We start from the raw sequence: 115,343 nt of genomic DNA, 5'->3' as shown, positions 1-115,343 counted from the left end.
CTGGGAGGCCGTGGTCGAGCCCTTGGACACCGCGTCCGAGCGACTGTGGCGCGCCTGGTCGGTGGCCGGCCATCTGAATGCGGTCGTCAATACGCCGGAGCTGCGCGAAGCCTATAACGCCGCGCTGCCGCTGGTCACCGAGTTTTCGACCTGGGTGGGCCTGCACGAAGGCCTGTACAAGCAATATCAGCGGCTGGCCGCCGCGCCCGACTTCGCGTCCTGGACGCCGGTGCGCCGCCGCATCGTGGAAATGGCCCTGCGCGATTTCCGCCTGAGCGGGGTCGAACTGCAAGGCGCGGACCGTGAACGCTATGCCCAGATCTCCGATCGCGAGGCGCAGGCCTCGCAGAAGTTCTCGGAAAACGTGCTCGATTCCATCGACGCGTGGTCGCTGATCGTGGAAGACGAAAGCCGCCTGGCCGGCATTCCGGCGGACGTGATCGCCGCCGCGCGCGCCGCCGCCCAGGAAGACGGCAATGCCGGCTGGAAGCTCACGCTGAAGATGCCCTGCTACCTGCCCGTCATGCAGTACGCCAAGGACCGCTCGTTGCGCGAGGCGCTGTACCGCGGCTACGGCACGGTGGCGTCCGAGCAGGGCGACGCCAAGTTCGACAACTCGCCGCTGATCGAAGAACTGCTGGCGCTGCGCGCCGAAGAATCGGGCCTGCTGGGCCTGGGCACGTTTGCCGCGCTGCGCTTGCAGACGCGCATGGCCCGCGACGCCAAGGAAGTGACCGGGTTCCTGCGCGACCTGGCCGCGCGCGCCAAGCCTTTCGCGCAGCGTGACCTGGCCGAACTCACGGCTTATGCCACCGGCGAACTGGGCCTGGACAGCCTGCAGCCGTGGGACGTGGCTTACGCCTCGGAAGGCCTGCGCGAATCGCGCTATGCGTACTCGGAAGACGAGGTCAAACAGTACTTCACCGAACCGCGCGTGCTGGCCGGCCTGTTCGACGTGATCCAGACCCTCTTCGGCGTGCGCCTGACCGAAACGCCAGTGTCGTCGTGGCACGGCGACGTGCGCGGCGTGCGCGTCGAAAGCCCCGAAGGCGCGCTGATCGGCCATCTGTACCTGGACCTGTACGCCCGCGCCGGCAAGCAGAATGGCGCCTGGGTCGACAGCGAGCGCACGCGCCGCGTCGTGGCCGGCAAGGTGCAGACGCCCATCGCCTACCTGACCTGCAATTTCTCGCGCCCCAACGGCGATCGTCCCGCCGTGCTGACGCACGACGACGTCATCACCCTCTTCCATGAAACCGGACACGCGCTGCACGCGCTGTTGTCCGAAGTCGACGAGCCCGGCGCCGCGGCGTTCGCCAGCGTCGAATGGGACGCCATCGAGCTGCCTTCGCAGTTCATGGAGAACTTCTGCTGGGAATGGGCCGTGGTGCAGAAGCTGTCGGCGCATGTGGACACGGGCGAGCCCCTGCCGCGCGCGCTCTACGACCGCCTGGTCGCCGCCCGCAACTACCAGAGCGGCATGCAGACGGTGCGCCAGATCGAATTTGCGCTCTTCGACATGCTGATGCACGACCGCAGCAAGGGCGCGTCGATTTCCGAGGTGCTGGCGTTGCTGCAGGAAGTGCGCCAGGAAGTGGCGGTGCTGTTCCCGCCGCAATGGCATCGCCTGCCGCACGCCTTCTCGCACCTGTTCGCGGGCGGTTACGGCGCGGGCTATTACAGCTACAAGTGGGCCGAAGTGCTGTCGGCGGACGCGTACGAGGCCTTCGAGGAAGCGGCTGCCAAACAGGCGGGCAATGCGCTGGGCACGCTGGATCCGGAAACCGGCGCGCGCTTTCGTCGCGAAGTGCTGGCCGTGGGCGGCTCGCGCCCGGCGGCCGATTCGTTTGCCGCGTTCCGCGGCCGCGCGCCGCGTATCGATGCGCTGCTGCGCCATAGCGGAATGACGGCGGGCTGATCGAGCGGTTGTTCACTCCCTGGAAATGGCCCGCGTTCAAGCGGGCCATTTTTTTGATTTCAGCCTGCGCCGGCACAAGGCATTGCGGCCGCGCAAACTCTTCACGGATCCAGCAGGTAGAATCCGAAAGGTTTACCCCCTTCCGGCTACTGGACCCATGCGACACTCGATTACCGGCCGCTTCTTTGGCGGACTGCTGATGGCTTTGTGTGTGTTTCTTGCCGCCTGCGGCGACAGGAACGTGGACTGGACGCTTTACAACGTCAAAGGGCACCTGCCGGACCTGAAGTTCTCGCTACCGGGCGCGGGCGGCAAGACGGTCAGCAGCGACGACCTGAAGGGCAAGACGGTGCTGCTCTTTTTCGGGTATGCCAGCTGCCCGGACATCTGCCCCACCACCATGGCGCAGTTGACCGCGGTGTTGCAAAACCTGGGCGACAAGGCCAAGGACGTGCGGATTCTCTTTGTCAGCGTGGACCCGCACCGCGACACGCCAGACATCCTGCAGGCCTACGTCAATGCCTTCAACAACAACGCCATCGGCGTGACGGGCGACGAAAAGCAGATCGCGGACCTGGCGCGCCGCTACCGCGTGGCCTACCAGATCGAAAAGCCCCGTCCTGGCGACGACGCCGACATGTACGAAGTGACGCACAGCCGCGGCGTGTACATTTTCGACAAGGACGGAAAGGCGCGCCTGCTGGCATCTGACACCGACAGCATCGAGGCGCTGACCAAGGACGTGCGCCAGCTCATCGACTTGACCTCCTGACCCGACGGGCGGGGTCCGCACACCAGTTGTTACAACGGTGGCGCGCGGGGCGCGGGTATCCGTGGGTATCATCAGTCCACATTGCCCCCTTTTCCCCTAGTAAGGAGTACGCGCATGAGCATCATCATCATGATCATCGTCGGGTTCATCGTGGGCCTGATCGCCCGCGCCATCATGCCCGGGGACCAGAACATGGGGATCATCATGACCACCATTCTGGGCATCATCGGCGCCGTCGTGGCCGGCTTCCTGGGCCAATCGCTGGGCTGGTACGCGCCCGGCGAACCCGCGGGATGGATCGGATCCGTCGTCGGCGCGATCATCGTGCTGTTCGTGGTGGGCCTGATCGCCAGAAAGCGCACCTGACGTCCGCGCGTTCGACAGGCAAAAAAAACGGGCCGATCGCAAGATCGGCCCGTTTTGCATGGCAAACCGCCAAACGCGCGCCAGGCAATCAGCCCGCAGTCGCGGCCGGTGCGGCAGGCGCGGCCACCGTGCGTTCCGTCCAGCCGCCGCCCAGCACCTTGTACAGCGTGACCAGATTGGTCAGCCGCGCCAGACGCGTGTCGACCAGCGCCTGCTGCGAGGTGTACAGCGAGCGCTGCGAATCCAGCACGCTCAGGTAATCGTCGATCCCCTGCCGGAAACGTTGCTCGGACGCGTCATACGCGCGCTGGTTGGCGTCCACCAGCAACCGTTGCGCCTGGATCTGCTCGTCCAGCGTGCCGCGGCCGGCCAACGCATCGGCCACTTCGCGAAATCCCGTCTGGATGGATTTCTCGTACTGCGCCACCTGGATGTTCTTCTGCACCTTCGCCAGATCCAGCCCCGCCAGCAGCGAGCCGCCCGCGAAGATCGGCACGGTGATCTGGGGCACGAAGCTCCAGGCCCCGGAGCCGCCGTCGAACAGGCCGCCCAGGCTGGCGCTGGCGGTGCCGGCCGAACCCGTCAGGCTGATGGTCGGGAAGAACGCGGCGCGCGCCGCGCCGATATTGGCGTTGGCGCCCTTCAACTGATGCTCGGCGGCGCGGATGTCCGGGCGGCGGGCCAGCAGATCGGACGGCAGGCCGGCGGGCAACGTGGTCGGCAGCATGCTGTCGTCCAGCTTGACCGCGTTGTCCAGCGCCGCCGCCATCTCGGGCGACAACGGCTGGCCCACCAGCAGCACCAGCGCATTGCGGTCCTGCGCGGCCTGGCGCGTGTATTGCGACAGGTTGCGCTCGGCCGTGCGCAGCGACACTTCGGCCTGGCTCAGGTCCAGCGCCGTGGACAGGCCCTGGTCGTAGCTCTGCTTGGTCAGGTTGTAGGAGTCTTGCTGGCTCTTGAGCGTGTCGCGCGTCAGGCTGAGCAGTTCCTGGTCCGCGCGCAGCGTAAGGTAAGCGTTCGCAACTTCGGCGATCAGCGTGAGCTGCGTGGCGGTGCGGGTTTCGTCCAGCGCCAGATACGACTCCAGCGCCTTGTCGCTCAGGCTGCGGATGCGGCCAAAGAGGTCCAGCTCCCAGGCGGACATGGCGGCGCCCACCTGGTAGCTGTGGCTGGTGGTGGCACGGCCGCTGGGCGACAGGTCGGCCGGCGTGCGCTGGGCCGAGCCCTGGCCCGCCACGCCGATGCTGGGCGCCAGGTCGGCGCGCTGGATGCGGTACTGCGCGCGCGCCGCCTCGACGTTCAGCGCGGCCACGCGCAGGTCGCGGTTGTTGGTCAGCGACTGTTCGATCAGCTGTTGCAACAGCGGATCGCCGAAGAAGTCGCGCCAGCCGATGTCGGCCACGGCCATGCCGGCCGGTGCGGCCGTCTGGGCGGCGTTGTAGGCCGGCCCCGTGGGGTAAGCCGCGTCGACGGGCGCATCGGGACGCTCGTAGGTGGGGGCCAGCGAGCAGCCCGCCAGGGCCGCCGCCAGGGATACAGACAGCAAGGTTCTCATCGGGAATGTCATTACGGTTGACCCTCCGCCGGCACGTCCTGCGGCCCCTTGGCGCTGGTGTCGTGCTTGTCGACGTTTTCGCTCATGCGCTTGACCTTGAACACGCGCAGCATGATGACGAAGAAAGCCGGTACGAAGAAGATGGCCAGGAACGTGCCGGTCAGCATGCCGCCGATCACGCCCGTGCCGATGGCGTTCTGGCTGCCCGAGCCCGCGCCGCTGGAAATCGCCAGCGGGGTCACGCCCAGGATGAACGCCAGGGATGTCATCAGGATGGGACGCAGACGCTGGCGGGCGGCGTGGATGGCCGATTCCGTCAGGCTGGCGCCCGATTCATAGTGCTCTTTGGCGAACTCCACGATCAGGATGGCGTTTTTGGCCGCCAGCCCGATGGTCGTCAGCAGACCCACCTGGAAGTACACGTCGTTGGACAGGCCGCGCATCAGCGTGGCCAGCAGCGCGCCGATGATCCCCAGCGGCACCACCAGCATGACCGCGGACGGAATGGTCCAGCTTTCATAGAGCGCCGCCAAACACAGGAACACCACGATGAGCGAGATCGCGTACAGCGCGGGCGCCTGGGCGCCGGACAGGCGTTCTTCGAACGACAGGCCGGTCCATTCGAACCCGACACCCACCGGCAGCTTGGCCGCCAGGCGCTCCATTTCTTCCATGGCTGCGCCCGAGCTGTAGCCCGGCGCCGCCTGGCCCTGGATGTTGTACGACGGCACGCCGTTGTAGCGGTTCAGCTTTTGCGGGCCGAAGCTCCAGGTGGCGCTGGAGAACGCCGAGAACGGCACCATGTCGCCATCCTTGTTGCGCACGTACCACTTGTTCAGGTCTTCCGGCAGCATGCGCGAGGACGCCTCGCCCTGCGCGAACACCTTCTTCACGCGGCCGCGGTCGATGAAGTCGTTGACGTACGACGAGCCCCACGCGGTGGCCAGCGTGCTGTTGATGTCCGACACGGCCACGCCCAGGGCGCGGGCCTTTTCGCGGTCGATATCCAGCTGGTACTGCGGCGCGTCCTCGATGCCGTTGGGACGCACGCCCACCAGCACCGGGCTCTGAGCGGCCTCGCCCAGCAGCTGGTTGCGCGCGGCAAGCAGCTTCTCGTGGCCCACGCCGGCGCGGTCCATGAGCTGGAAGTCAAAGCCGGTGACGTTGCCCAGTTCCATCACGGACGGCGGCGGCACGACGAACAATTTCGCACGGCGTTCCGTCTGGGCGAAATGCGCGTTGGCGCGCCCGGCCACGGCGGCGGCCTTCAGGCTGGCATCGCCGCGCTCTTCCCAGTCGCGCAGCTTGATGAACAGGATGGACGCGTTCTGGCCGCGGCCGCCGAAGTTAAAGCCGTTGACCGCGAACACCGAGGTGACGGCGTCCTTTTCTTCGGTCAGCAGGTACTTGGTGGCGTCGTCGATGACGGCCTTGGTGGCCTCGGCGGTGGCGCCGGCGGGCGTCTGGATCTGGGCGAACAGGATGCCCTGGTCCTCGGCCGGCAGAAACGCGGTCGGGATGCGGGTGAACAGCCAGCCCATCGCGATGACCAGCGCCAGATACACGACCATCAGGCGCTTGGTGCGGTTCAGGCCGCGCGCGACGGTGTTGGCGTAGCCGTTGCTGCTGCGTTCGAACGTGCGGTTGAACCACCCGAAAAAGCCCCTCTTGGCGCCATGATGGCCCTTGGGAATGGGCTTGAGCAGCGTCGCGCAAAGGGCCGGGGTGAACACGATGGCCACGATCACGGACAGCACCATTGAGGACACGATCGTGATCGAGAACTGCCGGTAGATGACGCCCGTGGAGCCGCCGAAGAACGCCATCGGGATGAACACGGCGGCCAGCACCATCGCGATGCCGATCAGCGCGCCGGTGATCTGGCTCATGGACTTGCGCGTGGCCTGCTTGGGCGTGAGGCCTTCTTCGGCCATCACCCGCTCGACGTTTTCCACGACCACGATGGCGTCGTCGACCAGCAGGCCAATGGCCAGCACCATGCCGAACATGGTCAAGGTGTTGATGGAATAACCGAAGGCGGCCAACACGCCGAACGTGCCCAGCAGCACCACCGGCACGGCCAGCGTGGGAATGATGGTGGCGCGGAAGTTCTGCAGAAAGAGATACATCACCAGGAACACCAGGATGATGGCCTCGACCAGCGTCTTGAACACTTCATGGATCGACAGGCTGACGAACGGCGTCGTGTCGTACGGATAGACGACGTCCATGCCCGGCGGGAAATACGGCTTGAGGTTGTTGATGGTGTCGCGCACCGCCTGCGCCGTGTCCAGCGCGTTGGCGCCCGGCGCCAGCTTGATGGCCAGGCCCGAAGCCGGATTGCCGTTGTAGAAGCTGTCGATGGCGTAGGTCTGGCCGCCCAGTTCGATGCGCGAGACATCGCGCAGGCGCACCTGCGAACCGTCGGAATTGACCTTGAGCAGGATCTGGCCGAAGTCCTCGGGCGTCTGCAGGCGCGACGGGCCGATGATGGTGGCGTTCAGCTGCTGGCCGCGCACGGACGGCAGGCCGCCCAACTGGCCGGACGACACCTGCACGTTCTGTTCCTTGATCGCGGTGGTGATGTCGACCGTGGTCAGCCCGTAGTTGACGAGCTTGGCCGGGTCCAGCCAGATCCGCATCGCGTACTGCGAGCCGAAGAGCTGGAAGTCGCCCACGCCCTGCGTGCGGCTGATGGGATCCTGCACGTACGAGGCGACGTAGTCGGCCAGGTCGTCCTTGGTCATCGTGCCGTCGGTGGACACGAAGCCCGCCACGATCAGGAAGTTCTTGGTGGCCTTGGTGACGCGGATGCCCTGCTGCTGCACTTCCTGCGGCAGGAGCGGCTGCGCCAGCGCAAGCTTGTTCTGGACCTGCACCTGCGCGGTGTCGGGATTGGTGCCCTGCTTGAAGGTCAGCGTGATGGACATGCTGCCGTCGGAGTTGCTTTCCGAGGAGATGTACTGCAGGCCGTCAAGACCGTTCATCTGCTGCTCGATCACCTGCACCACGGTGTCCTGCACGGTCTGCGCGGACGCGCCCGGGTAGGTCACCGCGATGCCGATGGCGGGCGGCGCGATGTTGGGATACTGGGCAACCGGCAGCTGCAGGATGGACAGCGCGCCGGCCATCATCAGCACGATCGCGATCACCCAGGCAAATACCGGCCTGTCGATAAAAAACTTTGCCATGCGTGGCTCCCTGATTACTGCTTGGCCGGCGCGGCGCCGGCAGCTTGCGGCTGCTGCGGCTGCGGCGCCTTGGCGCTGGCCTCGGTGGCGACCACTTCAACGCCGGGGCGCACCATCTGCAGGCCTTCCACGATCACGCGATCGCCGGCGGCCAGGCCGTCCGTGACGAGCCACTTGTCGCCGATGGCGCGATCGGTCTTCAGGTCACGCAATTCGACCTGGTTCTTGGCATTGACGACCAGCGCGGTCGGCTGCCCACGCTGGTTGCGCGTCACGCCGCGCTGCGGCACCAGCAGGCCGTCGGCCGCGACGCCGTCAGCCAGGCGCGCGCGCACGAACATGCCGGGCAACAGGCGCCGGTCCGGGTTGGGGAACACGGCGCGCAGCGTGATCGAGCCCGTGCCCGGGTCCACGGTCACTTCCGAAAACTGGAGCTTGCCGGTCTCTTTGTATTGCGAGCCGTCTTCCAGCGTCAGCGTGACCAGCGCGGCCTGCTCGCCGTCCGCCTTTTGCAGCTGGCCGCTGGCCAGCGCATCCTGCAGGCGCAGCAATTGCACGCTGGACTGCGTGAGGTCGACGTAGATGGGGTCGATTTGCTGCACCGCGGCGAGCGCGCTGGTCTGGTTGGCCGTCACGAGCGCACCTTCGGTGACTGCGGAGCGGCCGATGATGCCGTCGATGGGCGACAGCACCTTGGTGTAGACGAGGTTGATGCGGGCCGTGTCCAGCGCCGCCTTGGCCGACAGCACGTCGGCGGCGGCCTGATCGCGCGAGGCGACGGCATTGTCGTAGGTCTGCTGGCTGACCGCGCGGGTGGCGACCAGCGGTTTGTAGCGCTCGGCCAGCAGCGCGGCCGTCTTCTGCTGCGCCTGGGCGCGGGCCAGCGCCGCCTTCTGGCTGTCGACGTTGGCCTGGTAGAGGGCGGGATCGATCTGGTAGAGCTGTTCGCCCGCCTTGACCTCGCCGCCCTCGGTGAAGAGGCGCTTCTGGACGATGCCGTTGACCTGCGGACGGACTTCGGCCACGCGGAACGGGGACGTGCGGCCAGGCAGTTCGGTGGTAAGGGAAACGGGCTGCGTCGCCAGGGTGACGACCGTGACCTGCGGCTTGCCCGCCTGGGGCGCCTCTTGCTTCTTGCCGCAAGCGGCCAGGGTGAGAGCCGATGCCGTCAGCGCGAAAACCGCCGCGCCGCGCCACATAGCGCTTTTCTTATTCATAGATTGCATTCCCGATTTCAATAAAGGTAGCCCCACGCCGCGCAAGCGCCGCGTGCCTGTTGGCCCTGAAGGGGCCGGTTTGCCTGGGGCGATTCTGCGAAGAACATCAGCCCGTCAGACCGTCTTGGCGCGGTCCGCAGCGTTCGACCTGGGTGGATTCGCGTGGAACACGCAAGGCTGGACGTTTATCGCATTGCTGCATTGCAGAACTCGCATTCTGAGTTATCCCGCTTTAGAAACAAAGGGGCATGAAGAGAAAACATCATTCCATTTATGGGACAATTGTCCGATCCGCACTGTGACAAAATTCGGTCATGAAACGCCTACAGGGAATGGAACTCTTCGTCGAGGTCGCCAAGACAAACAGTTTTAGCCGCGCTGCGGCAACGCTGGGCGTCCCAAAGTCGACCTTGTCTCGCCAGGTGGCCGAACTGGAGCGGTCCGTGGGATTGCGGCTGCTGAGCCGCACCACGCGCAAGGTGGAACTGACCGACGCCGGGCGGCTGTATTTCGAACGCTGCCAGCGCATCGTGGCCGAGGCGCAGATCGCCCATGAAGAACTGCAAAAGCTGGTGGACACGCCGGCCGGGCCGCTGCGGGTGAACATGCCCGCGGACTTCGGCACGGACTTCCTGGCTGAATCGTTCATGGAGTTTTCCCGGCGCTATCCCGATGTGACGTTTTTCCTGGACCTCGCGAACCCGGACCACGCATCGCGCGTGTTCCAGACCTGCGACGTGTCGATCGAAATCGGCGACCTGCCCGACTCGACCCAGATTGCAAGATTGCTGGGCATGCTGCCTGCCTACCTGTATGCCTCGCGCGAATACCTGGAGAAGCACGGCGAACCGAAGCATCCCAGCGACTTGACCCGGCACGAGTGCATTGAGTTCCGCGCGGAAGGCGCCGGCCGCGTGACGCGCTGGCCGCTCACCAACGGCGAACAGCACATCGAGTTCACGCCGGGCAACCGGTTTTCCGTCAATGGCGTCGCCATGGCCCGCCGCCTGGCCATGCTGGGCGCGGGCATTGCGGTGCTGGTGGGAGGTCAGTTGGCGGAACAGCAGTCCGGCCAGTTGCAGCGCGTGCTGCCCGACTGGCAGCTTGGCCCGTTTCCGGTCCACGCCGTCACCGAGACGCGCCTGCTGCCCGCCAAGACCCGGATCTTCATCGAGTTCCTGATGGAGCGGCTGGGCAGCCACTGGCAAGCGAAGGATACGCCTGCTTTCATGAGACGCGGCTAAGGCCGAAACAGACTGAAAAATCCTTAGTACGCCGACAGCAGATGTCGGGACGGGTGACTAATCAGGGAGCGAGTGTCAGAAGGACTCGTCGTCGCGCAAGTAGCGCCATTGGCCCAGCGGCAGGTCGCCCAGCGCGACGCGGCCGATGCGCACGCGTTTCAGGCCGATCACTTTCAATCCCACCATTTCGCACATGCGGCGGATCTGGCGTTTCTTGCCTTCGCGCAGCACGAACCGCAGCTGGTCGTGGTTCTGCCAGCGCACCTGGGCGCGCTTGAGGGGCTTGCCGTCCAGCGACAGGCCGTGGTTCAGCAAGGCCAACCCGTTGTCGGAGAGCTCGCCCTGAACGCGGACCAGGTATTCCTTGTCGATGGTGGAGTCTTCGCCAATCAGTTGCTTGGCGACGCGGCCGTCCTGCGTCAGGACAAGCAGCCCTTGCGAATCGATGTCCAGGCGGCCAGCGACGGCCAGCCCGTCCAGGTGGGCGCGTTCGAAGCGCTGCGGGGCGCGGTCGCCGGCAAAGCGCGAGCGTGAATCGATCAGCGCCACGGCAGGCGTGTAGCCTTTTTCGGCCTGGCCGGACACATAGCCCACCGGCTTGTTGATCAGGATGGTGACGCGGGAGGTCTGGCGCGCGTGCGCGGCGCGTTCCAGCGTGATTTCCTGGTCGGGATAGGCCCGCGCGCCCAGTTCGGACACGACGACGCCGTCGACGCGGACCCAGCCGCGCTCGATATAGCTGTCCGCCTCGCGGCGTGAACAGAGTCCGCGCTCGGACATGAGCTTGGAGATACGTACTTTTTCCATGGGCGGTATTGTATGCGGACGGCCGGTGCCCCCCTGCCCTGCGGCATTGCGACGCAGACGGCCTTCGGGCGGGGCTTGGCATAATACGCAGCCATGACGACACCCGCAGCCCATCGCACCCCTCTCGCCGCCGGCTGGCTGGCGCAAGCCCCGGCCCTTCTGTCCCCCGCCCAACGCCACTGGCTGTTCCGGCCAGGCGCGCTGACCGCTGGCCTGCGCCAGGTCGGGCAAGTGCGTCTGCGGGTGTTGGCCGAGTATGCCGATGGCGCGCCGGCTGACGAGGCGCGCGCGATGCAGATCGCGCCGGGTGCGCCCGTGTGGATCCGCGAAGTGCTGATGTCGGTGAATGGCGTGGACAGCGTCCCGGCGCGCAGCCTGACGCCGTTGACCGCTTCGCACGGCGCCTGGCAAGGTATGCGGCGCCTGCTGACCCGGCCGCTGGCCGACATGCTGTATCACGACAGCACGGTGATCCGGTCACCCTTTGCGTGCCGCCGCCTGGCCTCGCCCGTACCGTTCCATGCCACCGCCTCGAACGTGTTGCCGCCTGAAGCCCGCGCGCTGCAGGCCGGCCGGATCTGGGCGCGCCGCTCGGTGTTCTGGCGCCAGGGCCAGCCGCTGCTGGTGGCCGAGTGCTTTCTGCCGGACTTCTGGGAATTGATCGCCGGCCAGCCCGTGCCGCCGCTCGTGCCGCACCAGCGCACGCCGCGCTGAGGCGGCTGAATGCGGGCTGCGGCGAAAACGTTCAGCCCACGCGGCGCCCCCGCTGCTGTCACAACCGCGCACACCGCCCCGATTCAGGAACCCTGCCCCCCGCTGTAAGCGGGTTCAGCCTTCGTATTGCCGCCCTTGCTCCAGCAGTTCCGGCGTGCCGATCACGTCATTGAGCCCGTCGAAGTCCAGCATCCTGTCCTTCCACGGCCCCGTGGTGCCGTGCTGGCGCAGGCTGCCGTAATAGCCCTGCAGCGTACGCGCGACGGCGCGCGCGGTGCCGCCCGGGAAGATCACGATGCGAAACCCCACGGCGGCGAGCGCGCCGGCGTCCTGCACCGGCGTCTTGCCGCCCTCCACCATGTTGGCCAGGAGCGGCACGCGCGCCGCGAAGCGGTCGCAGGCCGCGCGCATCTGTTCCGGCGTGCGCAGCGCTTCGATGAAGAGCGCGTCCGCACCGGCTTGCAGATAGGATTCTGCGCGGTCCAGCGCCGCCTCCAGGCCCTCGGACGCCAGCGCGTCGGTGCGCGCCAGGATCAGCGTCGACGCATTGACGCGTGCGTCCACGGCGGCGCGCAGCTTGCCGCACATCTCGGCAGCGGGAATCACGCTCTTGCCGTCCAGGTGGCCGCAGCGCTTGGGAAAGGTCTGGTCTTCGAGCTGGATCATGGCCGCGCCCGCGCGCTCGAAGCCGCGCACGGTGCGCTGGGTGTTCAGCGCGTTGCCGAATCCCGTGTCGGCATCCACGATCACGGCCGCCGACACGCGCTCGGCGATGCGGGCCAGCGTGTCCTCGACCTCGGTGTACGTGGTCAGGCCAATGTCCGAACGGCCCAGCCGCGAGTAAGCGATCGACGCGCCCGACAGGTACAGCGCGGAAAAGCCCGCCTGCTCGGCGATCAGCGCCGACAAGGCGTCGTAGACGCCGGGAGCCAGCACGGTGCCGGCCGCCAATTGCGCTTTCAGATTCTGTGTTTGCATCTTGGGTTCCTAATCCAGGCGGCGCCCGAGCAGCGCCGCCGCCGTGGCCGCGGCGATATGGCCGCCCGCAACCGCGCTGAGCAAGCCGTTGCCGGACAGATAGCCCGACACGTCGTTGCCCGAAACGCCCCGGGCGGCGCCGCCCGCGGCCAAGAGGTTGGGCAGCGCCTGGCCGGCGTTGTCCAGAACGCGGCATTGCGCGTCGATGTCCAATCCGCCTTGTGTGTGAAAGAGTGCGCCGGTCACCTTGACCGCGTGGTACGGCTCCTGCAGGGTCCGTTCAAAGCGGCGTCCCAGCGGATCCGGCGCGCCGGGGCGGACCGCATCCAGCGTCTGGTCCAGCACGAGCGGATCGCAGCCGATCAGCGCGGCCAACTCGGGCACGCCGGCGCACGTCTTGAGCGCCTGGCCTTGCTCGGCCTGCACAAAGTCCGGAAACCCGCGCGCCAACGCAAGCGTGCGGTCGTCGAAGACGTTCCAGGCGACCGAGTCCGGCTGCGCCAACACGTGGACCGCGGCCTCGGAATAGCCGTGCGTCTCGTCGTGAAAGCGCCGGCCCTCGCGGTTGATCTGCACGCCGCCGTCCATCATCACGGCCCAGGAAATCAGCGCGCCTTGTGGCGTGGCCCAGGAGCCGTGGCCCTGGTAGCCGCCCAGGTCCGCCAGACGCGCGCCCAGCTGCGTGCCCCACTGGATGGCGCTGCCGTCGTTGCCCGCATGGCCGCCGTAGACGGCCTCGCGCATGGCGGGCAGGTACTCGCCCACCATCGCGGCGTTGCCGCCAAAACCGTTGCAGGCCAGGATCAGGACATCGCAGCCGATCACGTCGACCGAGCCGTCCGGGCGTTCGCAGCCCACCGCCGACACGCGGCCTTGGCCTTCGTCGTCCGTCCAGATTTCGCGGGCCAGCGCGCGCGTCAGCAGGTAGGCGCCTGCCCCGGTGGCGGCGCGTTCCAGGGCGGCGACCAGCGCCGCGCCGGTGCGCTCGGGCAGCGTGTGCATGCGCCGCGCCGTGTGTCCCGGATACAGGAAGCCGTCCAGCACCTCGAAGCGCAGCCCGTGCGCGGCCAATGCGTCCATGGCGGCGGCGGCCGCGCCGGTGTAGGCAGCCACCAGGGCTGGCGAGGCCGTGCCGTTGGCCTTGGCCTGGATGTCGGCGGCAAAGCGCTGCGCGTCGTCCTCGATGCCTGCGGCGCGCTGCACGGCAGAGCCTGCCGCGGGAATGAAACCGGAAGACAGCGCCGTGGATCCGGTGGGCACGGCATCGCGTTCGATCAGCACCGTCTCGATGCCGGCGCTGGCCAGACGCAGCGCGGCGGTCAGGCCGCAGGCGCCCGCGCCGATGATGGCCACCGGCACGTGCATCGCGTCGGCGCCCGGCGCCACGCCCCTCCTGACGACGGGTGCGCTCACGATGCCAGCCTGTCCAGCAGGTCCTGGCACGACACCACCTCGGCCACCGTGCGCAGGTCCGCCAGCGCGGCCTCGTGCATGGCAGGCGTGGGCGCGGCGCAGCCATCGGCCAGCACCGTCACGTGATAGTCGCGCATGTGGGCATCGCGCACCGTGCTGGCGACCCCGCCATTGGTGACGATGCCGGCCACCACCACGCTGGAGACGCCCGCGCGCCGCAGCACCCAGTCGAGCTGCGTGTTGAAGAAGGCGGAGTACGCGACCTTCCAGACCGATACGTCGACCAGCCCGTCCAGCTCGGCCACGTTTGCCTGCCCGGGTGAGCCGGCCACGAAATCGCCACGGCGCAGGAACGGGCGCAGTTGCTTGAGATGCGGCGAGATCATGGGTTCGCCGTGCGCATCGGGCCACAGCGTGAACTGGCTGGCGGCCACGAAACCGCCCTGCCCCTTGAGCGCGCGGGCCACGGGCGCGACCCGCGCGGGCAAGGCCCTGGCCTGCGGGCTGACCGCGCCGCCGCGGTCGTAGGCACCGCCCGGCGCCAGGAAGTCGTTCTGCAGGTCGATGATGACCAGCGCGGTCGTGCGGGGATCGAAGGCGTGCATGGCGGGCTCCTACGATGCAGTCCGGGCGATCAGCAGATTGCCCAGAGAATCGACCCGGCCCGCAAAGCCGGGCTCGATCCAGATGGTGGTGTCGGGCTGTTCCAGGATGGCCGGGCCCGCCACCTCGGCGCCGACCGGCAGGTCCAGGCGCGCGTAGCGCACCGCATCGTGCCATTGCCCGGCATGAAAGACTGCCTGCGTGCCCAGCGCCGCAGGCATGGCTGTGCTGGTGGGCGCCAGGAGGGCCAGATCGAACTTGGGACGCTGGCCGATCCGCGCGTAGCGCAGGTTCAGAATGCGCACCGCAATGCCGGTGAGGCTGCGGCCAAAGGCGGCCTGGTAGGCGCGATCGAATGCGGCGGCGATGCCTTCGCGGCTGATGTCCGCGCGGCCCACCTCGACGCGCACGGTGTGGCTCTGGCCCACGTACAGCATGTCCAGTTCGATGCTTTCGCGGATGCCCTCGAACGACACGCCCGCCGAATCCAGGCGCTGCTGGCAGGCGTCTGCCAGCCCGTCGATGCGGGCCAGCTGGTCGGCCGCGTCCAGCGCATCCAGCGCCACGTTCAGGGTCTGCACGCCGTCGTGGCGCATGTCGGCCATGACGCAGCCCAGCGCCGAGGTCACGCCCGGATAGCGCGGCACGATGCCGTGGGCGGCGTCCACCTCGTTCATCATGGCGCACACATGCAGCGCGCCGCCGCCGCCGAACGGCATGTAGGCAAACTTGCGCGGATCGTGGCCGCGCTCGATGGACACAACGCGGATCGCGCCGGCCATCTTGGCGTTGGCGACCGTCAGGATGGCTTCCGCGGCGGCGTGAACGTCCAGTCCCAGCGGACGCGCCACGTGTTCCTCGATGGCGGCGCGCGACAGGTCGACGTCCATCTTGGCCAGAAGACCGCCGCCCAGCGGGCGGTCCGCGGCAATGCGGCCCAGCAGCACGTTGGCGTCCGTGACGGTGGGCCGGGTGTTGCCGCGGCCATAGCAGGCCGGGCCGGGAATGCTGCCCGCGGATTCAGGGCCGACCTGCAGCAGCCCGCCGGCGTCGACGCTGGCGATCGAGCCGCCGCCCGCGCCAATGGTTTCGATCTGGATCATCGGCGCGCGCACGACCATGCCGAAGTCGATGGCGGTCTGCGCCGACAGCGAGGCCTCGCCCTCGGCCACCAGCGACACGTCGAACGAGGTGCCGCCCATGTCGCCCGTGACCACATTGGGAAAGCCTGCGGCGCGGGCAATGGCCGCGCACGCGATGACGCCGGCCGCCGGCCCCGACAAGGCCGTGCGCACGGGCACGTCGCACGCCGTCTGGCGCGACATCACGCCGCCATTGCTCTGCACCACCAGCAGTTCGCCCTGGAAGCCGTGCTGCTGGAGATCGGATTCCAGGCGCGTCAGGTAGCTGCCCACCACGGGCTGCAGCGCGGCGTTCAGCACCGCCGTCGAGCACCGCTCGAACTCGCGAATCTCGGGCAGCACCTCAGTGGCGGCGGTGACGTTGCCGTTGGGCCAGATGGACCGCACGCGGGCGGCAGCCTGGGCCTCGTTGACGGGATTGGCGTAGGCGTTCACGAAGAACACGCAGACCGCCTCGCAGCCTTGCGCCAGCAGCGTGCGCGCTGCAGCCTCGACCTGGTCCAGGTCCACGGGCGTGTGCAGCGCGCCATCGGCCAGCACGCGCTCGCGCACTTCCAGGCGCAGATCGCGCGGCACGACGGGTTCATAGTTGCCGCGCAGGCCCCAGGTCTGCGGCCGGTCGCGGCGGCGCATTTCCAGCACGTCGCGAAAGCCCTCGGTCGTGATGATGCCGGTGCGCGCGACCTTGCGCTCCAGCAGTGCGTTGGTGCCCACGGTGGTGCCGTGCACGATCGTCGCGATGTCGCCCGCGCCGTCAGCCACGCGGGCGATGCCGTTCATGAAGCCGCGCGCTTCCTCGCCGCGGGTCGACGGCACCTTGACCACGCGGGCGCTGCCGCCCGCCTCGTCCAGCACGAACAGATCCGTGAACGTGCCGCCCACGTCCACGCCCACCACCAAACCTTGCGCCGCGCTCATGCCGACTGCTCCTTCTGAATGTCGCTCACATAGCCCATCTTGCGGTCGTGCTCGCGCGCCGCGGGGTCACGCCGCGCGGGATCGCCATAGCCGCCTCCGCCCGGGGTTTCCAGACGCACGCGGTCGCCGCGTTGCAGCCGGATGCCCAGCATCTTCGAGCTCATGGGCGGGGACAGCCACTGGCCGTCCTGCTGATAGCGAAAGACGTTGAGCGCGGCCTGGCCGCCGCCCGCGATGCCCTTGGGCGCGCTGCGGCCGCGCTCGCCGAAGATGAAGGCCTCGGCGCTGTCTTCCAGTAATTCAATTTCATAGATGGCGCCCAGGCCACCGCGATGCGCGCCATCGCCCGCCGAATCCGGACGCAGCGCCCATTGCGTGAAGCGCACCGGATACGCCGCTTCCAGGATTTCCAGCGGCGGAATGGTGGCGGTGGAGATCGGCGCATTGCCGTGGCTCAGGCCGTCGCCGTCCGAATGCCCGCCGTGGCCGCCGCCAAAGAAGCTGAACATCACCCAGCGCTGGCCCTTGCGGGCGGCGTCGCTGCGGTAGCCGGCGATCGACAGCGCATTGATGGTGCCGTAGGCCTGCGCCATCGCGCGGTCCGGTGCGGCCTGGGCCATCGCGCAGAAGATCACGTCGATCATGCGCAGGATGGTTTCGGTGTAGCCCCCGACCGGACGCGGACGGTCGGCCGAGATCGCCAGGCCGTCCGGCAGCGTCACGTCCACCGCGTCCAGCACGCCCGCGTTGGCGGGGACATCCGGGAACAGGTGCTTGAGCGCCACGTAGCAGGCCGCGATGGCGGTGGCGCGCGAAATGTTGACCGGACCCGCGCAGGCCGGCGACGTGCCGGTGAAATCCAGCCCCAGGCGGTCACCGGCGATGGTGAGCTTGAGCGCGATGCGCAGCGGCGCATCGCGCACGCCGTCGTTGTCCAGCATGTCTTCAAAGGCGTACTCGCCATCCGGCAGGCGGGCGATGTGATCGCGCATCAGGCGGCGCGCCCGTTCGCGCAGGGTGTCCAGGGACTCCAGCACCGTCGCGTCGCCGTATTCGTCGAGCAGACCGTCCAGCCGGCGCGCGCCCAGTTCCAGCGCCGCAAGCTGGCCGTTCAGGTCGCCCCACAGGCTGTCGGGCAGACGGGTGTTGGCCTTCAGGATGGCCAGCACGTCCTGGTCCAGCACGCCAGCGCGCACGATGCGCACGGGCGGGATCTGCACCGCTTCCTGCCAGCATTCGGTGGCGGCCGGGTTGTAGTTGCCGGGCACCGCGCCGCCCACGTCATGCCAGTGGGCCGCCGACGCCAGAAAGCAGAACAGCTTGCCGCCGCGGAACACCGGCTTGACCAGCTTGAAGTCGTTGGCGTGCGTGCCGCCTTCGTAAGGATCGTTGAACAGCCACACGTCGCCATCCACCATGCCCCCACGGCCGGCCGCGGCCTTGGCCGCCGCCTTCACCGCGAACGCCATCGCGCCCACGAAGACGGGCAGGCCCGACTTGCCCTGGATCAGCGTGGCGCCGGTGGCGGCGTCGTACATGCCGTGGCAGGCGTCATGGGCCTCGGCGATGATGGGATTGAACGCGCTGCGGTACAGCGTCGCGTCCATTTCGTCGGCGATCTGTTCCAGGCGGCCCTTCAGGACCGCCAGGGTAACGGGGTCAAGCATGATGTTGTTCCTAAGAGGTTTGACGCTGTTTCAGCAGATTCAGCAGTCCGCCGGCCTGCACCATGTCAAGCAGGAAGCCGGGCACGGGCTCGCAATGCAATTCGGCGGGGTTGCCGCCGGGACGGCCGATGCGGCCGGCGGCCGGGTCGAACGTGACGCCTTCGCCTTCGGCAAGGGTGTCGGCCTGGCTGCAAGTCAGAAGCAGCAGCCCCACGTTGAACGCGTTGCGGAAATACAGGCCGTTGAAGGACGGCGCGATCACGGCGGCCACGCCCAGGCGCACGAGCGCCGCGGCCGCCTGCTCGCGAGACGAGCCGATGCCGAAGTTGGGGCCGGCCACCAGCACGTCGCCGGGCTGGACCTGGCCGGCAAAATCGGGCCGGACCCGCTGCAGGCAGTGGCGCGCGATCTCGTCGATGCCGAATTTCATGTAGGCGCCCGGCGCCAGCGCATCGGTGTCGATGTCCGCGCCCACGCGCCAGACGCGGTGCGTCGTGGTGTCTGCGTTCATGCCAGGAACTCCCGGGGGTCGGCCACGCGGCCCGCCACGGCCGACGCCGCGACGGTGTAGGGCGAAGCCAGGTAGACCTGCGCGGTCTCCGAGCCCATGCGCCCCTTGAAATTGCGCGCGGTGGTGGAAATGACACTGGCGCCGTCCGGAATGGACCCGCCATAGCCCGCACAGGCGCCGCAGGACGTAGCCAGCACCTGGGCCCCGGCGTCGCGCAGCACCTGCATGACGCCTTCGCGGTCGGCCTGATCCTGATCCACGCGGCTGGCCGGCGCCACCATCAGCTGCATGCCGTCCGCCAGCCGGCGGCCGCGCAGCACGCTGGCCGCGGCGCGCAGGTCGTCCAGCTTGGCGCCGGTGCAGGCGCCGATGTAGGCCACCTGCACCGGCACGTCGTTGTATTCGTCCACGCCGCGCGCGTTGGCCGGGCTGTGCGGCGCGGCGACCTGCGGGGCCAGCGCCGCGGCATCGAACTCGTGCCATTCGGCGTCGGCCTGCGGGTCGCTCTGCCAGCGCGCCAGGTCCAGGTCCGCCGTCACGCCCGCCTCGCGCAGATAGGCCGCGGTGGTCTCGTCCGGGGCGATCAGGCCCACCTGCGAGCCCAGCTCGGCGCTCATGTTCGACAGCGTCATGCGCTCTTGCATGGACAGCGCGCGCACTGCCTCGCCGCAGAATTCCACCGCCTGGTAGCGCCCGCCGTTCATGCCGTAGCGGCCGATCATGTGCAGCATCATGTCCTTGGCGGTGACGCCGGCCGCCAGCTGGCCGCGCCAGTGCATCATCAGCGTCTTGGGCACCTTGACCCAGATCTGGCCGGTGACCGCCACGCCCAGCATTTCGGTGCTGCCGATGCCGAACATATACGCGCCAAACGCGCCGCCGGTCGGCGAATGCGAATCGCCGCCCACGCAGAACATGCCGGGGCGGATGTGGCCGTGCTGCGGCACCACCACGTGACAGATGCCGACCGAGTCATACACGTTGGGCAGTTGCTGCTCCGCGGCCCAGTCGCGCGCGATGCGCACGATGCGGCGCGATTCGTCGTCCGATTCCGGCACGTAGTGGTCGATGACCAGCACGATGCGGGACGGATCCCACAACGTGGCGCCCAGCTCTTGCAGCATGGGCTGCAGGCGCCGGGGACCGCTGGAATCGTGGAACATCGCCAGGTCGACCGCACAGGTCACGATTTCGCCCTCGGCCACCGTCTCACGCCCGCAGGCGGCGGCGATCAGCTTCTGGGCCAGGGTTTGAGGCTGGGCCATGATTACATCCCCAGATAGGCGCGGCGCACGTCGTCGCTGGCCAAAAGGTCGGGACAGCTGCCGCTGTAGCGCACGGCGCCGTTTTCCAGCACATAGGCCCGCTGCCCGGTTTCGAGAGACTGGCCCACGTTCTGCTCGACCAGCAAAATCGCCAGTCCGTCGCCATGCAACCGCTTGATGAGGCCGAACAGTTCCTCGACCATCAACGGCGACAGGCCAAGCGAGGGTTCGTCCAGGATCAAGAGGCGCGGCTCGGCCATGAGGCCGCGGCCGATGGCCAGCATCTGCTGTTCCCCGCCCGACATCGTGCCCGCCAGTTGATCCAGGCGTTCGCGCAGCCGCGGAAAAATGTCCAGCACCTTGTCCAGGTTCTGCGCGCGGCGCTCGCGCGCCCGGGTGAACGAGCCCAGTTCCAGGTTTTCGCGCACGCTCAGGTTCGGGAACACGCGGCGGCCCTCGGGCACCTGGATCAGGCCCGCCTGCACCACCTGACGGTAGTGGCGGCCGGTCAGGTCCTGGCCTTCGAAGCGCACCGTGCCGCCCCACGGCCGGCACAGGCCGCACACCGTGTTGTTCAGGGTGGATTTGCCCGCGCCGTTGCTGCCCAGCAGCACCACGATCTCGCCCGCCGCCACGTCCAGGTCGACGCCGCGCAGCACTTCCATGCGCCCGTAGCCCGCCCGCAAGCCTTTGACCTCCAGCAGCGCGCTCATGCCGGCGCCCCCTGCGCGGCAAGCCGCGCGGCCGCGCCGTAGCCCAGATAGGCCTCCACGACCTTCGGATCGCGCGTGACCTCGCCGGGCGTGCCCGAAGCGATCAGGCGTCCCTGCGCCAGCACCCACACATGCTCGGCAAGGCTCATCACCGCCCGCATCACGTGTTCGATCATCAGCACGGTGACGCCATCGTCCACCAGCTTTTTCACCACCGGAATCATCTCGTCGATCTCACTGGGATTCAGGCCCGCCAACACCTCGTCCAGCAGCAGCAGGCGCGGCCGCGTGGCCAGCGCGCGCGCCAGCTCCAGGCGCTTGCGTCCGGCCACCGTCAGATCCGCGGCGGGCTTATCCAGCGAGGCCTGCAGGTTGACGCGCGCGGCCACGGCCTCGGCCGCGGCAAGCGCCTCGTCGCGATCCGCCAGGCGCAGATGCGCGCCCACCGCGATGTTCTGGCGCACGGTCTGCGCGCCGAATGGCTGCACGATCTGGAAAGTGCGGGTCAGGCCGAGCCGCGCGGATTCGTGCGGCGCCTGCCCGGTGATGTCCTGGCCGGCGAAGTGCACCGAACCCGACCCGGGCTTCAGAAAACCCGACAGCAGGCCGAACAGCGTCGTCTTGCCCGCACCGTTGGGGCCGACCAGCGCGGTCAGCGAGCCTTCCCGCACATCCAGGCTCACGTCCTGCACGGCCTTCAGGCCGCCGAACGTGATGGACAGATTGCGCGCTTGAAGCAGGATGTCAGACACGGGCGCGCTCCTTCATTCCAAACAGGCGGCCAAGCGACTGCCCGCCGCCGGTGATGCCGCGCGGCATGAACATCACGATCAGGATCAGCACCACGCCGTAGATCACCATGCTGATGCCCGGCAGCTCGCCGAAGAGGTTGCGGGTCAGGTCGGCCAGCGCATGCAGCGTTACCGCGCCCAGCAGCGGCCCCCACAGGGTGCCCATGCCGCCCACGATGGCGCCCACCAGGGCCTCCACCGACACGGCCGAGCCAAAGGCGATGCCCGGGTCGATGTACTGGAAGACCTGCACGTAAAAGGCGCCGGCCACGCTCATGAAGGCGGCCGACAGCGCAATGCCGCCCAGCTTGACGCGCAGGGGATTCACGCCGATGGCGCGCGCCGCGTCCTCGTTGTCGCGCACGGCCTGCAGGTAGGCGCCGAAGCGGGAATGGCGCAGCCACGCGGTCACCAGCAGGGCCAGCAGCACGAACGCAAGCAGCAGGTAGATGTAGCCGCGGCGCGAGCCAAACTGCATGTTGGCCACGCCTTCCTGCAGCGGCACCATCAGCCCGACGCCGCCGCCGGTAAACGAGGCCGACAGCGCAAGAATGCGAAAGACTTCAGCAAATGCCAGCGTCACGAGCGCAAAGTACGAGCCTTTGAGCCCGTAGCGGAACGTCAGCCCGCCCACCGCCACGCCGACCAGCGCGCCCAGCGCAATCGCCATGGGCAGCACCAGCCACGGGTTCAGGCCCAGGTTCAACTGGCCCAGCGCCTGCGCGTACGCGCCCACGCCAAAAAAGAGCGCATGCCCGAACGACAGCTGGCCGCCGTACCCGCCCAGGATGTTCCAGGCCTGCGACAGCAGCGCCGCGTAGAGCGACATCATCACGAACGTCAGCAGCACGCCCGACTGGGCCAGCGCGGCCACGGCCACTAGCACCACCCCGAATAGCGCGATAGCAAAAAGATCCCGTTTCATGCTCAGCCCCTCGCCCCGAACAGCCCCTGCGGGCGAAACAGCAGCACCGCGATGAAGATCGCGAAGATGCCCATCTGTCCCAGCGAGTCGCCCAGGAACAGGCCGCCGATGGACTCCACCACGCCAATGAGCAGCCCGCCCACCAGCGCCCCCACGAAACTGCCCATGCCGCCCAGCACCACGATGGTGAAGGCGACCAGCACGAAGCCGCTGCCCACCTGCGGATTGACGTAGTAGGCCGGCAGCAGAAAGCACGCCGCCGCGCCCAGGCAGGCCATGCCGATGCCGAACGACACCGCGTAGACCTTTTCCACGTCGATGCCCATCAGCTTGGCGCCCTGCTTTTCCCTGGCGACGGCGCGGATGGCGCGGCCCAGGTCGGTGCTGCGGATGATCCAGAACAGCACCGCCGCCACCGCCAGCGCGCCGCAGAAGGCGATGACCTTGGGCAGCGCGATCATCGCCGGACCGATTTCGACCGTGGACAGCGTGTACGCGGTGTCGATGCTGCGCGTGTCGGACTTGAACCAGACCAGCGCCAGATTCTCCAGCACGATCGCCAGGCCCAGCGTCACGAGCAGGATGTTCTCGTCCTTGCCGTGGCTGGCGCGGTTGATGACGACGCGCTGCAAGGCGTAGCCGAGCACGAACATGCCGGGCACGACCAGCGGCAAGGCGGCATAGGGGTCGATGCCCAGCCGGTCCTTGAGCAGGTACACGGCGTACAGCGCCACCATGAGCGCCGCGCCGTGGGCAAAGTTGATGATGTGCAGCACCCCGTAGATCAGGGTCAGGCCCAGGGCGATGAGCGCGTACACCGCGCCCGTCGTCAGGCCATTCAGCACCGAGGAAAAGAGGATGGCGGGATCGAGCATGGGTCTTGTCAGGCCTTCAGCGGGAACACGGCATCGGCCTGGCGGTATTCGGCCGGGAAGATCACCTTGATGTCGCCGCCGATCACCTGCGTAAGCAGCGGCTGCGCCCCGGTGTTCTGGCCATTGACGAACTTGGTCGGGCCATAGGGCATCAGGTTGTCCTGGAAGGTGCTGGACGCCAGCGCCTCGATGATCGCGGCGCGGTCGGCGGACTTGGCGCGCTCCAGCGCATCGGCCAGCAGCAACATCGCGGTGTAGGTCATGAAGACCTCGTAGCTGAAGTACGCGCCCTTCTCTTCCACCCGGGCCTTCAGCGGCGCGACGCGCGCATCCTTCGGGTTGAACCAGTGGTTGCAGTCGATGATGCCGTTGGCGATGTCCGGAAATTCCTTCAGGAACTTGTAGCTGGAGGCCGCGCCGCCCAGCACCGAGTAGATGGCCTTGGGCTGCACCTTCTGCTGCTTCATGGCGCGCAGCAGCAAGGCGTATTCGTTGTAGTAGTTGGCCGGGATCACGATGTCGGGATTCACCGACCGCATGCGCAGCACGATGTTGTTGAAGTCGCGCGTCGGGTTCGGGTGCTTGACGACTTCCTTGACCTCGAAGCCGTGCTCCGGCAGCGACTTGGACAGGAGCGCGGCGGTGCCCGTGCCGAACAGCGAGTCCTCGTGCACGATCATCACGGTCTTGGCAGGCTTGCCGGCGGCGTCGTTCAGCGCGGCCAGGTCCAGGATGGCGCGTTCGCTACAGGCACGGTAGCCCGGCCCGAAACGGAAGGTGTTCTTCAGGCCACGCTCGACGATCTGATCGGCCACGCCCACGTCCACGACGTGCGGCAGGTTGTACTTGGCGGCCGTCTGCGTCGTGGCCAGGCAGATCGCCGAGGCATACGCGCCCACGATCGCCGACACCCCCGCCTCGTTCATCTTCTCGACTTCGGCCGAGCCCGCCTCGGGACGCGATTGCGCATCGCCCAGCACCGCCTGCAGCGGCGCGCCGCCCAGCGACTTGATGCCGCCCGCCTTGTTGATGTCCTCGATGGCCAGCATCGCGCCCAGGCGGCATTGCTGGCCGGAATACGCCAGCGCGCCCGTCACCGGGTGCAGCACGCCTACCTTGATGGGCGCGGCGCCCTGCGACCGGGCCACCCACGGGGCGGACACGAGGGCCGCTGCGGCGGCGGATTGATAGAGGAAAGTGCGGCGCGAATTCATGGGCGGATCTCCGAGGGGTTCAATGAAATTGGGCCGACAGCTCTTCGCTGACCCAGACCTTGGCGTCGATGCTGCCGACGCGCGATAGCTGCAACTGATATTGGTAGCGGTCGGGCCGGTACAGGCCCTGCAGCAATTGCACCGGCCGGTCGCCCACGTCGCGCACCAGACGCGTGACGGCCAGCAACGCCGAACCGACCGCAACGTCCAGCAGCCGCGCGACCTGCGCATCGGCCAGGCGCGCGGAAATCGTCTGCGTGGCACCGCCGAACTCCACCCCCGCGGCTTCCAGCAGCATCAGGAGAGGTTCGCGTTCCAGGTCTTCGCGCGTGAAATCGGCCACGGACTGCGGCACGTAGGTGGTGATGTGCGAGAGCGGCCCGGCATCGGTGCTGCGCACGCGCAGGCTTTTGTGCACGGGGGTGCCGGGCGGGATATGCAAGGCGTCGGCCACGGACGGCGGCGCATAGACGAGCGTGCTGTCCAGCACCTGCACCGACGTGCGCAAGCCCATGTTGACGATGTTTTCCAGCAGGCCGGTCAGGTGCGCCTTCTGCTGCGAATCGGGCGCCGGCGCACTGTGCGCGGCTGCCGCGCCGCGCAGGGGCCACGTGCCCAGGCCGGGGCGCCGCGACACCAGGCCGTCGGCGACCAGCATTTCCATCGCCTTGCGAATGGTGATGCGCGCGACGTCGAACTGGTCCGCCAGCGCATGTTCGCCGGGCACGCCGTCCTGGTCGAACCGCCCCTCCTGCAGTTGTTCGCGCAGGACGAGATAGATCTGGTGGTATTTCGGAAGTGGCAATGAGGTTCCCATGACGGGAACTCTAGGGGTGTCCTAATGTACGGTCAATGGAACAAAGGGTCCCGGCGGTTGTTCTATCGGGAAAACACCGACTCGATCCGATTCCGTCCCCGCTGCTTGGCGTAATACAGCGCGCGATCGCTGCGGCTGAGCGCCAGCCCCGCATCGTCGTCGTTGTTGTGCAGCGCAGAAATCCCGATGCTGACCGTCAGCGGGATGGGGCACCCGCCCGTGGAATACGGCGTGTCGGCGATCCGCCGCTGCACGTTGCGGGCAAAGACGTGCGCGCGTTCGAAGTCGGTGTCCGGAAGGACGACGGCAAACTCCTCTCCGCCGATGCGGCCCACCAGGTCGATTTCTCGCAATTGGGCGCGCAGCATGTTCGCGAAATGCTGCAACACACCATCGCCGATGGCGTGGCCCCAGGTGTCGTTGATGTGCTTGAAGTGGTCCAGGTCGCACATCAGCACGGCCGCCCCCTGACCGCCCTGCCCCTTTATCCGCGTCAGCTCCGCGGCGATGCGCGACATGAAGTGGCGGCGGTTGGGCAAGGTGGTCAGCGCGTCGGTCGCGGCCAGTTCGCGCAATTCAAGTTCCGCCCGCTTGCGGTCGGTGATGTCGGTGACAAAGCCGTGCCAGACCACGCCATTGTCGGCGTCGCGGCGCGGGCTGGCATCGCCCTGCCGCCAGCGCACGCCCTGAAGCGGCAGGCAGACGCGGAATTCCAGATGCCAAGGCATCTGCGCCGCGGCCGCTGCCTGCAGCGACGCGCGGTAGGCCGGCAGGTCGTCGGGATGGATGCGCTGTTCGATCGCGGTGGTGCTCGCGCGCACGTCGTCGGCGGTCAGTTCGAACATGTCCCAGATGCCCGCGCTGACATACGAGAACCACGATCCGCCCTCCGGCACCGGCCGGCATTGGAACACCAGCCCGGGCACGGCGTCGGTCAGGTTCACGACCAGATCCGCGGTGCGCTTGAGCCTTTCGGACATGGCGCGCAGGGTGCTGATGTCCGTGGTCGTGCCCATCATGCGCAGCGCGCGGCCCGTTTCGTCGCGGCTGACCACCTTGCCGCGGCTGCAGATCCACTTGTAGCTGCCGTCTTTGCAGCGGATGCGGTGCTCGACTTCGTAGCTGTCGGTCTTGCCATCGAAGTGCGCCTGCATGGCGGCCCGGACATAGTCCAGGTCGTCCGGGTGCAGGCGGGTGTAGGCGTCTTCGATGCGCGTCGTCAGCTCGGCTTCGCTGTAACCGAGCAAGGCCTTCCAGCCCGGCGAATAGGTGATCTCGCCGGTCACCACGTTGCGGTCCCACACGCCGGTGCCGCTGCCGGCAATGGCCAGCGACAGTTTGCGGGCTTCGTCGCGCCAGGTGTCTTCGTCGGCACGCTCGCAGGCCAGCGCGTGGCGCTTTTCGATGGCCGTGGCCGCCAGGCCCGCCAGATCCTGCAAGGTTTGCTGATCGTCGGGGGATAGCCGGCGCGTCTGGCTGTGCAGCAGGCGCAGCGTGCCGAGCAGGCGGCCATCGGCGGCGCGGACCGGATGGTCGAGGGACCAGGGACATGGCGCGGGCCCCGGCGCGGCGCCAGCCACCGCCCGCCACGCGCCATCGGCGTCGGTGCACGCGATGATGGCCGTGTCCACGCCTATGGTGCGCCGGGCCAGCCGCGCCAACCTGTCCAGCGGACCGTCCGGGTCGCGTGGCGCCCCGGCCGCGTCAGGGCCAGGCGGAGGGATGGGGGACGCATCTCCGGAAGCGGGCATTTCGAAACCTGATCAATACGGAATTCACCGGTACAGCCGGCCAGCGCGTAGTGGCTGACATTCTGTCACGTTCCGCACCAAAATTGCATCATTTCGGCGGGTTGATCAGGCAGATCGAGTCCCCGTTTTCCCTACTGCGTCGTCGTTCCCCCGCCCTTGCGCCCACCCGCTCAGGCCGCTTTCGGCCGGGTGTCCACCGGCAGGCACAGCAAGGCGGTCAGCAGGGCCAGACCCACATGCGCCAAGTAGATGGGCGAGAAATCCGCATGGCTGGCGACGCCATGCCCCAGCAGCACCACGGTGACCGCCACGCCCAGCACGCCGCCGATCTGGCGCGTCGCCTGGTTGACCGCGCTGCCCACCGCGTAATGCTGCGCCGGCAGCCGGTTCACCGCCGCGCCGGACAGCGAGGGCAGCACCATGCCCACCCCGATGCCGCTCAGCAGCAGTCCGGGCAACCATTCGCGCACATAGGCCGGTTCCGCGCCCGGCACCAACAGGAACCACAACCCGCTGGCCGCATACACCAGCGCGCCGCCCACGAGGAAGGGCCGGTGCCCCATCCGCGCCGCCAGCCGGCCGGTGATGATCGCCGTCGGCATCACCAGCAGCGGACCGGGCGTGACCGCCAGCCCCGCGCGCGGCAGGCTGTAGTGCCACACGCCCGTCATGTAGAAGAAGAACGCAAAGAACATCATGGCAAAGGCAATGCCAAAGCTGAGCGTCGCCAGATTCACGTAGCGATACGTCCGGTGCTTGAAGAGCGCCAGATCGACCAGCGGGTGCGGCGTCACGCGCGCCCAGACCACGAACGCGATCAGCGCCATCACGCCCACGGCGGCCGCAACCGCCAGTTCGCCGCGCTGCCACGTTGGCGACTCCGACTGCACGATGGCCAGGGCCACCGCGCCCACGCCCACCATCAGCAACGCCATGCCTACCCCATCCACGCGCCGCCGCGCGTCGGGCTTGACCGATTCCTTGAGCAGGCCCGCGCCGAACCACAACGACACCGCGCCCAATGGCAGGTTGATGTAAAACGCCCACGGCCAGCCGGCCACATCCACCACAAAAGCGCCCAGGCTCGGCCCGACGGCCGCCGCCAGTCCGCCCACCGCGCCCCACAGGCTCACCGCCACGGACCGCTGCGACGCCGGAAAGGCCGCCAGCACGATCGACAGCGATGCGGGCGTCAAAAGCGCCGCGCCGACCGCCTGCAACACGCGCGCGACGATGAGCCACTGTTCCGTGGCGGCCAGCCCACAGGCCGCCGACGCCGCCAGAAACAGCAGCACCCCGCCCATGAACATGCGCTTGCGGCCATGCGTGTCGGCCAGTCCGCCCGAGGGGATCAGCATGGCGGCAAAGACCACCGTATAGGCGTTCAGGACCCAGGACATGTCCGCGGCCGAGGCCGTCGGGAATCCTTCGCGCAGCGCGCCGAAGGCGGCATACAGCATCGTGCTGTCCAGCGACACCAGGAAGACCGCGATGCTGGCGATCCAGAAGACGGGCCAGGGCGAGGCTTGTGGCGCGGCGGGCTGCGACGGGGCGACGCCGGTTGCGGTCAGGCTGACCGCCGCAGCCTTGTCGCCGGCGGTATCCGCCGCGACGTAGGCCGGGTCGTTGGCGCCAAGGCCGGCCGCGGACTCGGCGGAAGTTGTGGGGATACGCATGGCAGTCCGGTCCCCGCTTACAGATAGACGGCCGGGCTGGCGGTCAGGCCCTGCTTGACCTGGCGCGTCAGCTCGTCGGCCAGCACTTCGCGCTCGCCCGCCTCCAGCGCGTCCAGCGCCTGGGCCACGATGGCCTGCGGCGACGACTTGGGCGCATCGATGTCTTTGGTCAGATCGGTGTCCACGAAGCCCATGTGCAGGCCCAGCACCTGCGTGTTCTGGGCCTGCAGCTCTTGGCGCAGCCCGTTCGTCAGCGCCCACGCGGCGGATTTGCTCATCGCGTACACGCCCAGCATCGGCCTGTTGAGCCAGCTGGCGATCGACAGGACATTCAGGATCGCCCCGCCGCCGTTGGCGGCCAGCACCGGCGCGAAGGCCTGCGACACCAGTAGCGGCCCAAAAAGATTGACGTCCAGATGGCGGCGCGCCGACTCCACGCTGCCCGGCGCGAGAAAACCGCCGAAATCCGCAATGCCTGCATTGTTGATGACCAGCGTCACGTCGCCCGCCAGTTCGGCGGCGGCGGCCACATCTTCGGCGCGCGTCACGTCCAGCTTGACGGGCACGACGCCCTCCAGCGTGATGGCCGACGGATCGCGCGCGGCAGCGTAGACCTTGCGGGCGCCCCGGGCCAGCGCCTCGCGGGCAAAAGTCAGACCGAGGCCGCGATTGGCGCCCGTGATGAAAACAACGGCGTTTTTCAGTTCCATGATGCGCATTCCTGAGGATGAATTGATGTGGATGTAGGGACTTCGGCAAATCAAAATATGATGAACATCATATTTAAGGGCAGCAAAACGGCCGCGCAGTGCGGCCGGAGAAAATCGAATCAGTGAGACGTTGCGGCAGCCTCGTGGTCGTACTGGTCCAGCACCGCTTGGCGGGCGGAGGCCAGCACCGCGCGTCCGCGCGGGTTGTCGCCCAACGCCCGCGCCAATTGCAACGCGCCGACCAGGGTGCTGAGCACGGCCGCGGCCGCGTGTTCGCCCGCCTGGGCGGGCAGCACCTGCTGAACGGCTTCCATCAGCCGCTGCACCCGGCTGGCCGCGACCTCGCGCACGTCGTCCGACTGGCGGGGAATCTCCGAGGCCAGCGCCGCCACGGGGCACCCCCGCTCGCAACCGGCCAGGTGCGCGTCGCTGAGATAGGCTTCGACCCAGGCGCGCAACGGGCTGGCGCCTTCGGCGCGGCGGCGCGCCATGTTCTGGGACAGTCGCGCCGCGCCGTCCTGGCCGGCACGCTCCATCGCCGCCGCCAGCAGCGCGTCGCGCGAAGGGAAATGCGCGTAGAAGCCGCCGTGCGTCAGACCGGCTTCCTTCATGACGTCCGCGACGCCTACCCCGGAATACCCGGCGCGGCGGATCGCGCGCGCCGCCGCATCGACAATGCGTTCGTGGGATTGTTCCTTGCGGGAGGCAGACATGACCGGGACGTCCGAAATATGATGATCGTCATATTAATCCCGCCCCGTTCCAAAGCGCAAGCCCCGACCCCTATTTCAGCGCCACACCTCGGGTTCGAGGGTGACTTCGCCCTTGGCCGCCGAAAAATACACCACGCCGTCCGAGATATTGGCGTTCAGCTGCATCGTGCGTTCGGCCAATTGGCCCAGCGCCCGGCTCTGCTCGGCCGGCAGGTTGATCACCTTCAGGTTGCGCGTGCGTTCCAGCTTGTTGCGCACGCCGTCCCACCAGATCTTGCTGGCCGAACCGCCATAGCAGTACACGATCACCTCGTCGGCCCGGCCACAGGCGCGCAGGATGCGGCGCTCTTCAGGCTGGCCCACTTCGATCCACAGCTTGACCTCGCCCGTCAGGTCCTTCACCCACAGGTCCGGCTCATCGGTATCGCTCAGCCCCTTCGTGAACGACAGCTCCTCCTGCGCATGCAACGCAAACGCCGCCAGCCGCACCATCATCCGCTCGTCCGTTTCCGAGGGATGACGCGCCACGGTAAGCCCGTGACTGCCGTAATAGTGGCGATCGGTATCGGCGACGTTCAGGTCGGCCTTGTAGATGGTGGCGCGCAGGGCCATGGCGTAGGTCCGTTCAAAAGCGAATTGCGGGAAGGCCGCCATGATAACCGCCCGCTGCGGGGCGCCACGCGCCTCGGCAATCGTCAATCGCCCATGCCGGCAGGCATTGCAGCCGCCGGAAGCCGCAGGCCACGCGCCACAGGCCACGGCTCAGGGGTCAAGGCTCAGGGGTCAAGACTCAAGGATCAAGCCCAACGGCTAGACCCGGCGTTACACTTGCCGGGCCTGCACCGCGCCAACCCTGCCGGCAGCGCCACTCAACATTCCCGCGCCATGACAGCCACAGCCGCCCTCCTCGCCTTCACCCTGGCCGCCGCCATCCTGACCATCACCCCCGGCCTGGACAACGCCCTGGTGCTGCGCACCGCCGCCGTCGAAGGCAGCCGCCGCGCCCTCATGGCCGGCCTGGGCATCAGCGCAGGCTGCCTGCTATGGGGCGCGATAGCGGCCTTCGGACTCGGCTCGCTGCTGGCCGTGTCCACGCTCGCCTACGACACCCTGCGCATCTGCGCCGCCATCTACCTGTTCTATCTGGGCATCAAGCTGCTGTGGAGCACCCGCGCCGTGCGCAAGAACTCGGGCCAGGCCGCTATGGAGATCGGTGGTACGGGCACGGTGGCTGGCACTGGCACTGGCACTGGCACTGGCACTGGCACTGGCATTAGCACTAGCACTAGCACTGGCGCTGGCGCTGGCGCTGGCACCGGCAACTGTACCGCGCCCTCCGCCTCCAGAATCACCACCGCCACGCGCCCCGGCAGCACCGCCACCGCCTGGTTCGTCCGCGGCTGCCTCACCAACGCCCTGAACCCCAAGGTCGGCGTCTTCTACATCACCTTCCTGCCCCAGTTCATCCCCGCCGGCGCCGACGTCCTGCGCTTCAGCCTGTTGCTAGCCACGGTCCACGCGATCGTCGGCATGCTCTGGTTCGTCCTGCTGGTCGCCGCCACCCGCCCCCTGGCCCGCTGGCTTTCCCGACCCGCAGTCACCCGCGGCCTGGACCGTGTGACCGGCGCGGTGTTTATCGCGTTTGGGTTGAGGTTGGCGCTGGAAAAGCGCTGATGAATGGCGGGTTGTTTGAACACCCGCGCTTGGATGGGTGTCAGACACCTGGCGGCGATCATGCGCATCTCGTAAGGTTGTCAAACACCCGACGGCGGTCGTCAGACACCCGACGGCGATCAAATACCGCGTCACCAGCGCGCAGCGTCATCACCACGACGCAAGACACCCAAACGCCAAAGAAGGCCGCCCGCGCGGCCGATTTTGGCGGCCCCGCAAGATCTTCCGCCCCACCCCACCCGCGGCAAAAACGCAAGAACCCAACTCGCCCCGCCACCCCGCGCCAGCAACTGACAGAGCGGCTGGTGACGGGCCGGGTGCGAGCGCGGGGCGTCGATGCGCCCAAGGGAATCCGAAGGCAGGCGCCGAAGGTCGCCAACGAGGATGACGCAGGGGGGGGCCGCCTAGGCAAGTCCGGAGCGAAGGCTCCGGACCGCAATCGTGGCCCCGCGCTTGCACCCGGCCCGGCGCCGGCCGCGGCTAAAGAACCCCGCCCGACACCAGCACCACCAGCAAATACAGCAAATACAGCAAACACAGCAAACAACATCAAAGCCAGTCAACCAAGCAAACCAGCCCACACCGCCTCAATAAACCCCAATAGCATGCCGCGCCACAAAATGCCCCTCACCCACGGCAACCAACGGCTCCACCAGCGGCTCATCCCCCACCCGACGCATCGGGCTGGGAATCTCATCCACCAGCAGCGACCGCTCGCGATGCCGCCGCTGCGGATCCGCGATCGGCACCGCCGCCATCAGCTTCTTCGTATAAGGATGCTGCGGATTTTCAAAGATCGCCCGCCGAGGCCCGATCTCCACGATCTGCCCCAGATACATCACGGCCACCCGGTGGCTCACCCGCTCCACCACCGCCATATCGTGCGAAATGAACAGGAACGACACACCCAGCTCACGCTGCAGATCCAGCAGCAGATTCACGATCTGCGCCTGAATCGACACGTCCAGCGCCGACACAGATTCGTCCGCGATCACCACCTTGGGATTGAGCGCCAGCGCCCGCGCGATGCAAATCCGCTGACGCTGCCCGCCCGAGAACTCATGCGGATAGCGGTCGATCATTTCCGGCAGCAACCCGCACTTGTCCATCAGCCACCGCACCCGATCCTGTGCCGCTTTGCCGCGCGCCACCTTGTGGATCAAGAGCGGCTCCATGATCGAATAGCCCACCGTCATGCGCGGATCCAGCGATGCGAACGGGTCCTGGAAAATGAACTGGATATGCTGGCGCAGCGTCTGCATGGCGCTGCCGCGCAGTGCACCGATATTCTTGCCGTCGAATTCGATCGACCCGCTCTTGCTCTTGACCAGTTGCAGCAATGAACGGCCAGTTGTCGTCTTTCCGCACCCCGACTCGCCCACCAGCGACAGCGTCTCGCCCGGATACAGGTCAAAGCTGACCTTCTCGACCGCATGCACGCGCTTTTGCACCCGGCCCAGAATGCCACCGGTAATGTCAAAGCTGGTCGTCAGATCCCGCACCTTCAGCACCGGCCCGTTCTCGCGCCGCACCGTCGATGGCGCGGCCACCGGCGTATCCACCAGCTTGGCCGGATCCGGCACGCGCGCGGCCTCGTCCACCTTTAACAGCGGAAACGGCGCCGGCTCGTCCGTGCCCTGCATCGCGCCCAGGCGCGGTACCGCCGACAGCAACGCCCGCGTGTAGGCATGCTGCGGACGCGCAAAGATCTCGTCCGAACCGCCCTCTTCGACCTTGTCGCCCCGGTACATCACCAGCACGCGGTCGGCCACTTCCGCCACCACCCCCATGTCGTGCGTGATGAAGATCACGCCCATGTCCATCTCTTCCTGGAGCTGGCGGATCAGTTGCAGGATCTGCGCCTGGATCGTGACATCCAGCGCCGTCGTCGGCTCGTCGGCGATCAAGAGTTGCGGCTTGCACGACAGCGCCATTGCGATCATCACGCGCTGGCGCATGCCGCCCGACAGCTGGTGCGGATAGCGGTCCAGAATGGCGCGCGCCTCGGGAATGCGCACGCGCTCCAGCATGCGCAGCGTCTCGGCGCGGGCGGCCGCGGCGTCAAGCCCCTGATGCAGCTGCAGGGCCTCGGCGATCTGGTTGCCGGCCGTGAAGCTGGGGTTCAGCGAAGTCATCGGCTCCTGGAAGATCATGGCGACATCCGCGCCGCGCACGCGTTGCAGCGTGGAATCGGGCGCATTGACCAGATCCAGCACGTCGCCGCTGCGCCGGCGCAGCAGCATCCCGCCGTTGGCGATATGTCCGCCGCCGTACTCGACCAGCCGCATCAGCGCCAGCGAGGTCACGGACTTGCCGGACCCCGACTCGCCCACGATGGCCAGCGTCTCGCCGCGGTTCACGTGAAAGGAAACATTGCGCACCGCTTCCACGGTGCGTTCGGGCGTTTTGAACCGCACCGTCAGGTCATTGACCTGCACGACGCGGTTGGAATCCATGGTTGCCATATCGATTACTTTTCCTGACGCGGATCGAGCGCGTCGCGCAGCCCGTCACCCAGCAGATTGAAGCCCAGCACCACCAGGAAAATGGCCGATCCGGGGAAGATCGACATCCAGGGCGCCTGGGTCATGAAGTTCTTGGCCGTGTTCAGCATCGAGCCCCACGACGGCGTCGGCGGCTGCAGGCCCAGGCCCAGGAAGGACAGGCTCGCCTCGGCGATGATGGCCGTGGCGATGGTGATCGTGGCCTGCACGATCAGCGGCGGCATGACGTTGGGAAACACGTGCCGGCCGATAATGCGCAGGTCGGAAGCGCCCAGCGCGCGGGCGCTCTGCACGTAGTCCTCGTTCTTGACCGCCAGCACCTGCCCCCGTGTCAGCCGGATGAACTTGGGCGCCGCCGATACACCGATGGCGATCATTGCGTTCGTCAGGCTGGGCCCCAGGAAGGCGGCCAGCGCAATCGCCAGGATCAGGAAGGGAATGGCCAAGAGCGCCTCGGTGGCGCGCGAGATGACGCTGTCCGTCCAGCCGCCGAAGTAGCCGGCAGCCAGGCCAAAGGGCACGCCCACGACCAGCGCGATCAGCACCGACACCAGGCCCGCCATCAGCGAGGCGCGCGCGCCGTAGACCATGCGGCTGTAGATGTCCCGGCCCAGCTCGTCCGTGCCCAGCCAATGCGCCGCCGACGGCGCCTTGCGGATGGTGGTGAAGCTGGTTTGCAGGGGATCCTGGCTGACGATGAACGGGGCCAGGATGGCCACCAGCACGAAGAACAGCACGATGCCCAGGCCGAGCATCGCGATGCGGTTGCGTTTGAACTTGGCCCACGCGCGATTGCGGCTGCGGGGCGGCGTGACGGCTGCGGCCGTTGCAGGAATTGCGCTCATGAGTGCCTCAGGCGGGGATTGACCAGGATGTACAGGATGTCGGCCAGCAGGTTCATCAGGATGAAGCCCACCGCCACGCAGAGCACCACGCCCTGCACCACCGCGTAGTCGCGGGTGAACACCGCGTCGACCACCAGCTTGCCGAAGCCCGGGATTGTGAAGACCTGTTCGGTCAGCACGGCGCCGGCCAGCAGTTCACCAAACAACAGCGTGACCAGCGTGACGATCGGCATGAGCGCGTTGCGCAGCGCGTGGCGCAGCACCACGCTGCGCGGGGACACGCCCTTGGCGCGGGCGGTGCGCACGTAATCCGCGGACAGCGCCTCCAGCATGGAAGACCGGGTGTGCCGCATCAGGTACGCGGCAATCGCGGTGGACAGCACCAGCGACGGCATCAGCATGGTCTTGATGGACAGCCAGAAGTCCTCGGACGGCGACACGTAGCCCGAGGCCGGCAGCAGCTTCCACTGCACCGACACCACCATGATGAGGATGATGCCCAGCCAGAAATTGGGAATGGACATGCCGGATAGCGCCGCGATGTTGGCGCCCATCTCGACGGGCTTGCCCTTGCGTACCGCGGCGATGATGCCCATGGGAATGCCCACCAAAAGCGCAAAGAACATCGCCATGGCGGCCAGTTGCAGAGTAACGGGCAGCTTCTGCGCGATCAGCGTCGTGACGGGCACGTCGGTGCGCAGGGACTTGCCCAGGTCGCCTTGCAGCACCTGCCCGGCCCAGGCCGCGTACTGCATCGGCAACGGGTCGTTCAGGCGGTATTTGTCGCGCAGGTAGTCCAGCACGGCCGGGTCGCGCTCTTCGCCGGCCAGGGTCAGCACCGGATCGCCGGGCAGGATTTTCTGCAGCATGAACACGATCATCGACACCAATATCAGTGTCGGGATCGCGACGATCACGCGGCGCAAGATGAGTTTAAGCATGAGGAAAACCGTAAGACAGGAACGACGGACGGCGCCGGCCGGACAAGGGACGATGCGCGTCCGCCGCAAACGACAACCGGACGCGCAAGGCGCGTCCGGCGGGTGCGGCGGTCGATTGCCGCCCCAACATTACTTCTGCGCGAACGTCACGCCCTTGAGCCGGATCATACCGTCCGGGTAGGGAGTGAAACCCTGGACCTTCTTGCTCATGACGAAGGGCCACGGCTGGTAGTAGTTGTACACGCCGGGCAGTTCGTCCTGGATGATGGTCTGCGCCTGGTCGTAGATGGCCTTGCGCTTGGCCTCGTCCGGCACCGTGCGCGCCTGGTTGAGCAGCTTGTCGACTTCAGGGTTGCAGTAGTGGCCGTCGTTCAGCGCGCCCTTGCAGGTGACGAAGGCGTGGATGTTGCCGTCGGGATCGACCCGGCCGGACCAGCCCAGCATCACGACCTGGAAGTTGCCGCCCGAGGCTTCCTTTTGCAGCGCCGCGTATTCCGTCGGGCGCAGCGACAGGTCAAAGCCCGCCTCGGCGGCCATCGCCTGGACGATCTCGGCGATGGACGAAGTGGTGGTGTTGTTGCCAAACACCAGCTCGGCCTTCACGCGGTCAAAGCCCGCCTGCTTGAGCAGGCTCTTGGACTTGGCCACGTCGCGCTGGGTGACGGGGAACTTGTCGCTGTGATAGGGGCTGGCGGGCGGGAACGGCTGCTGGGCCGGTTCAAAGATGCCGCCACCGGCCACTTCGTTGATGGCGTTGCGGTCGATGGCGTACTGGAACGCCTGGCGCACCAGCTTGTTCTTGAAGGGGTTGTCTTCGGCGCGCTTGCCGTTGCCCACGTTGAACATGAACTGCTGGAAGCCCAGCCCCGCGACCGGTGCGAACGTCAGGTTGGCGTCGGTCTTGACCTGCGGGGCGTCGGACGGATTCAGGCGTTCCAGCATGTCCAGGTCGCCGGCGCGCAGGTTGGACAGGCGCACGGTGGTGTCCGGGATGGGCAGGAACGTCAGGCGCTTGAAGGCGTAATCCTTGGCGCCGTAGTACTGGTCGAATTTTTCGAGAACGATGCGGTCGTTCTGGATGCGTTCGACGAACTTGTACGGACCCGAGCAGATGGGCTTGCGGCCCACGGCGGCGACGTCGTCCGAGAAGGTCTTGGGCGACAGCATCATGCCGGCGCGGTCGGACAGCTGCGCGAGCAGCGTGGCGTCCGGTTCCTTCAGGGTGAGCACCAGCGTGGTGGCGTCCGGCGCGTCGACCTTGGCGACCGAACGGAGCTCGCCCTTGCGCAGGCTGTCCGGCAGGCTCATGGCGCGTTCCAGGTTGGCCTTGGCCGCGGCCGCGTCGAACTTGGTGCCGTCGTGGAACGACGCGTCGTCGCGCAGCTTGAAGGTCAGCACCTTGTTGTCGTCGCTGAACGACCACGAGGTGGCCAGTTGCGGCACGAAGTGCAGTTTGGGATCGATGTCCACCAGCTTGTCGCACAACGACGTGAACACGATGCGGCCCACGTAGGTGCGGGCGCGGTGCGGATCCAGAACATCGGGATCTTCCTGCAGGCCGATGCGGATGTTCTGGGCGCTGGCGGCGCCGGCGGCCAGCGCCAGCAGGCTGGCGCCGAAGGTCATGGTCAAGCGTTTCATTGTGTTTATTCCCCTTGTTGCTGCATTTGCCGGTTTAAGGAAGCGCTTTAGAAGCCCACCGCCTGGCCGTCACGACGGCTGTCGCTGGCGGCGACGTAACCCAGTTCGTTGTCGTTTTCGGACATGCGCCAGATGAATTGGCCGGCGCCGAAATCCATGTACGGATCGTCAACGGATTTCAAAGCATGCCCCAGGTCCTTCAGTCCCGCAATCGTAGAAGCCTTCATATTGGTCTCGATGTCGAGCGTGAAGTCGCGGTTGACCTTCCAGCGCGGGGCGCAGCATGCGGCCTGCGGGTTCTGGTGATAGTCGATCATGCGGACCACGGTCTGCATGTGGCCCTGGGGCTGCATGTCGCCGCCCATGACGCCAAAGCTCATGACCGGCTTGCCGCCGCGCGTGAGGAAACCCGGGATGATGGTGTGGAACGGGCGCTTGCCGCCTTCGACCACGTTGGCCGACTTGGGATCCATGGAGAACCCCACGCCGCGGTTCTGCATGCTGATGCCCGTGCCCGGCACGACCACGCCCGACCCGAAGCCCATGTAGTTGGACTGGATGAACGAGATCATCATGCCGTTTTCGTCGGCGGCGGTCAGGTAGATGGTGCCGCCTGCGTGCGGACGGCCGGCCTCGAAGTGGGTGGCCTGGTCCAGGCGGATCAGCTTGGCGCGGCTGTCCAGGTAAGCGTCCGACAGCATCTGCTCGGGCGTGACCTGCATGGCGCGGGGGTCGGCGACATACTTGTAGAGGTCGGCGAACGCCAGCTTCATGGCTTCGATCTGGATGTGCTGCGACTGCACCGAATCCACGGGGATGTCGGCCATGTCGAAGCGTTCGACGATACCCAGCGCGATCAGCGCGGCGATGCCCTGCCCGTTCGGCGGGATTTCGTGCAGCTCGTAGCCGCGATAGGACTTGGAGATGGGCTTGACCCATTCCGGACGGTAGCCGCGCAGGTCTTCCAGCGTCATCGCGCCGCCGCATTCCTTGCTGAAGGCGGCGATGCGCTCGGCCAGTTCGCCTTCATAGAAGTCGCGGCCCTTGGATTCGGCGATGCGGCGCAGCGTGTTGGCGGCGTCGGGGAAGCGGAAGTGCTCGCCGACCTTGGGCGCGCGGCCTTCGGGCAGGAAGGCCTGGGCGTAGCCGGGCTGCGACTTCAGTTCCTCGGCGGCGGCGGCCCACTTGTGCGCCACGACGGGCGGCACGGCATAGCCGCGTTCGGCGATCTCGATGGCGGGTTCGAACAGTTGTTCGAACGGCAGCTTGCCCAGCTTTTCATGCAGCGCGGCCCAGCCGGCCACCACGCCGGGAACCGTGACCGCATCCCAGCCGCGCTTGGGCTGGATGGCCAGGCCATTGGCGTCGGTGCCGTACTTGCGCTTGAAGTATTCGGTGTTCCATGCGGCAGGCGCGACGCCCGACGAGTTCAGGCCGTGCAGCTCCTTGCCGTCCCAGACGATGGCAAAGCAGTCGCCACCCAGGCCGCAGGAAACCGGTTCGACCAGGACGATCGTGGCCGCGGCCGCAATGGCGGCGTCCACGGCGTTGCCGCCCTTGAGCAGCATGCGCAGCCCCGCCTGGGCAGCCAGCGGGTGCGACGTGGAAACCACGTTGCGGGCAAACAGCGGAATGCGGACGGAAGGATACGGGTTGGCCCAGTCGAAGGTTTTCATGTGGCGGGTCTCATAAGGTTAAGCGGGCGAAGTTACTCTCGTGCTTTAATTAAATCAATTTGATTTTTTGTTCCGTCATAAAAGAATTTTTTATGAGTACGATCCGGTTCATGCGCACCTTTCTGGCCGTCGCGCACCACGGTTCCTTCTCGGAAGCAGCCGAGCAGGTGGCCCTGACGCAGGCGGCCGTCAGCTTTCAGATGCGCTCGCTGGAAGCCGAGCTGGGGCGAGAACTTTTCGACCGCAGCGGGCGCCTGGCCATCCTGAACGCGGCCGGACGCGAATTGCTTCCTGAAATCAAGCACTTGCTTGATTTATACGACAGACTGCGGCGGCCGAACACCGCGCCCGGCGAATTGGCCGGGTCCGTGTCGGTGGGCAGCATCGTGTCCTGCATGGGGACGCTATCGAAGGTCATCTCGGGATTGAAAAAGGCCCACCCCAAGCTGGACGTGCGCATCCTGTCGGGCAAGGCCAGCGAGCTGGCGGGCAAGGTCGAGGACGGCGAGCTGGATGCGGCATTCCTGGTGGAAGCCGGGCGCAAGATGGCCAGCACGCGCTGGACCGCACTCTATGAAGAACAGATGGTGGTGATCGCCCCGCTCTCGGCGGCCGGCAAGGACGCCCGCGAGGTGCTGGCGGGCAATCCGTTCCTGCGCTTTGACCGCACCCAGCGCACCGGGCTGCAGATCGACCGGCTGCTGCGCCGGATGGCGGTGCCGGTCAATGACTTCCTGGAACTGAACGCGATCGAGACGCTGGTGGAACTGGTGCGCCAGGAAGTCGGCGTGACGCTGCTGCCGCTGATCAACGGCGCGAACTGGCAGCATAGTCCGGAGTTGCGGATCTTTCACCTGCCCGACGACCTGGGGCCGCTGTCCCGCTCCATCGGGATGCTGGAACGCCGCGAACACGCCCGCCAGGGCATCACGGCAGCGATCTGCGAGGCGTGCGCGCAGGACTTCCGCGCACGCGAACCGCAGACCGCCGCGTGACGTTTACATCGCCATGGCCGGATCGGTCACGGACGCCTTGCCGGTTTCGACGCGGCCGGCAAAGCGGCGCAGCCACGACGGATCCTCGGCCAGCCGCACCGTGAAGTCGTACCACGCGTGGCTGCCCGCAAGCGCCCAATGCTGCTCGACCTGCGCGCCGGCTGCGACCGTGAAGGTCCAGCGCTCGTGGTTGGCGTAATACGCATTGGGCGTGACTTCAAAGGTGCACGGGGTCTTGCCGGCGTTGATGAAGCTGACGTAGACGTCGCCATTGGCGATGTCGTAGCAGACGCGGATCTCGGCATCCTGCTGCGCCGTGCGGTCATGCGCCACGTCGCCGGCGAAATGGCGGTGCCAGCCGTTGGGGCCCAGGACCCACAGGTCGTACTTGCCGCCGTCGGCCGCCGTGTCCCAGCTGCCTTCGAGCTGCTTGCCCGGTTCCACGGTGTAGCGGCGCGGCAGGCGGTCCAGATTCAGGCGGTCATACACATGGAACACCGCGGCCTGTTTACCGGTGTTTGAAAACACCAGCCACATTTTGCCGGTGCCCGGCTGGCTGCGGCCGCTCGCGTGCAGCTCGTACGGCAAGGCGCGGGAATAACGCACGCCGGGCTCCTGCACGCCCTTGGCCTGCGTGGACGGATCGGGCAGCGGCACGGCGGTCAGCGCTTCCTGCGCGGCGCGTTCCTGGTCCGATCCGCTGCGGGTCAGGATGTTCAGGTCGGGCAGTTTTTCGTCGTTGGGCGTGGCGAAGTTGAAGGCCGAGGTCAGGTCGCCCAGCACGGCGCGGCGCCACGGGCTGATGTTCTCTTCCTTCACGCCGAAGCGGGCTTCCAGGAATTGCAGCACGGAGGTGTGGTCGAAGGCCTGGGAATTGACCCAGCCGCCACGGCTCCAGGGCGACACGACGTACATCGGCACGCGGGGGCCGGGGCCGTAGACGCGGTTGTCGGCGGCGTCCTGGGCGGACGCGTGCGTGTGGCGCTCCAGGTCGGTGTTGACGGTGGAGGCGCCGGCCATCGAGCCATCGGTATTCAGCGAGGGCGCGGCGGGCGGCGGCACGTGGTCGAAGTAGCCGTCGTTCTCGTCGAAGTTGATGAGCAGGACGGTCTTGCTCCAGACGTCCGGATTGGCGGTCAGCGCGTCCAGCGTTTCCTGGATGTACCAGGCGCCCTGCACGGGACTGGAGGGGCCGGGGTGCTCGGAGTAAGTTGCCGGCGCCACGATCCACGACACCTGCGGCAGCGTGCCGTTCATCGCGTCGTCGCGCAGCGCCTGCAGGAAGCCGCCGTCCGGCATCGTGTTGGCGGTGCCCTTGTAGAGCGGATTGGCCGCGTCCATGCTGGGCGTCCAGGCCGGGTAAGGCGCGCCGTTGCTGCCGTTGCCCGCCAGTTCGTTGGCGCGGCGGTACTGCTGGAAGCCAGCCAGCGGGTTGTCGCCGAAGTTCTCCGGCAGGTTCTGGTAGACCTTCCACGTCACGCCGTTTTCCTGCAGGCGCTCCGGATACGTCTTCCAGGTCCAGCCGATGTTCGAGGCGCCCAGGCTGTCCCACTGGTTGCGGGTCGACGGGCCGTTGCCCTGCGCCAGCGGATCGTTGGTGCCGGTCCAGTGAAAGAGGCGGTTGGTGTTGGTGCCGCCGTGGGTGGAACAGTGGTAGGCGTCGCACAGGGTGAAGGCGTCGGCCAGCGCGAACTGGAACTCGACTTCCTTCTGGCGGTAGTAGCCCATCGACTGGTTCTGCTTGTAGCGGGGCCATTGATACATGCGGCCGCCGTCCCAGGCCATCTGCGCATCCACGTAGTCGTGCGGCGTGCCGGCCACGCGCTGGGCGTTGCCCTGCGTGCTGTCCAGGTGGTACGGCATGACGACGCGCGTGCCGTTGGTCTGTTCCCAGACCGAGCGGTCCTGCGGCAGCGGGATGGTGATGCGGTCGCCAAAACCGCGTACGCCCTTGAACGTGCCGAAGTACATGTCGAACGAGCGGTTCTCCTGCATCAGGATGACCACGTGCTCGACGTCGTTGATGGTGCCGGTGCGGTTATTGGCGGGAATGGCGAGCGCGCGGCGGATCGCGGGCGGGAACATCGACAGCGCGGTCAGGCCTGCCGTGGAGGCGGCGGCGTTGCGCAGGAACCGGCGCTTGCCGGCGTGGATCGTGTCTTTATCGGACTTCACGGAGGATTTTCCTATGTGTCTGGAATAGGCGCGGCTCAGGGCGCGCAACGCAGTTCGGGCTTGGCCGGCGGCGGCGTGGTGGGCGTTTCGGGCTGGGTGGGCGTACCGGGATTGCCAGGCGTAGCGGCGTTGTCGTCGCCGCCATCGTCGCCACCGCAGGCGGCCAGGGTGGCGGTCAGCATCAGCACCGCGCCGGCGCGCAGGAAACCGCGCAAAATCATGGACTTGCTCATGGGGTATTTATCCTTGGGACATCAGGGAAACAGTTCGTGGACGGACTTGCCGGACAGGGCGAGGGACTTCACTTCTTCCTCGGTCAACGCCCGCGACCAGAACGCCAGGTCATCGAAAATCATCGTGTACGGGCCCTTGGTGCCGGCGCAGCAGATGCCGTAGGTGCCGAGGCCGTCTTCGTTCAGGCCGATGTGCGGACCGAAGATGCCGGCGACCTGGGCCAGGTTGACGCCGGGCGTGGCGGTGGAGGTCACGCTGCGCACAAAGCCCAGTTCGCTGTCGTAGCGGTAGGCGGTCATGGTGCGGGCCGTCTTGTCGATGGTCATGGCGATGTAGACGGGCTTGTTGGGCGTGAACTTCACGCCGTTGATGTCCGCGCGCTTGCCGCCGCCGGCGATGTTGAAGCGCAGTTCGGGCCCTGCCCATTGGGCGATGGTGATGCCAGGGTTGCCGCCGGAGTTGTAGTCCTTGTTGCCGATGATCGAGCGGTCATTGGCGGTGCCGTCGGACTGGAACCAGAAGCCGATGGTGAACGCCTGCACGCTGTCCAGAAGGCCCGCCGGATAGTCCAGCTTGAATGCGCCCAGGGCCGCCGAACCGCGCTCGTTCCGGAAGCTCTTGCCGTACACGCCGGGGTCGGCATAGGCGGGCGCCTGGGTGCCGTCGAACGGCGTGATCGCGCCGCCGCCGGCGGCCTTGTCGGCCACGTCGCCCTCGAAGGGGAAGAACATGGTCAGGCCGGTGCGCAGCGAGGCCAAGAGGGGCACGGGCTTGACGTAGACGACCGTGGCGCGCGCGGCGCTGACCGCGTGGCCGGTGGAGACGCTGTAGGCCACTTCATGCACGCCCTCGGCAGTGAAGGTGAAGCCGGTGTCGACGTATTCGGTGGCGGTGCCGGGCAGGCGCGCGACTTCCTTGCCATCGCGGCTGACGACGATGTCGCCGGCGGGTTCTCCAACGCGGACCCAGGTGACGGTGACGCTCTTGTTGTCCATGGAGGTGCGGGTGGCAACGCGGCGCAGCGCCAGCGGCTCGCTGAGCGCGGTGCCGGCCATGTCGTAGGCGGCGGCCTCGGGCAAGGCGTCCAGGTGCGACAGGACGGTGGGCGCCACGTCGGCAGCGCTGGGCAGCGCGTACCAGTTGGTGTCCCATACGCCGTCGAACGAGGCGTCGTCGGCGCTGCCGCCGAGCAGCGCGGGCTGATTGGCGGCGAGCAGGATGGTCTTGTTGGAAGAGAACGGCAGGCCGTCGCTGCCGCCGGTCTTGTCCAGGCCGTGGCTTGTGGCGACGACCATGAGCCAGTTTTCGTTGGGATGCGCGGCGCGGCGGTCGGCCAGTTGCTTGGCCAGGACGCCAAGGGCGGCGTCGGTCTGGCGGATGACAGCGTCGTAGGTGGTGCCGAAGCCGTTTTCGGCGGCGGCGCGTTCGGGCGCGCCGAATTGCGCGACGACGAGGTCGTAGCCTTCGGCGATGCGGTCGCGGGCTTGGGAGGCGACGCAGTCGTCCTGGCCTGCGCAGTCGGTTAGCGTCTGGACGTAGCCGGCGTCGCGGTCGATGTTTATAAGGCTGGCCAGCAGCGATGAGTTGAAGGCGCCGGCGGTGCGCGCTTCAGGCTGTGCGGTCTTGATGCGTTGGAACAGGCTGGGGGCTTTCATGCCCTGGCTCTGTGCATTGGAGCGCACGCCGTGGACGTCGGCCCATTGCCCGGTGAGCAAGGTGGCCCAGCCGGGCGCGGTGAGCGTGGGCTGTTGGGTCACGGTGCCGGTCACGCCGCCGGTCCAGGCGCGGGTGACGGTCAGCTGGCTCAGATTGGGCAGCGTGTTGTCCGCCACGCCGCGCCGCAGCGCGTCATACGTCAGGCCGTCCACGCCGACAAACAGCACCTTGCTGGCGCTCGCCTCGCCCGGCGTTGTCACGGGCGGCTGGGTCGGCTCAGGCGGGGCAACGGGCACGTCGTCGTCATCGTCGCCGCCGCCACAGCCTGCCAACACGCTGGTCGCCAGCAACATGGCGCACCATCTTCTCCAATTCAATGTCTGCATTGCTTCTCTTCTCTTTTTCATGAAGGGGGTCTTACGCTGGCCGACATGGTGGCGACTGAACGTGAAAGACCCGTGAAGCAAAGGCGAGAAACCTTGATTGCTGAATCAGGATTCTTTTGCGGATGAGGCAATGCAGGTGTGCAGTTCGGTGGGTTCGTTTGCCTGCGAGGCAAGGGAGCGGGTGGGTTTTCGGTGGCTGGGAATGTGGTGATGGCGGGTGTTATGACACTCGGAGAGTCGACACGACATGCCGGCGACCTTCTACCCGGGCTGTCTGACGGTTTGTTCGCTTTTGCGTTTTGGTTTGCCTGGGGTTGAGTTCTTGAGACGTCCGGCACGGCGACGGCCCGGGGCGCGCGGGGCCACGATTGCGGTCCGGAGCCTTCGCTCCGGACTTGCCTAGGCGGCCCCCCCCGTCGTCATCTTCGTCCGCCTTCGGCTCCCTTCAGATTCCCTCGGGCTTATCGACGCCCCGCGCACCCCGGGCCGCCACCGCACCGGACTCGAGCAGTTGAAGTTTTCCGGGCGGCGGGACGGTCAGCGTGCTTGACGTTCTGTTGGAGACGTGCCCGGGGTTGAAGCAGCTTGCGGTGCCCGTCCCCGGTTGGCCGCGCGGGCGGCCTCCGGGGACTTACGCGGTGTCTTGCGGCGTGGCGATGACGCTTCGCGTGTGGCGGGGTTTGGGTCGGAATTCTTTGGGGGGAGATGATCGTGTCGGGTGTCTGACACCCAATGAGACATTGCGGCAGACCAGCATTCACTTCCATGGGTGTACGACACCCAACATTGCTGTCATGAATCGCCGCTATAGTCGGCCGCGTTGCTTCGTCTGCCGTTCAATCCCATGCCTTTGTCCCTGCACCTGCCCCTGCCCTCCGCGCCCGCCTTGCTGCGTGTCCTTGCCGTGCTGGTTTTTGCCGCGGGGCTTGGCGTGTGGGCGTCTATCCTGTTTGCGCCACAGCCCGGGCCCCTGCCCCCGGCGGTCTCGGCCGCTGCGCCGCGTGCGGCCGACAATACGCCGGTCGCGTTGTGGTTCGGCAAGGACGAAGCCATGCGCACGCAGATCACGGTGCTGGGGGTGATCGCGGCTGGGCCCGATGGTGCGGCCGTGCTGAGCGTGGACGGCGGACCGCCGCTGGCTTGGCGCGCGGGGACTGAACTGGCGCCGGGCATCGTGCTTCGCGACATCGCGGCGGACGCCGTGACGGTCGAGCAGTCGGGCCGCGCGAGCCGCCTGGCCGCGCCGGCTGCGCAGGACGCGCCGGGCGGAATCACGCGCTTGAAGTGAATGCCGGCGGGTGACCTGCCGGCGTGCGCATTACTGTCATATTTCATGTCCACAATCCCGGGCTTCTACTGAAAGACCGGAGTTGCAAAGTGCGTCAGTTACCGCGCGGGCTTGCCCGCCAGCAGGGCTTCACCCTCATCGAGATCATGGTGGTGATTGTGATCATGGGGATTCTGGCCGCGCTGGTGGTGCCGCGCGTGCTCGATCGCCCGGATCAGGCGCGTCAGGCGGCCGCCCGGCAGGACATTGCGGGCATCATGCAGGCGCTCAAGCTGTACCGGCTGGACAATGGCCGCTATCCGACCACGGCGCAGGGCCTGCGGGCGCTGGCGCAGAAGCCGGAGGGCGTTGCCAACTGGCGTGGCTACCTGGACAAGCTGCCCAACGATCCGTGGGGACACCCCTACCAATACCTGAGCCCCGGCGTCAAAGGCGACGTCGATGTCTTCTCGTTCGGCGCCGACAACAAGCCCGGCGGAGAAAGCGGCGATGCCGACATCGGTTCCTGGGAACTCTGAACGCGGCTTCACGCTGGTCGAAGTCCTGGTGGTGCTGGTGATCGTGGCCATCGCGGCCAGCATGGTGAGCCTGTCGGTCGGGCGTGGCGACAATCGTCTGCGCGCCGACGCCGAGCGCCTGGCGGACGCGTTCACCGTGGCGCAGAGCGAGGCCCGCAGCGACGGGCGCCCGATCCGCTGGCTGGCAAACGGCCAGGGGTGGTCGTTCGAGCGCAACGGCCGCGCGGCCGGCCCTACCGCGCAAAACGACATCCCGGTGCCTCCCGACCGTCTCGACACGGACGAGGTGTTGCGTCCGCAGGCCTGGTCGGCCAGCCCGGTGCAATGGCGGCTGGATCCGGACCGGCCGCTGATCTTCAATACGGAATGGGTGGCCGCGCCCATGACGTTGACGTTGAGCGCGGCAGACGTGCGCGTGACACTGCAACGCGATGCCGCGGGACGCTATGAGATCCGCTGACGAATTCGCCCAGGCCGCCCTCGATGGCGCGGCATTGCCGCGTCTGCGCAACCGCGAACGCGGTTTCACGCTGATCGAAGTGCTGGTTGCGCTGGCGATCATCGCCGTGGCGATGGGCGCGGCGTTGCGCGCCACGGGCGTCATGGCCGCGAACAACCGCGCGCTGCAGGACAAGACCCTGGCATTGCTGGCGGCGCAGAACGCGCTTACGCAGCTGCGTCTGGAACAGACGCTGCCGCGCGCCGGCTCGCAGACGGTGCCGTGTCCGCAAGGCGGCCTGGCACTGCAGTGCGAGCTGGTCTTCACCAATTCGATGAACCGCAGTTTTCGGCAGGTGTCGGTGAAGGTCCACGACGCCGCGTCTTCGCGCGATGGCGCGATCCTGCTGCAGCTCGACGGACTGCTGTCCAGCCTGCGATGACTGTGCGCCGCCCACCGCAATCCCAGGCCGGCTTCACGCTGATCGAGGTGCTGGTCGCCCTGGCGCTGATGGCGCTTGTCAGCCTGATGGCCTGGCGCGGCCTGGCCAGCGTGTCGGGTGCGCGCGATCTTATTGCCGCACAGGCCGAGGACACGGACGCGATCGTACGCACGCTGGGCCAGATGGCGCGCGATGTGGAGCTGTCGTACGCGGGCCCTGCGTTCGATTCACCGGGTCTGGACGCGGTGTCGTTCACGGCGGGCCTGCGGCTGTTGCCGCGCGCCGCCGGTGGGCAGACGCTGGAAGTCCTGCGCCCCGATCCCGATGGCAACGGCCTGTGGCAGCGTGTTCAATGGCAGGTCCGCAACGACGGCCTGTGGCGCACGAGTGGCCCATCCGGGCCGCGCAGTCCGTTGCCGGCGGCCGTTGACGGCGTGCTGCTTTTGCCAGGCGTGCGCAATCTTGCACTGCGCGCCTGGGTGCCGGGCGTGGGCTGGGTGGATGCGAACGCGGCGTTCGCGGCGGCGCCCAGCGGGCTGGAGATAGTTTTTGATCGTGGCGTGCCGGGCGATCTGCGGCGCTACTCGCGCATCCTGGAGCTGCCATGAGCCGCAGGGCTGTTCACGCACAGGCCTCGTGCTGCGGTCATGGGAGAGGCGGCGGGACCCGCCAACGCGGCGCGGCGGTCGTCAGCGCGCTCATTGTGGTTGCGATCGTGGCCGCGCTGACGACCAGCCTGTTCCAGCGGCAGACCGCCAGCACGCGGCGCGTGGAGAACGAACTGGCGCGCGTGCAGGCGCGCGCGATGCTTGCTGGCGGCATCGACTGGGCGCGGCTGGTGGTGCGCGACCATGGCCGGCGCGAGCCCATCACCCGCGGCGACCAGATCTGGGCGACCCCGGTGCTGGACACCCGTATCGAGCGCCCCGGCGACGACCGCGTGGCGGTGTTCTCGGGCGGGGTCCAGGACGAACAGGGCAAGTACAACCTCTACAACCTGGCGCGCAATGGCGTGGCGCAGCCCGAGCAGGAAGAGATTCTGCGGCGCCTGCTCGGCACGCTGGAACTGCCCGACACGCTGGCCGCGCGCATCGTCGACATCGTTGCGGCCGCGCAGCCGCCCGCGCTGGCGGCGGACGCGCCCAATACCGCGGCGCAGCCCGGCCCGCTGGCGCGCGCGCCGTTGCCGCGCGGCGTGGACGAAGTCGCGGCGCTGCTGGACCTTGAACCGCCCATGCGAAACGCGTTGCGGCGCACGATGACGCTGCTGCCGTCGGCCACCCAGGTCAACGTCAACACCGCGCCCGCGGAGGTGATCGCCGCGCTGGTGCCGGGGCTGTCGCTTGCGCAGGCCCGCGCCTTGGCGGGCGAGCGCGACCGCGGCAACTGGTTCAACAACACCGGCGACTTCGCCAACCGGCTGGCGGGCACGGGCGTGAAAACGCCCGCGCCCGCCGTCTCCACCAATAGCAGCTGGTTCCTGGCCAGCGGCACCGTGGTCTACGAACGGGCGCGCGTCTCCATGCAGGCGTTGATGCGCAGCGCCCCGCCGGCCGCTCCCGAAACCCTCTGGACGAGAGAAACACCTTGAAGAACACCCTGCGCATCGCCCTGCCCGCGCTGGAGGAATTTGGCGCCGATTCGCCGCTGCCCTACGCCTGGTTCGACCGGCGCGGCCGCTGCGTGCGGCAAGGCGAGCTGGCGCTACGCGCCCTTGGGCACGCCTGGCCCCAGGCCGCGTGCGAAGCGGTTCTGCACCCGGCCGACGTCATTTCGGCCACGGTGCAGATTCCCGCCGTGGCGCGCGCGCATTTCGGCGCGGCCGTGCGCGGCGCGCTGGAACCGCTGGTCCTGAGCGACCTGGATGGCCTTGCCATCGGTCACGGCGCACGCGCCGCCGACGGGTCCGTTGCGCTGGCCTGGTCCCCGCGCGAACCGGTGCGCCGCGCGTGGAGCCTGCTGAGCGAACAAGGCCTGCGCGTGCGCGCGCTGATCGCCCCGCAAGCGCTGGCGCCAGCCACCGATGCGCCGTTGCGCGACCCTGCCGATCCGCGCTGGCACGCGCCCTCGCCCGTCTGGTCGCTGGCCATGCCGCATCTTGCGCCGGTCAGCGTGTCACGCTGGCGGCCGGTGTGGCGCTGGGGCGCGCTGGCGGCCGTGGTGTGGATTGCGGGCTTGAACCTGTATGCCGCGCAACTGCGCGGCGAAGCGGACACGTTGCGGCGTGGCATGCACGACCAGGTGCTGGCGGCGTTTCCGAACGTGCCCGTCGTGCTGGACCCCGCGCGCCAGGCGCAGCAGGGGCTGGACGCGTTGCAGGCCAACCGCGGCGCCGCCAGCGCCGGCGACTTCCTGCCGCTGGCCCGCGCCGCCGCGCAGGCGCTGCCCTTTGCCGCCGACAAGGTCGCGCACCTGACGTATGCCGACCAGGCGCTCACGCTGCAACTGGCGGACGCCGGCCCGCAAGCACAACGCGTCGCCGAAACGCCGGCGCTGATCCAGCAAGCCGCCGCCCTGGGGCTGAAGCTGGAACGCGGCGACACCGACAACACCTGGCGCATCGTGCGCAGCCAACCATGACACCGCTACATCGACTTCAAGCAGCGTGGCAGGCCGCCCGCAAACCCGTGGACCCGGCGCTGGCGCGCGCCCGAGCGCGCTACCAGGCGTTAGCCCCGCGCGAACGCCGCCTCGTCGCCGGCGCGGCGTTGCTTCTGGGTGCGGCGATTGGCTTTGTGACGCTGATCGAGCCCGCCCTGAACACTGTGCGCAAACTGCACGCCGAGCTGCCAGGCCTGCGCACGCAGGCCGCCACCGTCGCCGACCTGACGGCGCAAGCCTCCGCCCTGCGACAGCGCAACGCGGTGCCCGCGGGGGCCATGCCCAGCACGCAGGAACTGTCTGCCAGTCTGGAACGCGCCGGCCTGCCCGCCGGGCAATGGACGCTGGCCGATGCCGACGCGGGCGGCGTCACGCTGTCGTTGGAGCAGGCGCCGTCATCGGCGCTGATGCGCTGGCTGGACGGCGCGGGGCGCGATTGGGGACTGGCCATCTCGCAGGTGGACCTGACGCGCGCCGCAAACGCCAACGGACGGCCGCTGCCGGGCCTGGTCAACGGCAAGGTCGTGCTGCTGCCGCCGCAGGCGGCCGGGAGCCGCTGATGCCGCTGAAACTTCCTTCACGCCGCGTGGCGGGCCTGTGGCTGGCTGGCGTGTTGTGCGCCGCCGCTGCGGGTGCCGCCGTACTGCCTGCGCGATGGGTGCTGGCGCTTTTGCCCGCCGACGCGCCGGTCACGTTGGCCGACGCCAGCGGCACGCTGTGGCACGGCAGCGCGTGGATCGCCCTTGGCTCCGAAGGCGCGCGCCGCGTGCTGCCGCAACCGGTGCAATGGCAATGGCGCTGGGACACGATGGCGCTCGACATCTCGCATCCCTGGCTGCAAGGCGCGTTGCGCGCGCGTCCGGGGTGGAACGGTCTGGCGCTGCCCGCATCGTCCCTGCGCGTGCCCGCAACGGTTCTGCCTGCGCTCGGCGCGCCTTGGAATACGTTGTCGCCGCAAGGCATGCTGGAGATCAACTGGCAGCCCTTGCGCCTGGGCGCCCCGCTTCCCCCCGGCCCAGCCGTGGACGTGCGCTGGCGAAACGCCGCGACTGCGCTCTCGCCCATCTCGCCAGTGGGGGCTTATTTGCTGCGCGTGCAGGGCGGTAAAACCGGCGCGACGCTGGTCCTCAGCACGGAAAGCGGCCTGCTCGACGTCAAGGGCCAGGGCGGTAGTGGCCCCCGAGGCATCAGCTTCCAGGGCGAAGCCACGTTCGCCCGATCGGCGAATGAGGCCGACCGCGCCGCGTTGGACGGCCTGCTGTCGACCCTGGGCCGCCGCTCGGGCGACACGGTGACGTTCAGCGTGGGGAAATCCGGGCGCTAGGAGCGGCGTCGGGCGCGGCTGCTACGCGTCGCGCGTCACGCGCAGGATTTCCTCTGGCGACGTCTGCCCCGCGTCCACCCACCGCTGGCCGTCTTCGCGCATGCTGCGCATGCCGGCGGCCGCCGCTGCGCGGCGCAGTTCGCGTTCGTCGCGGCCTTCGTGGATCAGGCGGCGGGCCTCGTCGTCCACCGTGAAGAGCTCGTGGATGCCAGAGCGGCCGCTGTAGCCGGTGTGGTTGCAGGCCTCGCAGCCCACGGGGTGAAAGACCTGCACGCCGTCCAGCATCGAGGGCGACTTGCACGCCGGGCATAGCTTGCGCACCAGCCGCTGCGCCAGCACGCCCAGCAGCGACGACGCCAGCAGAAAGGGTTCGACACCCATGTCGGTCAGGCGAGTGACGGCGGACACGGCATCGTTGGTGTGCAACGTGGCCAGCACCAGGTGGCCGGTCAGCGAGGCCTGCACCGCGATCTGCGCGGTTTCCAGGTCGCGGATTTCGCCGATCATGATGACGTCCGGGTCCTGGCGCAGGATGGCGCGCAGGGCGAGCGCAAAGCTCATGTCGATCTTGGCGTTGACCTGCGTCTGGCTGATGCCGGCCAGGTCGTATTCGATGGGATCCTCCACCGTCAGGATGTTGCTGGTGGAGGCGTCCAGACGGCTCAGCGCCGCATATAGCGTGGTGGTCTTGCCGCTGCCGGTCGGGCCGGTCACCAGGACGATGCCGTGCGGCTGGCGGATCAGACGGTCCAGCTGCGACAGAACGCCCGGGCTCATGCCGAGCTTTTCCAGTTGCAGCCGGCCGGCCTCCTTGTCCAGCAAGCGCAGCACGGCGCGCTCGCCATGCCCGGTCGGCAACGTGGACACGCGCACGTCGATGGGACGCCCGCCCACGCGCAGCGCGATGCGTCCATCCTGCGGCAGGCGCTTTTCGGCGATGTCCAGGTGCGCCATGATCTTGATGCGTGAAATCAGCGCGGCGTGCAGCGCCTTGCGCGGCGACACCACATCGCGCAGCGTGCCGTCCACGCGGTAGCGCACCACGGAGTGCGTTTCGAAGGGTTCGATATGGATATCGCTGGCGCCGTCGCGCGCAGCCTGCGCGAACAGCGCGTTGATCATGCGGATCACGGGCGCATCGTCCTGCGCTTCCAGCAGGTCCGCCACCTCGGGCATGTCCTGCATCAGGCGGTCCAGGTCGATCTCGTTTTCCGCCACGCCCATGACCGACGCGGCGTCTTCCGAGTGGCTGTAGGCCGCGGTCAGCAGCGTCTCCAGCGCCTCGTCGTCGATTTGCGTCAGGCCGATATCGCCGTGGCAGCGCCGGATCTCGCGCACGGCCCATTCCGGCGTGCGCGGACTGACCGTCAACTGCGCCTGCCCCCCGCGCAGCGACAGCACCGCGCGCTGCGCGCGGGCCCAGGCGTACGGTAAGGGGTGCGCGCTCATAGCAGCTTCTCGGGGTCCACCGCCACCGTCATCATGACCGGCCGCGGCGCGCGGATGGGTTGCTGGGCGGGCGCGGGCGGCGTGCCGGGATACTGGCGCACCGCAAAGGTCTCGACCGTGGCCGGCGGCGGACGGCGCAGCGTGGCCGCCTGCTGCTCGGGCCGCAAATCGTAGGCGTTGTTCGACACCGACGGCGCCGAGCCCGGCAGCGGCAGCATCGGCGCCTGCATGTCCGGCAGCGCCCAGTGGTCGCGCGGCTGCACCGCGCCCTGCGCGCGCCGCATGTAGTCGTAGCGGTCCATCGTGACGCTGGCGCTGCGGTTGGCGTCGCGCACCACGTACGGGCGCAGGAACACCATCAGGTTGGTCTTGGTGCGCTTGCGCGTGTCGTAGCGGAACAGCGACCCGATCACCGGCAGCGAACTCAATCCCGGCACCGCGTTGGACGTGAGCGTCACGTTGTCTTCCAGCAGGCCGCCCAGCACGATGATCTGGCCATCGTCGATCAGCACGCTGGTGTCGATCGCGCGCTTGTTGGTGACGATGCCGGTGGTGGCGTTCGAGCGGCTTTCGTCGATGCTGCTGACTTCCTGGTAGATGTCCAGCTTGACCGAGCCGCCTTCGGAAATCTGCGGCCGGATGTTCAGTTTCAGGCCCACGTCCTCGCGTTCGATGGTCTGGAACGGATTGGAGCTGCCATTGCTGCCCGAGGTCACGTACTGGCCCGTCACGAACGGCACCGTCTTGCCGACCAGGATGCTGGCCGACTGGTTGTCCAGCGTCAGCAGGTTGGGCGTGGACAGGATGTTGGCCTCGCCCGTGTTCTGCATGGCGCGCGCCAGCACGCCCAGGTTGATGACCTCGTTGCCCAGCACGTCGACCGTGCCCTTGACCACGCCCAGGCTCAAGCCGCTGCCCAGCGCGTCGATCGAGGTCGGTCCGTTGCCGGTGATGCCGCTGCCGCCCAGGTTCGTGCCGCCGATGAAGCTGGTGCCGTTGCCGTTGATGTTGCCCGCGCCGGTCATCCACTGGATGCCGAATTCGGCGGCCTTCTCTTCGCTGACTTCAACGATCAGGCTTTCCACCAGCACCTGCGCGCGGCGCTGGTCAAGCTGGTCGATCACTTCACGCAGGCTGCGGTACAACGGCTCGGGCGCGGAGATGATGAGCGAGTTGGTTGCGGGGTCTGCCTGGATGGTGGCGCCGCCCGCGGAATACGACACCGCCTGCGTCGAATTGTCTTCGCGCGCGATGCGCTCCTGTTCGCCCGACAAGCCACTGCGCGACGAGCCCGACTGGCTGGACATGCCCATGCCTGCCTGCGTCCCCGCGCTGCTGGCCGTGTTCTGCGCGCGCGCGCCGCCCTGCGCGCCGCCGGTGCTGCTGCTGGCGCCCGGGGCCGCGCCCGGCGCCGAATTTGCCTGGCCCGTCAGCAGCCCGCCCAGCACCTCGGCGATGCGCGTGGCCTGCGCGTTGCGCATGTACACCACATGCAGATTGCCCGCGCGGTTCTGCTGCGCGTCCAGCTTCTGGATCAATTCGCGCGCCAGGCGCGTGCGCGCCGGGCTGCCCGAACGCACCAGCACGCTGTTGCTGCGCGGATCAGCCACGACCGCGATGCGCTGCGTCGGGTCGCTGCTTTGCGTGTCGAGCAGCTGCGAAGCCAGGATGGCGATGTCCGTCGCAATGGCCGATTGCACCGGCACCACGTCCGTGTCCATCGAACTGGGCACGTCGATGCGCGCGATGACCGCGGCGATGCGCTCCAGGTTGTCCGCGTAATCCGTCACGACCAGCGTGTTGTTGCCGGGGTACGCGTTGATCGGGTTGTTTGGCGGCACCATCGGGCGCAGCACCGGCACCAGGTTCGCGGCGTTCTCGTACTTCAGCGGGAACACCCGCGTCAGCATTTCACCGCTGTTGCCCCCGCCTTTGGCAAAGGCCGACACGGGCACGGGCGCCCTGCCCGCCGCGGCCGGCGCGCCAGCCACGGGCCTGGCGCCTGCCGGTCCCGCTCCGCCCACAACGGCGCTGCCTTGCAGCTTGGCATCGGCCTCAGGCACGACGCGCGTCACGCCGTCCACGTCGACGATGGCAAACCCTTGCAGCCGCAATGCGCCGGTCAGCATGGACAGCGCCTGCGCGCTATCGACGGGGCGATCCGAAACCAGGGTGAGCTTGCCCTTGACGCGAGGGTCCACCAGGAAGTTGCGCTGCGTGAACAGGGACAGCGCGCGCAACACGGCGGGGATGTCCGTGTCGACGAAGTTCAGGCTGACGCGGTTGTCCGCCTGTTGTGCGTGAGCCGTGCCGGCGGCGGGTCCGAGTTGACTTGCGGCAAGCAGGAATGCAAGGCTGAATTGCGCGATGTGACGCATGACGAGATAGGTGCCCGAGACGTGAAATCGTTTGGAAAAACGGGAAAGCGCGTCGGAGTATACGGGGTGTGACTGCAACATCCCGGTCATATTTCATAGGCAAGGTGACGGGCTGGAAACCCTTTAAATTCGGGGCTCTTGGCGATTTCGGCAGGTGCTTCCGCTTTATTACAGCCATGCCTTCCTATCGCTATGAAGCCACCGACGCGCTCGGAAAAATCGTGCGCGGCACGATCGATGCCGACTCCGAACGCGGCGCCCGGAACCAGTTGCGCGGCCGCGGTTTGTTGCCCTTGTCGACCGCGCTGGCGGCGCGCGCCGAAGGCATGGGCGCGGCGCTGCGCGCGCGTCTGTCGGACGCCGATCTGGCGTGGCTGACGCGCCAGCTCGCCAGCCTCCTGGCCGCACGCCTGCCATTGGATGCGGCTCTTAGCGCCACGCTGGAGCAGGCCGAAAAAAAACACATTGCCGCCACGCTGGGCGGCGTGCGCGACGACGTGCGCGCCGGCCATCGCCTGTCGGCGGCGCTGGCCTCGCGGCCGCGCGACTTTCCCGAAATCTATCGCGCGCTGATCGGCGCGGGCGAGGAATCGGGCGACCTGGCGCAGGTGATGGAAAAGCTGGCCGACTACATCGAGGAACGCAACACCTTGCGCAGCAAGGTCATGACGGCCTTCATCTACCCGGCGGTGGTGGCCAGCGTATCGGTGGTCATCGTGATCTTCCTGCTGGGCTACGTGGTGCCGCAGGTGGTGTCCGCCTTCAGCCAGGCCAAGCAGGAATTGCCGATGCTGACGCGCGTGATGCTGGGGCTGTCGGACTACGTGCGCGAATGGGGCGCGGTCACAGGCATTGCGGTGGTGGCGGTCATCGCCTTATGGCGCTACACGCTGCGCGCGCCGGCCGCGCGGCGGGCCTGGCACGCGCGCGTGCTGCGGCTGCCGCTGGCCGGCCGCTTCGTGCTGGGCGTTAACGCCGCGCGCTTTGCGTCCACCCTCGCGATCCTGAGCGGCAGCGGCGTGGCCCTGCTGACCGCGCTGGAAGCCGCGCGGCGCACGCTCAGCAACGACGTGCTGCGGCTGGCGGTCGACGAGGCCGCGGCACGCGTGCGCGAGGGCGCGGCGCTGTCATCGTCGCTGGGCGCGCAGAAGGTCTTTCCGTCGCTGCTGGTGCACCTGATCGCCAGCGGCGAGAAGACCGGGCGGTTGCCCGAACTGCTGGACCGGGGCGCGCAGAACCTGTCGCGCGACCTGGAGCGGCGCGCGATGGCGATGACGGCCCTGCTGGAGCCGGCGCTGATACTGCTGATGGGGGGATTCGTCCTCTTGATCGTGCTGGCGGTGATGATGCCGATTCTGGAGATGAACCAGTTGATCAGGTAGGAACGCGGGCCGCCAGACGGCAGGCCTGGGGAATACGGGCCGCGTGTTGGCGCGGCCCGAGAAAGATGCGGATCAGAGCGCCTCTTCGTCGCTCTCGCCGGTGCGGATGCGGATGGCCTGTTCCACCGGCGTCACGAAGATCTTGCCGTCGCCGATCTTGCCGGTGCGAGCGGCCTTGACGACGGCTTCGATGGCGGCTTCGACCTGGTCGTCGGGCAGCACGACTTCGACGCGGATCTTGGGCAGGAAGTCCACCACGTATTCGGCGCCGCGATAGAGTTCGGTGTGGCCTTTCTGGCGGCCGAAACCCTTGACTTCGGTGACCGTCAGGCCGCTGACGCCGACTTCCGCCAGCGCCTCGCGGACTTCGTCGAGCTTGAAGGGTTTGATGATGGCGGTGACTTGTTTCACGTTGGTCGTCCTGGGTTTTTGATGTGGTGCGTCGCCCTGCCGCGCGGCCCGCTGTCTTGTGACACAGGCGGGCGCCGGGCGCAATGGACAGAGAATAACACCGCGCGGTCGCCAAGCGGCGCCCGCGAATTGTCTGCCGCCGCCCCAATGTGGTGCGCGGCGCCGCCCTCAGCTTTTGGGCGCTTCGTCGGGAATCTGGTCGGCCTCGCGCATCCAGACCACGGACTCGGAGTCGCTGGGCGCGCGCCAGTCGCCGCGCGGCGACAGCGAGCCGCCGGAACCCACCTTGGGCGCGTTCGGGATGCAGGTGCGCTTGAACTGGCTGGTCCGGAAGAACTTGTCCAGGAAGATCTTCAGGTTGCGCTTGATGGCGGCCAGATCGTATTCGTTGCGCACGACGTGGCCGGCCTCGGGCCACGCGCCCGCCTCGCGGTCGCGCCAGGCCGTCCAGGACAGGAAGGCCACCTTGGTCGGCGCAAAGCCGTAGCGCAGGGTGTAGTACAGGTTGAAGTCCTGCAGCTCGTAAGGGCCGATCGAGGCCTCGCTCTTTTGCTCGGGCTTGTCGTCCGCGCCGCCCGGCACCAGCTCGGGGCTGACGTCGGTGCCCAGCACGTCCAGCAGCACCTGCGCGCCCTCGTCGCCCAGCCGGCCCGATTCGGCCACCCAGCGCACCAGGTGCGTGATCAGCGTCTTGGGCACGCTGGCGTTGACGCTGTAATGCGACATATGGTCGCCCACGCCGTACGTGCACCAGCCCAGTGCAAGTTCGCTCAGGTCGCCCGTGCCGATGACGATGGCATTGCTGAAATTGGCCAGCCGGAACAGGTGGTTGGTGCGCTCGCCCGCCTGGACGTTCTCGAAGGTGATGTCATAGACCGGCTCGCCGTTGGCGTAGGGATGGCCCAGGTCCTTGAGCATCTGCAGGCAGCTGGGGCGGATGTCGATTTCGGAGGCCGTGCAGCCCACCACCGCCATCAGGCGGCGCGCCTGCTGCAGCGTGCGGGTGCTGGTGGCAAAACCCGGCATCGTGACCGCCAGGATGTTCGAGCGCGGCAGGTCCAGGGCGTCCATGGCCTTGGCGCACACCAGCAGCGCATGCGTGGAATCCAGCCCGCCCGAAATGCCGATGACCACCTTCTTCATGCCGCTGGCCGACAAGCGCTGCGCCAGCGCCTGCACCTGGATGTTGTAGACCTCCTTGCAGCGCGCGTCTCGTCGCTGCGGGTCGGCCGGCACATACGGAAAGCGCGCCACGCGCCGTTCCAGCGCCAGTTCGGCGTCCTCCAGCGGCGGATTTACCGGCACCGGCACGCGGCGGAACCGGCGGACTTCGTCCGCGTGGCGGCGCACGGACTGGCCGAAGGTGCTCTGGCGCATGCGTTCGCGCGACAGACGCTCCAGGTCCACGTCCGAGAACAGCAGGTGGGAATGGTTCAGGAAGCGCTCGGATTCTGCCAGCAGCTCGCCGTTTTCGTAGATGAGCGCCTGGCCGTCCCAGGCCAGGTCCGTCGACGACTCGCCCCGGCCGGCCGAGGTGTACATATAAGCCGACAGGCAGCGCGCCGACTGCTGCGACACGAGCTGGTGACGGTAGGCGGACTTGCCGACGACGATATTGGAGGCCGACAGGTTGACCAGCACCGTGGCGCCGGCCAGCGCGGCATAGGACGACGGGGGAATGGGCACCCAGACGTCTTCGCAGATTTCAACGTGGAACTGGAACAGCGGCAGCTTTTCCATCTGGAACAGCAGCTCGGACCCGAACGGCACCGTCTGGCCCAGCAGGTCGATCTGCGCGTCGATGGCGCAGTCGGCCGCGCTGAACTGGCGGGCCTCGTAGAACTCGCCGTAATTCGGCAGATACGTCTTGGGCACGACGCCAAGCACCCGCCCGCCGGCCGCCACCACCGCGCAGTTGAACAACTGGTGCGCCACCCGCAACGGCGCCCCCACGACGATGGCGATATCCAGGTCGGCGGTCGCCTCGACCACCTCGGCCAGCGCCGCCTCGCAGGCGTCCAGCAGGGCCTTCTGGTGAAAGAGATCGTCGCAGGTGTAGGCCGACAGGCCCAGTTCCGGGAAAGCCGCCAGCACCGCGCCGCCTTGGGCAGCCTGCTGCGCCAGCGCGATGGTCTGCGCGGCATTGAACGCGGGATCGGCGACCCGGCACTCGGGCACGCCGACCGCGACCCGGGCGAAGCCGTGGGAATACAGGTTGAAGAACGGATTCGACATCGGGGATTTCGCCTGGGAGGTTCGCCTGGAGATTGCGACGTGGAGGGGTGCGCCGGGGGGCTGGAGGCCCGGGAATCAACGGCCGGATTATCTCACGGGCCCTATTCCGCCTGGCGCGGCATCTTGCCGTCGGTCAGGCCGCGCTCGAACGGCAGCGCCGGACTGCCGTCCATGGATCCTTGCCGGTCGCGCTCGGCCGACAGCGCCGCCTGGATGGCGCTGTCGCGCAGGTATCCGCCCATGGCGCCGATGTCGGCGCCGGACGGCTGCTGGTACAGGCGCAGACCCAGCTCGGGCAGGATCGCCAGCAGATGGTCGAACACGTCGCCCTGGATGCGTTCGTATTCCACCCACGCGGTCACGGCGGTAAAGCAATAGACCTCGACCGGAATGCCCTCGGAGGTGGGCTCCATCATGCGCACCATCATCGCCATGTCCTGGCGGATTTCCGGATTCTGCTTCAGGTAGGCCAGCGCGTAGGCGCGCAGCGTGCCGATGTTGGTCAGACGGCGCCGGTTGGCCGGCACGCTGGCCAGTTCGCCCAGCGTCTGGTTGGCCTGGACGATGTCCTGGGTCTTGCTTTGCAGATAGTCGTGCAGCAGCCGGAACTTCATCAGCCGCTGCGCCTCGTCGTCGGTCAGAAAGCGCACGCTGGCCGCGTCGATGCGGATGGTGCGCTTGATGCGCCGGCCGCCTGATTCGAACATGTGCCGGTAGTTGCGGTAGCTTTCCGAGAACAGCTTGTAGGTCGGCACCGTGGTGACGGTGTTGTCCCAGTTCTGCACCTTCACGGTGTGCAGCGCAATGTCCTTGACGAAGCCGTCCGCATTGCATTGCGGCATCTCGATCCAGTCGCCGATGCGCAGCATGTCGTTGCTGGTGAGCTGCGTGCTGGCCACCAGCGACAGGAGCGTGTCCTTGAACACCAGCAGCAGCACCGCCGACAGCGCGCCCAGGCCGGAGATCATCCAGAGCGGCGAGCGGTCGATCAGGATGGAAAGCACCAGGACGGTGCATACCGCCATCAGGATCAGCTTGCCGATCTGGATGTAGCCCTTGATGGACCGGGTCTGCGCGCGGGTCGTGGCCGAATAGGTGTCCTGCCAGGCGCTCAGCACGCCCGAAAACGCGATGAACACGCAGATCCAGGCGCCCGCGTGCGCCAGCCGGCCCACGATGGTGACCACCCGCTCGGCATGGGGCACCAGGTCGATGCCCATGGAAACCACCGCAAACGGCACCGCGTACCAGAGGTTCTGGTACGCGCGGCGGCGCTGCAGCGCCTTGTCCCAATCGCCGTGCCCGCTGACCACGAGCAGCCGGTGCGCCAGCAGCAGGACCACCCGCGCGACCACCCACTGCACGAACAGCGCGGTCAGGATGAGCGCGCCGATGCCGATCAGCGTCTGCGCCCAGATCTCCCGGGGCATATGGGTATCAATTTGGGTGACTAGCTCTTCCCATTCCAGGGGCATGGATCCGTACTCGCTTTACAGGGTCTTGAAACCACGGTCTTGAACCGGGGTCTTGAACTGACCGGGATTATCCGACAACTCGCGCCCTTAGCGGGTTCCGGCCCCGCATAATGGCCGCCGTCGCCCGGCGTGGCGCAAGGCCCTATAATCCTGCCCATCATGGCAAACACTCCCTCCTCCGATCAAAACCAGTTCGCCAACAAGGCGCAGGCCTGGTCCGCCCGGTTCTCCGAGCCGGTTTCCGAACTCGTCAAACGCTACACGGCGTCCGTGGATTTCGACAAGCGCCTGGCGCGCCACGACATCCAGGGCTCGCTCGCGCACGCCGACATGCTGGCCGCCCAGGGCATCATCGGCGCCCAGGATCTGGCCGACATCCAGCGCGGCATGACCCAGATCCTGTCCGAGATCGACGCTGGCTCGTTCCAGTGGCTGCTCGACCTGGAAGACGTCCACCTGAACATCGAAAAGCGCCTCGTGGAACTGGTGGGCGATGCGGGCAAGCGCCTGCACACCGGCCGTTCGCGCAACGACCAGGTCGCCACCGACATCCGCCTGTGGCTGCGTGACGAAATCGACACCCTGCAGGATCTGCTGCGCCAGCTGCGCCACGCCCTGGCCACGGTCGCCCTGGAAAACGCCGGCACCATCATGCCCGGCTTCACGCACCTGCAAGTCGCCCAGCCCGTCACCTTCGGCCACCACCTGCTCGCCTACGCCGAAATGTTCGGCCGCGACGCCGAGCGCCTGGCCGACTGCCGCCGCCGCGTCAACCGCCTGCCGTTGGGCGCCGCCGCCCTGGCCGGCACGTCGTTCCCCATCGACCGCGAACGCGTCGCCAAGACGCTGGGCTTCGAGGGCGTGTGCCGCAACTCGCTGGACGCCGTCTCCGACCGCGACTTCGCCATCGAATTCTGCGCCGCCGGCGCGCTCATCATGACGCACGTCTCGCGCCTGTCCGAAGAGCTGGTGCTCTGGATGAGCCCGCGCGTGGGCTTCATCGACCTGGCCGACCGCTTCTGCACCGGCAGCTCGATCATGCCGCAAAAGAAGAACCCCGACGTGCCCGAACTGGCCCGCGGCAAGACCGGCCGCGTTAACGGCAACCTGGTCGCCCTGCTGACCCTGATGAAGGGCCAGCCCCTGGCCTACAACAAGGACAACCAGGAAGACAAGGAAGGCCTGTTCGACACGGCCGACACGCTGCGCGACACGCTCACGATCTTCGCGGACATGGCCGGCGGCATCAAGGTCAAGGCCGACAACATGCGCGCCGCGGCCCTGCAGGGCTTTGCCACCGCCACCGATCTGGCCGACTACCTGGTCAAGCGCGGCGTGCCCTTCCGCGATGCCCACGAAGTCGTGGCCCACGCCGTGCGCGACTGCGAACAGCGCGGCTGCGACCTGGCCGACCTGTCCACCGCCGAACTCACGGCCTACCACCCCAGCATCACCGAGGACGTGCACCAGGTCCTGACGCTGGAAGGCTCGGTCGCCGCGCGCAAGCACGTGGGTGGCACCGCCCCCGAACGCGTCGCTGAAGAAGCCCAGCGCGTGCTGGCGGAAACGGCGCAAGGCTGATTTCGGCTTGCCGTAGATGCGTTGGATGCAAGGCCCCCTTTTGGGGGCCTTGTTGCATTGAGGCAGACGTTGTCGGGACCGCGTCCAAACGGACGCAGGCTCAAGCCCGGCGTATCAGCTAAACCATCGATACGTCGAGCCTTCGGCCCAGTTTTCCAAGCGCAGCCTCAACCTGTTCGATCCGTGACCCGTGGCGCAGGTTCAGCAGACGATCCACCTGGGGCGTATGCACGCCAAGCCTACGAGCCATCTCGGCCTTGCGCACACCTTGGCGAATCATTTCATTGGACAGATAAACCTTGCTGGTGACGACAGCGGGCAGCGTGACGGCGTAGGGCGAGGAGACGTCATCCGACGGCAATGGAATCAGGCGGCGTTCGTCAAAATAGATTTCCAGCGCCGCCTCAAGCGCTTCCAGCGCGTTCACCTGCGCGTCTCGCTCATCCTCGCCGACGCTGGCTGCTTCCGGAAAATCGGGAAATAGCACGAGAAAGGTGCCGTTCGAATCAGGAGTCAACGTGTAGGGATAGGTCAGCATGGCAGCCTCACTTCAAACCCAATTGTTTTTTGATTTGGTTTTCAAGGTTCTTGCCCATTTCCTTGGCACCGTGAAACGGAAAGATCGTGCTTACGCCGTTCAGTGTCACTCGGTAATGACTACTGCCCGCACGATGCGGCACAAAGATGGCGCCTTGTTTTTCAAGCCACCTTTTGAATTCGCTGTACTTCATGATTCCGAATGCAGCGATGCGGATTAGATTACAACAAAAATGTTTTGTTCAAAAACATTAATGTTGTATTCATGTCACTGACTCCTCCCTCCCTGAGGATATTTCGCCTTGTCCTCTCGCACCTCTTTGTCAGAGGGAAATCAGACCAACGTACGTCGGCTGGGCGAATTCCCGTCGGCCGCCCGCCGATGGCGCGTCCCCAATAACGTTGGATATGATTGCGGCTTCGCCTTGACCGCCCGCGAGCCATGCCAACCTTGAGTGCGCCCCTGAAGCGCATCCCGCAGTTCCGCATATCCCAAATCGTCCTAGCCACGGTATGTCTGCTGGGAATTGCCGCCGGAGGGGCGACGCAAGCCCAAACCGCCCGCAAACCCTCCCCCTACGAAAACGGCCGCCCCCTGCGCCCCGACGAGGTCGAAGCCCGCAAGGCCGAGGACGCGCGGTGGGGAGGCCCGCGGTTCCTGGCGCAGATCAAGACCCGGGCCGAATTCGATCAACTGGCGCGGGTCTATAACGCCGGCACGCCGCTGGAAATCCCCCATGTGCTGTTCATCATCGACCGCCAGCGCGCCGACCGCATCTATTACGTGAACACGCCGCGGTACGCGCTGCACGAGACCTTTGCGCGCGAGCGGCGGCTGCTGTCCGGCGACCGGGCCGCGCTGGTGGCGCAGTACAAGGATCCCAATCGTCGTCTGCTGTTCGGCACGCTGAGCTGGCAGAACAGCCTGTCCGGCTATACCTATGAGTTCTGGGAAGGCGATCTGCTGACGCCCGAACTGCTGACCCTGACGGCGCAGCGGCTCGCGGCCACGTTCCCTCACCCGCTGAAATTCAAGAGCAACTCCACGCTGCAGGAAACGACCGCACGGCGGGCCGGGCTGGACTTCGTCACGCAGGAGGCGCTGCTGCGCGAGCAGACCTTCTTGCCGCTGAACACCGGGCGCGCGCAGGGACGGCTGCGCATCGTGAAGGCCGTGGATGAAACGGCTGACCTCTCGCCCACCGACATCGTGGTGCTGGACGAGGTGCCCGTGGCGATGACGCCAGTGGCGGGCCTGGTCACGCAGCGCCCGTCCACGCTGTTGTCCCACGTGAACCTGCTGGCCAAGGGCTGGCGTATTCCCAATGCCTATGTGCGCGACGCCGTGGCGGCCTTGCGCGAGCATGATGGCCAATGGGTCGAACTGACCGTTGAAAGCAACGGCTACCGGGTGCAGCGCATCGCGCAGCCGGCCACGTCGCCAGCCACGGCGGCAACCCCAACCGCCTCGCCCTCGCTACCCAAACCCGACCTGTCCGTGCGCGCCCTCAAGCCGCTGTCCGGCATGACCACGCGCGACAGCCGCCACTGCGGGGTCAAGGCGGCAAACCTGGGCGCGCTGACGGCCGTGTTGCCGCCCGCGGCCAGCGTGCCGGATGGGTTCTGCATCCCGTTTGCCCAATACGCGGCGTTCATGGACCAGTTGGGCGTGCCCGCGCGCTTGGCGGCGCTGGCGCAGCGGGCCGACTTTGCCAGCGACGCCAACGTGCGGCGCGCCGAACTGGCCAAGCTGCGCCAGGACATCGTCGACGCAACGCCCGACCCCGCCCTGTCGGCCGCCTGGCGCGCCCGCTGGGAGAAGCAGTTGGGTGGCCACGGCGTCTTCGTGCGCAGCTCGTCCAATTCCGAAGACCTGCCGGGGTTCAGCGGCGCGGGCCTGTACACCACCGTGCCGAACGTCACGCAGGCCGATGCGCTGGCCCGGGCCGTGCAGACGGTATGGGCCTCGGTCTATAACTTCGAGGCTTACGAGGCGCGCCGCACCGCAGGCTTCGGGCAGGACGCCGTCGTCATGGCGGTACTGGTGCAGCGGGCCGCGGCGTCGGACAGCTCGGGCGTCATGATCACGCGCGATCCCTTCGACGCCTCGCGCCGCCACGTCACCTACCTGTCCGCCAAGCGCGGATTGGGCATCAAGGTGGTGGAAGGCAAGCGGCAGGCCGAACAGGTCATGTACTCAAGCTGGTCCAAGGCGGTTCAGGTGCTGAGCCGTTCCGCCGAAGACACGCAGCTCGTGGCGGATGCGGGCGGCGGCGTGCGCGAAGTGCCCATCGAGGGCGGCCGGCAGGTGCTGAACGATGCGCTGGTCGCCCGGCTGGCCGCCGTGGGACGGCAGGTGAAAAAGCGCTTGGGAAATGGAGACCAGGACATCGAATGGGCCGTGCAGGCAGACAAGATCCTGATCCTGCAGGCGCGGCCTTACATCGATGGGAGCCGCTGAAGGCCAGCGCGCCAGGCGTCCGATGGGACCGCCGCGCAGGTCCTGCTTGCGGCATGGACAGGACGAAAGCAAACACGGCGCGGCCTTAGCGGGCCGCGCCGTGCCGGGGCATCAGTTCTGCAGACCGTCAGATATGCAGCGCATGCCCCAGCGCCTTGAGCGCCGCCTCCTGGACCGCCTCGCCCAGCGTGGGATGCGCGTGGATGGTACCCGCCACATCCTCGAGGGTCGCGCCCATTTCCAACGACTGGCCAAAAGCCGTCGATAGCTCCGACACCGCACGGCCTACCGCCTGCCACCCCACGATCAGGTGGTTGTCGCGCCGGGCCACCACGCGCACGAATCCGTCCGTGGATTCCAGCGTCATGGCGCGGCCGTTGGCGGCGAAGGGGAAGGAGGCCGTCACGCAATCCAGGCCGGCGGCTTCGGTCTCTTGCGGCGACAGGCCCGCCACCACGACCTCGGGATCGGTGAAGCACACGGCCGGGATGGAGGCCGGCTGGAAGTGGCGGCGCTTGCCCGCCACCAGTTCGGCCACCATCTCGCCCTGCGCCATGGCGCGGTGCGCCAGCATCGGTTCACCGGCGATGTCGCCAATGGCCCAGACGTCGCGCATGGACGTGCGGCATTGGTCGTCGATGCGCAGCGCGTTGCCCTTGCGGTCCAGCTGCAGGCTTTCCAGCCCCCAGCCCTGCGTGCGCGGACGGCGTCCCACCGAGATCAGCACGCGGTCGGCCGGCAGCAGGGTTTCGGCGCCGCTGGCGTCCTGCACCCGCACCGCGTCGCCCTTGCCGTCCAACCCCAGCACCTTGCGGCCCAGGTGCAACGCCACGCCCATCTTGCCCAGCGCGGCCGCGACGGGTTTGGTGAGTTCGGCGTCGTAGGTCGGCAGGATGCGGTCCTGCGCTTCCACCACCGCGACTTCGGCGCCCAGCTTGCGGTACACGGTGCCCAGTTCCAGGCCGATGTAGCCGCCGCCCACCACCACGAGCTGCTTCGGGATGCTGGCGGGCGACAGCGCCTCGGTGGACGACACCACCATGCCGCCGAAAGGCATGGACGGCAGCGGCGTGGGTTCGGAGCCAGCGGCCAGCAGCAGGTGCTCGCACTGGATGCGAACGCGCCCCGCGTCGGGCGTTTCGACTTCGGCCGTCTTGCCGTCCAGAAGCGTCGCCCAGCCGCGCACGACTTCCACGCCGTTCTTCTTGAGCAGCGCGCCCACGCCCCCCGTCAGCTTGCCGACGATGCCGTCTTTCCAGGCGACCGTCTTGGCGATGTCGATGCGCGGCGTGTCCACGGCGATTCCGAGCGCCGATTCGCCGGCGTAGTGGCGCGCCTTGTCGAACTCCTCGGCCGCGTGGATCAGGGCCTTGGAGGGGATGCAGCCGATGTTCAAGCAGGTGCCGCCCAGCTGCGCGCCCTCGACCAGGATGGTCGGCACGCCCAGTTGGCCGGCGCGGATGGCGGCCACGTAGCCGCCGGGGCCGCCGCCGATCACCAGCAATGTCGTTGTCTTTGTGATCTGGCTCATGCTCACTCCACGAAAAGCAGCGCGGGTTGTTCCAGCAGCGCGCGCACGGCCTGGATGAAGCGCGCCGCGTCCATGCCGTCCACCACGCGGTGGTCGAAGGACGACGACAGGTTCATCAGCTTGCGCGCCACCACGGCGCCGTTGCGGAAGGCGGGGCGTTCGACGATGCGGTTCACGCCCACGATGCCGACCTCGGGATGATTGATGACCGGCGTGGTGACGATGCCGCCCAAGGGACCAAGGCTGGTGATGGTGATGGTCGAACCGGACAGCTCGTCGCGGCCGGCCGCCCCGCTGCGCACCGCCTGCGCCAGCCGATTGATCTCCGCGGCCATGGACCACAGGTCGCGCGCCTCGGCGTGGCGCATCACCGGCACCATCAGGCCGCCGTCGCTTTGCGTGGCAATCCCGATGTGCACCGCGCCATAGCGCGTGACCACCCCCGCCTCGTCGTCGTAGCGCGCATTGATCTGCGGGAAATCGCGCAGCGCCACCACCATCGCGCGGGCCAGGAGCGGCAGCAGCGTCAGCTTGCCGCGCGACTCGCCCCATTTGGCGTTCAACTGCACGCGCAGGTCTTCGAGCTCGGTCACGTCGATTTCCTCGACGTAGCTGAAATGCGGGATGCGGCGCTTGGACTCGGCCATCTTCTGCGCGATCTTCCTGCGCAGGCCGATGACGGGTACGGCGTCTTCGTCGTTGCGTTCCACATAGGCCGACCCGGCGCGTGCGCTGCTGGCCGACCCCTGCCCTTGCAGCCAGGCGTCCAGGTCTTCGTGCAGGATGCGCCCGGCCGGGCCGCTGCCCTGCACGTAGCGCAGCTCCACGCCCAGGTCCCACGCCCGCTTGCGAACGGCGGGCGAGGCCAGCGGCTTTTCGCCGGGCTGACGGACTGCGACGGGCGCGCCGCCGGATTGGCGCGCGGCTGGCGACTTGGCCGACGCCGACGCGGGGCCAGAGGCTGATGCGGATGAGGATGACTTGGCCGGCGGGGAAGTTGCGGGCGCCGATGCTGCGCCGGGCGTCGTTGCCGCCACGCCACTTTCCACCAGACTCGGACCACCAGCGCGCTGCGCCCCGTCGGCAGCAATTCCGCCAGCCGCAGGCACAGCCGCTTTCCCCGCCGGCGCGGCCGCTGCAGCAGCGCCCGCCTTCACATTCCCTTCGCCTTCGACTTCCAGGCGGATCAGCTCACCGCCCACGGCCATCACCTGGCCAACATCGCCGCCCAGCGAGATCACCTTGCCGACCACCGGCGACGGGATCTCGACCGTGGCCTTGTCCGTCATCACGTCCGCCAGCGGCTGGTCCTCGGCGACCGTGTCGCCCACCTTGACGTGCCAGCCCACCAGCTCGACCTCTGCGATGCCTTCGCCGATGTCGGGCATCTTGATGATATGAATCCCCATGTCATGCCTCCATCGCGCGTTTGAACGCTTCGCCGACCCGGCGCGGGCCGGGGAAGTACGCCCATTCCTGCGCGTGCGGATAGGGAGTGTCCCAACCGGTCACGCGCTCGACGGGCGCCTCCAGGTGATGGAAGCAGTGCTCCTGCACCAGCGCAATCAGTTCCGCGCCGAAGCCGCAGGTGCGCGTGGCCTCGTGCACGACCACGCAGCGCCCCGTCTTCCTGACGGAGTTGACGATGGCGTCCAGGTCCAGCGGCCACAGGCTGCGCAGGTCGATGATTTCGGCGTCGATGCCGGTTTCCTCGGCCGCGGTCAGCGACACATGCACCGTGGTGCCGTAGGTCAGCACCGTCAGCTCCGAGCCCGGGCGCACGATGGCGGCCGATTCCAGCGGCACGGTGTAGTAGCCCGTGGGCACGACGCTGCCGGGGCGGCCGGTCCACGGCGTGACCGGCCGGTCGTGGTGGCCGTCGAACGGGCCGTTGTAGAGCCGCTTGGGTTCCAGGAAAATCACCGGATCGTCGTTTTCGATGGCGGCGATCAACAGCCCCTTCGCGTCGTACGGGTTGGACGGCATCACCGTGCGCAGCCCGCAGACCTGCGTGAACATCGCCTCGGGGCTCTGGCTGTGCGTCTGCCCGCCGTAAATGCCGCCGCCGCAAGGCATGCGGATGGTCATGGGCGCAATGAATTCGCCCACCGACCGGTAGCGCAGGCGCGCGGCCTCGGACACGATCTGGTCCGAAGCCGGATAGAAGTAATCGGCGAACTGAATTTCGCACACGGGCCGCAGGCCGTAGGCGCCCATGCCCACCGCCACGCCGACGATCCCGCCTTCGGAAATGGGGGTGTCGAACACGCGCGAGCTGCCGTACTTGGCCTGCAGGCCTTCGGTGCAGCGGAACACGCCGCCGAAGTAACCGACGTCCTGCCCGAACACCACGACGTTGTTGTCGCGCTCAAGCATGACATCCATGGCCGAGCGCAAAGCCTGGATCATGGTCATCGGCGCCGAGGCCGGACCAGCGTTGTTATCGATTGCCATGGTCAGACTCCGAGCTGCTGGCGCTGCCGGCGCAGATGCTCCGGCATGTCCTTGTACACGTCTTCAAAAATGCTGGCGGCGCTGGGGACGTGGCCGTCCACCAGGGTGCCGTAGCTCTCGGCTTCCTTTTGGGCCGCCAGGATCTCGGCGTCGAGTTCGGCGCGGACCGCGTCGTGCTCGGCGTCGGACCAGATGCCCAACAGGATGAGATGTTTCTTGAAGCGCTCGATCGGGTCGCCCAGGGGAAAGTGGCTCCAGTCGTCGCCGGGCCGGTACTTGGAGGGGTCGTCCGACGTGGAGTGAGGCCCCGCGCGGTAGGTCACCCATTCGATCAGCGTCGGGCCCAGGTTGCGGCGGGCGCGCTCGGCCGCCCAGCGCGAGGCGGAATAGACCGCCAGGAAATCGTTGCCGTCCACCCGCAGCGACGCAATGCCGCAGCCCACGCCACGGCCCGCGAAGGTCGCGCCCTCGCCGCCGGCGATGGCCTGGAAGGTGGAAATGGCCCACTGGTTGTTGACCACGTTCAGGATGACGGGCGCGCGGTAGACGTGCGCGAAGGTCAACGCGGTGTGGAAGTCGGCTTCGGCGGTGGCGCCGTCGCCGATCCAGGCCGAGGCAATGCGGGTGTCGCCCTTGATCGCCGACGCCATGGCCCAGCCCACCGCCTGGATGAACTGCGTGGCCAGGTTGCCCGAAATCGTGAAAAAGCCGTTTTCGCGGTCGGAATACATGACCGGCAGCTGGCGGCCCTTGAGCGGGTCACGCTCGTTGGACATGAGCTGGCACATCATCGTCACCAGCGAGACATCGCGCGAGAGCAGGATGCTTTGCTGGCGATAGGTGGGAAAGCACATGTCCCCCTTTTCCAGCGCCATCGCGTGGGCGGTGCCGATGGCCTCCTCGCCCAGGCTCTGCATGTAGAACGAGATCTTCTTCTTGCGCTGCGCGGTCAGCATGCGCCCGTCGAAGATGCGGGTCTTGAGCATCGCCCGCATGCCGGCGCGCAGCATGTCGTGGCTGATCTCCGGCGCCCACGGGCCAACGGCATGGCCGTCATTGTCAATGACCCGGACCAGGCTGTAGGCCAGTGGACCGGTGTCGACCGCGGCAACGTCAATGGGGGGTTTGGGCACCTCGCCGGGCGGCGATAGATGCAGATAGGAGAAGTCTGTCTTGCAACCCGGTCGCCCTGTCGGCTCGGGGACGTGCAACTTCAGCGGCCCATATTGGCTCATGTATTGTCTCCACGCTTGATCGTGTCATGCGTTTTCTTCCTACCAAGGCATTGCCAGAGGCGTGTGACCTCGGACGCTGCCGTCGCCGGCCTGCGCCCGGGGATACATGGGCAAGGCCGTTGACGAGATTAGCACAGGGGACAGGGCCGATGAGCGGGCCGCGCGGCCTTTTGGGGCCGCATTGGACTGAGGGTTTTCCTCAGGCGGCGCCGGTCCATTCCGTGACGAATTCACGGTAGTCGGGACGCTTGGCGGGGGGCACCGCGCACGCGGGCGTGCCCACGGCCAGAAAGCCCAGGAAGCGGTAATCCAGCGAGTCCAGACCCAGCGCGTTCTGCACGTCTTCGACGTAGGTGCCCAGGCCGGTGCTCCAGAAGGCGGCGTAGCCCAGCATATGGACGGCGTTCAGGATGTTCATGACCGAGCAGCCCGTGGCCAGAAGCTGTTCCTGCTCGGGGATCTTGGTGTTGTCGTGGGCGATCTTCTGGGCCACGGCGATGAACAGCGGCACGCCGGCCATCCATTCGCGGACCGACTTTTCCTTTTCAGGCGTCATGCGCGGATCGCCGCTGCGCTTGACCGCGTCCAGCGCCATGTCTGCCAGCTTGCCGATGGCTTCGCCCTGGATCACGACGAAGCGCCACGGGCGCAGCGCGCCATGATCGGGCGCCGCCATGGCGGCCTGCAGGATCTGTTCGAGTTCGTCGGGTTTGGGCGCCGGGGCCCGCAGGAACTTGAAGGAGCGGCGCGAAGTCAGGGCGTGGAGCGGGGTGGCGGTCTGGGTGACGGTCATTGATCGATGCGCAAATGGGAAAAAAACAGATTCTCATAGTACGCGATGACGGCCGCCCCATCGCCGATCCCCTGACCTGCAACAAGGACATCGCGCCGTGCGCGGTCACCCCAGATGGGTATGGCGCTCCTGCCGCTCTTCGACCTGCATTTCGGTCAGGCCGTGCAGGATGCCGCAGTCGTCCGTGTCCGGGCGCGCCGACACGCAGCGCTGGCGCAATTCGCTCAGTTGGGATTTCAGCTGCATCAGTTCGGCAATGCGCTCGTCCACGTGGGAGATGTGCTCGTCGAACAGCTGGTTGATGGGGCCACAACCGGTGCGGTGGTTGTCGGCCACGGACAGGATGGCGCGGATCTCGTCCTGCGTCATGTCCAGCGCCCGGCAGTTGCGGATGAGGCGCAGGCGCTCCAGGTGCATCTGCCCATAGCTGCGGTAGTTGTTCAATCCCCGCTCCGGCGCGGGCAGCAGTCCTTCCTTTTCGTAGTACCTGACGGTTTCGACCGTGGTGCCGGCCGCCGTGGCCAATTCGCCGATACGCATCGCTGCCTCCCGGATCCGATCCGATGATTAGGGGTTGACCCTATAGTAACTCCAAGGTGTGGAATTGCGTCATCAGCTTATTTGAAGGGTCAAGCGGATGTCTTTACCTCCGGTCAAACAACGCGAACATCAGTCGGGCGCAGATTGCGGCCCCTGCTGCGGCGGCGAACCCACCCAACCGCGGGCAGCGCCGGTCGCGATGGCGCGCATCGAAAAGACGGGCCATGATGCCTGCTGCGATCACGATTCCGCCAAGGATTCCAGCAACCAGCACGGTCACGGACACCCTGCACAGGGACACGGACACGCGCATGGCCCGGACGCCTGCTGCGGCCATGATCACGGCGACGCCATTCTGCAGCCAGCTACCGGCGCAGCCGCCGCGACGCTCACCCCCGGCCCCGGCCAGCTGCTGGCGCGCCTGCGCATCGGGCAGATGGACTGCCCCACCGAGGAAACGCTGATCCGCAAAAAGCTGGACGGCGTGGATGGCGTGCATGCGCTGGACTTCAACCTGATGCAGCGCATCCTGACCGTCGTCCACGCGGAGGGCGCGCTGGATCGCATCGTCGCGGCCATCAAGTCGCTGGACATGACGCCCGAGCCCCTGGCCGACGGCGCGGCCGCCGCGCCCGCCCCCGCCGCCAAGGCGGTGAACTGGTGGCTGATCGGCGGCGCGGGCGTGCTGGCCGCCCTGTCGGAAGTCTCGCACTACCTGGACGCCCCGCTCTTGGTGACCGCCGCGCTGGCCGTGGCCGCCATCCTGGCTTGCGGCGTCAGCACCTATCGCAAGGGCTGGATCGCCGTGCGCAACGGCAACCTGAACATCAACGCCCTGATGAGCATCGCCGTCACCGGCGCGGTGCTGATCGGCCAGTGGCCCGAGGCGGCCATGGTGATGTTCCTGTTCAACGTGGCCGAACTCATCGAAGCCCGCTCGCTGGACCGCGCCCGCAACGCCGTGCGCGGCCTGCTGGACCTGGCGCCCGAGACGGCGACCCTGCGCCAGGCGGACGGCAGCTGGGTCGAAGTGCCCGCCGCGTCGCTGCAGCCGGGCGGGATCGTGCGCGTGCGGCCGGGCGAGCGCATCGCGGCCGACGGCATCGTCGTGAACGGCACGTCGGCCGTGGACCAGTCGCCGATCACGGGCGAAAGCCTGCCCGTCGAAAAGACGCAGGACGATCCCGTCTTCGCGGCCACCATCAACACCTCCGGCTCCTTTGAATACCGCGTGACCGCCGCGGCAGGCAACACCACACTGGCGCGCATCATCCACGCGGTGGAACAGGCGCAGGGCGCGCGCGCCCCCACGCAGCGCTTCATCGACCGCTTCTCGCGCATCTACACGCCCGCGGTCGTGGCCATTGCGCTGGCCGTGGCGGTGCTGCCGCCGCTGCTGTGGGGCCAGCCGTGGTTCGATGCCCTGTACCGCGCGCTTGCGCTGCTGATCATCGCCTGCCCGTGCGCGCTGGTGATTTCCACGCCGGTCAGCATCGTCAGCGGCCTGACCGCCGCCTCGCGCCGCGGCATCCTCGTCAAGGGCGGGGTCTATCTGGAAGAAGGCCGCAACCTGAAATGGCTGGCGCTGGACAAGACCGGCACGCTGACGCACGGCAAGCCCGTTCAAACCGACCTGCAGGACTGGGACGCGGCGGCGCCGGGCCCTCACCCCGCCGCCCTGATCGCGGCAAGCCTGGCGGCCCGATCGGATCACCCGGTGTCATTGGCCGTGGCCAACGCCGCGCGCCAGGCCGGCAGCACGCTGCTGGAAGTCGAGGCCTTTACCGCCCTGCCCGGCCGCGGCGTCAGCGGCCAGGTGGGCGGGCAGACGTACCACCTGGGCAACCGCCGCCTGATGCGGGAATCGGGCGTCTCCAGCGCCGCGCTCGACACGCGCTTTGACGAGCTGGAAAGCCAGGGCAAGAGCGTCATCGCGCTGTCGGACGGCAGCCGCGTGCTGGCGGTGGCCGCCGTGGCCGACACAGTCAAGCCCACCAGCGCGCAGGCCATCGCCGACCTGCACGGCCTGGGCGTGCGCACGCTCATGCTGACGGGCGACAACACGCCGACCGCGCAGGCCATCGCGCGCCAGGTCGGCATCGACGAGGCGCGCGGCGACCAATTGCCCGAGGACAAGCTGGCCGCCATTGAAAGCAAGCTGGCGCCGGACGTCCGGGTCGGCATGGTGGGCGACGGCATCAACGACGCGCCCGCGCTGGCCCGGGCCGACATCGGGTTTGCCATGGGCGCGGCCGGCACCGGCACGGCGATCGAGACCGCCGACGTGGCCCTCATGGACGACGACCTGCGCAAGATCGGCACCTTCCTGCGCCTGTCGCGCGCCACGCATCGCATCCTCGTGCAGAACATCGCGCTGGCGCTGGGCATCAAGGTGGTGTTTCTGGCGCTGGCCGTGACGGGCCACGCGACGCTGTGGATGGCGGTGTTTGCCGACGTGGGCGCGAGCCTGCTGGTGGTGGCGAACGGCCTGCGCCTGCTGCGCGCCGCCCCGGCCAGCCGGTAAGCGCCGCGGTGCGCGCGGCGAATCCCCGTATGATGGCGAAAAACAGAGCCGCCCCGCGCGCCATCAAGGAGACTCCCGCTTGTCCGCAGGTACGATTTCGCCCGTCCCGGAGACCTTTCCCACCTTCGAATCCTCGGATTTCTCGGGAGAGGGATCCTTTTACTTCGACCTCGTGCGCCTGCAGGACCACGACGACATCCCGCGCGGTTTCCTGCACCGGCACCGCTATTACCACCTGTTGTGGATGACCGAGGCGCAAGGCACCCACCTGCTGGACTTCGAGCAGCACGCGGTGCGCGACCACTCGGTCTTTTTCCTGTCGCCCGGCCAGATCCACGCCTGGACGTCGTCGGTCAAGCCCAGCGGCTACGTCATGAACATCAGCACCGAGTTCTTCGCGCAGATGTTCCCGCGCGCCGACGACATTGCCAAGTTCCCGTTCTTTCACCTGGCCGGCGGATCGCCGGTCATCTACCTGACGCGCGAGCAGCACGACGCCATGCTGCCGCTGCTGGCGGAAATCGAACGCGAAACGCGCGACCGCCAGACGGGCCGGTTCGACGTGGTGCGCTCTTACCTGCTGATCCTCCTGACGCAGCTGCGCAGGCTGTATCCGGCCGACGAGCGTGAAACTGCGGCGGGTCCCAGCTATTCGCTGGCCAAGCGCTTCACCATGCTGATCGAAGAGCACTACCTGGATTTCTCGGCCATCCGCCAGTACGCCGACGCGCTATGCATCAGCGAACGCCAGTTGAACGAGGCGGTCAAGCGCAGCGTGGGACGCACGGCCAGCCAGCTCGTGCAGGAACGCATTGCGCTGGAGGCCAAGCGGCTCCTGTGCAACACGGATCTGGGCATCGCAGAGATCGGCTTTCAGTTGAACATCGAGGATCCGGCCTATTTCGCGCGCTTTTTCAAGAAGCACACCGGCTGCACCCCGGGCGACTTCCGCAAGAAGTACTACCGCCCCATCGAGTGACGGCTGGACGGCGGGCTGCGAGGGCCGGCCCGCAAAAAAGTGCAAAACAAGCTCTGATCTGTCCTAACGCGCCCTGACCAGGGCTGCGTAAAGTTCATCCGGACTCAACCCGCCGCGCTGCGGCCAGATTGAAACTGCGATGAACGACACTTCGACATTGATGACGGGCGGCCAGCACGTGGTGCAAGCCCTGCTGGACCACGGCGTGGATACCGTATTCGGCGTGCCCGGCGAGAGCTACCTGGACGTATTGGACGCGCTGTACGCGCACCGCGACCGCATCCGGCTGGTGTCCTGCCGCCACGAAGGCGCGGCGGCATTCATGGCCGAAGCGCACGGCAAGCTGACCGGCCGCCCCGGCATCTGCATGGTCACGCGCGGCCCCGGCGCCACCAACGCCAGCATCGGCGTGCAGACGGCCTTTCAGGACTCCACCCCGCTTATCGTGCTGGTGGGCCAGGTCGGCAACGACATGGTCGAGCGCGAGGCGTTCCAGGAGATCGACTACCGCCGCATGTTCGGCCAGTTCACGAAGTGGGTGGCGCAGATCGACAGCGCCGCGCGCGTCACCGAATACCTGAACCGCGCGTTCTCCGTCGCCACGTCCGGCCGCCCCGGCCCGGTCGTCCTGGCGCTGCCCGAGGACATGCTGACCGACGTGGCCCCGGCCCTGCCCTGCGGCACGATCCAGGTGCCGCAGGCCTATCCGGCGCCCGACGCCCTGGCCAGCATGCGCACGCTGCTGGCGGGCGCCCAGCGCCCCCTGATGATCGTCGGCGGTTCAGGCTGGACCGACGCGGGACTGGCAAGCCTGACCCGCTTTGCCGAACTGAACGGCCTGCCCGTGGCGTGTTCGTTCCGCCGCCAGGATCTGTTCGACAACCACCACGCGCAATACGTGGGTGAGGTCGGCATCGGCGTGAACCCCGAGCTGGCCGAGGCGGTACGCCAGGCCGACGTCATCCTGGCGGTGGGCGCGCGCCTGGGCGAGATGGTGACGGGCGGCTATTCGCTGCTGCAATCGCCGGTGCCCAGCCAGACCCTGATTCACGTGCTGGCCAGCCCCGAAGAGCTGGGCCGCGTGTACCAGCCGGCCGTGAAGATCCAGGCCGGCATGGACGCCTTCGCCAAGACGGCGGTGGAGCTGGAGCCCGTGGACGCAACGCCGTGGCGCGCGTGGGCGCAGCGCCTGCACGACAACTACCTGCGCTACACCGAGCTGCCTGCCCCGCGCACGGGCCTGGACCCGGCGCGCGTCATTGCCGCGCTGCGCGACCAGCTGGACCCCAGCGCCATCCTGACCAATGGCGCGGGCAACTACAGCGCCTGGGCGCATCGTTACTACCGTTTCACCCACCCGCGCACACAGCTGGCGCCGACCAGCGGCGCGATGGGTTACGGCGTGCCGGCGGCCATCGCGGCCAAGCTGCGCCACCCCGACCGCCAGGTGATCTGCCTGGCGGGCGACGGCTGCTTCCTGATGACGTCGCAGGAGCTGGCAACCGTGAAGCAGCACCAGCTCGGCATCGTCTTCATCGTGTTCAACAACGGCATGTACGGCACGATCCGCATGCACCAGGAGGTGCACTACCCCGGCCGCACCATCGGCACGGACCTGTGCAACCCGGATTTCGTGGCCTACGCGCAATCGTTCGGCGTGATGGCCGAACGCGTACAGACGCATGAAGCCTTCCCGCCCGCGCTGGCACGCGCGCTGGACAGCGGAACCCCATATCTGATCGAACTCAGCCTGGACCCGGAGGTGATCACGCCCCGGGCCACCCTGACGAGCCTGCGCGAAAAGGCGCGCACCGCCGGCGCCTGAGAGACCAGGCCCGGCAACCCATAAAAAAACCCAAAACACTGGAGAGAGACATGACGAAAACCCTGACCCCCGTGCGGCGCCTGGCCGCCGCCGCCCTGATGGCCGCCGCGTCGCTGGGCACGGCAGCAACGGCCGCCGCGGCCGATTTCCCCGAACGCCCCTTGCGCATCATCGTGCCCTTCGCCGCGGGCGGCGCCACCGACGTGATCGCGCGCACCGTGGCGCAGGCCATGTCGACGCGGCTTGGCCAGCCCGTGGTGGTGGAAAACAAGGCGGGCGCCAACGGCAACATCGGTGCCGTGATGGCCGCCCGCGCCGAGCCCGACGGCTACACGCTGCTGATGGCCACGTCCAGCCACGCCATCAACGCCACGCTCTATCACAAGCTCGACTACAGCCTGACGCGCGACTTTGCCGGCCTGTCCAACCTGGCGTCGGTGCCGCTGCTGCTGGTGGTGAACCCCTCGGTGCCGGCCAAGACCCCGCAGGAACTGGCGGCCTATGCCAAGGCCAACGGCAACCGCGTGAACTACGCCTCGGGCGGCACCGGCACGGCTTCGCACCTGGCCGGCGCGCAGTTCAATTCGCTGGCCGGCGCGCAGATGACGCACGTGCCGTACAAGGGCGGCGCGCAGGCGCTCAACGACCTCATGGGCGGACAGGTCCAGATCATGTTCGCCAACCTGCCCGAAGTGCTGTCGCAGGTGCAGGCCGGGCGCCTCACGCCCATCGCGGTCACCGGCACGCAGCGCCATGCGGCGCTGCCCAACGTGCCCGCGTTCTCCGAGGCGGCCTACCCGGCCATGAACGCGCGGTCGTGGTTCGGCCTGTTCGTGCCGGCCGCCACGCCCGCGCCCGTGGTCGAGAAGCTGTCCAAGGCCGTCACCGACAGCGTCGCCGACCCGGCCGTGCAGGACAAGTTGAAGGGCCTGGGCGCCGATCCCGTGGGCGACGGCCACGCCGCTTTCCAGAAATACGTGAACACCGAAGTGGAACGCTGGAGCGAGCTGGTCAAGCAGTCCGGCGCCACGGCCGAATAACACGCTTTCCGCTACCCCTATCAAGGATCAACATGCTTTACGACGTCCGTACCTACACGTGCCGCGCCGGCACCATCAAGAAACACCTGGCGCTCTATGCCGAGCACGGCTACGAGGTGCAGAGCCGCCATCTGGGCAAGCCGCTCGCCTACATGCAGACCGAAACCGGCAACGTCAACACCTACATGCACATCTGGGTGTATGACAGCGCCGCCGACCGCGAAGCCAAGCGCCAGGCGCTGCAAAAAGATCCGGCCTGGGCGACCTACCTGACCAAGAGCGCCGAAGCCGGCTACCTGATCAGCCAGGAAAACCGCCTGATGACGCCGACGGCGTTCTTCAAGCCCTGATGTAGCACGCAGCAGGCGGCGCTAGCCCGCCTGCTCTTCCTGCGGCCAGTCCCGCAGCACGGGCGCGTCCGGCGCGCCCGGTCCCACGTCGCGCAGATGGTCGTGCTGCAACAGCGCCATCCGATAGGCATCGCGGTACGCGCCGTTGGAAAAGAATTCTTCCTTGAGCAGGCCTTCGATCTGGAAGCCGCACCGTTCGTAAATGTGCACGGCGGCGGTATTGTCCTTGTCCACCACCAGATACACCTTGTGCAGGTTCAGCACCCGAAACGCATAGCCCACCGCAATGCGCGTCGCGGCCTTGGCGTAGCCCCTGCCCTGGTAGCTGGGCGCGATGATGATCTGGAATTCTGCCCGGCGATGGATGTAGTCGATCTCCACAAGCTCGACCAGCCCGGCCGGCTGCCCCGTGTCGTGCTCGATGATGAAGCGCCGCTCGTTCTGGTCGTGAAGGTGGCGGTCGTACAGCGCGACGAGTTCGTCATAGGCTTCGTACGGCTCTTCGAACCAGTAGCGCATGATGACGTCGTTATTGTTGATCTTGTGCACGAAGTGCAGGTCGCCGCGTTCGAGCGGGCGTAGTTTGATATCGGATGTGGCCGACATGGGTACCTCCGTGAGTCAGGGCATTGTATGCCGCGGCCGCGCGCGCAATCCGCATTGTCCCTGATGCCCGAGGCGCGCGCGTGCCGTTCCAACGCGCCGCATACACGGTATCCTGGACAGCTTCATGCGCCGGCTGTTGCGCGTCCGACGCGCGCGGGGCGGCCCCCTTCACAGGAACCGAACATGCACATCCTGGTTGCTGGCTTCCAGCACGAGACCAACACCTTTGCGCCCTCCAAGGCGGGTTACGACAATTTCGTGCGCGGCGAAGGCTTTCCCGCGATGGTGCGCGGCGCGGACATGCTGGCGCTGCGCGAGGTCAACATCCCGGCCGGCGGATTCATCAATGCCGTGGCGGCCGAAGGCCACACCGTGCAGACGGTGATCTGGGCGGGCGCCAGCCCGTCGGCCCACGTGACGCGCGATGCCTACGAGCGCATTGCCGGCGAGATCCTGGACGCGGTGCGGGCCGGCGGCTTTGACGCCATCTACCTGGACCTGCACGGCGCCATGGTCACCGAGCACCTGGACGACGGCGAGGGTGAACTCCTGGCCCGCGTGCGCGAGATCGTGGGGCCCGGCGTGCCCGTGGTCGCCAGCCTGGACCTGCACGCCAACGTCACTGCGCGGATGCTGCAAAGCGCTGACGGCCTGGTCGCGTTTCGCACCTATCCGCACGTGGACATGGCCGATACCGGCGTGCTGGCCGCGCGGCTGCTGATGGCGCGCATTCAGGCCGGAGAACAATGGACCCGCAGCGAACGCCGCCTGCCCTTCCTGATTCCCATCAACGGCATGTGCACGATGCTGCAACCCTCGCAGGGCGTGTACGCGCTGCTGAGCGAACTGGAACAGACGCCGGGGGTCGCCTCCATCTCTTTCGCGCCGGGCTTTCCGGCGGCGGATTTCCCGGAGTGCGGGCCGGTGGTGTGGGCCTACGGCACGGACGCCGCCGCGGTCGAAGCCGTCACCGAATCGCTGTATGCGCGCGTGCTGGAACTGGAACCCGAGTGGTCGCCTGATTTCCTGGAACCGGCCGAAGCCGTGCGGCGCGCGCAGGCCCTCGCCGCTGGCGCCACGCGGCCCGTCGTGATCGCCGACACGCAGGACAACCCCGGCGCTGGCGGCGACGCCAACACCACCGGCATGCTGCGCGCGCTGGTGCAAGCCAACGCGCAGAATGCGGCGCTGGGCTTGCTGTACGACCCCGAGGCGGTGCGTCGCGCCACGCAGGCTGGCGTCGGCGCCACGGTTGCGCTCAGTCTGGGCGGGCAGTCCGGCGTCGCGGGCGACGCCGCGTTCGAAGGCGAATTTGTGGTCGAGGCGTTATCGGACGGCAAGCTGCGCTTTGACGGGCCGATGATGAACGGCATGGACGTGGACCTGGGCGCGACGGCCACGCTGCGGATTGGCGGCGTGCGGGTGGTGGCCAGCGCCGGCAAGGCGCAGATGCTGGACCGCAACCTCTTCCGCGTCGGCGGCGTGCAGCCCGAACAGATGGCGATCCTGGTGGTGAAAAGCTCGGTGCATTTCCGGGCCGACTTCCAGCCGATTGCGCACGAGGTGCTGGTGGCCAAGGCGCCCGGCCCGATGCAGGCGGATCCCGCGGATCTGCCGTGGACGCGGCTTGAGCCCGGGATGCGGGTGCGGCCGCAGGGGCAGCCGTTCAGGGCGGCGTGAAAACGACATGGCCGGCGCGAAGGCGCCGGCCATTGCAGACAAGGCCGCAACGGCGGCCGCGCTTGGGCGGTATTACTTCAGCTTGCCCTGCGGGCTGACGAAGTCCTCCAGCGTCAGTCCCTTTTCCTTCAGGATCGCTTCCAGCAGCGGTTGCAGCTTGCCCAGGCTTTCCTGAACGGTTTCGCGCACGGTGTCGACGATGACCTGCGTGCTGCGTTCGATCTCGATGTTGACCGCATCGCCCACCTGCTTGTCCTCGAAGACCGTCGTGCGGCGCGTCTCGGGAATCAGCCAGACATCGAACCAGCCCTCGGCGCGGTTCACTTCCGACACGGTGAGGCTGGCGCCGTTGATGGCGATGTAGCCCTTGGCGAACACGTATTTGCGAAAGGCCTCCGGGATGCTGAAGCGCATCAGGCGATTGGTGTCCGACGATTTCACCATCAGCACCTGCGAGGTGAAGTCCACGTGGCCGGACAGCGGATGGCCGCCGATCTCGGCGCCGTCCTTGGCTGCGCGCTCCACATTCGCGCTGTCGCCCTCGGCATAGCTGCCCAGCGTGGTGATCGCCAGACTTTGCAGCATGACGTCGAACGTGGCCTGGTTCTCGGACAGGATTTCCGTGACGGTCAGGCAGACGCCGTCCGTCGAAACGCTGGCGCCGATGGCCAGGTCAGTGCAGAAACCAGGGGGAAAATCCAACGTGAAGGTGCGCAGGCCTTCGCGATCCGCGATCTTTGCGATCTTCGCGGTGCCTTGAACAATACCGGTGAACATACGGATCCTGAATGCGGGGCGGCAGGCCCCGGAAGCAAAACATCAACGTTAACCGATATTTTGCCCGGGTCCTGGGTCAAGGCCGCCGCCCCGCCCCGCGATCAGTGGCGGATCGCGATGGTCTTCAAGGACGTGAAGCCGTACAGCGCTTCAAAGCCCTTCTCGCGGCCGTAGCCCGACTGGCGCGAACCGCCGAACGGCAGCTCCACGCCGCCGCCCGCGCCGTAGTTGTTGACGAACACCTGGCCCGCGCGCAGCTTGCGTGCCAGGCGCATCTGGCGGCCGCCATCGCGCGTCCACACGCCGGCCACCAGGCCGTACAGCGTGCCGTTGGCGATTTCCAGCGCTTCTTCCTCGGTGTCGAAGACCATGGCGGCCAGCACCGGGCCGAAGACTTCTTCCTGCGCCAGGCGGCTGTCCGGCGGCACGTCGCGGAACAGGACGGGCGGCTGGTAGAAGCCGGCCTCGGGCGTGCCGTCCTTCAGCTTGCCGCGCGCCGCGACCTTCATGCCTTGCGCTTCGGCTTCGGCCAGGAAGCCGCGCACGCGGTCCTGCTGGCGGGCGTTGATCAGCGGACCCACATCCAGGTCGGCCGCCGCCGGGCCGGTCACCGTGGCCGAGAACGCGTCGGACAGGCGCTTGAGCACGGTTTCGTAAACGCCGCGCTGGATCAGCACGCGGCTGCCGGCCGAGCACGTCTGGCCGGCGTTCTGGATGATGGCGCCCAGCAGCACCGGCATCGCGGCGTCCAGGTCGGCGTCGTCAAACACGATCTGCGGCGACTTGCCGCCCAGCTCCAGCGTGACGGGCACGTGGTTTTCGGCGGCGGCATGCGCCACCATCTTGCCCGTCTGCGGCGAGCCCGTGAACGAAATGTGGTCGATGCCGGGATGCGCGGACAGCGCCGCGCCCGCCTCATGGCCGTAACCGGTGACGATGTTCAGCGCGCCGGCGGGCAGGCCCACTTCAGCGGCAATTTCGGCCAGCTTCAGAAGGGACAGGCAGGCGTCCTCGGCGGGCTTGACCACGCAGGCATTGCCCGCGGCCAGCGCCGCGCCCACGCTACGGCCGAAGATCTGCAGGGGGTAGTTCCACGGCACGATGTGGCCGGTCACGCCGTGGGGCTCGCGCACGGTCAGCACCGTGAAGCCGGGCGTGTAGGGAATGGTCTCGCCGTGCAGCTTGTCGACCGCGCCGGCATAGAACTCGAAGTAGCGCGCCACCGCGGCGGCGTCGGCGCGCGCCTGCTTGATGGGCTTGCCCGTGTCAGCCGACTCCAGCTGCGCCAGTTCCTCCTGGCGGTCCAGCAGCGCGAAGGCGATCTTCATCAACAGGCGGCTGCGCACGGCGGGTGCCATCTGGCCCCACTCGCCCTCGAAGGCCTGGCGGGCGGCCTGGACGGCACGGTCCACGTCCGCCTCGTTCGAGCGGGCCAGTTCCTCGAAAGGCTTGCCATCGGACGGGTTCAGGACGGGAATGGTTTCACCGGTGGCCGCGGCCACCCATTGGTTGGCGATAAAGTTCTTCTGAGTCACGATGTGCGGAGTAAAGTAGCGGCCGAACGGCCGGTTGGGGGAATCTGCGTGTCTCCAGGCGCTTGCCGGCAGAGGGCCAGCCGCGCCGCCAGCACGTCATGCGCGCGGGCGTTGTGGTGTGATGGCAAGGTACGGGAGCCCTCCGTAACTTGTCAATTGGAATGACAGCTTTTATCCCAAGGTTCAGGATATTTTTCTGGATAATCGGGTTATCCCTAATCTTTCAGGGGCTTAGGGCCCTGCGGGGACGTCATGCCACATGACAACCCGTCCCCACTTCAAGGAGCGTCCGATGAGCAACGTGCGTGACCCGCAGCTGGAATCGCTGCTGGCCGCGGCCACCCGCCCCCGTCCCGAACTGGACGTTCTGGCCGAGGTGGCGTCCGGCCTGGGCTACGTGCGCGCCGAGCGTTTTGCCGAGCGCGTCTACGAAAGCCTGTTCTACGCGATCGCCACCGGCAAGATCGCGCCCGGCAATAAGCTGCCGACCGAACTGGAACTGGCCGCCCTCTTCGAGGTGTCGCGGCCGGTCGTGCGCCAGGCGCTGGATCGCCTGCGTGAAGACCAGCTCGTGGACTCGATCCGCGGCTCCGGCACCTACGTCAAGTCCAAACCGGACCTGATGGGCGGCATGCCCGCCGTGGACCCCGCGCGCCGCGTGGGCCATATCCTGGAAGGCCTGGAACTGCGCATGGTGATCGAGCCCGAATGCGCCCACCTTGCCGCGCTGCGCCGCACGCCCGAAGACCTGCAGGAAATGGACCGCATGCTGACCGGCTACGAAGAGGCCGACGCGTCCGGCGCCATCGCCCACCATCACGACTACGGGTTTCACCGCGCCATTGCGTCCGCCACCGGCAACCAGCGCTTCGTGCAGGTGCTCAAGTCGCTGGAGTACGACGTCAGCCACGCCGTGAACGTCATGCGCCACCTGGTCCACAGCGAACCCTGGAAGCGCACGCGCGCCGCCATCGACGAACATCGCCACATCTATCAACTGATCCGCGATCAGGATGCCGAGGGCGCCCGCAATGTCATGCGCGCCCATATCGAAAAAGCCCGCAGCCGCATGCTCAACAGCGGCTCGGAACACTAAGCAGGAAGCCTCAATTCATGTCATCGCAACGCCCGCAACCCACCCTGGACCAGCAACTCGTCATCGTCACCGGCGCCAGCCGCGGCCTGGGCGCCGCCATCGCGCAGGCCTTTCTGCGTGAAGGCGCCAAGGTCGTCATCAACTACCTGAACAGCGCCGACCGCGCGCAGGCCCTTGCTGCCACCGCCCCGGACCGCGCCCTGGCCGTGCAGGCCGACGTGCGCGACCCCGCCGCCGTCGCCGCCATGGTCGCCCGCGCCAGCCAACATTTCGGCCAGCCGGTCCACACCATCGTCAACAACGCGCTGCCCGCCTTCCAATTCAATGGCGATGCCCGCCCCCACGCCGACACGCTGGACTGGGCGCAGATGAACGCCCAGCTCGAAGGCAGCGTGCGCGCCGCGCTGAACACCACCCAAGCTGCCCTGCCCGGCATGCGAGCCGCCGGCGGCGGACGCATCATCAACGTCGGCACCAACCTCGTCCAGAACCCGGTCGTGCCGTACCACGACTACACGGCCGCCAAGGCCGCGTTGCTGGCCTTCACCCGCACGCTCTCGCACGAGCTGGGCGCCGACGGCATCACCGTCAACATGGTGTCCGGCGGCCTGCTGCGCACCACCGACGCCTCCGCCGCCACCCCCGACGCCGTCTTCGACATGATCGCCGCCGGCACCCCGCTGCGCGAGGTCACCACGCCGGAACAATTCGCCGACGCGGTCCTGTTCTTCGCCAGCCCGTGGTCGCGCGCGGTGACCGGGCAGAACCTGATTGTGGATGGCGGATTGGTCAAGGGTTGACCGTCACCTCCGGGTTGCCCCCCCCCGGATGGCGCCAACGCGTCGTGTGTTACGGTGGACCGGCAATCCACCGCAACCCAGGAGGCAAGATGAAGACACAGATCAGTTATCGAAAGCTCGACGGCAGCGACGGCGTGGCGCTGGTCAATGGCGGGATCTCCGATAGCCAGCAGGCGAAGCAGGAACTGGCAAATTGGCTGGACTTGCCGGCGGCGGACGCGGCGGGCGGAAATCCGGACGATGTCGACGGCCGACTGCGGCGCGGCGGCATCGACCCGGGCTCGGTCGAGTTCAATCACATCAGTGAGTAGCAAAAGAAAAACCCCGATTCGCAGGAATCGGGGTTTTTGCTTGAAGGGGTCAGACACCTTGCGGCGGCGGTGGGGCTTCGCTGGCCGGTGTCTGACACCCGTTGAGACGCCGCCACGAACTGAAGATCGTCTCCCCAGGGTGTCAGACACCTTGCGGCAATGGCGGAGCTTCGCTGGCCGGTGTCTGACACCCGTTGAGACGCCGCCACGAACTGAGGATCGTCTCCCCAGGGTGTCAGACACCTTGCGGAGTTCAGCAAGCAGAAGAAGACAGCATGAGCGGGTATCATCTGGCCTTATCCCCGGCGAATGCCAACCACGCCCCGGATGCGTAGCCAGATGAGTAGCTAGACCGGGGTTTTGGAAGGCGCCACCGCCAAGAACCGCCTGAATAAACGGTCTGAAGAAAACATGAAACTCGCCACCTGGAACGTCAACTCCCTGAACGTGCGCCTGCAACAGGTCCTGGACTGGCTCGCCGCCAATCCCGTCGACGTGCTGTGCATCCAGGAGCTCAAGCTCACCGACGACAAGTTCCCCGAGGCGGCGTTCAAGGAAGCCGGCTATCACGCCGTCTGGGCCGGCCAGAAAACCTACAACGGCGTCGCGATCATCTCGCGCATGCCCGGCACGACGATGGTGCGCAACATTCCCGGCTTTGAGGATTCGCAGCAGCGCGTGCTGGCCCTGACCTTCCCCAGCCCCGAAGGCGACGTGCGCGTCGTCTGCGCCTACTGCCCGAACGGCCAGTCGGTCGGTTCCGACAAGTATGCCTACAAGCTGGAATGGTTCGAAGCCATGCGCAAGTGGCTGGCCGAAGAGATCAAGCAATTCCCCCGCCTTGCCGTGCTGGGCGACTACAACGTCGCCCCGGCCGACGAAGACGTGCACAACCCCGAAAAGTGGGAAGGCCAGGTCCTGGTGTCCGAACCCGAACGCCAGGCGCTGCGCTCGCTGATCGACCTGGGCCTGACCGACTCGTTCCGCCTGTTCGAACAGCCGGAAAAGTCGTTCAGCTGGTGGGACTACCGCCAATTCGCCTTCCGCCGCAACGCCGGCCTGCGCATCGACCACGTGCTGCTGTCCGCCCCGCTGGTCAAGCGCTGCGTCGCCTGCGTCATCGACAAGGAACCCCGCCGCAACGAGCAGCCCTCGGACCACGCCCCGGTCATCGCCACCCTGCAATTCGTTTGAAAAAATTCGGTCCGGCGCATGTTGCGCACCCAGGCCGAATTCCTGTATATTTCTGCTCTTGCTTGATTTGGGGCGGTAGCTCAGCTGGGAGAGCGTCGCGTTCGCAATGCGAAGGTCGGGAGTTCGATCCTCCTCCGCTCCACCAAATTCCAGACGGAAAAGCCTTGGACACTTTTGTGTGCCAAGGCTTTTTTGTTTCTGTGCGTCTGATTTGCTTCGTGTAGGCGTTGGCCGCCGTCGCTGGCGGGCCCAGAATGTTCGCCATCGGGCCGCAATGGCCGAGCGGACTCTCTTTATGCCTTTCATCAAACTTCAGCACACGTCCGAACCGCGGTATACCGCAGCGGGAGATCGCGTAGCCGAGCAAAGTCGCAGTAGCGATTTGAGCCTCTTCGACAATCCCGCCCCAGCCGTCCGGCCAAGCCGCCAGACATGCCTAGGCTCGCTACTGGCAGCCATCGCTCATGAAGCCGGCCCACTAAGTGACGAGGAGGTCGAAATCTTCAATCTTGTTCGGGACAAGACGCCTGCCAAGCCCATGCCTATCCGCTAGGCCCCTCCCCTCAAACCCGCTCCTGATCCAGCCTGCGCACCGCCCCGCTCAGCGTCGCAAAATCAAACTCCTTGCGCCCGCGCATCAACAGCCGGATCAGCACCGTCGTCACCACCGGCACAAACGCGGCCAGCAGGAACGATTCCAGCAGGAAAACAGGCTTGTCGCCCGGTGCGGGAAAGAAGAACAGGCCGGCGACGAGGCCGGTGATGGTCGAGAGCGTGGCGGTGAAGCCGTCATGCTTGCGGCTGAAAAGGCCGTAGAACACCGGGAACGCGGCGGCCGAGCACAGCAGGTCGGCCAGCAGGAACAGGTACAGCACGCTGTAGCCCTGCGAGGCCACGATCATGACGGGAATGGCCATCAGCAGCACCAGCGAGCGCGCCAGGCGCTTCATGGTGCCGGCGGTGGCGTTGGGCATCAGGCGGCGCAGATCGACCGCGATGATGCTGGTCACCGCGCTGATGGCGGTGTCGGCGGTGCTCATGACCAGCGCCAGGCCCAGCGGGATCAGGGCGATGACGAACCACACCGGAGCGTGCGGCATGATGACGCTGAATAGCGCAATGGAACTGTCGCCCGCCGGGGCCAGGCCGACAAACGCCAGGCCGAACAGGCCCATGAGGACGATGAACGGCGCCACCAGCACGCCGCCCAGCAGAAAGCCGTTGCGCATCGTGCGCGCGTCGCGCGCGGCGTAGATGCGTTGCCAGTTGCCCTGGTGGAAGATGCCGGTCAAGAGGATGGCGACAAAGAAGGTCAGGCCGGCTTTCACGCCCACCGGGTCGGTTACATCCAGCAGTTGCGGCGCCTTGGCCTGCAGCGCTTCGATGGTGGGCAATGCGCCGCCGGCCGCCTGCCAGCCCACGACGCACAACACCACCAGCAGCGGCACGATGATCATCATCTGCACCTGATCGGTGAAGATCGAAGAGCGCAGCCCGCCGTAGGTGGTGTAGAGCAGCGTCGTCCCCATCACGATGGCGGCCGTCGTCCACAGCGGCACGGGCGCCAGCATCGCGACCAGCTTGGCGATGGCCGTGACCTCGGCGGACAGCGCGATGAAGAGATAAAAGAGCATGATGAACAGCGCCAGGCCATACATGGGCCGGCCGTAGCGCGCCATCAGGAACTCCGTCAGCGTGTGACCGTGCGGGATCAGTTCGCGCATGCGGCGTCCCAGCGGAATCATGACCAGCCGCGGCGACATCGAGCCCAGCGCGTAGCCGATCACGGCGGCCAGGCCGCCCCAGGTGGCCGCCTGCGCGGGCGAGAAAAGAATCCAGGCGCCCAGCGTGGACGCCATCAGCGTGAGGATCGTGCCAAACGACCCCTGGCTGTTGCGCGCGACGATGTAGTCTTCAAGCGTGCTGCGCTTGCGCCGGGTGTACAGCACGCTGGCCACGGCAAAGCCGCCCGAGAACAGCAACAGCCATATCAGGGCGGTGGTTTGGGTCAACATGAAGGTCGGTCCTCCCGCGGGCGGCCTGCGGCCACACGCGTAACGCGGCGGCCCGCCGTCGGAAGGCCGCAAGATGAGTGGAATCAGGGAGGGCGCGCGAGACTTGCGGAGTCCTTCCCTTCGCCGGCATTACCCGGATCAGGTTCAAAGGGTTACCGCGTTGCCGCGGAATCTCAGCCCATGCAGGGCTCCCCCAGGAATTGCCGCAAGGTTAGGAGAGCGGCGCGGCGATGTCAACGCGCGGCGCAGGCCGGTGTGGCGGGCGGGCGTGGCTGGCAAGGGTGGCGGGCGCCCGCGCGGGGGATTTATGCTAATTTCGCCCGCTTGCGGCACCGGCGGGCGTGCCGGACGCGGCAACCGATGACGCCAAAGAAGACCTGATCGCCATGATGCACCTGAACCTGTTCATTTTCGGCTGCGGCCACCACCGCGCGGCCTGGCGCCACCCGGACTCGGCGGCAGAGCGGCTGGGCGACATCGCCTATTACGAAAGCCTGGCGCGCACGGCCGAACGCGGCAAGCTGGACGCCATTTTCTTTGCCGACGGCCAGTCGATGGACAACATCGGCGACGGTCCGCGCTGGTACCTGGAACCCCTGACCACGATGGCGGCCATCGCCCGCGCCACCACGCACATCGGCCTGATCAGCACGGTATCCAGCACGTTCTTCACGCCCTTTCATGCGGCGCGCATGGTGGCCTCGCTGGATCACATCTCCGGCGGCCGCATGGGGTGGAACGTGGTGACGTCGATGTTCGACGCCGAAGCGCGCAACCACGGCTACGAAGCCATGCCCGGCCACGACTGGCGCTACGCGCGGGCCGAGGAGTTTGTCGACGTCGCGCTGCGGCTGTTCGACTCGTGGGACGACGACGCCCTGGCCATCGACCGCAACGGCTACTTTGGCGTGCCCGACCGCCTGCACAAGATCGATCACCACGGCGAGCATTTCCTGGTGGACGGCCCGTTGACCGTGCCGCGACCGCCGCAAGGCCATCCGGTGCTGTTCCAGGCGGGCGCCTCGGACCAGGGCCGCGATCTGGCGGCGCGGCGCGCGGAAGCCATCTACGCGGTGGCCTACGACCTGCCGGCCGCGCAAGCCTATTACCGCGACATCAAGCAGCGGGTGCGGGCCGCGGGCCGCGACGCCTTCGTGCCGATCATGCCCGGGCTGGTGACCTATGTCGGCTCGTCCGAAGCCGAAGCCCGCGCCAAGCAGCGCGAACTGGACGAGCTGCTGCCCGCGGACGCCTCGCTGCGACAGCTGGGGATGTTCGTCCTGCAGGATTGCTCGGGTTGGGAACTGGACGCCCCCGTGCCGCCCCTGCCCCCGTTGTCCGAGTTCAAGGGGCCCAAGGGCCGTTACGCGACGATCCTGCGCATCATCGAGACCGAACAGCCCACGGTGCGCCAGTTGCTGGGCAGGCTGGCCGCGGGCGGCGGGCACTGCACGATGGTGGGAACGCCAGAGCAGATCGCCGACCGGATGGAACACTGGTTCCGGAACGAAGGCGCCGACGGCTTCAATCTCATGCCCCCGTCACTGCCGGGCGGCATCGACGATTTCGTGGAACAGGTGGTGCCGGTGCTGCAAAAGCGCGGGCTGTTCCGCAAAGACTACGAACACGCCACGCTGCGCGGACATCTGGGATTGGATCGGCCGGGAAGCGGCGTTCCACGTTGAGCTGTTTTGCCATTTCGCGCCTCCGCCCCCAATCTTGACTTTTATCAATTAGCGCCACGACTCAACTGTTAGCGTAAATCCTCGCTGTTCAGGCTATGTGAGATCGGGGGCCGCCATGATTGATAACCTGAGTAAGCTTGTGGGGTATTTACTGCGTCACGCCGCTGTGGTGGTGGGGCTGATCCTTGCCACCGCGGGAATGGCGGCCGCGCAGCAATCCAATGCGCCGCCGGGCTCTCCCGCTGCAACGCGAACGATCGACGGACGGCAGTTGCCAGCTCCCAGCATGCCGTTTGGCGGCAAGATCGAACGCAACGCGATGCAGTCGACTCCGTACTGGCAGGCCCGCATTGCCCCGCCCGAGGGCGCGCCGAACGTACTCTTGATCATCACCGATGACGTGGGTTTCGGCGCACCGTCCACCTTTGGTGGCGTCATCCCGACGCCGGCGCTGGACAAGGTCGCCGCGATGGGCTTGCGCTACACCAACATGCATTCCACTGCGCTTTGCTCGCCAACACGGGCCGCTCTCATCACCGGGCGCAACCACCATTCTTCCGGCTTCGGCGTCATCTCGGAACAGGCAACCGGCTACCCGGGCTACGACAGCGTCATCACCCGGGACAAGGCGACAGTCGGCAGGATCCTGAAGGACAACGGCTACAACACATCGTGGTACGGCAAGAATCACAACACGCCGGGCTATCAGGTCAGCATGGCGGGGCCATTCGATCAGTGGCCCATCGGCATGGGTTTCGACTATTTCTACGGCTTCATGGGCGGCGACACAAGCCAGTGGACGCCCGGAAACCTATTCCGTAACACAACGCAGATATACCCGTTTGAAAACCAGAAAGGCTTCAATCTGATTACCGCGATGGCGGACGAAGCCATCGATTACATGTCCCAACTGAATATGCTGTCGCCCGATCAGCCCTGGCTGATTTACTTTGCGCCAGGGGCCACCCACGCGCCGCATCATCCCACGCCGGAGTGGATCAAAAAAATCGAGGACATGCACCTCTTCGATGAAGGCTGGAACAAGCTGCGGGACACGATCTTCGCCAATCAGAAAAAGCTCGGTGTGATTCCACAGACGGCGCAGCTGACCCCATGGCCATCGGACCTCCTGAAAAACTGGGACCAGCTGACGGAAGACGAAAAGAAACTGTTTATCCGGCAGGCCAATGTCTACGCCGCTTACCTCGCCTATTCCGACGCCGAAATCGGCCGGGTGATCCAGGCGGTAGAGGACTCGGGTGAATTGGACAATACGCTCATCATCTACATTTCGGGCGACAACGGTTCGTCGGCGGAGGGCACGATGCAAGGCACGCCGAACGAGGTGGCGATGTTCAACGGCGTCGAGGTGCCGGTCAGCGTGCAGTTGAACGACTATTACGACCTCTGGGGCTCCGAACATACCTACAACCACATGGCCGTCCCCTGGTCCTGGGCTTTCGACACCCCCTTCAAGTGGACCAAACAGATTTCCTCTTACTTTGGCGGCACCCGGCAAGGCATGGCAATCGCGTGGCCAAAGGTAATCACCGACAAAGGCGGCATACGCAACCAGTTCGCGCATGTCATCGACATCGCCCCGACGATACTGGAGGCCGCGGCCATTCGAGAACCCTCGGTGGTGGATGGCATTGCACAAAGTTCGATGGAAGGCTCAAGCCTGGTTTATACGTTCGATGCGGTGAACGCCAACGCGCCCGCTCGCCATCTCACTCAATACTTCGAGATGTTTGGCAACTTCGCCATTTACCACGACGGCTGGATGCTGGTGGACAAGGTCAGCCGTCCGTCATGGGTGACGACAGGGCCGCAGGACGTCAATCCAGCCAAGGCCGAGTGGGCGCTTTACGACATCAATACGGACTGGACCCAAAACCACGACGTGGCTGCCCGCCATCCCGATAAGGTCAAGGAGCTGGAAGCGATTTGGTGGCGGGAAGCCAAGAAGTACAACGTGATGCCGCTCGACGCCTCGGTGGTAAGCCGCCTGGTCACCCCACGTCCGTCGACCACCGCGGGGCGCTCGACGTTCACGTTTCCCGGCAGGATGACCGGCATCTCGAATGGCGTCGCCCCTTCCATCCTGAACGCCTCTTACACCTTCACCGCAGAAGTGACTGTGCCGCAGGGCGGCGGCGAAGGGATGATCATCACGCAGGGCGGCCGCTTCACCGGCTACGGCTTGTTCGTCAACAAGGGCAAGCCTACCTTTGTCTGGAATCTGTTTGGCCTGCAAAAGGTGGTTTGGGAAGCGGCCGAACCCTTGGCGCCAGGCAAACACACGCTGGCGTTCGATTTCAAATATGACGGGCTCGGCGCGGAGACGCTCGCCTTCAATGACTTCAGCGGGATTGGACAAGGCGGTACAGGGGAATTGAAGGTCGACGGCGCCGTCGTGGCGACGCAAAAGATGAAGAACACGGTCCCGCTCATCCTCGCCTGGGACGAGAACATGGACATCGGCTCGGACACCGGCACGCCGGTTGACGACGCGGCGTACGCAGTGCCTTTCGCTTTCACGGGAACCATCGACAGCTTGAAACTCACCGTCGACCGGCCGCAACTGAGTGACGCCGACCGGGCCCGGCTTGAGCAGGCGTTAAAGAAGGCTTCGGAGTGATGCCATTGGCGCAGGCGAGCCTACCTACAGATTGGGGTACGTGCCCACGATCTCCAGCACGCCATTGATGACGAACTGCACCCCCATGCAGACCAGCAGAAAGCCCATGACCCGCGAGATGGCCTCGACGCCGCTCTTGCCGATCACGGCCACGATGCGGCCCGCCCAATGCAGGCAGATCCAGAACAGCAGCCCCAGCAGCGAGAACACGATGACGGGCGCCACGGCGACCACCCAGCGCACATAGTCGGGCGCAATGGCGGAATCGACCGAGGATGCGCCGCTGATGATCATCGCGATCGTGCCCGGGCCGGCGGTGCCCGGCAGCGCCAACGGCACGAAGGCGATGTTCGGGCTTTCGCGTTCCAACGCATCAGCCGTGGCTTCGGCCTCCAGGGCGCGTGGATGGTCCGACGGAAACAGCATGCTGAAGCCGATGGTGACCACGATGAGCCCGCCCGCGATGCGCAATCCGGGGATGGAAATGCCGAACGTGTGCATCAAGAGCGCGCCGGCGTAGTACGTCACCAGCATGATCCCGACGACATAGAACGCCGCCTGGGTCACCTGCTTCTGCCGTTCCTTGAACGGAATCTGGTTTCCGAGCGACAGCAGCAGCGTCATGGAAGTCAGCGGATTGGCCAGCGGCAGCATCAGCGCCAGACCCAGGCTGACCAGCTTGCCCAGTTGAATCAGTTCATCGATCATGAAGGCTCGCTAGAGTGTGCGAGCCATCTACTCTACCTCACCCTGCCCGGCGGTTTGCTGCCGCACGGTCAGGTAGCCGGTGCGTCCCCCCGCGTCCGCGCCTTGGTCAAGGCGTTCAGCATCGTCCCGGCTAATCATCAGCATCCATTAAACTGATGCAATTCCCGCGGCGGGCCGCGCTGCCTAGCATACAAGCGCCCGCCGCCCGCGGTTCTGCCGCGGCGCATTGCCATTGCCACCCGGAGTTTCTCTTGAGCGACATCTATCACTTCAGCCGCGGCACCGCCCCGCTGCTGATCTCCATTCCCCACCTCGGCAGCCAGATTCCCGCGGCGCAACAGCCGCAAATGACGTCCGTCGCCCTGCAGTCGGGCGACACGGACTGGCACCTGGACACCCTGTACCAATTTGCCCAGGCGCTGGGCGCCTCCGTGCTGGGCGCGCGCTATTCGCGCTACGTGGTCGACCTGAACCGTCCGCCCAACGACGAAAGCCTGTATCCCGGGCAGACCAAGACCGGCCTGTGCCCCACCCAGGCGTTTCGCGGCGATGCGCTGTACCAGAACGAGGCCGTGTTGACCGACGCCGAACGCGCCCAGCGGCTGGAGGCGTACTGGAAGCCGTATCACGCCAAGCTGCGCGAAGAGCTCGACCGCATCAAGGCCGAGCACGGCACGGTGCTGCTGTGGGAAGCCCACTCGATCGCCAGCGTCCTGCCGCGCCTGTTCGACGGCAAGCTGCCGGACCTGAACATCGGCACGTCCGACGGCGCGTCGTGCGCGCCCGATATCCTGGCCGCCGTGCAAGGCCGGCTGGACGCGTGCACCGACTACACCTGGGCCGTCAACGGCCGCTTCAAGGGCGGCTACATCACCCGCCACTACGGCGCCCCGGCGGACAACGTCCACGCCATCCAGCTCGAGATGTGCCAGTCCACCTACATGGACGAAACGTACCCGTACGGCTATCGCCCCGACCTGGCCGGCAAAGTCATTCCGGTGGTCGAAGGCATGGTGACTGCCGCGCTGCGCCAGACCACCGCGCGCCAGCGCTAACCCCCCTCCCCTCGCAGCCGGACGCCAACGCCATGACCCGCTTTTCGTTCAGCACCACGGAAAACTATCCGGAATGGAACCTGCTGCTGACCTGGGTGGCGGTCGTGGAGGCCGCGTCGGTGTCCGGCGCGGCGCGGCTGCTGGGGTTCTCGCAGGCGGCGGTGTCGCAGCGGATCAAGCAGCTTGAGGCCGCGATGTCGACCGAACTGCTGGACCGCAGCACCCGCCCGGCCCGGCCCACGCCGGCCGGCGAGCTGCTGTTCGAACACGCCGCGCGGCTGCTGGCGCAGGCCGGCGACATGACCGAGAGCGTGCGCAACCTTAGCCGGGCCAAGCGCAACATCGTGCGTTTCGGTTGCGTGGATTCCTTTGCGGGCACGCTGGGGCCCACGCTGATCCACGGCCTGTCCGGCGCGTCGCGCCAGATCCGGCTGTGGTCGGGCATCACGCCCGTGCTGGACAAGCAGCTGGAGGACCGGCAGCTGGACCTCGTCGTCACCACCAGCGCGTCCGCGGGCAAACCCAACATCCGCAAGTACAGCCTGTTCAGCGAGCCCTACGTGCTGATCGTTCCGCGCTCGATGAACATGGACCGGATCGATACGCTCAAGGAATTGGGCAAGCGCGCGCAGTTCATCCGCTACAGCGCGCGTTCGTTCATCGGCGCCGAGATCGACCGGCTGGTCGAGTCGCACGGCGTGACGATTGAACGCACCTACGAATTCGACAACACCGACCCGCTGCTCAGCCTGGTCACGGCGGGCCTGGGTTTTGGCATCAGCACGCCGCTGTGCATCTGGCAGTCGCGCCACTTTCTGGACCAGTTGCGCGTGCTGCCGCTGGCGCCCTATCTGGGCGCGGCGCGGGCCGACGATCCCAGCCTGTCGCGCACGCTGTTCCTGGCCGCGCGTCAGCAGGAAGTGGGCAAGCTGCCCTTTGAGGCCCGCGACGTGATCCTGATGGCCATGGAGCGCCTGATCCAGAAGGAACTCGCGCCGGCCCTGGGGCTGCCGCCAGCCACGCTGTGGCGTAGCCTGCGGCGTTGACGCCCGATTACGGCAGCGATGCCGTCAGCGCTGGCACGGCCTCGAACAGGTCGCCGACCAGCCCGTAGTCGGCCACGCCGAAGATCGGCGCATCGCCGTCCTTGTTGATGGCCACGATGACCTTGGAATCCTTCATGCCGGCCAGATGCTGGATGGCGCCCGAGATGCCGACTGCCACGTACAGCTCCGGCGCGACGATCTTGCCGGTCTGGCCGACCTGCCAGTCGTTCGGCGCGTAGCCCGCGTCCACCGCGGCGCGCGAGGCGCCCAGAGCGGCGCCCAGCTTTTCGGCCAGCGGATCCAGCAACTTGAAGTTCTCGGCGCTGCCCAGGCCGCGTCCGCCCGAGACCACGGCGCGGGCGCCGCCCAGGTCGGGGCGTTCGGACACCGCGATCTCGCGGCTGACAAATCGCGCCAACGCGCTTCCAGCGACGGCTTCGACCGTTTCCACCGTGGCGCTGCCGCCCTCGGCGGGCGCGGCGTCGAAGGCCGTGGGCCGGATGGTGGCGACGATAACCGGGTAACCGCTCTTGACCGTTGCGATGGCATTGCCGGCGTAGACGGGACGCTTGAACGTATCGGGCGCCAGCACTTCAATGACATCCGATATCTGCGCCACGTCCAGCAAGGCGGCGATGCGCGGCGCCACGCCCTTGCCCTGCGCCGTCGCGGGCAGGAACAGGTGCGAGTAGCCGGGGGCAAGCGCGACCGCCTGCGCGGCCAGGGCTTCGGGCAAGCCATCGGCAAGCTGCGGCGCTTGCGCCAGCAGCACCTTGTCCACCCCGGCAACGCGCGCGGCGCCGTCGGCCACGGGCTGCGCGTCGCCGCCCGCCACCAGCACGTGGACAGGCAGGCCCAGCCGGGTGGCCGCGGCGATGGTGTTGAGCGTGGCGCCAGTGAGCGCCCGATTGTCGTGTTCGGCAATAACAAGGACCGTCATCAGATCACCTTGGCTTCGTTCTTCAGTTTGTCGACCAGCGCGGCCACGTCCGCCACCTTGATGCCGGGCGCGCGCGCCGCGGGTTCCTCGACGCGCAGCGTCTGCAGGCGGGATACGGGATCCACGCCCAGCGCGTCGGGCGTCTGGACATCCAGCGGCTTCTTCTTGGCCTTCATGATGTTGGGCAGCGTGACGTAGCGCGGCTCGTTCAGGCGCAGGTCCGCCGTGACGATCGCGGGCAGGGTCAGTTCCACCACTTCCAGCCCGCCGTCGACCTCGCGCGTGACGCGCGCCGTGCCGTCTCCGATGGCGATGGCGCTGGCGTTGGTGGCCTGCGGCCAGCCCAGCAGGGCCGCCAGCATCTGGCCGGTCTGGCAGGCGTCGTCATCGATCGCCTGCTTGCCCAGGATCACCAGCGCGGGCGCTTCCTGCTCCACGACGGCGCGCAGCAGCTTGGCCACTTCCAGCGGCTGCAGCGCGGCATCCGTCTGCACCAGCACGCCCCGGTCGGCGCCGATGGCCATCGCGGTGCGCAGCGTCTCTTGCGACTGGGCCGTGCCGCACGACACGGCCACGACCTCGGCGGCAGCGCCCTGCTCTTTCAGGCGCACGGCGGCCTCGACGGCGATTTCATCGAACGGGTTCATCGACATCTTGACGTTGCCGATGTCCACGCCGCTCTGGTCGGCCTTGACGCGTACGTTGACGTTGTAGTCAACCACGCGCTTGACCGCGGCAAGTACCTTCATGGAAACACTCCTGAGTGAAAGGAATCAACGGCCGTTACCGCGTTGCGGCGGAAACGGATGCAGCTTGTTCAGCCGGGGCTGGCAGCGGAGACGGCGATGGTGAGGATCACGGCGAATCCGGCGGCGGGGGTGGCAGGCAGCGGGTGGGCGTCTGGTGCGGGGACGTCCCGCCACAACAGGTATTCGCCTGACTCCAGCTCCCCCGGAAAACCACCCTGACCGACCGCCCTACCTACTTGCGCGGCCACGATCAACTGCGTGACCGTGCGCCCGGCCAACGTGCCGGGCAAGCCGCCCACGTCGCATCGGCCCGCCGCCACGCCCGCGCACGTCACCGACGCCACCGCCTCGCCACGCCGGACAAAAAGGTTCAGCACGCGCACCGCCCCGCCGATCAGCGTGGACTGCAGCACGTCATCGCCCCGGAACGGCGCGGGTTCGCGCGGCCGCAGCGGCACGGCAACCCCTTCCCCTTGCAGCGTCACGCCTTCCCCGGACAGCACCACCGACACCCGGTCGTAGCCGGGAAAGCGCGAATACGGACCGTCGCGCTCGATATCGGCGATGCTGACGCGCCAGCGCCCGTCCGGGTCGGCTGCCAGCGTGCGCGTGACGCCGCCGCCGTTCTTCCAGGGCTCGGGCGGCAGCGCCAGCCAGCTGGCGCGCTGCGGCGCGGCCAGATCAGGACACCGCGCCAAGGCCGTACTTCCCGGTCAACAACGCGCCGCGCTGAAAGCGGCCAAGTTCATAAGGCGTGAGGGACACGTCGGTCGCCAGGCCCAGCGCCTCCTGCGCCAGCACGCGACCCACCGTGGGCGACAGCTTGAAGCCGTGGCCCGAGAAGCCAAAGCCCACGATCAGGCCTTGCACGCCGGGCACGCGGCCCAGCACGGGATTCCAGTCGGGCGTCACGTCATAGACGCCGGTCCAGGACGACGCCAATCCGGCCGTCTCGTAGGCCGGAAAGCGGTCTGCGACCTGCGCGCCGACTTCGGCCACGTAGTCCAGCGGAATGTCGCCCTGTTCGGCGTCGCTCTTTTGCAGCGCCTCGCCCACGACGCCCTCGCTCACCAGCATCTGGTTGCCGCCGTAGCTGCGGCAGTACAGCATGCCGGGCGACGCCAGGTCCTTGAAGACGGGCATCGAATACGTATAGGGCGCGGCGTCGCATTCCAGCGCCAGCACGGCGTGGCGCTCAGGCACGACGGGCATGGCAACGCCCGTCCAGCCGGCAAGCTCGGGCGTCCAGATGTTCTGCGTGCTGATGACCAATGGGGCGTGGTAGTCGCCTTCCGACGTGGAGACGCCCGTCACGCGGCCGTTGTCGATAAGCAGGCGCTGGACGTTGACGTTCTCGCGGATGGTGACGCCACGGCGGCGCGCGCCGCGCGCAAAGCTGGTGGCCACCAGGTACGCGTCGGCAAAGCCCGCTTCCGGCTCGTAGCCGATCAGCGCGGCGTTGTCGAAAGACGCGATGGGCAGCAGTTCGCGGGCCTGCGCGGCATCCAGCAATTCCAGCGCGATGCCCTGCGCCTTTTGCTGCGCCAGCGCGCCGCGCAGCGGTTCCAGCTTGTCGTCGTCGGCAGCGGTGATCAGGTAGCCGCATTTGACCAGTCCGCAGGAGGCCTCGTCGTCGCCCAGATAGCTGGCGAAATTATTGAACACGCTCCAGGAACGCTGGGCCAGCTCCACGTTCTCGCGCACGGAATAGTGCGTGCGCAGGATGCCGGACGACTGCGACGTGGTGCCCGCCCCGATGGTCTCGCGGTCCAGCACCAGCACGTTCTTCGCGCCGAGCTCGGCCAGGTGAAAGGCCACCGAACTGCCGATCACGCCGGCACCAATCACGATCACGTCATAACTTTTCACGACAAGGCTCCAAGGACAAGTGCCGCGAGTGTGGGCCCGGCCTTTCGGAGCCGCGGCAATATAAGCGCCGCGAATACTTAATAAAAGCGTTCTGGAAAAGCGCGCCGGGTGTCAGGCGGCGGCGCTGGCGGCGGCGCGTATCGCCTCGGCATCCCTGCCCGGCGGCAGGCCGAACATCCGCCGGTATTCACGGGTGAACTGCTGCACGCTTTCGTAGCCCACCCCGAATGCCGCGCTGCTGGCGGACGCGCCCTCGGCCGTCATGCGCCGGCGCGCCTCGATCAGGCGCAGTTGCTTCTGGAACTGGCGCGGCGACAGCGACGTGGCCGCGCGAAAGTGCTGATGGAACGATGAGGCGCTCATGCCGGCCGCGGCCGCCAGCCGCTCGACCGGCAGCGGTTGCGCAAACTCGGCCCGCAGCAGCGCGACGGCGCGCGCGATGCGCGGGGCGGCGCTGGCCGGCCCGGCCAGTTGGCGGATTGCCTGCCCGTGGCGGCCGGCCAGCAGCCAATAGTGCATTTCGCGCACCAGCTGGGCTTGCAGAATGGGCAGCGCCGTCGGCCGTTCGACCAGGCACAGCAGACGCAGCGCGGCGTCGGCGACTTCGGCATCCGTCTGCTCCACCCGCACCGGCGCGCCGGGCTCTCCCGGCCCCAGCCTCATTTTCAGGGCCAGTTCGGCGATGACGGCCAGATCCAGATCCAGGACCAGCGACAGATACGGCTGCGCCGCGCTGGCGAGCGTGATCTGGCTGACGGTGGGCACATCGGCCGTGATCAGCAGCGAATCGCCCGCGCCGAAATCGAAGGTGTCCGCACCCAGCGACACGCGCTTGGCGCCCTGCAGCACCAGGCACGCAAGCGGCCGCGAGATCGCGTGGTCCAGCCCGCTGGGCTGCACCGCGCGGATGACGGCGAGGCCCGGGATGGGGGTTTGTGCCAAACCGGCCGGCCCGGCGTGGCACGCCGCGTAGCGGCTGGCGGCCGCGCGCAAGGCGTCGTTCATGGAGGAGTCGCAAGAGGTTGCCACGGGGCCATCGTAATGGGTTCTCGTCGGGCCGGGCGCACATTTGGAGGATCAGGCCAACAACGTCAACGTTCAGGCAAAGGCCATGGGCGGCATCCGCCACAGAATGGAAGCCTCACCGCAAGCCACCAAGGAGCCATTCCATGAGCAAGATTTCTCTCGTCACCGGATCGAGCCGCGGCCTGGGCCGCAGCGCCGCCCTGGCCCTCGCCCGCCACGGCAACGACGTCGTCATCACCTACCAAAGCCGCGAGGCGCAGGCCAACGAGGTCGTCGCCGAGGTGGAACAACTGGGCGGCAAGGCCGTGGCGCTGCAGCTCGATGCAGGCAACGTCGCCGCGTTTCCGGATTTTGCCGCCCGCCTGCAGGCGGCGCTCGCCCGGACATGGCAGCGCGACCGCTTCGATCATCTCGTCAACAACGCCGGCCATGGCGAGATGGCGCCGATTGCCGACATGAGCGTCGAGGCCTTCGACAAGCTGGTCGACGTGCACTTCAAGGGCGTGTTCTTTCTGACGCAGCACCTGCTGCCGCTGCTGGCCGACGGCGGCCGCATCGTGAACCTGTCGAGCGGCCTGACGCGCGTGTCGGCGCCCGGCTGGGCGGCGTATGCCGCGGTCAAGGGCGCCGTCGAGGTGCTGACGGTCTACCTGGCCAAGGAGCTTGGCCACCGCGGGATCGCCGTGAACACCGTGGCGCCGGGCGCCATCGAAACGGACTTCCTGGGCGGCGCGGTGCGCGACACGCCCGAGTTCAACAAGGCGTTCGCGGACATGACCGCGATGGGACGCGTGGGCGTGCCCGACGACATCGGGCCGATGATTGCCAGCCTGCTGTCCGAAGACAACCGCTGGGTCAACGCCCAGCGCATCGAAGTCTCGGGCGGCCAGGGCATCTGACACGGGCGCCTCGGGCACGGCCGCGCGTTGCGGCCGCGCCCGCCTTTCCCTTGCTGCCTGCGGCGCGCCGATTAAGCGCCGCTGATGTTGACCATCGCCGCTCCTTATATTCATGCCGCGGCCGGATGCTCGGGCGAAAGTCTCGTCTGCCGCACCCCAGAGTGCCGGCGACATGGAATCCATCGGTCAATCTACAGACAGTAGGGGAAAAATATGAACATGAATCGCCGCGCCATGCTGGTGCGTACGGCCGCGCTTGCGGGCGCCAGCGCCCTGGGCTTTCCGATGATCGGCCGCGCCGCGGGCGCGTCCTACACCTATGGCGGCTCCGCGTGGCTGGGCCATTACTCCGCCTACATCGCCATGAAAACGGGGCTGTTCGCCAAGCAGGGTCTGGACATCAAGTGGCAGAGCTTTGCCACGTCGTCCGACCGCATGAGCGCGGTGATGGCCGGCAACATCGATCTGGCGGGCACCGGCGTGGTGTCGTCGCTGGCGCTGATGGCCGCGGGCGCGCGCCAGTTCCAGGTCATCGCGACCCCGAACAACTTCGGCCGCGCCGAGGGCGTGCTGGTGCGCGAGAACGTCAAGTCGGTGGCCGACCTGAAGGGCAAGAAGATCGGCGTCACCTACGCCTCCAGCGCCCACGTGCTGCTGCTGGACGTGCTGCGCCAGGCCGGTCTGAACCCCGACCGCGACGTGGCCATCATCAACCTGCCGGCCACCAACCTGCTGTCGGCCTACCAGGGCGGGCAGATCGACGCCGCCGTGGCGTGGACGCCGGCCTTTGACCGCATCAAGGCCGTGCCGGGCACGCATGTCCTGCTGGACGATACGGCGTTCTCGCTCTACAAGCAGTACGCCATCACCCCGGGTCCCGATGTGCTGCTGACCCATGCCAAGCTGGGCAAGGAGAACCCCGAGGCCGTGCGCAAGTTCCTCACGGCGGTGTTCCAGGCCAATGCGATGCTGACGAACCAGCCCGAGGAGGCCGCGGGCGTGCTGCTGGAGCTGACGGGCCTGTCCAAGGACGAACAGCTTGCGGTCATCAAGCAGACGCAGTGGTATTCGGCAGAGGACCAGAAAGCCCTGATGATCGAGCCGGGCAACTTCGTGAACGGCATGCAGAAACTGGCCGAGATGCTGGTGTCGCTCAAGCAGATCGACCGCGCGCCGGCCGTCAAGGACTGGGTCCAGTCCGCGTATCTCTGAACCCGGGACATTCTGCCTATGTCCGCACGTTCTTCTTCACGCGAAACACGCCTGCTCTGGGTCAGCGTGTTTTCGCTGCTCGGTTTTCTGTTGCTGTGGGAGGGGCTGTGCCGCGCCGGCGCGGTCGATCCCATTTTCCTGCCCGCCCCGTCCCAGGTCCTGGCGCGGGCGCTGTCCATGTCCGACCAGGGCACGCTGTTCTACAACGTGCTGGCCTCGACCCGGCGGGTCATGGTGGGCTTTCTGGCCGCGGTGATCGTCGCGATTCCGCTGGGCATTTTGCTGGGCACCTCGAAGGTGGCGCGCGCCGTCTTCGATCCCATCATCTCGTTCCTGCGTCCGCTGCCATCGATGAGCTGGATTCCGCTGTCGCTGCTGTGGTTCGGCATTACCGAAACGCAGAAGTACAGCATCGTCTTCATGGGTTCCTTCGTGCCCGCCCTTCTTTACGTGATGGAAGCCTCGCGCAGCATCGATCCGGTGCTGGTGCGCGCCGCGCGCAACCTGGGCGCCAACCGCTGGCAGGTCATGCGCGAGGTGCTGTTTCCCGGCTGTCTGCCGCAGATCCTGTCGGGCATGAAGATCATCCTGGGCCTGTCCTGGACCTGCGTGATCTCGGCGGAACTGGTGGCGTCCAAGGAGGGCCTGGGGTTCATGATCATGAACGGCAAGGAATTCTTCCAGACCGACACGGTGGTGCTGGGCATGGTGCTGATCAGTTTCACCGTGCTGGTGACCGATCTGTGTTTGCGGCTTCTTGAACGGTGGGTGCTGGCATGGCAGCGATGAACGACACGATGATCCGGCTGACGGACGTCTCCAAGGCCTACGGCGACGTGCCCGTGCTGGACAAGGTGAATCTGGAGGTCAAGCGCGGGGAATTCCTGGTGCTGCTGGGCGCCTCGGGCTGCGGCAAGTCGACGCTGCTGAACCTGATGGCCGGCTTCATCACGCCCAACACCGGATCGGTGCAGATCAACGGCAGAGAGGTCACCGACGTGACCGCCGCGTGCGGCATGGTGTTCCAGCAGTACGCGCTGTTTCCGTGGCGCACGGTCCAGGAAAACGTGGAGTTCGGCCTGAAGATGCGGGGCATGTCCCGCCAGGAACGTGCACCGATCGCCCGCCGCTTCATCGAGATGGTGGGACTGAAGCACGCGGCGGACAAGTATCCGCACGCGTTGTCGGGCGGGATGAAGCAGCGCGTGTCGATCGCGCGCGTGCTGGCCAACGATCCGGACGTGATGCTGTTCGACGAGCCCTTCGCCGCACTGGACGCGATGACGCGGCAGGTGCTGCAGGACCAGCTGTTGTCGATCTACGAGCAGAGCGGCAAGACCATCGTCTTCATCACGCACTCCATCGACGAGGCGCTGACCCTGTCGACGCGCATGGCCGTCATGGGATCCAAGCCCGGCCGCATCGTGCAGGACATCCAGAACGACCTGCCGCATCCGCGCAGCGCGGACGTGCAGTTGTCGCCCCGCTTCGTGGAACTGAAGCGCGCCATCTGGGAGCGCGTGCAGGAGGAAGTCACGCGCAGCATGGAGCTGGCGGCCGACTAATGGCGGGGGGGCCGATGGGCGCCCCGCCCTTCCCCACGCCCTGCTACGCGCGGCGGCCTTCCTCGGCCAGGAACTCCACCAGCGCCGGCAACGAAGGATCCATCGGCCGGTTGGCGTGGATGCGCATCACATAGCCCCACGAACCCGCCATGCGCAGGTGGGGCGCCAACGGCACCAGCCGGCCGCTCGCCAGGTCTTCGTCGATGAGCGGCGCGCGGCCCAGCGCGATGCCGACGCCCGCCGCCGCGGCGGCCACCACGGTGCTCAGGCCGCTCAGCACCATCGGGTCCTGCCAGTCGTCCGGGGCCAGACCCAGCCTGGGACGCCACGTTCGCCAGTCGGTCTCGGGGCTGTCGATGTGCTTTTCCTCCAGCCAGCGATGACGCAGGAACACGCCCGGATCGTTGCGCTCGGCCTCGGGCACCAGCGCCGGGCTGCACACCGGCACCACGGTTTCGGTCATGAGCGGGATGTCGCCCGGCGCGGCAATGTGCGGTCCCATCGCCCGCACGTGCAGGAAGGCCAGATCGATGTCCTGGGTTTTCCAGGCCGGATCCTGGCTGGCGTGCAGATACACCTGGATGTCGATATCCGGATGCAGCTCGATGAACCGCCCGATGCGCGGCGCCAGCCACAGCGCGGCCAGCGAGGGGTTGGCGGACACGTTCAACGTATAGCGCCGCTTGCCGCGGGCGCTGGCCCGGACATTGCGGCAGGCCGTCTCCAATAGGGTCAAGGCCTGTTGTACGGATGCCAGCAGGGCGGCGCCCGCTTCCGTGGTCTCTGCGCGCCGCACGGTGCCGCCCCGGCGCAGCAGCGGCGCCCCCAGATCGGCCTCAAGCGCCCGCAACTGATGGCTGACGGCGCTTTTCGTGACGTTCAGCTCTGCGGCGGCGCGGCTCAGGCTGCCCAGCCGGGCCACGGCTTCGAAGGCGCGCAAGGCGGCCAGCGGCGGAGTGCGGGTGGATGCGTCGGACATCGGTTGAGTTTATCTCAACCCTTGATTGAAAATTCATCGCTTTCGCATGCAGGCCGGATCGGGGACCATGCAGGCTCTGGATGGAGTAATGGCTATGTATTTCGATTCGAGGCTGTGGCGTCTGACCGAGGGTCTGCGCGCCGGCATGGCGGGCGGCATCTTTCTGGGCCTGCTGGCCCTGGCAGCCGGGATTGCACGCTACGTGTTCCTGGGCCAGCTGCTGGCCCGCGTGTTCGACGGTGCGCCGTGGCAGGACTGGGCGGCGCCCGCGCTGGGCGTGGCGGCCATGGTGCTGCTGCGCGCGTTCCTGGACGACTGGCGCACGGTGCAGGCCAACCGCACGTCGGCCGCCATCCAGCACACGCTGCGCGCGCGCCTGTACGACCGCATCGTCGCGCTGGGGCCAGCGTGGTTTGCCAATCAGCGCACCGGCGGCGTCATGCTCACCGTGGTGGACGGCGTCGAACAGTTGCAGACGTTCTTCGGACAGTACCTGCCGCAGGTCGCCATCGCCGCGGCCGCGCCGTTCGCGATCTTTGCCGTCATCGCATTCTGGGACGTGCCGACCGCCCTGGTGTTCCTGGCCGCGGCGCTGTTCGCGCTGTTCGGGCCAATGGCGGTGCACATGCTGGACCGGCGCGCCAGCCTGGCGCGCAGCCGGTCGCTGAACGAATTTGGCGAAGAATTCCTGGACGCCGTGCAGGGCCTGCCCACGCTCAAGTCGTATGGCCAGGGCAAGGCCTGGGGCGAACGGCTGGCGGCCCGCGCACGCAGCCTGTCGGACAACACCTTCTGGGTGCTGTCCGTCAGCCTGCTCACGCGCGGCATCAGCGACCTGGGCGTGGCGCTGGGCGCCGCGCTGGCGCTGACGCTGGGCGCATGGCGCGTCGCCGCCGGCGACATGAGCGTCGAGGCGCTGCTGATCGTGCTGATGGCGGGCACCGAGATCTTCCGGCCGCTGCGCGACCTGCGCGCGGTGCTGCACCGGGGCATGCTGGGCCAATCGGCCGCCGCCAGCATCCACGCGCTGATGGACGCCCAACCGCTGACGCCCGCCCCGGACACCGCCGTGGAAGCGGGCGCCGTGCGAGCGGGCGCCGTGCACGCGGGCTCCGTCCGCCTGGCGCCCACCATCGAGTTCGACGACGTGGCGTTTTCGTATACGCCCGAACGCGCCGCCCACCAGGGCCTGGCGTTTCGGATCGCGGCGGGCGAGCGCGTTGGCGTGGTCGGCCCCAGCGGCGCGGGCAAGTCCACCATCGTGCGGCTGCTGCTGCGCGAATGCGTGCCGCAAGGCGGCGTGGTGCGGGTCGGCGGACACGAAATCAACACGCTGGACACGCAGTTCCTGCTGTCGCACTTTGCGCTGGTCAGCCAGGACATCACGCTGTTTCACGGCACCATCGACGACAACCTGCGGCTGGGCCGCCCAGACGCCACGCATGACGAGGTGCGCGCGGCCGCGCGCGCCGCCAACATCGACGACTTCATTATGGCGCTGCCCGACGGCTACGCCACGCGCATCGGCGAACGCGGCCTGCAGTTGTCGGGCGGCCAGCGCCAGCGCGTGGCGATCGCCCGCGCCCTGCTGCGCGATGCGCCCATCCTGATCCTGGACGAGGCGCTGTCGTCGGTGGATACCGAGAACGAGGCGCTGATCCAGCAGGCGCTTGACCGTCTGATGGCCGGCCGCACAACGCTCATCCTGGCCCACCGCCTGGCCAGCGTGATCGGCGCCGACCGCATCCTGGTCCTGGACCAAGGCCGCGTGGCGGAGTCGGGTCCCCACGCCGCGCTGATGCGCCAAGGCGGGCTGTACCACCGGCTGATGCACGAACAGGCCGCCGCGCATCGGAATCCCGCCGCGGGCTCACCGGTTGCCGCGCGGCCCGACACGGCGCGGGCGGCTGTGCCAGACAACGACAACGGCCAGGGCCCCGCCCTGCGCCCGCTGGACGCCGACGCCGAACAGGTCGGCTGGCGCGCCACGCTGGGCACGCTGCTATCGGTGGTGCGGCCGTGGCGCGGCACGCTGATTGCGACCATCCTGCTGGGCGTGGCGCGCGTGGCCGCCTTCATCGGGGTAGGCGTGTTCAGCGCCCTGATCGTGGCCGCCATCCGCGATGGCCGCGAGACCGGCGCGCTGGTCGCTGGCCTCTTGATCGCCGCGCCGCTTGCTGCCCTTTTCCACTGGCTCGAATCGTGGCTGGCGCACGCGATGGCCTATCAGCTGCTTGCCGACATGCGCGTCAAGCTCTACGACAAACTCGAACGGCTGGCGCCCGCCTATCTGCTGCAGCGCCGCTCCGGCGACCTGGTGGCGCTGGCCACCCAAGACGTGGAGATGGTGGAGTATTTCTACGCGCACACCATCGCGCCGGCCATCGTGTCGGTGCTGGTGCCGCTGTCCGTGCTGGGCTTTCTGGGCTTCTACAGCTGGCCGGTCGCGCTGGCGCTGCTGCCCTTCCTGGCGTACGCGCTGCTGTCGCCGGTGCGCGGCCGCCAGCGCGTGGACGCCCTGGGCGACAAGGCGCGCCAGGCATTGGGCGAAATGAGCGCCCACACCACCGACACCATCCAGGGCCTGGCGGACCTGACCGCCTTTCAGGCCACCGGCCGGCGCCGCGACCAGTTCCTGAAGGTAGCCGACCATTACCGCGCGCGTCGTCTTGCCATTCTGCGCGACCTGTCGCGCCAGACCGCCTGGTTCGAAACCGCGATGGGCCTGGGCGGCCTTGCCGTGGCGGTCGTGGGCGCGTTGCAGGTGCAGGCGGGCACGCTGTCCGCCGGCATGCTGCCCCTGCTGGTGCTGATTGCGCTGGCCACGTTCCTGCCGGTGTCGGAGATCTCGCAGGTCAGCCGGCAACTGGCCGACACCATCGCAGCCACGCGCCGCCTGCACGTGGTCGCCAACGAACCCGAACCGGTCGTGGACGGCCCCCTGCCCGCGCCGGTGGCGGCCCACGGCCTGTCGCTCGCCTTCGATCGCGTCAGTTTTGCCTATCCCGGCAAGCGCCAGGACACCCTGCACGACCTCAGCTTCACCGTGCCGGCCGGCGCCACCGTGGCAATCGTGGGCGCCTCGGGCGCCGGCAAGAGCACGGTGGCCAGTCTGCTGTTGCGCTTCTGGGACCCGCGCGAAGGCGCGGTCAAGCTGGACGGCGTGGACGTGCGCCAACTCAGGCTCGACGGCCTGCGCGAACGCGTGGCGCTGGTGACGCAGGACACCTACCTGTTCAACGACACGCTGGAAGGAAACATCCGGCTGGCCCGCCCCGAGGCCAGCCGCGAAGACCTGATGCGCGCGCTGGAACAGGCGGCGCTGGGCGACTTCGTCAAGCGCCTGCCCGAGGGCCTGGCCACGCGCGTGGGCGAACGCGGCATGCAGTTGTCGGGCGGCCAGCGCCAACGCATCTCGATCGCCCGCGCCTTCCTGAAAAACGCGCCGGTGCTGATTCTGGACGAGGCCACCTCGCACCTGGACACGCTATCGGAAATGCAGGTGCGCGGCGCGCTGGACGTGCTAATGCGCCACCGCACGACGCTCGTGATTGCCCATCGTTTGTCCACCATCCGCGACGCCGATCTGATCCTGGTGCTGGACCGCGGCACGCTGGCCGAGTCCGGCACGCATGATCAGCTGCTGCGCAAACAAGGCGTGTATGCACGGCTGGCAAGCCATCAGGGCGGCTACGCGGCCGCGGCGTCGCAGGCCGGCTAGCGCCGCGTTGAAAAAAACCGACAGCCCATTCCGTCCCCCCGCACGGCCCGTTGATTCGCCTACATCACTTCGATAGAATCGGCAATTCGGGCCGTTGCCCATTCTTTTTTTCCCCTCACCCACCGACAGGGAGGCTGCATGATGTACCCCATGCCGAACGCCGTCCCGCGCGTGTCCCCGCGACGCCATTAAGTCGTCGCCCGCGCGGCCCCGTCGCCAGTTCCGTATCTGGCGACCGGTCCGCCGTGCCTATCTGAACCCTTGAACGCAGTGGCCAGCGCCCAATAGGCGCCCGGCGTGTTTTTCCCTCTTTCCTTACAAGGAACCTGGCGCGTTCGTCCCGCCAGACCATGGCAATGGCTAGAAAAAAAATCGACTTTCGAGGACAGGCCTTCAAGGATGTCCTGGGCTTTACCTTCCGTTATTGGGGCCGGCAACCCTTGCGCATCGTGGTCATCGTGGCGCTGGCCCTGCTGTCCGCCGTGGCCGACGTGCTGACGCCGATGTACGCCGGCCGTCTGGTCGACGCAGTGGCGTCGGGCGCGGCCGGCGACCAGCTTGCCTGGAACGCCGCCATCATGGCCTTCTGGCTGCTGGTCGCGCTGGGCGTGGGCGGCACGCTGCTGCGCCAGGCCGTCTTCCAGAACATCATCACCTTCACGCTGAAGATGATGAACGGCATCGCCTCCAACGCGTTCTACCGCGTGCAGCGGTTTTCCACCGACTGGCATGCCAACAGCTTCGCCGGCTCGACGGTGCGCAAGATCACGCGCGGCATGTGGGCGGTGGACCTCTTGAACGACACGCTGCTGGTGGCGCTGCTGCCGTCGGTCGTCATGCTGGTGGGCGCCACCGCCCTCTTGGGCGCGCACTGGCCGCTGATGGGGCTGGTGGTGGGCCTGGGCTCGGTGCTGTACATCGCCGTCACCGCCACGCTGTCGCTGGCCTACGTGGCGCCCGCGGCGCGCCTGGGCAACGCCTGGGACACGCGCATGGGCGGCGCGCTGGCCGACGCCGTCAGCTGCAACGCCGTGGTCAAGGCCTTTGGCGCGGAGACGCGTGAAGAGGCGCGCCTTGACCGGGTCATCGACAAGTGGCGCCGGCGCACGCGCCGCACCTGGATCCGCGCCACGTTCAACGGCGGCATCCAGGGCGCGATGCTGGTGGCCATGCAGGCGTCCATCCTGGGCGCGTCGCTGCTGCTGTGGTCGCGCAACCAGGCCAGCGTGGGCGACATCACGTTCACGCTGACCATGTTCTTCGTCCTGCAGGGCTATCTGCGCGACGTCGGCATGCACATCCGCAACCTGCAGCGGTCCGTCAACGACATGGAGGAACTGGTGTCGCTGGAAAAGCAGCCCCTTGGCGTGGAAGACCGGCCGGGCGCGGGCGCCATCGCCGTGACGGCGGGCGAGATCCGCTTCGAGGACGTGACGTTCCGCTACGGGTCGCACCACACCGCGCTGTACGACCGGTTCTCGGTGCGGATCGCGCCGGGCGAACGCGTGGGCCTGGTCGGCCACTCGGGTTCCGGCAAGACCACGTTCATCAAGCTGATCCAGCGCCTGTATGACGTGAATGGCGGGCGCATCACCATCGACGGGCAGGACATCGCCCAGGTAAAGCAGGCGTCGCTGCGCAGCCAGATCGCAATCGTGCAGCAGGAGCCCGTGCTGTTTCACCGGACGCTGGCGGAGAACATCGCCTATGCGCGGCCCGGCGCATCGCAGGCCGACATCGAGCAGGCGGCCCGGCTGGCCAGCGCGCATGATTTCATCATGGCGCTGCCCAAGGGCTACGACACGCTGGTGGGCGAACGCGGCGTCAAGCTGTCCGGCGGCGAACGCCAGCGCGTGGCCATTGCGCGCGCATTCCTGGCTGACGCGCCCATCCTGATCCTGGACGAAGCCACGTCCAGCCTGGACAGCGAAAGCGAGGTGCTGATCCAGCGCGCGATGGACCGCCTGATGGAAGGCCGCACGACGCTGGTCGTGGCGCACCGCCTGTCGACGGTCCGCGCGCTGGACCGCCTCCTGGTGATGGACCATGGCCACGTGATCGAGGAAGGCAGCCATGACACGCTGATCCGCCTGAAGGGCGGCCTGTACCGGCGCCTGTTCGAGCGCCAGGCGTTGGAGCTGACCAAGGGCCTGGATCCGGCCGAACTCCTGGAAGACGGCGCCGTCCCGCCGCCCGCGCAGGCGGACGACGTGGACGCCGCCTCGTTCGCCTTCGGGAAGTGATGCAGGCGCGGCGCGGTCAGGGCATGGCCGCCGCAGCCCGGTCCACCGCCGCGCGCCGCCGCTCGAAACGCGCCTGCGACATCGCCAGATAGCGTTCCACGATCGCCGGGTCCGACGTCTTCGGCGTGCCGCCCGGGAACGGCGGCTTCGGGTCGTACTCGATCTGCAACTGGATCAGCTTGGCGACGTCCTCGCCGCAGAGCGCCGCCACCACCTTCAACCCCATGTCGATCCCCGACGTCACGCCGCCCGCGGTGAACACGTTGCCATCCACGCACAGGCGCTCGTCGCTCGGCGTGGCCCCGAAGCGGGACAGCAGTTCCCGCGCGCGCCAGTGACTGGACGCCCGCTTGCCCCGCAGCAACCCGGCCGCGCCCAGCAGCAGGGAACCCGTGCAGATGCCGAACAGGTACTTGGCGCCCTGCCCTTGCCGGCGTGTGAAATCCACCCAATCTGGGTCGACGATGGCGTCATCCGTGCCCGGCCCGCCCGGCACCACCAGCAAATCGCAAGGCTGCGCCGACGCGATCGTCTGCGTGGGCACGAAGCGCAATCCCCGGTCGCAACGCACCGGTTCCATCGTTTTTGCGACAAAATCCACCGTAAATCCCGGCGCGTTCGCCAGCACTTCGTAAGGCCCGGTCATATCGAGCTGGGTCAGCCCTTCGAACAAGACGATATTCACCTTCATGACGATGCTCCCATGGAAACGCCAGAACCCAGCATAGGCGAACGCGCCACGCACGGCGCGCCAGAATGCGCGCCAAATGCGCCAATCGCGCCACAACGCGTGATGTTCGTGCTGTACGACGGTTTCCAGCCGCTGGACCTGGCCGGACCGTGGCAGGCCTTCAGCTCGGCCAACGAAGAGGCGGGCCGCCAGCTGTATGCCCTACACACCATCGCGGCGACGCCAATCGTCGCCACGTGGGAACAGGGGCTGCGCATGCAGGTCGACGGCACCTTCGAGGCCGACGGCGATGCGCCCATCGACATGCTGCTCGTGCCCGGCGGCCCCGGCGTCGACCGGGCCGCGGCGCACGGCGAAACGCGCGCCTGGCTGCGGCGGCGCGACGCCGGCACGCGCCGCACCAGCAGCGTCTGCACCGGCGCGTTCGTACTGGCGGCGGCCGGACTCCTGGACGGCCGCGCGGTCACCACACACTGGCGCTCGGCCGACCGGCTGCGCCAGCTTTACCCCGGCCTGCGCGTCGACGACGACCGCATCTTCATCGAAAGCGGCAAATACTGGACGTCAGCCGGCGTCACGGCCGGCATCGACCTGGCGTTAGCGCTCATCGAGCGCGACTTCGGCGCCGCGCTGTCCCAACAGGTCGCGCGCCGCCTCGTCGTCTTCATGCGCCGCAACGGCGACCAGCGCCAATACAGCCAGACGCTGCGGCTGCAGGACCGCGTGGCCGCGCCGTTTCGCGAACTGGTCGAAAAAATGGAAGCGCGGCTATCGGCCCGCTGGTCGGTCGACGACATGGCAGACGCCTGCCAGATGTCGCGGCGCACCTTCCAACGCAAGTTCGCGGCCCACTTCGGCGTCGCACCCACCGAAGTCCTGCGACGCCTGCGCGAGGAGCGCGCAGGCGCCCTTGAGAGCGCCGGCAAGATGACAAGGAAGGCCGTCGAACAACACGTGGGTCCGGTGCCCAAGCGCCCCGGCAATAACGGCAAGGCCGCGTGAGATCGTCGTAGGCCGCCCGACGTTGCGGTCCCCGTGGTCGGGGCAGCACATCTGCGCGGCCGCCGATCGTCCGCCGCTGCCGGTGTCTGACACCCTTGGTAGATGAACTTGGTATGAAGCGAATCTCACCAGGGTGTCAGACACCTAGGACAGAGTGTCAAACACCAGGAGCAGAAGCAGCCACACGCGAAGCGCCATCGCGACGACGCAAGACACCGCGTAAGCCCACGAAGGCCGCCCGCGCGGCCGCCCGGGGGCGGGCCCCCGCAAGATCATTCTCTCCCACCCAACTGGGTGCAAGAACCTCAAGAACCCAACTCCCCCCGCCGCCCGAAAAGATTCAACCATAGAGCCCGGTGTGGCGTGGGCCTGGGGTGGGCGGGGCGTTTAGATGCGCCCGGCGGAAACCGAAGGGAGCCGAAGGCGTACGAGGTTGAGCGCGGGGCAGTCCGGAGCGAAGGCTCCGGACCGCAATCGGAGCCCCGCCCGCCCCAGGCCCACGCCGCACCGGGCGTCTCAAGAACCCAATCCTTCACCAGCAACAGCACTCCAACCTATCCCACCAACCCCACCGACATCCCCCCACAAACATAAAGCACCTGCCCCGTCACAAACCCAGCACGCGGATCCAGGAACATCGACACGGTATGCGCCACCTCATCCGGCTGGCCGACCCGCCCCACGGGAATCGCCGCCTCCAGCGCCAGCGTCTTCGGCGCACCCGGCGGATTGGATTGATTGAACAGCTCGGTCGCCACGGGCCCCGGCGCCACCGTGTTCACCGTGATCCCATCGCCCGCCAGCTCCAGCGCCCAGGTCCGTGTCATGCCCGCCAGCCCGGCCTTCGACGCCCCGTACACCGACCGCCCGCCCTTGCCCAGCGCGGCCCGGCTGCCGATGTTCACCACGCGCCCATACTTCGCCTGCCGCATCCCTGGCAGCAGCGCCTGCATCAGCAGGATCGGCGCGGTCAGGTTCAGCGCCATCGTGCGCGCCAGTTCCTCTTGCGTGATGTCCTCGATGTTGGCGACCTGGATCATGCCCGCGTTGTTGACCAGATTCAGCACCGGCTGCCGCGCCGCAAGCTCGCGGGCGGCGGCGATGGTTGCGGCCGCGTCGCACAGGTCCACCGACCGGAACGTTTCCCCCGGCAGCAGCGTCTCGGGCGACGTACGGCTGAAATTGACGACCTGAAAGCCGTCTTCGATCAGGCGCGCCACAATGGCGCGGCCGATTCCCCGGCTGGCGCCGGTGACGAGAGCGATGCGTGGGTTCATTGCGCCTTGATTCCCTGGTCTTTGATGAGTCCGCCCCACTTCTTGCGTTCGGCGGCTTCGAACGCGGCAAGGTCCGTCCCGAACAGCGTCCCCGGCTTGGCGCCCATGGTGGCGAAGTTGGCCGCGATGGCCGGCGTCTGCAACCCGCTGCGCGCGGCGGCGATCAGTTGGTCGACGACCGGCTGGGGCGTATTGCGCGGGGCGTACAGCGCGAACCACGCCGTCACGTCAAAACCAGGCAGCCCGGATTCGGCAACAGTGGGCAAGTCCGGCACCGACGGATCCCGCGCGGCCGAGGTCACGGCCACCCCACGCACCAGATTGCCGTCCTTGATCTGCGCCAGCGCACCCGGCAGGTTGTCAAATAGCAGGTCCACCTGCCCGCCCGCCACCGCGGGCAGCGACGCCGACGTGCCCTTGAACGGCACGTGCAGCATCGTCACCCCGGCCATGGCCTCGAAGTACGCGCCCGTCAGGTGCACGGACGAGCCGATGCCCGGCGATGCGTACGTCAGCTTCTTGTCCGGCGACTGCTTGGCGGCCCGGATCACGTCCGCCACCGTCTTGTACGGCGACTTGGCGCTCACCGCGATGACGTTCGGCGTGGTCGACACCAGCGCGATCGGCACCAGGTCGCGTTCGGGGTCGAACGGCATGTTGCTGTAGAGAAACTGATTGATCGTCTGCGTGCCGATCGTGCCCAGCCCCAGCGTGTAGCCGTCCGGCTTGGCTCGGGCCACGTACGCCATGCCGATATTGCCGCCCGCCCCCGGCTTGTTTTCGACCAGCACCGTCTGCTTCAGGCCGGGCTGCAGCGCGTTGGCGATGGCGCGGCCAAAGAGGTCTGCGCCGCCTCCAGGCGGATACGGCACGACGACGGTCACGGGATGCTCGGGATAGCCCGCTGCGTGGGCTGCGGGTAGCGCCAGAACGGCCAGCGCGGCAAGGGCAATGCGCCATCCGGCGCGCGGCTGCGGCAAATGCGTCATGGTCTCGTCTCCTTTCGAACCCGCTGATTGCGGATTTCTTTTTAAAG

General features: G+C 67.4%; 97 protein-coding genes, 1 tRNA gene and 1 riboswitch (1 of these 99 running past the window's edge). Of the genes, 41 read left to right on the top strand and 57 right to left on the bottom strand.

From position 1 onward, the window contains the following. The 3 genes from ASD87_RS02125 to ASD87_RS02115 form a co-directional block, all read left to right on the top strand. A protein-coding gene (locus ASD87_RS02125) for a M3 family metallopeptidase (protein WP_056316501.1) crosses the window boundary here: on the top strand, positions 1-1,918 show its 3' portion. 149 nt of this gene lie to the left of the window's left edge; the window shows 1,918 of its 2,067 coding nt (coding positions 150-2,067); its start codon lies off the left edge, out of view; its stop codon occupies positions 1,916-1,918. Positions 1,919-2,075: 157 nt separating this feature from the next. After that, positions 2,076-2,690, top strand: a complete 615-nt coding sequence (locus ASD87_RS02120) for an SCO family protein (protein ID WP_056316499.1) — start codon at positions 2,076-2,078, stop codon at positions 2,688-2,690. A gap of 114 nt (positions 2,691-2,804) precedes the next feature. Further along, positions 2,805-3,056: a GlsB/YeaQ/YmgE family stress response membrane protein gene (locus ASD87_RS02115; protein ID WP_056316497.1), complete on the top strand. Its 252-nt coding sequence runs from the start codon at positions 2,805-2,807 to the stop codon at positions 3,054-3,056. An 88-nt stretch (positions 3,057-3,144) separates the two neighbouring features. Here ASD87_RS02115 and adeC read toward each other — a convergent pair whose 3' ends face one another. The 3 genes from adeC to ASD87_RS02100 are packed head-to-tail and all read right to left on the bottom strand — an operon-like array spanning position 3,145 to position 9,019. Next, positions 3,145-4,623, bottom strand: coding sequence for an AdeC/AdeK/OprM family multidrug efflux complex outer membrane factor (adeC, locus tag ASD87_RS02110; protein WP_056316494.1), 1,479 nt, complete (start codon positions 4,621-4,623; stop codon positions 3,145-3,147). Next, the gene (locus tag ASD87_RS02105) at positions 4,623-7,802 is read right to left on the bottom strand and encodes an efflux RND transporter permease subunit (protein ID WP_056316491.1); all 3,180 of its coding nucleotides are present in this window, start codon (positions 7,800-7,802) and stop codon (positions 4,623-4,625) included. Before ASD87_RS02105 ends, adeC begins: the two co-directional genes overlap by 1 nt. A 14-nt stretch (positions 7,803-7,816) precedes the next feature. Continuing rightward, a complete protein-coding gene (locus ASD87_RS02100) occupies positions 7,817-9,019 on the bottom strand; it encodes an efflux RND transporter periplasmic adaptor subunit (protein WP_056316490.1) in 1,203 nt (400 codons plus the stop codon). Positions 9,020-9,351: 332 nt separating this feature from the next. Here ASD87_RS02100 and ASD87_RS02095 point away from each other — a divergent pair, with 332 nt between their 5' ends. Further along, positions 9,352-10,263, top strand: a complete 912-nt coding sequence (locus tag ASD87_RS02095; protein WP_056316487.1) for a LysR family transcriptional regulator — start codon at positions 9,352-9,354, stop codon at positions 10,261-10,263. 75 nt (positions 10,264-10,338) lie between these two features. Here ASD87_RS02095 and ASD87_RS02090 read toward each other — a convergent pair whose 3' ends face one another. Beyond that, positions 10,339-11,070 carry a pseudouridine synthase gene (locus ASD87_RS02090; protein WP_056316485.1) on the bottom strand — a complete coding sequence of 244 codons (732 nt, stop codon included), beginning with the start codon at positions 11,068-11,070 and terminating at the stop codon, positions 10,339-10,341. 93 nt (positions 11,071-11,163) lie between these two features. On the opposite strand from ASD87_RS02090, the gene ASD87_RS02085 reads away from it, so the two are divergent. Beyond that, positions 11,164-11,784, top strand: a complete 621-nt coding sequence (locus ASD87_RS02085; RefSeq protein WP_056316482.1) for a chorismate lyase — start codon at positions 11,164-11,166, stop codon at positions 11,782-11,784. Between the two features lie 114 nt (positions 11,785-11,898). Here the strand turns inward: ASD87_RS02085 and ASD87_RS02080 are convergent, their stop codons facing one another. The 18 genes from ASD87_RS02080 to ASD87_RS01995 form a co-directional block, all read right to left on the bottom strand. Beyond that, a complete protein-coding gene (locus ASD87_RS02080) occupies positions 11,899-12,762 on the bottom strand; it encodes an oxaloacetate decarboxylase (RefSeq protein ID WP_056316481.1) in 864 nt (287 codons plus the stop codon). A gap of 9 nt (positions 12,763-12,771) precedes the next feature. Further along, positions 12,772-14,175 (bottom strand): FAD-dependent oxidoreductase, encoded by a 1,404-nt coding sequence (locus tag ASD87_RS02075; RefSeq protein WP_056316478.1) that lies wholly within the window; start codon positions 14,173-14,175, stop codon positions 12,772-12,774. Then, complete coding sequence (locus tag ASD87_RS02070) at positions 14,172-14,780, bottom strand: cysteine hydrolase family protein (RefSeq protein ID WP_056316476.1); 609 nt, start codon at positions 14,778-14,780, stop codon at positions 14,172-14,174. Before ASD87_RS02070 ends, ASD87_RS02075 begins: the two co-directional genes overlap by 4 nt. A 9-nt stretch (positions 14,781-14,789) precedes the next feature. Beyond that, positions 14,790-16,838 (bottom strand): hydantoinase/oxoprolinase family protein, encoded by a 2,049-nt coding sequence (locus ASD87_RS02065; RefSeq protein WP_056316474.1) that lies wholly within the window; start codon positions 16,836-16,838, stop codon positions 14,790-14,792. After that, a complete protein-coding gene (locus ASD87_RS02060) occupies positions 16,835-18,505 on the bottom strand; it encodes a hydantoinase B/oxoprolinase family protein (protein ID WP_056316471.1) in 1,671 nt (556 codons plus the stop codon). Before ASD87_RS02060 ends, ASD87_RS02065 begins: the two co-directional genes overlap by 4 nt. A gap of 10 nt (positions 18,506-18,515) precedes the next feature. Beyond that, positions 18,516-19,016 carry a 3-isopropylmalate dehydratase gene (locus tag ASD87_RS02055; protein WP_056316470.1) on the bottom strand — a complete coding sequence of 167 codons (501 nt, stop codon included), beginning with the start codon at positions 19,014-19,016 and terminating at the stop codon, positions 18,516-18,518. Continuing rightward, positions 19,013-20,281, bottom strand: coding sequence for a 3-isopropylmalate dehydratase large subunit (locus ASD87_RS02050; protein WP_056316467.1), 1,269 nt, complete (start codon positions 20,279-20,281; stop codon positions 19,013-19,015). Before ASD87_RS02050 ends, ASD87_RS02055 begins: the two co-directional genes overlap by 4 nt. Positions 20,282-20,283: 2 nt before the next feature. Next, positions 20,284-20,994 (bottom strand): ABC transporter ATP-binding protein, encoded by a 711-nt coding sequence (locus tag ASD87_RS02045; RefSeq protein WP_056316466.1) that lies wholly within the window; start codon positions 20,992-20,994, stop codon positions 20,284-20,286. Next, positions 20,991-21,746 (bottom strand): ABC transporter ATP-binding protein, encoded by a 756-nt coding sequence (locus ASD87_RS02040; RefSeq protein ID WP_056316463.1) that lies wholly within the window; start codon positions 21,744-21,746, stop codon positions 20,991-20,993. Before ASD87_RS02040 ends, ASD87_RS02045 begins: the two co-directional genes overlap by 4 nt. After that, a complete protein-coding gene (locus tag ASD87_RS02035) occupies positions 21,739-22,710 on the bottom strand; it encodes a branched-chain amino acid ABC transporter permease (protein ID WP_056316460.1) in 972 nt (323 codons plus the stop codon). Before ASD87_RS02035 ends, ASD87_RS02040 begins: the two co-directional genes overlap by 8 nt. Positions 22,711-22,712: 2 nt before the next feature. Further along, positions 22,713-23,585, bottom strand: a complete 873-nt coding sequence (locus ASD87_RS02030) for a branched-chain amino acid ABC transporter permease (RefSeq protein ID WP_056316458.1) — start codon at positions 23,583-23,585, stop codon at positions 22,713-22,715. An 8-nt stretch (positions 23,586-23,593) separates the two neighbouring features. Next, entirely contained in the window at positions 23,594-24,799 is a 1,206-nt protein-coding gene (locus tag ASD87_RS02025) for an ABC transporter substrate-binding protein (protein WP_056316455.1), read from the bottom strand. A gap of 19 nt (positions 24,800-24,818) precedes the next feature. Then, on the bottom strand, positions 24,819-25,616 hold the full coding sequence (locus tag ASD87_RS02020) for a GntR family transcriptional regulator (protein ID WP_056316452.1): 798 nt from the start codon (positions 25,614-25,616) through the stop codon (positions 24,819-24,821). Positions 25,617-25,678: 62 nt separating this feature from the next. Further along, positions 25,679-27,367 carry a sensor domain-containing diguanylate cyclase gene (locus tag ASD87_RS02015; protein ID WP_056316449.1) on the bottom strand — a complete coding sequence of 563 codons (1,689 nt, stop codon included), beginning with the start codon at positions 27,365-27,367 and terminating at the stop codon, positions 25,679-25,681. A 170-nt stretch (positions 27,368-27,537) separates the two neighbouring features. Further along, entirely contained in the window at positions 27,538-29,043 is a 1,506-nt protein-coding gene (locus ASD87_RS02010; protein WP_235512588.1) for an MFS transporter, read from the bottom strand. Between the two features lie 17 nt (positions 29,044-29,060). Next, on the bottom strand, positions 29,061-29,753 hold the full coding sequence (locus tag ASD87_RS02005) for an SDR family oxidoreductase (protein ID WP_056318659.1): 693 nt from the start codon (positions 29,751-29,753) through the stop codon (positions 29,061-29,063). Between the two features lie 119 nt (positions 29,754-29,872). Next, positions 29,873-30,466 (bottom strand): TetR/AcrR family transcriptional regulator, encoded by a 594-nt coding sequence (locus ASD87_RS02000; protein ID WP_056316442.1) that lies wholly within the window; start codon positions 30,464-30,466, stop codon positions 29,873-29,875. 75 nt (positions 30,467-30,541) lie between these two features. Then, a complete protein-coding gene (locus ASD87_RS01995) occupies positions 30,542-31,078 on the bottom strand; it encodes a YaeQ family protein (protein ID WP_056318656.1) in 537 nt (178 codons plus the stop codon). A 273-nt stretch (positions 31,079-31,351) separates the two neighbouring features. Between ASD87_RS01995 and ASD87_RS01990 the strand changes: the two genes are divergently transcribed. Next, positions 31,352-32,140: a LysE family translocator gene (locus ASD87_RS01990; protein ID WP_056318655.1), complete on the top strand. Its 789-nt coding sequence runs from the start codon at positions 31,352-31,354 to the stop codon at positions 32,138-32,140. Between the two features lie 587 nt (positions 32,141-32,727). Here the strand turns inward: ASD87_RS01990 and ASD87_RS01985 are convergent. The 5 genes from ASD87_RS01985 to ggt all read right to left on the bottom strand — a co-directional run bounded on the left by ASD87_RS01985 (position 32,728) and on the right by ggt (position 39,747). After that, positions 32,728-34,596, bottom strand: coding sequence for a dipeptide ABC transporter ATP-binding protein (locus ASD87_RS01985; protein ID WP_152385475.1), 1,869 nt, complete (start codon positions 34,594-34,596; stop codon positions 32,728-32,730). 14 nt (positions 34,597-34,610) lie between these two features. After that, positions 34,611-35,489, bottom strand: a complete 879-nt coding sequence (locus ASD87_RS01980; RefSeq protein WP_056316437.1) for an ABC transporter permease — start codon at positions 35,487-35,489, stop codon at positions 34,611-34,613. Further along, positions 35,486-36,430: an ABC transporter permease gene (locus tag ASD87_RS01975; protein ID WP_056316436.1), complete on the bottom strand. Its 945-nt coding sequence runs from the start codon at positions 36,428-36,430 to the stop codon at positions 35,486-35,488. Before ASD87_RS01975 ends, ASD87_RS01980 begins: the two co-directional genes overlap by 4 nt. Positions 36,431-36,559: 129 nt before the next feature. Continuing rightward, on the bottom strand, positions 36,560-38,071 hold the full coding sequence (locus tag ASD87_RS01970) for an ABC transporter substrate-binding protein (protein ID WP_056316433.1): 1,512 nt from the start codon (positions 38,069-38,071) through the stop codon (positions 36,560-36,562). A 47-nt stretch (positions 38,072-38,118) separates the two neighbouring features. Continuing rightward, the gene (gene ggt / locus ASD87_RS01965) at positions 38,119-39,747 is read right to left on the bottom strand and encodes a gamma-glutamyltransferase (RefSeq protein WP_056316430.1); all 1,629 of its coding nucleotides are present in this window, start codon (positions 39,745-39,747) and stop codon (positions 38,119-38,121) included. A 92-nt stretch (positions 39,748-39,839) separates the two neighbouring features. Between ggt and ASD87_RS01960 the strand changes: the two genes are divergently transcribed. Continuing rightward, positions 39,840-40,742 carry a LysR family transcriptional regulator gene (locus ASD87_RS01960; protein ID WP_056316427.1) on the top strand — a complete coding sequence of 301 codons (903 nt, stop codon included), beginning with the start codon at positions 39,840-39,842 and terminating at the stop codon, positions 40,740-40,742. A 3-nt stretch (positions 40,743-40,745) separates the two neighbouring features. On the opposite strand, the gene ASD87_RS01955 is transcribed toward ASD87_RS01960, so the two are convergent. From ASD87_RS01955 to ASD87_RS26510, 3 genes are read right to left on the bottom strand one after another with little or no spacing between them, the layout of a single operon-like run. Continuing rightward, a complete protein-coding gene (locus ASD87_RS01955; protein ID WP_056316423.1) occupies positions 40,746-42,917 on the bottom strand; it encodes a phosphocholine-specific phospholipase C in 2,172 nt (723 codons plus the stop codon). Between the two features lie 35 nt (positions 42,918-42,952). Then, complete coding sequence (locus ASD87_RS01950) at positions 42,953-43,150, bottom strand: hypothetical protein (protein WP_200952110.1); 198 nt, start codon at positions 43,148-43,150, stop codon at positions 42,953-42,955. Between the two features lie 21 nt (positions 43,151-43,171). Then, complete coding sequence (locus tag ASD87_RS26510) at positions 43,172-45,193, bottom strand: alkaline phosphatase family protein (RefSeq protein WP_235512587.1); 2,022 nt, start codon at positions 45,191-45,193, stop codon at positions 43,172-43,174. An 844-nt stretch (positions 45,194-46,037) separates the two neighbouring features. On the opposite strand from ASD87_RS26510, the gene ASD87_RS01940 reads away from it, so the two are divergent. The 9 genes from ASD87_RS01940 (at position 46,038) to gspN (ending at position 51,805) form a co-directional block, all read left to right on the top strand. Continuing rightward, complete coding sequence (locus ASD87_RS01940) at positions 46,038-46,481, top strand: hypothetical protein (protein WP_056318649.1); 444 nt, start codon at positions 46,038-46,040, stop codon at positions 46,479-46,481. An 89-nt stretch (positions 46,482-46,570) separates the two neighbouring features. Then, complete coding sequence (gene gspG, locus ASD87_RS01935) at positions 46,571-46,999, top strand: type II secretion system major pseudopilin GspG (RefSeq protein ID WP_056316420.1); 429 nt, start codon at positions 46,571-46,573, stop codon at positions 46,997-46,999. Further along, positions 46,971-47,459 (top strand): type II secretion system minor pseudopilin GspH, encoded by a 489-nt coding sequence (gene gspH, locus ASD87_RS01930; protein WP_056316417.1) that lies wholly within the window; start codon positions 46,971-46,973, stop codon positions 47,457-47,459. Before gspG ends, gspH begins: the two co-directional genes overlap by 29 nt. Beyond that, a complete protein-coding gene (gspI, locus tag ASD87_RS01925) occupies positions 47,446-47,880 on the top strand; it encodes a type II secretion system minor pseudopilin GspI (protein ID WP_056316415.1) in 435 nt (144 codons plus the stop codon). Before gspH ends, gspI begins: the two co-directional genes overlap by 14 nt. Continuing rightward, positions 47,877-48,488: a prepilin-type N-terminal cleavage/methylation domain-containing protein gene (locus ASD87_RS01920; RefSeq protein ID WP_056316410.1), complete on the top strand. Its 612-nt coding sequence runs from the start codon at positions 47,877-47,879 to the stop codon at positions 48,486-48,488. Before gspI ends, ASD87_RS01920 begins: the two co-directional genes overlap by 4 nt. Further along, entirely contained in the window at positions 48,485-49,471 is a 987-nt protein-coding gene (gspK, locus tag ASD87_RS01915) for a type II secretion system minor pseudopilin GspK (protein ID WP_235512586.1), read from the top strand. The genes ASD87_RS01920 and gspK overlap by 4 nt, the downstream gene beginning before the upstream one ends. Further along, positions 49,468-50,460, top strand: a complete 993-nt coding sequence (gene gspL / locus ASD87_RS01910; protein ID WP_056316408.1) for a type II secretion system protein GspL — start codon at positions 49,468-49,470, stop codon at positions 50,458-50,460. The genes gspK and gspL overlap by 4 nt, the downstream gene beginning before the upstream one ends. Then, positions 50,457-51,041 (top strand): type II secretion system protein GspM, encoded by a 585-nt coding sequence (gene gspM / locus ASD87_RS01905; RefSeq protein WP_056316406.1) that lies wholly within the window; start codon positions 50,457-50,459, stop codon positions 51,039-51,041. Before gspL ends, gspM begins: the two co-directional genes overlap by 4 nt. Beyond that, on the top strand, positions 51,041-51,805 hold the full coding sequence (gene gspN, locus ASD87_RS01900; RefSeq protein ID WP_056316403.1) for a type II secretion system protein N: 765 nt from the start codon (positions 51,041-51,043) through the stop codon (positions 51,803-51,805). Before gspM ends, gspN begins: the two co-directional genes overlap by 1 nt. Positions 51,806-51,826: 21 nt before the next feature. Here the strand turns inward: gspN and gspE are convergent, their stop codons facing one another. Together gspE and gspD are read right to left on the bottom strand one after the other, a co-directional pair. Continuing rightward, positions 51,827-53,254: a type II secretion system ATPase GspE gene (gene gspE, locus ASD87_RS01895; protein ID WP_056316401.1), complete on the bottom strand. Its 1,428-nt coding sequence runs from the start codon at positions 53,252-53,254 to the stop codon at positions 51,827-51,829. Then, positions 53,251-55,632: a type II secretion system secretin GspD gene (gspD, locus tag ASD87_RS01890; protein WP_056318644.1), complete on the bottom strand. Its 2,382-nt coding sequence runs from the start codon at positions 55,630-55,632 to the stop codon at positions 53,251-53,253. The genes gspE and gspD overlap by 4 nt, the downstream gene beginning before the upstream one ends. A 176-nt stretch (positions 55,633-55,808) precedes the next feature. Here gspD and gspF point away from each other — a divergent pair, with 176 nt between their 5' ends. Next, positions 55,809-57,014 (top strand): type II secretion system inner membrane protein GspF, encoded by a 1,206-nt coding sequence (gene gspF, locus ASD87_RS01885; RefSeq protein WP_056316398.1) that lies wholly within the window; start codon positions 55,809-55,811, stop codon positions 57,012-57,014. Between the two features lie 72 nt (positions 57,015-57,086). Here gspF and ASD87_RS01880 read toward each other — a convergent pair whose 3' ends face one another. The 3 genes from ASD87_RS01880 to ASD87_RS01870 all read right to left on the bottom strand — a co-directional run bounded on the left by ASD87_RS01880 (position 57,087) and on the right by ASD87_RS01870 (position 61,135). After that, the gene (locus tag ASD87_RS01880) at positions 57,087-57,425 is read right to left on the bottom strand and encodes a P-II family nitrogen regulator (protein ID WP_006386376.1); all 339 of its coding nucleotides are present in this window, start codon (positions 57,423-57,425) and stop codon (positions 57,087-57,089) included. Between the two features lie 168 nt (positions 57,426-57,593). Continuing rightward, a complete protein-coding gene (locus ASD87_RS01875) occupies positions 57,594-59,660 on the bottom strand; it encodes an NAD(+) synthase (protein ID WP_056316395.1) in 2,067 nt (688 codons plus the stop codon). A 101-nt stretch (positions 59,661-59,761) separates the two neighbouring features. Continuing rightward, positions 59,762-61,135, bottom strand: a complete 1,374-nt coding sequence (locus ASD87_RS01870; RefSeq protein ID WP_152384131.1) for a mechanosensitive ion channel family protein — start codon at positions 61,133-61,135, stop codon at positions 59,762-59,764. Positions 61,136-61,294: 159 nt separating this feature from the next. Between ASD87_RS01870 and argH the strand changes: the two genes are divergently transcribed. Continuing rightward, positions 61,295-62,716 (top strand): argininosuccinate lyase, encoded by a 1,422-nt coding sequence (gene argH, locus ASD87_RS01865; protein WP_056316393.1) that lies wholly within the window; start codon positions 61,295-61,297, stop codon positions 62,714-62,716. 118 nt (positions 62,717-62,834) lie between these two features. Here the strand turns inward: argH and ASD87_RS01860 are convergent, their stop codons facing one another. Together ASD87_RS01860 and ASD87_RS01855 are read right to left on the bottom strand one after the other, a co-directional pair. Next, complete coding sequence (locus ASD87_RS01860) at positions 62,835-63,254, bottom strand: type II toxin-antitoxin system HicB family antitoxin (RefSeq protein ID WP_056316391.1); 420 nt, start codon at positions 63,252-63,254, stop codon at positions 62,835-62,837. Between the two features lie 7 nt (positions 63,255-63,261). Continuing rightward, a complete protein-coding gene (locus tag ASD87_RS01855; protein ID WP_056316390.1) occupies positions 63,262-63,447 on the bottom strand; it encodes a type II toxin-antitoxin system HicA family toxin in 186 nt (61 codons plus the stop codon). 248 nt (positions 63,448-63,695) lie between these two features. Between ASD87_RS01855 and ASD87_RS01850 the strand changes: the two genes are divergently transcribed. Next, the gene (locus ASD87_RS01850; RefSeq protein ID WP_056316387.1) at positions 63,696-65,714 is read left to right on the top strand and encodes a PEP/pyruvate-binding domain-containing protein; all 2,019 of its coding nucleotides are present in this window, start codon (positions 63,696-63,698) and stop codon (positions 65,712-65,714) included. Positions 65,715-65,841: 127 nt separating this feature from the next. Here ASD87_RS01850 and lpdA read toward each other — a convergent pair whose 3' ends face one another. The 6 genes from lpdA to cadR form a co-directional block, all read right to left on the bottom strand. Further along, positions 65,842-67,245 carry a dihydrolipoyl dehydrogenase gene (lpdA, locus tag ASD87_RS01845; protein WP_056316384.1) on the bottom strand — a complete coding sequence of 468 codons (1,404 nt, stop codon included), beginning with the start codon at positions 67,243-67,245 and terminating at the stop codon, positions 65,842-65,844. A gap of 2 nt (positions 67,246-67,247) precedes the next feature. Continuing rightward, entirely contained in the window at positions 67,248-68,654 is a 1,407-nt protein-coding gene (locus ASD87_RS01840) for a dihydrolipoamide acetyltransferase family protein (RefSeq protein ID WP_056316381.1), read from the bottom strand. 1 nt (position 68,655) lies between these two features. After that, positions 68,656-69,699 (bottom strand): alpha-ketoacid dehydrogenase subunit beta, encoded by a 1,044-nt coding sequence (locus ASD87_RS01835; RefSeq protein ID WP_056316376.1) that lies wholly within the window; start codon positions 69,697-69,699, stop codon positions 68,656-68,658. Positions 69,700-69,701: 2 nt separating this feature from the next. Next, a complete protein-coding gene (locus ASD87_RS01830; protein ID WP_056316373.1) occupies positions 69,702-70,934 on the bottom strand; it encodes a 3-methyl-2-oxobutanoate dehydrogenase (2-methylpropanoyl-transferring) subunit alpha in 1,233 nt (410 codons plus the stop codon). A gap of 199 nt (positions 70,935-71,133) precedes the next feature. Beyond that, positions 71,134-71,727 carry a nitroreductase gene (locus ASD87_RS01825; protein WP_056316369.1) on the bottom strand — a complete coding sequence of 198 codons (594 nt, stop codon included), beginning with the start codon at positions 71,725-71,727 and terminating at the stop codon, positions 71,134-71,136. Positions 71,728-71,832: 105 nt separating this feature from the next. Beyond that, entirely contained in the window at positions 71,833-72,267 is a 435-nt protein-coding gene (gene cadR / locus ASD87_RS01820) for a Cd(II)/Pb(II)-responsive transcriptional regulator (RefSeq protein WP_056316368.1), read from the bottom strand. Positions 72,268-72,466: 199 nt separating this feature from the next. Between cadR and ASD87_RS01815 the strand changes: the two genes are divergently transcribed. The 5 genes from ASD87_RS01815 to ASD87_RS01795 all read left to right on the top strand — a co-directional run bounded on the left by ASD87_RS01815 (position 72,467) and on the right by ASD87_RS01795 (position 78,985). Beyond that, positions 72,467-74,791: a cation-translocating P-type ATPase gene (locus ASD87_RS01815; protein WP_056316365.1), complete on the top strand. Its 2,325-nt coding sequence runs from the start codon at positions 72,467-72,469 to the stop codon at positions 74,789-74,791. 79 nt (positions 74,792-74,870) lie between these two features. Further along, positions 74,871-75,770: a helix-turn-helix domain-containing protein gene (locus ASD87_RS01810; protein WP_056316364.1), complete on the top strand. Its 900-nt coding sequence runs from the start codon at positions 74,871-74,873 to the stop codon at positions 75,768-75,770. Positions 75,771-75,909: 139 nt separating this feature from the next. After that, the gene (locus ASD87_RS01805; protein ID WP_056316362.1) at positions 75,910-77,595 is read left to right on the top strand and encodes a thiamine pyrophosphate-binding protein; all 1,686 of its coding nucleotides are present in this window, start codon (positions 75,910-75,912) and stop codon (positions 77,593-77,595) included. 50 nt (positions 77,596-77,645) lie between these two features. Beyond that, the gene (locus ASD87_RS01800; RefSeq protein ID WP_056316359.1) at positions 77,646-78,635 is read left to right on the top strand and encodes a tripartite tricarboxylate transporter substrate binding protein; all 990 of its coding nucleotides are present in this window, start codon (positions 77,646-77,648) and stop codon (positions 78,633-78,635) included. 32 nt (positions 78,636-78,667) lie between these two features. After that, positions 78,668-78,985 (top strand): NIPSNAP family protein, encoded by a 318-nt coding sequence (locus ASD87_RS01795; RefSeq protein ID WP_056316357.1) that lies wholly within the window; start codon positions 78,668-78,670, stop codon positions 78,983-78,985. Between the two features lie 21 nt (positions 78,986-79,006). On the opposite strand, the gene speG is transcribed toward ASD87_RS01795, so the two are convergent. Then, entirely contained in the window at positions 79,007-79,591 is a 585-nt protein-coding gene (speG, locus tag ASD87_RS01790; protein WP_056316355.1) for a spermidine N1-acetyltransferase, read from the bottom strand. A 183-nt stretch (positions 79,592-79,774) separates the two neighbouring features. Between speG and ASD87_RS01785 the strand changes: the two genes are divergently transcribed. Further along, entirely contained in the window at positions 79,775-81,271 is a 1,497-nt protein-coding gene (locus tag ASD87_RS01785) for a M81 family metallopeptidase (RefSeq protein ID WP_056316353.1), read from the top strand. Positions 81,272-81,343: 72 nt separating this feature from the next. Here ASD87_RS01785 and ASD87_RS01780 read toward each other — a convergent pair whose 3' ends face one another. Further along, entirely contained in the window at positions 81,344-82,048 is a 705-nt protein-coding gene (locus ASD87_RS01780; protein ID WP_056316351.1) for a riboflavin synthase, read from the bottom strand. A 101-nt stretch (positions 82,049-82,149) separates the two neighbouring features. Beyond that, complete coding sequence (locus tag ASD87_RS01775) at positions 82,150-83,586, bottom strand: aldehyde dehydrogenase family protein (protein WP_200952151.1); 1,437 nt, start codon at positions 83,584-83,586, stop codon at positions 82,150-82,152. 289 nt (positions 83,587-83,875) lie between these two features. Here ASD87_RS01775 and ASD87_RS01770 point away from each other — a divergent pair, with 289 nt between their 5' ends. From ASD87_RS01770 to ASD87_RS01750, 5 genes are all read left to right on the top strand, one after another. Further along, positions 83,876-84,679 (top strand): FadR/GntR family transcriptional regulator, encoded by an 804-nt coding sequence (locus ASD87_RS01770; protein WP_056316345.1) that lies wholly within the window; start codon positions 83,876-83,878, stop codon positions 84,677-84,679. Positions 84,680-84,696: 17 nt separating this feature from the next. Continuing rightward, a complete protein-coding gene (locus ASD87_RS01765; protein WP_056316342.1) occupies positions 84,697-85,479 on the top strand; it encodes a 3-oxoacyl-ACP reductase in 783 nt (260 codons plus the stop codon). Between the two features lie 89 nt (positions 85,480-85,568). Further along, positions 85,569-85,790 carry a hypothetical protein gene (locus ASD87_RS01760; RefSeq protein WP_056316340.1) on the top strand — a complete coding sequence of 74 codons (222 nt, stop codon included), beginning with the start codon at positions 85,569-85,571 and terminating at the stop codon, positions 85,788-85,790. A 411-nt stretch (positions 85,791-86,201) separates the two neighbouring features. After that, on the top strand, positions 86,202-86,984 hold the full coding sequence (gene xth / locus ASD87_RS01755; RefSeq protein WP_056318638.1) for an exodeoxyribonuclease III: 783 nt from the start codon (positions 86,202-86,204) through the stop codon (positions 86,982-86,984). A 69-nt stretch (positions 86,985-87,053) separates the two neighbouring features. After that, positions 87,054-87,129 (top strand) — tRNA-Ala (locus ASD87_RS01750). Between the two features lie 418 nt (positions 87,130-87,547). Here the strand turns inward: ASD87_RS01750 and ASD87_RS01745 are convergent. Next, positions 87,548-88,999, bottom strand: coding sequence for a sodium:solute symporter family protein (locus tag ASD87_RS01745; protein WP_056316337.1), 1,452 nt, complete (start codon positions 88,997-88,999; stop codon positions 87,548-87,550). 98 nt (positions 89,000-89,097) lie between these two features. After that, positions 89,098-89,204, bottom strand: a riboswitch (TPP riboswitch). A gap of 181 nt (positions 89,205-89,385) precedes the next feature. Between ASD87_RS01745 and ASD87_RS01740 the strand changes: the two genes are divergently transcribed. Beyond that, the gene (locus tag ASD87_RS01740; protein WP_056318635.1) at positions 89,386-90,684 is read left to right on the top strand and encodes an LLM class flavin-dependent oxidoreductase; all 1,299 of its coding nucleotides are present in this window, start codon (positions 89,386-89,388) and stop codon (positions 90,682-90,684) included. Positions 90,685-90,799: 115 nt separating this feature from the next. Further along, positions 90,800-93,325: an arylsulfatase gene (locus ASD87_RS01735; RefSeq protein WP_056316334.1), complete on the top strand. Its 2,526-nt coding sequence runs from the start codon at positions 90,800-90,802 to the stop codon at positions 93,323-93,325. Between the two features lie 24 nt (positions 93,326-93,349). Here ASD87_RS01735 and ASD87_RS01730 read toward each other — a convergent pair whose 3' ends face one another. Further along, positions 93,350-94,033 (bottom strand): MarC family NAAT transporter, encoded by a 684-nt coding sequence (locus ASD87_RS01730; protein WP_056316331.1) that lies wholly within the window; start codon positions 94,031-94,033, stop codon positions 93,350-93,352. Between the two features lie 251 nt (positions 94,034-94,284). Here ASD87_RS01730 and hutG point away from each other — a divergent pair, with 251 nt between their 5' ends. Both hutG and ASD87_RS01720 read left to right on the top strand, forming a co-directional pair. Then, positions 94,285-95,088 carry an N-formylglutamate deformylase gene (gene hutG / locus ASD87_RS01725; protein WP_056316329.1) on the top strand — a complete coding sequence of 268 codons (804 nt, stop codon included), beginning with the start codon at positions 94,285-94,287 and terminating at the stop codon, positions 95,086-95,088. A gap of 32 nt (positions 95,089-95,120) precedes the next feature. Beyond that, positions 95,121-96,134: a LysR family transcriptional regulator gene (locus tag ASD87_RS01720; RefSeq protein WP_056316326.1), complete on the top strand. Its 1,014-nt coding sequence runs from the start codon at positions 95,121-95,123 to the stop codon at positions 96,132-96,134. Between the two features lie 7 nt (positions 96,135-96,141). On the opposite strand, the gene ASD87_RS01715 is transcribed toward ASD87_RS01720, so the two are convergent. The 5 genes from ASD87_RS01715 to ASD87_RS01695 all read right to left on the bottom strand — a co-directional run bounded on the left by ASD87_RS01715 (position 96,142) and on the right by ASD87_RS01695 (position 100,697). Further along, a complete protein-coding gene (locus ASD87_RS01715) occupies positions 96,142-97,074 on the bottom strand; it encodes an electron transfer flavoprotein subunit alpha/FixB family protein (RefSeq protein WP_056316323.1) in 933 nt (310 codons plus the stop codon). Then, a complete protein-coding gene (locus tag ASD87_RS01710) occupies positions 97,074-97,823 on the bottom strand; it encodes an electron transfer flavoprotein subunit beta/FixA family protein (protein WP_056316320.1) in 750 nt (249 codons plus the stop codon). Before ASD87_RS01710 ends, ASD87_RS01715 begins: the two co-directional genes overlap by 1 nt. A gap of 68 nt (positions 97,824-97,891) precedes the next feature. Further along, positions 97,892-98,521, bottom strand: coding sequence for a HutD family protein (locus ASD87_RS01705; RefSeq protein ID WP_056316317.1), 630 nt, complete (start codon positions 98,519-98,521; stop codon positions 97,892-97,894). Continuing rightward, on the bottom strand, positions 98,505-99,692 hold the full coding sequence (locus tag ASD87_RS01700; protein WP_056316314.1) for an FAD-binding oxidoreductase: 1,188 nt from the start codon (positions 99,690-99,692) through the stop codon (positions 98,505-98,507). Before ASD87_RS01700 ends, ASD87_RS01705 begins: the two co-directional genes overlap by 17 nt. Before the next feature lie 111 nt (positions 99,693-99,803). After that, positions 99,804-100,697: an AraC family transcriptional regulator gene (locus ASD87_RS01695; protein ID WP_056316312.1), complete on the bottom strand. Its 894-nt coding sequence runs from the start codon at positions 100,695-100,697 to the stop codon at positions 99,804-99,806. 164 nt (positions 100,698-100,861) lie between these two features. Between ASD87_RS01695 and ASD87_RS01690 the strand changes: the two genes are divergently transcribed. The 4 genes from ASD87_RS01690 (at position 100,862) to ASD87_RS01675 (ending at position 104,394) form a co-directional block, all read left to right on the top strand. Then, complete coding sequence (locus ASD87_RS01690; protein WP_056316309.1) at positions 100,862-101,617, top strand: SDR family NAD(P)-dependent oxidoreductase; 756 nt, start codon at positions 100,862-100,864, stop codon at positions 101,615-101,617. 213 nt (positions 101,618-101,830) lie between these two features. Beyond that, a complete protein-coding gene (locus tag ASD87_RS01685) occupies positions 101,831-102,829 on the top strand; it encodes an aliphatic sulfonate ABC transporter substrate-binding protein (protein WP_056316304.1) in 999 nt (332 codons plus the stop codon). A gap of 18 nt (positions 102,830-102,847) precedes the next feature. Then, positions 102,848-103,618 (top strand): ABC transporter permease, encoded by a 771-nt coding sequence (locus tag ASD87_RS01680; protein WP_056316301.1) that lies wholly within the window; start codon positions 102,848-102,850, stop codon positions 103,616-103,618. After that, positions 103,606-104,394 (top strand): ABC transporter ATP-binding protein, encoded by a 789-nt coding sequence (locus tag ASD87_RS01675; RefSeq protein ID WP_056316298.1) that lies wholly within the window; start codon positions 103,606-103,608, stop codon positions 104,392-104,394. The genes ASD87_RS01680 and ASD87_RS01675 overlap by 13 nt, the downstream gene beginning before the upstream one ends. Positions 104,395-104,437: 43 nt before the next feature. Here ASD87_RS01675 and ASD87_RS01670 read toward each other — a convergent pair whose 3' ends face one another. After that, complete coding sequence (locus ASD87_RS01670; protein ID WP_056316296.1) at positions 104,438-105,373, bottom strand: LysR substrate-binding domain-containing protein; 936 nt, start codon at positions 105,371-105,373, stop codon at positions 104,438-104,440. A gap of 94 nt (positions 105,374-105,467) precedes the next feature. Between ASD87_RS01670 and ASD87_RS01665 the strand changes: the two genes are divergently transcribed. Together ASD87_RS01665 and ASD87_RS01660 are read left to right on the top strand one after the other, a co-directional pair. Then, positions 105,468-109,094 carry an ABC transporter ATP-binding protein gene (locus tag ASD87_RS01665; RefSeq protein ID WP_056316293.1) on the top strand — a complete coding sequence of 1,209 codons (3,627 nt, stop codon included), beginning with the start codon at positions 105,468-105,470 and terminating at the stop codon, positions 109,092-109,094. Positions 109,095-109,450: 356 nt separating this feature from the next. Beyond that, positions 109,451-111,337 carry an ABC transporter ATP-binding protein gene (locus ASD87_RS01660; RefSeq protein WP_056316289.1) on the top strand — a complete coding sequence of 629 codons (1,887 nt, stop codon included), beginning with the start codon at positions 109,451-109,453 and terminating at the stop codon, positions 111,335-111,337. 16 nt (positions 111,338-111,353) lie between these two features. On the opposite strand, the gene ASD87_RS01655 is transcribed toward ASD87_RS01660, so the two are convergent. Next, positions 111,354-112,028, bottom strand: a complete 675-nt coding sequence (locus ASD87_RS01655) for a DJ-1/PfpI family protein (protein ID WP_056318633.1) — start codon at positions 112,026-112,028, stop codon at positions 111,354-111,356. Positions 112,029-112,127: 99 nt separating this feature from the next. On the opposite strand from ASD87_RS01655, the gene ASD87_RS01650 reads away from it, so the two are divergent. Beyond that, positions 112,128-113,030, top strand: a complete 903-nt coding sequence (locus tag ASD87_RS01650; RefSeq protein ID WP_056316286.1) for a GlxA family transcriptional regulator — start codon at positions 112,128-112,130, stop codon at positions 113,028-113,030. Positions 113,031-113,584: 554 nt separating this feature from the next. Here the strand turns inward: ASD87_RS01650 and ASD87_RS01645 are convergent. Then, positions 113,585-114,307 carry an SDR family NAD(P)-dependent oxidoreductase gene (locus ASD87_RS01645; protein ID WP_056316284.1) on the bottom strand — a complete coding sequence of 241 codons (723 nt, stop codon included), beginning with the start codon at positions 114,305-114,307 and terminating at the stop codon, positions 113,585-113,587. Then, positions 114,304-115,296, bottom strand: coding sequence for a tripartite tricarboxylate transporter substrate binding protein (locus ASD87_RS01640; RefSeq protein WP_056316282.1), 993 nt, complete (start codon positions 115,294-115,296; stop codon positions 114,304-114,306). The genes ASD87_RS01645 and ASD87_RS01640 overlap by 4 nt, the downstream gene beginning before the upstream one ends. Positions 115,297-115,343 lie beyond the last annotated feature (47 nt).

The organism is Achromobacter sp. Root170, assembly GCF_001428165.1.
Lineage (GTDB): Bacteria > Pseudomonadota > Gammaproteobacteria > Burkholderiales > Burkholderiaceae_B > Achromobacter > Achromobacter mucicolens.
The sequence above is the reverse complement of the archived record's forward strand: the minus strand, read 5'-3'. Positions and strand labels throughout refer to the sequence as shown.

Bases quoted from the DNA above. Each gene is read 5' to 3' on its own strand.
- ASD87_RS01710 (WP_056316320.1), bottom strand. From the start codon at position 97,823: ATGAAGGTACTTGCCGCGGTCAAGCGCGTGGTTGACTACAACGTCAAC.
- ASD87_RS02025 (WP_056316455.1), bottom strand. From the start codon at position 24,799: ATGAATTCGCGCCGCACTTTCCTCTATCAATCCGCCGCCGCAGCGGCC.
- ASD87_RS01860 (WP_056316391.1), bottom strand. From the start codon at position 63,254: ATGCTGACCTATCCCTACACGTTGACTCCTGATTCGAACGGCACCTTT.
- ASD87_RS01665 (WP_056316293.1), top strand. From the start codon at position 105,468: ATGTATTTCGATTCGAGGCTGTGGCGTCTGACCGAGGGTCTGCGCGCC.
- gspN (WP_056316403.1), top strand. From the start codon at position 51,041: ATGCCGCTGAAACTTCCTTCACGCCGCGTGGCGGGCCTGTGGCTGGCT.
- argH (WP_056316393.1), top strand. From the start codon at position 61,295: ATGGCAAACACTCCCTCCTCCGATCAAAACCAGTTCGCCAACAAGGCG.
- ASD87_RS02035 (WP_056316460.1), bottom strand. From the start codon at position 22,710: ATGAAACGGGATCTTTTTGCTATCGCGCTATTCGGGGTGGTGCTAGTG.
- ASD87_RS02120 (WP_056316499.1), top strand. From the start codon at position 2,076: ATGCGACACTCGATTACCGGCCGCTTCTTTGGCGGACTGCTGATGGCT.
- ASD87_RS01740 (WP_056318635.1), top strand. From the start codon at position 89,386: ATGATGCACCTGAACCTGTTCATTTTCGGCTGCGGCCACCACCGCGCG.
- ASD87_RS02005 (WP_056318659.1), bottom strand. From the start codon at position 29,753: ATGGAACTGAAAAACGCCGTTGTTTTCATCACGGGCGCCAATCGCGGC.
- ASD87_RS01735 (WP_056316334.1), top strand. From the start codon at position 90,800: ATGATTGATAACCTGAGTAAGCTTGTGGGGTATTTACTGCGTCACGCC.
- ASD87_RS01660 (WP_056316289.1), top strand. From the start codon at position 109,451: ATGGCTAGAAAAAAAATCGACTTTCGAGGACAGGCCTTCAAGGATGTC.
- ASD87_RS02115 (WP_056316497.1), top strand. From the start codon at position 2,805: ATGAGCATCATCATCATGATCATCGTCGGGTTCATCGTGGGCCTGATC.
- ASD87_RS01640 (WP_056316282.1), bottom strand. From the start codon at position 115,296: ATGACGCATTTGCCGCAGCCGCGCGCCGGATGGCGCATTGCCCTTGCC.
- ASD87_RS01765 (WP_056316342.1), top strand. From the start codon at position 84,697: ATGTCATCGCAACGCCCGCAACCCACCCTGGACCAGCAACTCGTCATC.
- ggt (WP_056316430.1), bottom strand. From the start codon at position 39,747: ATGAAAACCTTCGACTGGGCCAACCCGTATCCTTCCGTCCGCATTCCG.
- ASD87_RS01785 (WP_056316353.1), top strand. From the start codon at position 79,775: ATGCACATCCTGGTTGCTGGCTTCCAGCACGAGACCAACACCTTTGCG.
- gspF (WP_056316398.1), top strand. From the start codon at position 55,809: ATGCCTTCCTATCGCTATGAAGCCACCGACGCGCTCGGAAAAATCGTG.
- ASD87_RS01835 (WP_056316376.1), bottom strand. From the start codon at position 69,699: ATGGCAATCGATAACAACGCTGGTCCGGCCTCGGCGCCGATGACCATG.
- ASD87_RS02095 (WP_056316487.1), top strand. From the start codon at position 9,352: ATGGAACTCTTCGTCGAGGTCGCCAAGACAAACAGTTTTAGCCGCGCT.
- ASD87_RS02070 (WP_056316476.1), bottom strand. From the start codon at position 14,780: ATGCACGCCTTCGATCCCCGCACGACCGCGCTGGTCATCATCGACCTG.
- ASD87_RS01920 (WP_056316410.1), top strand. From the start codon at position 47,877: ATGACTGTGCGCCGCCCACCGCAATCCCAGGCCGGCTTCACGCTGATC.
- ASD87_RS01745 (WP_056316337.1), bottom strand. From the start codon at position 88,999: ATGTTGACCCAAACCACCGCCCTGATATGGCTGTTGCTGTTCTCGGGC.
- ASD87_RS01770 (WP_056316345.1), top strand. From the start codon at position 83,876: ATGAGCAACGTGCGTGACCCGCAGCTGGAATCGCTGCTGGCCGCGGCC.
- ASD87_RS01830 (WP_056316373.1), bottom strand. From the start codon at position 70,934: ATGAGCCAATATGGGCCGCTGAAGTTGCACGTCCCCGAGCCGACAGGG.
- ASD87_RS01980 (WP_056316437.1), bottom strand. From the start codon at position 35,489: ATGAGCGCAATTCCTGCAACGGCCGCAGCCGTCACGCCGCCCCGCAGC.
- ASD87_RS01825 (WP_056316369.1), bottom strand. From the start codon at position 71,727: ATGACCGTCACCCAGACCGCCACCCCGCTCCACGCCCTGACTTCGCGC.
- ASD87_RS01940 (WP_056318649.1), top strand. From the start codon at position 46,038: ATGCCTTTGTCCCTGCACCTGCCCCTGCCCTCCGCGCCCGCCTTGCTG.
- ASD87_RS02010 (WP_235512588.1), bottom strand. From the start codon at position 29,043: ATGCGTATCCCCACAACTTCCGCCGAGTCCGCGGCCGGCCTTGGCGCC.
- ASD87_RS02090 (WP_056316485.1), bottom strand. From the start codon at position 11,070: ATGGAAAAAGTACGTATCTCCAAGCTCATGTCCGAGCGCGGACTCTGT.
- ASD87_RS01985 (WP_152385475.1), bottom strand. From the start codon at position 34,596: ATGGATTCCAACCGCGTCGTGCAGGTCAATGACCTGACGGTGCGGTTC.
- ASD87_RS01855 (WP_056316390.1), bottom strand. From the start codon at position 63,447: ATGAAGTACAGCGAATTCAAAAGGTGGCTTGAAAAACAAGGCGCCATC.
- ASD87_RS01685 (WP_056316304.1), top strand. From the start codon at position 101,831: ATGAACATGAATCGCCGCGCCATGCTGGTGCGTACGGCCGCGCTTGCG.
- speG (WP_056316355.1), bottom strand. From the start codon at position 79,591: ATGTCGGCCACATCCGATATCAAACTACGCCCGCTCGAACGCGGCGAC.
- ASD87_RS01990 (WP_056318655.1), top strand. From the start codon at position 31,352: ATGACAGCCACAGCCGCCCTCCTCGCCTTCACCCTGGCCGCCGCCATC.
- ASD87_RS02030 (WP_056316458.1), bottom strand. From the start codon at position 23,585: ATGCTCGATCCCGCCATCCTCTTTTCCTCGGTGCTGAATGGCCTGACG.
- ASD87_RS02100 (WP_056316490.1), bottom strand. From the start codon at position 9,019: ATGAATAAGAAAAGCGCTATGTGGCGCGGCGCGGCGGTTTTCGCGCTG.
- ASD87_RS01695 (WP_056316312.1), bottom strand. From the start codon at position 100,697: ATGAACGACGCCTTGCGCGCGGCCGCCAGCCGCTACGCGGCGTGCCAC.
- ASD87_RS01995 (WP_056318656.1), bottom strand. From the start codon at position 31,078: ATGGCCCTGCGCGCCACCATCTACAAGGCCGACCTGAACGTCGCCGAT.
- ASD87_RS02060 (WP_056316471.1), bottom strand. From the start codon at position 18,505: ATGCTTGACCCCGTTACCCTGGCGGTCCTGAAGGGCCGCCTGGAACAG.
- ASD87_RS01805 (WP_056316362.1), top strand. From the start codon at position 75,910: ATGAACGACACTTCGACATTGATGACGGGCGGCCAGCACGTGGTGCAA.
- ASD87_RS01670 (WP_056316296.1), bottom strand. From the start codon at position 105,373: ATGTCCGACGCATCCACCCGCACTCCGCCGCTGGCCGCCTTGCGCGCC.
- ASD87_RS01800 (WP_056316359.1), top strand. From the start codon at position 77,646: ATGACGAAAACCCTGACCCCCGTGCGGCGCCTGGCCGCCGCCGCCCTG.
- lpdA (WP_056316384.1), bottom strand. From the start codon at position 67,245: ATGAGCCAGATCACAAAGACAACGACATTGCTGGTGATCGGCGGCGGC.
- ASD87_RS01690 (WP_056316309.1), top strand. From the start codon at position 100,862: ATGAGCAAGATTTCTCTCGTCACCGGATCGAGCCGCGGCCTGGGCCGC.
- ASD87_RS01675 (WP_056316298.1), top strand. From the start codon at position 103,606: ATGGCAGCGATGAACGACACGATGATCCGGCTGACGGACGTCTCCAAG.
- ASD87_RS01850 (WP_056316387.1), top strand. From the start codon at position 63,696: ATGCCAACCTTGAGTGCGCCCCTGAAGCGCATCCCGCAGTTCCGCATA.
- ASD87_RS02000 (WP_056316442.1), bottom strand. From the start codon at position 30,466: ATGTCTGCCTCCCGCAAGGAACAATCCCACGAACGCATTGTCGATGCG.
- ASD87_RS01730 (WP_056316331.1), bottom strand. From the start codon at position 94,033: ATGATCGATGAACTGATTCAACTGGGCAAGCTGGTCAGCCTGGGTCTG.
- xth (WP_056318638.1), top strand. From the start codon at position 86,202: ATGAAACTCGCCACCTGGAACGTCAACTCCCTGAACGTGCGCCTGCAA.
- adeC (WP_056316494.1), bottom strand. From the start codon at position 4,623: ATGACATTCCCGATGAGAACCTTGCTGTCTGTATCCCTGGCGGCGGCC.
- ASD87_RS26510 (WP_235512587.1), bottom strand. From the start codon at position 45,193: ATGCAGACATTGAATTGGAGAAGATGGTGCGCCATGTTGCTGGCGACC.
- ASD87_RS01960 (WP_056316427.1), top strand. From the start codon at position 39,840: ATGAGTACGATCCGGTTCATGCGCACCTTTCTGGCCGTCGCGCACCAC.
- ASD87_RS01720 (WP_056316326.1), top strand. From the start codon at position 95,121: ATGACCCGCTTTTCGTTCAGCACCACGGAAAACTATCCGGAATGGAAC.
- ASD87_RS01645 (WP_056316284.1), bottom strand. From the start codon at position 114,307: ATGAACCCACGCATCGCTCTCGTCACCGGCGCCAGCCGGGGAATCGGC.
- ASD87_RS01875 (WP_056316395.1), bottom strand. From the start codon at position 59,660: ATGTCGAATCCGTTCTTCAACCTGTATTCCCACGGCTTCGCCCGGGTC.
- ASD87_RS01815 (WP_056316365.1), top strand. From the start codon at position 72,467: ATGGCGCGCATCGAAAAGACGGGCCATGATGCCTGCTGCGATCACGAT.
- gspK (WP_235512586.1), top strand. From the start codon at position 48,485: ATGAGCCGCAGGGCTGTTCACGCACAGGCCTCGTGCTGCGGTCATGGG.
- ASD87_RS01715 (WP_056316323.1), bottom strand. From the start codon at position 97,074: ATGACGGTCCTTGTTATTGCCGAACACGACAATCGGGCGCTCACTGGC.
- ASD87_RS01950 (WP_200952110.1), bottom strand. From the start codon at position 43,150: ATGAGCAAGTCCATGATTTTGCGCGGTTTCCTGCGCGCCGGCGCGGTG.
- ASD87_RS02105 (WP_056316491.1), bottom strand. From the start codon at position 7,802: ATGGCAAAGTTTTTTATCGACAGGCCGGTATTTGCCTGGGTGATCGCG.
- ASD87_RS02065 (WP_056316474.1), bottom strand. From the start codon at position 16,838: ATGAGCGCGGCGCAAGGTTTGGTGGTGGGCGTGGACGTGGGCGGCACG.
- ASD87_RS01975 (WP_056316436.1), bottom strand. From the start codon at position 36,430: ATGCTTAAACTCATCTTGCGCCGCGTGATCGTCGCGATCCCGACACTG.
- gspD (WP_056318644.1), bottom strand. From the start codon at position 55,632: ATGCGTCACATCGCGCAATTCAGCCTTGCATTCCTGCTTGCCGCAAGT.
- ASD87_RS01870 (WP_152384131.1), bottom strand. From the start codon at position 61,135: ATGCCCCTGGAATGGGAAGAGCTAGTCACCCAAATTGATACCCATATG.
- gspI (WP_056316415.1), top strand. From the start codon at position 47,446: ATGAGATCCGCTGACGAATTCGCCCAGGCCGCCCTCGATGGCGCGGCA.
- gspE (WP_056316401.1), bottom strand. From the start codon at position 53,254: ATGAGCGCGCACCCCTTACCGTACGCCTGGGCCCGCGCGCAGCGCGCG.
- ASD87_RS01840 (WP_056316381.1), bottom strand. From the start codon at position 68,654: ATGGGGATTCATATCATCAAGATGCCCGACATCGGCGAAGGCATCGCA.
- ASD87_RS02080 (WP_056316481.1), bottom strand. From the start codon at position 12,762: ATGCAAACACAGAATCTGAAAGCGCAATTGGCGGCCGGCACCGTGCTG.
- gspH (WP_056316417.1), top strand. From the start codon at position 46,971: ATGCCGACATCGGTTCCTGGGAACTCTGAACGCGGCTTCACGCTGGTC.
- ASD87_RS02020 (WP_056316452.1), bottom strand. From the start codon at position 25,616: ATGGGAACCTCATTGCCACTTCCGAAATACCACCAGATCTATCTCGTC.
- ASD87_RS01795 (WP_056316357.1), top strand. From the start codon at position 78,668: ATGCTTTACGACGTCCGTACCTACACGTGCCGCGCCGGCACCATCAAG.
- ASD87_RS01680 (WP_056316301.1), top strand. From the start codon at position 102,848: ATGTCCGCACGTTCTTCTTCACGCGAAACACGCCTGCTCTGGGTCAGC.
- ASD87_RS02050 (WP_056316467.1), bottom strand. From the start codon at position 20,281: ATGGCCCAGCCTCAAACCCTGGCCCAGAAGCTGATCGCCGCCGCCTGC.
- ASD87_RS01760 (WP_056316340.1), top strand. From the start codon at position 85,569: ATGAAGACACAGATCAGTTATCGAAAGCTCGACGGCAGCGACGGCGTG.
- ASD87_RS01780 (WP_056316351.1), bottom strand. From the start codon at position 82,048: ATGTTCACCGGTATTGTTCAAGGCACCGCGAAGATCGCAAAGATCGCG.
- ASD87_RS02045 (WP_056316466.1), bottom strand. From the start codon at position 20,994: ATGAGCGCGCTGCTGGAGGTCAAAGGCTTGCGGGCGGGCTACGGGCGC.
- gspM (WP_056316406.1), top strand. From the start codon at position 50,457: ATGACACCGCTACATCGACTTCAAGCAGCGTGGCAGGCCGCCCGCAAA.
- ASD87_RS02055 (WP_056316470.1), bottom strand. From the start codon at position 19,016: ATGAACGCAGACACCACGACGCACCGCGTCTGGCGCGTGGGCGCGGAC.
- cadR (WP_056316368.1), bottom strand. From the start codon at position 72,267: ATGCGTATCGGCGAATTGGCCACGGCGGCCGGCACCACGGTCGAAACC.
- ASD87_RS02085 (WP_056316482.1), top strand. From the start codon at position 11,164: ATGACGACACCCGCAGCCCATCGCACCCCTCTCGCCGCCGGCTGGCTG.
- ASD87_RS01970 (WP_056316433.1), bottom strand. From the start codon at position 38,071: ATGAAACGCTTGACCATGACCTTCGGCGCCAGCCTGCTGGCGCTGGCC.
- ASD87_RS02015 (WP_056316449.1), bottom strand. From the start codon at position 27,367: ATGCCCGCTTCCGGAGATGCGTCCCCCATCCCTCCGCCTGGCCCTGAC.
- ASD87_RS01655 (WP_056318633.1), bottom strand. From the start codon at position 112,028: ATGAAGGTGAATATCGTCTTGTTCGAAGGGCTGACCCAGCTCGATATG.